We start from the raw sequence: 112,920 nt of genomic DNA on the forward strand, positions 1-112,920 counted from the left end.
TCATGCTAATAATGCAGAGCCAATCGCCCTTGATCTACGCCGATCGGGTGCGCCTGCCCGTCACCTTCGACGGCGATCGGCTGGCCGAGGATTTGCAGCGGATCGCCGGGGCGACCTGGGTCGATCATTTCGTGACGCAGAATTACGAGGGCGACTGGAGCGTGCTGCCGCTGCGCTACTCGGCGAGCGCCACGCATCCGATCCTCCAGGCGTATTCGGACCCCTCCGTCACGGACTATGCCTATAGCCCATTGCTCGATGCGGCACCCGCCATCCGTGCCGCGATCGACTGGTTCCAGTGCGGTCTCCAGACGGTGCGATTGATGCGGCTCACCCCGGGATCGATCATCAAGGAGCATTTCGACTACGACCTGGCCGCCGAATGGGGCACCGCGCGCATCCATGTCCCGATCACCACCAACCCGCAGGTCGAATTCATGGTCAACCGGGTGCCCGTCGTGATGGAGCCGGGCAGCGCCTGGTATCTGCGCCTGTCGGACCCGCACAGCGTCGCCAATCGCGGTACGACCGACCGGGTCCATCTGGTGATCGACTGCATCACCAACGACTGGCTGGAGGAGCAGCTCGGCGCCGGAGCCTGATCCGGGCAGGCCTAGAATATCTTCAGCTCGACCAGCCGCATCGCTTCGTTCCGCGGCACCCGGAAAGAAACCCTGATCCTGTCGGTTGCAACGGACGGCCAGGCGACATGCGTCACGCCGTTCCCGCGCGGCGCCTGCTTGTCTGCGTCCAGGGCCCGCCATCCCGTTCCGGTCCACCGTTCGACGGTGTAATCAAGCGGCGCGACAACGCCATTTCCCGCGGCAAAGGCCAGTTCGGCGCGCGACACCTCCAGCGCCTTCCCGAAGTCGATAGTGAACCACGGCGTTGCGCTGTCTTTCGGCGACGTCCAGCCGTTCGGCATTTCGGGAAAATACCAGATGCGGCCATCGACCGCGTCGTGAAGCGATTCCGCATCCATGTTCCCGGACGCGCCTGGCCTGGGAAACGCACCCCTGACCAGTTGAACCGCCCGGTTGACTGGCCGATCGATCCGCGGCGGCGCCAGCCGCGCCACGGGTAGCGTGATGCGCCCGAGCGTCGGCCGGGCGGCGACCTCCCGGCCGTCGACCGCGACGCGCAAGCCCGGCCCTCTGCCAAAATGCGCGCCGTCCACGTCCCATGTCACCGACACCAGATGGCCATGATAGGGTATCCTCTCCGCGCGAAACCAGTGCAGCGCCTGGGGATCGCCGGTCGCCGGCAGCAGCGGATTGATCTCGAGCATGTCGTCGGCGCGCGGCCTGATGCCCACCACGCCGGTCAGGATCAGATCGTTGAAGCCTGAATGGAAATAATGATGGCTCCGCGCCAGCCCGACGATCGGCTTGCCCGTCGCGGGATCATAATCCTCCTCGAGATCCAGTCTGCCGTCCTGATAGTGAAGCGCGGCATATTGCCTGAGCAGGCGCAGGAAATCGCCCCGCGTCACGACCGACTGGTGATAATGATCGAGCAGATTGATCATGCCCGCGAGCACCTGCGTGGTCTGGAACGGCCAGACCGGCCCGTTCCACTGGCATTCGGGACGCGCGCCCTCGTAGCGATATTGCCGCATATAATAGTCGTAACTGGGTTCTACCGTGCGCAGGCCCGCGGGGCCGCCGAGTTCCTGCGGCGAGAGAAGGTGTCGCCATGCCGCGGCATAAGCGACATCGTCATCGGGCAGGTCGAACGCCCAGGGGACATAGCCGACCAGCTCGCGCCCACGGATGGGCTGCCAATATTTCACATACTCGTTGTCGACCTTGAAGCGATCGATGAAATGCGTGAGCGCGGGGCTCCACAGATCTTCCTGAACGCGCGTCTTGATCGCCACCGCGCGCGCGGCATAGTCGACCGAGACATCGGGGTCTCCAGCCAGCGCGGTGAGCCGCGAAAGGGCGCGGGCATTGGCGAACATATAGCTGTTGATCGAGGGGCGGAACGCATTGCCCCCGGTAAAGCCGTCCTTGCCGCCTGACGCCTCGATCGAGGCGATGGTGTATTCCGTCGCATCGAGCAGCGGCTCGATCCAGTACAGCCCCTTGCTCCGGTCGAGCCGGTCGCTCCACTGGCCATAGAGCAACCGCATCGCGCCGAGATGGCGGAGTGCCTCGGTCCGATCGCCATCGACGAGATAGCGGCTCCACACGGCGTCCGCCATATAGTCCGAAAAGTGACGGTCGTTGCCGTCCTGATACATGTAATCGATATAGTCCGCGGCAAAGCGCCGGTCGCGCAGCCACCGGCCTTCCGCCAGGTGGAAGCCGGTCGCGTCATTCAGGCTCGCATAGGGCTCGCGCTGCCAGCCGACATCATCCAGGAACTCGGTCGTGATATAGCCCGGTGCGCCGAGATCGCGCTGATGGGCGCGAAACACCGACCAGCGATAATAATAGACCGCATCGAGCATCGGGTCGGAGGTTTCGAGAAACGGAATGCGTTCCTCATACCAGGACGCATCGTTACCGAACCGCTCGACCGCGATGCGGTGCGCGTCAAGTATCGGTGCGGGTTGGGCCGGGGCCTGTATGGGCGCCATGGCGATCGCGACGGCGGCCAGCAGGGCGGCCCATTTCATGCAGCGGGACGCAACCGGTACAGTTCGGCACCGTGCGGTGCGGTCGATCATCGGCGCAACGGCCCGTTCGCGCGCGGCTGGCCGAAATCGGGCGTGCCGTCGGCGCGATAGGCGATCGGCTGGACGCGCGTATGGCGATTGGGGTCGAACAACGGGTCGCCGACGATCTTGTCGTAATCGCGCGCATGATAGACCAGCATGTCACGCCCCTGCTCATCGACAGTGAAGCTGTTGTGCCCCGGACCGTAAATATGATGTTCGGGCGAGGTGGCGAAGACCGGCACCTGGGATTTGGTCCAGGAGTCCGCGCGCATCAGGTCTGCCTTGGCGTCGGCGGTGAGCATGCCCATGCAATAGCGCGAATCCGTGGCGCTCGCCGAATAGGTCAGGAACACCCGGCCGTTGCGCGCGAGCATCGCCGGCGCTTCGTTGACCTTGAAGCCCCGGATTTCCCAGTCGAGCGTGGGCACCGACAATCGCACAGGCTGTGCCGCCAGCGTCAGCGGCGTCTTGAGCGGCGCGAGATAAAGGTTCGAATTGGTCTCGATCCCCGGTTCGCGTTGCGCCCAGCACAGATAGCGCGTGCCGCGATGGACAAAGCTCGTCGAATCCAGGTTGAAGCTGTCCCACGGCGTCTGGAGCTGGCCAAGCACTGCCCAGCCGCCGGTCATCGGGTCCTTGCCGTCGCAGGCGACCGCATAGGTGCGGATCCGGAACACGTCCTCGCCGCCGCCGCTTGGGCCCGCGGCGAAATACATGATCCATTGCCCCCCGATCAGGTGGAGTTCGGGCGCCCAGATGAAGCCGGACATCGGCCCATTGGCGAGATGCCGCCAGAGCACCCGTTCCGGAGCCGTGGCGAGTCCGGCAAGCGTTCGTGACCGGCGCAGGACGAGGCGGTCATATTCGGGTACCGAGCCGGTCATGTAGTAGAAGCCGTCGATATGGCGGAAAACCTGCGCGTCGGCGCGATTGCGCACCAGCGGGTTGGTGATCGCGCCTCGCGCAGGTCGCCGCGCGAACGCCGTGCCCGCGATCGGTGCGGCTGCGACGGCGGCCAGGAGAGTGCGGCGGGTGAGCTTCACGACCGGGTCCTTCCATCAGTCATTGGCGAACGACGGGCCAGCCATCGGCTGTCCAGGCGATCGGTGCGATGCGTAACGTCGGCACGCCCTTCTTCGTCGCGTCATAGGCGTGCCATGCGATCAGGTCGCGCCCGCCTTCGCGCAGGATCGAGACGCCACCGGGGCCGCGCCAGCGCTTCGTCGCGTCGAGCTGGCCGTGCAGCACGATCTGTCCGAAGCCCCTGGTCATCGGCTTGCCGTCCGCGTCGAGATAAGGACCGATCACGTCCTTCGACCGACCGACGACGGTGTAATAGCTGCTGGCCGCGCCGCGGCAGCAAAAGTCGTAGCTGGCGAAGAGATAATAATAGCCGCCATGGTCGATCAGGAACGGCGCCTCGACCGCACCGGGCGACGGGCGCCGTGCAAGGTCGTGGACGATCCTGTCCTCCGCTGACGGTTTGCCCGTCGCGGAGTCGAGGCGGGTCATCTTGAGCCCGGTCCAGAAGCTGCCGAATGCGAGCCACGCCTTGCCGTCGCGATCGACGAACGCGGCGGGATCGATGGCGTTGTAGTCGTCCCGGAGAGTCGAGACGAGCACCGCGCCGCGATCCTTCCAGCCATAATCCGGCCTGGCCGGATCGAGCGTCGGGCTCGTCGCGAGACCGATCGCCGAATGATTCTCGCCAAAGGACGAAATCGCATAATAGAGCCGGTATTCGCCGTTCGCGAACCGCACGTCGGGCGCCCATATGCCCCTGGCCTTGGGCACCTCTCGCTTCGCCCAGTCCGGGATCGCATCGAACACCGCGCCCGCGCGAGTCCAGGTGACGAGATCCTTTGAGGTGCGGATATGGATCAGCCCGGGCGGCTCGCCTTCCCGGCTGGTGCTGAACACATAGAAGCTGTCCCCGTCGCTGATGATCGCGGGATCGTGGACCGGGGCAAGGTCGCCCTGCATCCGGTCCGCGAACAATGCCGGTTGCTGCGCCTGCCCGGCGGCGGACATCAATGCCGCCGCGAGTAGCGACAGGAGCAGGTTGCGCACGATCAGAACTTGAAGCGGACGCCGCCGCCGAAGGTGCGATCATATTGGCGCGTATCGCGCGGTTCGTATGCCGTGGTGCCGAAATTGTCGCGATAGGTGGCGTTGGTCAGGTTGGTGGCGTCCAGGGTCAGCGTTATCGCATCGTTCACGGCATAGCTTGCCGACAGATCGAGGAAGCCGATCGGCTTCACCCTGATCTTGCCGCCCGCGAGAACCTGCGAATAGCTGTCGGTATAGCTGCTGCGCCAATTATAGGCGAGGCGCACCGAAAGCCCGTATTTCTCGTAGATGCCGATCAGATTGTAGGAATATTTGGAAACCGGCGTGATGTCCTGCTTTTGCCCGGGGTTGAACGGATCGTCGACCTTCCCTTCCGACAGGGTCCCGCTGACCTGCGCACCAAAGCCCGACAGCGCGCCCGGCAGGAAATCGGCAAAGGCGGTGGCCGCGACCTCGACCCCCTTCAGATCGCCGTTCGAGGTATTGCGCGGGCGGGTGACGAGGAAATTCTGCAGCGTGCCGTTCGCCGCGGTGAGTTGCTCGATCCCGGCATAGGTCTGAATATAGCCCTCGAGTTTCTTGTAGAAACCCGAGACGGTGATCGATCCGGTGTTGGCGAAATACCATTCGGCGGTCGCGTCGAAATTCCAGGCCCGCACATTCTCCAGATCGGCATTGCCGCCCGATCCCGTTCCGAACGTACTGGAACCCCCGGTTTGCCCGCTCTGGGTGAGGCTGATCGCGGGATTCAGCGCGGAGAATTGCGGACGCAGGATTGCGCGGCCCGCGACCAGACGCAGCACGACATCGTCCCTCGGCCGGAATTTCAGCGACAGGCTGGGCAGCAAATCGACGACGTTGCGTTTGCCGACGATCGGCGAAAGCACCGCGCCGGTCGGGGTGTTGGTCACCTGAACCGCATTCAGGTCGGTCACGGTGTTGACGATCCGCATACCGATCAAGCCATCGAACGGCAGGCCGCCATCGGACCCGAAGGCGACCTGGCCATAGGTGGCATAGACCGCTTCCCTGAGCCGGAAGACCTGCGCCGGATCGAACGCCGGCACGCCCGCCGGACGTCCGGCGAGCCCGCGCAGCACATCGATATTGTCGCGGAGCCAGCCGGTGTCGGTGAGCGCGAAATTATCGACGCCGAGCGCGCCGTCGATGATGCCGTCAGGCGCATTGGTGCCGGCACCCGCATAGCCGTTGATCGACACGAACGGGATCGGATAGCCCTGCGGATTGGTGGCAGCCGATGACCCGGTCCGCCGGGCGTACCGCGCACCGACCTTGAAGTTCTTCAGGAAGCCGCCGTCGAACGTATAAAGAAGGTCGCCATGCGCGGCATATTGGCGGCTCTTCTGGACATTGTAATTGTCGAACAGGGTCAGGAAATTGAGGTTGCCCTGCTTGGTGAAGTCAAACCCGTTGAAGTTCAGATTCGGCGTGCCGCCCTTGTCGAAATCATAATCGATGCGCGGCACGACGAATGCCGTATCGACGACATATTGCCGGTTGGTCACGGTGCTGTCGTTATAGGTGAATTCGCCTGACAAAACCGCACGGCCCGCGGTGTAGCGCCCGCCGAAATTGGCCTGATAGCCATCGGTCTTCTGGTGAAAGGTCTGCTTGCTGGTGATGGTGAAATTGTCGCGGGTGGTGATCGTCTTGGCGACCGGGCGGTTCCCGGTTTCGGACGACTGGGCGGATCCGGGCTGTACCGACGTGACCGTCACCGCGCCCGCCTTGGGCAGGCCGACAAAGAAATCGACGTCATAATCCTGGCGATAGCCAGTGAAGATGCCGTCCGCGTAAAACTCGAGATCGGGTGTCGGCTTCCACTGCAGCGAGACGTTGAACGCCGGGCGGCTGCGGTCGCCATCGGTGACAAGCCCGCCGACCGTGTCCGGGATCTGGGTCGGATCGGTGGCCGACAGCGAATTGAACCCGAAATTGAACGCGGTCTGGTCCTGATATTTGCGCTTGTTGTAGGAGGCGCCGACCAGCAGGCCGATTTCACCGATCCCCGTTTCCCAGCGATTGCTGATCAGGCCGCTGGCGATGTAGCTCGCCTTGTCGCGCTGTTCGGAATAGATGCCCCGCGCACTGCCGGCGATCTGGAAACCGGCGAAATCGAACGGCCGGCGCAAGCGAATGTCGATCGTGCCCGACACACTGCCCTCGATCTGTTCGGGCAGGTTGGTCTTGTAGACGTCGACGCCCGCGACGAGCTCGGCCGGAATGTCCTGCAGGGCGACACCACGGCCAGTGCCGGTGAACACCTCGCGACCGTTGATCAGCGTCTCGATATCGGGAAGGCCGCGCACCAGCACGGTGCCGACCTCGCCCGCCGAGCGCGACACCTGGATGCCGGTCACGCGCTGCAGCGCGTCGGATACCGTATTGTCGGGAAGCTTGCCGATATCCTCGGCCACGATCGAGTCGACGACCGCGGTGGCGTTGCGCTTGATCGATTGCGCACCCTGGATGCTGGCGCGGACGCCGGTAACGACGATGTCGTCGCTCACCGTCGCGTCGTCCGGTGTGGTCGTCTGGGCCTGCATGCCTTCATCGGTGACGGCCGCTTCAGCCGGCATGGGGACTGGTGCCCGCGGCGCCCCGCGCGCGATCGACGGTGAAGCAAATGAGATGGCCAGAACGCCGGCCGACATCATCAAAGAAGAACGCGCGATTCGCTGGCTCATGGCCCTCTCCCCTTCAAACATGGCCGCACCCATGGTGTCGGCCTTTTGTCGGAGTTATCTATATGTCGGAGTTATTCCGGTGAAAAGAGGTATTTTGACTGTTGCAACCGATTTTGATCGATGAACCCGCATGGCGATGCCGACGTTCGCGTTCCCGTCTCGACGGGTCGCCAGCAACGGCGGCAGATGCGTGATTCAATCTGCCGCCGGATGAGCACACAGATGCGGCGGCTTCCTCCGGTTGTGGCCCGCTCTTTCCTGGCTCCGATAAGGGGAAGGAATTGATGCCCGCCCAGCCTGTGTCTCAGGCTTGCCGCCCGATAACGCCAGCAACGTTCCGGGACAGCATATCCCTTGTCGTCGCACGAAGAGCGAGCGCCATGCCCGCTCCTATGCCGTAAGTGACGACACTCTATTTTCTTTTGTCCTACTTAAAATACCAGGGACATACCCTTTTGGTGCGGCGAATGGCCATGTCTTTCGGCACGCGCAACGCGCCCGGGAAGGCGCAGTGTCTGCGGGATCGGACTCGATCCCGACAATCGACGGTTGGCGGAAACCCCGGGCGGGGAGTGGTGGACAGGGCTGGATTCGAACCAGCGTACGCTTGCACGGGCAGATTTACAGTCTGCTGCCTTTAACCACTCGGCCACCTGTCCACTGGGCCGCTCAAAAGCGAGGCGGTCCCATGCCGACCCAAACCCATGCTGTCAACGCCCGAAAGACCTTTGGGCGGGGCCTTGCGCGGGGCGGCGGCGGCGAATACGCCTCGCAACAATCTTTCAACGTCTCCGGGGGTTCCAATGCGTCGTTCGCTCCTGCTCGCCACCGCCATGCTCGCCATCGCCTCCCCCGCCTTTCCCCAGGCGGTCGATCGTACCCAGGTCAATCGCATCGTCGACGAAGGCACGACTCGCAGCCAGGTGATGCTGACCGCCGAGCATCTGTCGGACGTGATCGGCGCGCGCCTGACCAATTCGCCGTCGATGCGCCAGGCCGAGGCCTGGACTCAGGCGAAGTTCAGCGAATGGGGCCTGAAGAACGTCCACAAGGAAGGCTATGAGTTCGGCCGGGGCTGGTGGATCAACAGCTCGAGCGTGCGCATGGTCGCGCCGCGCCCGATCGTGCTGACCGCGATCCCGATCGCCTGGACGCCCTCGACCAACGGCACGATCAGCGCGCCGGTGTTCGTCGCGCCGATGTCGAAGGAGCGCGATTTCGACAAATGGCGCGGCAAGCTGAAGGGCAAGATCGTCATGGTCACCCTGCCCAACACCGGCAGCGAACCGAGCGAGCCGGCGTTCAAGCGCTACACCGCCGAGGAACTGGCCAAGCTCGATCAATATCAGCAGCCGACCTATGACCCCGATACCGCCGACCGCCGGCTCAAGCGGCTCGATTATGCCAAGAAGCTCGACGCCTTTCTGAAGGCCGAGGGCGCCGTCGCCTATGCCACCATGTCGCGGCTCGACTACAAGCTGGTGCACGGCGAAGGCTATCTGTTCGGCGTCGGCGAGACTCAGGCGGTGCCGGGCGTCGAAATCGCCGCCGAGGATTATCGCCGCCTCGCCCGCCTCGCCAAGCTCGGCACCGCGCCCACCGTCGAGATCAACAGCGATGTCCGCTTCGACGACAGCGACAGCAAGGCCTACAACATCATCGCCGAAATCCCCGGCACTGACCCCAAGGCGGGCTATGTGATGGCCGGCGCGCATCTCGATTCCTGGGTCGCGGGCGACGGCGCCGCCGACAATGGCGCGGGCACGGCGATGGTCATGGAGGCCGCGCGCATCCTCTCCGCCAGCGGCATCCGGCCGAAACGCACGATCCGCTTCGCGCTGTGGACGGGCGAGGAGCAGGGCCTGCTGGGCAGCCTTGCCTATATCGAGCAGCACCTCGTCACGCGCGGCAAGCCGAGCGATCCGGTCCAGACGGGCCTTGCCCGCTATTATGGCTGGGACCGCCGCTGGCCGATCACGCCAAAGCCCGGCTGGGGCGATCTCGCCGCCTATTTCAACCTCGACAATGGCTCGGGCAAGGTCCGCGGCATCTATGTCGAGAACAACCAGGCGGTCGCGCCGATCTTCCGGGACTGGCTCGCGCCTTTCTCGGGCATGGGCGCGAAGGACGTGGTGATCCGCAAGACCGGCGGCACCGATCACGTGTTCATACAGGCGGTCGGCCTGCCCGGCTTCCAGTTCATCCAGGACCCGCTCGATTATGGCAGCCGCGTGCACCACACCAGCATCGACACCTTCGATCATCTGAAGGGCGACGATATGCGCCAGGGCTCGATTATCCTCGCCTCCTTCCTCGCCAACGCCGCCAATGCCGACAAGGCATTGCCGCGGCCGCCGCTGCCGACCGAACCGGTCGTCACCGATCCCTTCGCCTACACCGTGGACGACGACTGATGGCCCGCAAAGGACACCGCCCATCCCAGGCCCCCGCCGGCCGCCCCCGTTTCTGGGGGCGGCATGCGGTGACCGCCGCGCTCGCCAATCCCGAGCGGACCGTGCGCAAGCTATGGGCGACGCGCGAGGCGCTCGCCTCGCTCGACATCCCGCCGGTGATCCCGATCGTCTATGCCGACGTCGCCGATCTGGCGCGGCTGGTGCCGGGCGACGCGCCCCACCAGGGCCTGGTCGCGGAAGTCGATCCGCTGGAGGATATCTGGCTGGGCGACCTGCTTCAGCAGGGTGCCGACGACAAACGGCCTTTGGTCGTGCTCGACCAGGTGACCGATCCGCACAATGTCGGCGCGATCCTGCGCTCGGCGGCGGCGTTCGATGCGCTCGGCATCGTCACGCCCGACCGCCACGCCCCGCCCGAATCGGGGACGATCGCGCGCTCGGCCTCGGGCGCGCTGGAGATCGTGCCCTGGGTGCGCGTGGTGAATCTCGCCCGCGCGCTGGAGGAGATCGCCGAGGCCGGTTTCTGGCGCGTCGGCCTGACCGGCGAGGCGACCCAGACGCTGGCCGAGGCAATGGGCGAAACCCGCGTCGCGCTGGTGCTCGGCGCCGAGGGCGAAGGCATGCGCCAGAACACCGCGGCGCATTGCGACGAGCTTGCGCGCCTGCCGATCTCGCCTAAGGTCGAAAGCCTGAACGTGTCCAACGCCGCGGCGATCGCCCTTTACGCGGTGACGACACGGGGCTGACGTCAGCAGACCAAACCGGGGACGATATCATGATGGCTCGACTTTCACGGCTGATGCTCGTGTTGCTGATGCCCTTCGCGCTGGCGAGCTGCGTGCTGACGCCGGGCAAGTTCGTCTCGACCCTGCGCATCGACACCGACCGGCATTTCACCTTCACCTATGTCGGCGAAGTGCTCGCGCTCGATATCGGCGAGGATATGATGAAGGGCCTGGGTGACGGTTCGTCGGAGACGTCGACCGACCCGACCGCCGGAGACGGCGAGGCGGTGCTGCAGAAACTCGCCTTCCAGGACAAGGGCAAGGACGGGGACAAGGACGGGGACGCAAAGGACGCAGCCGCCAAGAAAGCCGCGGCCGACGCCAAGAACCGGACGATCGCGGAGACGCTGTCGAAAGAGGCGGGATACCGCAAGGTGACCTATCTCGGTAACGGCAAGTTCAGCATAGACTATGCCATCTCGGGCACGCTCGATCACGCCTTCCTGTGGCCGTACAATGTCGACGCGGAGGTGATGTTCCCCTTCATCGCGATCGAACTGCGCGCCAACGGCACGGTGCGGATGAAGGCGCCCGCCTTCGCCAATGACAGCAGCAAGGCCACCAGCAGCATGGGCATGCCAGGCATGGACAAGACGTCGAGCCAGCTCGACGGCGTCTTCACGCTCGACACAAATGCCGAGATCGTCAGCCAGAACAACGAGGAAGGCGCCGTGCCCACTGCGAGCGGGCGCAAGACGGTGACGTGGAAGGCGACCCCGCTGACCAAGGACGCGCCGAGCGCCGTGCTGCGGCTGGCGGCGGCGAAATGACCTTCAATCCCCCTCCCGCTTGCGGGAGGGGTTAGGAGAGGGCCTGTACTGGCCATTTTCGGGACGCTCGGGGAGGACAGGCCCTCCCCAGACCCCTCCCGCAAGCGGGAGGGGAGATACTCAATCCTCCGCCGCGATCGTCACCTTCAGGCCATCCAGCGCATCGGTCAGCTCGATCTGGCACGACAGGCGCGAATTCGCGTCGCGATCCGAGGTGGAATCGAGCAGGTCGTCCTCGTCGGGGCTCATCTTCGGCAGTTTGGCAGCAAATTCCGGGTCGACATGGACATGGCAGGTGGCGCAGCTGCAGCAGCCGCCGCACAGCGCCAGGATCTCGTCGATCCCGGCGTCGCGAATCGCCTCCATCACCGAAAGCCCGGTTTCGCCCATGATCTCGCGTTCTTCCCCCTCACGGGTCACGACGATAAGCTTGGGCATCCATTCCTCCTCAGGGGTTCGGCGCCGCCATGCCGCCCCCGGCGCCGCTAATCAAGGGACGAGACCATGGGCCTGAGCGCCGAACAGCTGCGCGCCGCGCTCGACATCCTGGCCGCGAGCGAGCCCGGCTTCGCCGCCGCGATCGACCGTGCCGGCTATCCCCCGCCGCGAATCCGCGCGCGCGGCTATGCCACCTTGCTGCGCACGATCATCGGACAGCAGGTCAGCACCAAGGCGGCCGAATCGGTCTGGCGCAAGCTGGAGGGGATCGTCGGCAGCCTGGACGATCCGGGCAATATCGTGCGCGCCAGCGACGAGCAGCTGCGCGAGGCCGGCCTGTCGCGGCAAAAGGCGAGCTATGCGCGCAGCCTGGCCGACGAAGTGACGAGCGGACGGCTCGATCTCGACAATCTCCCCGCCGACGATGAGGAAGCCGTCGCGGCGCTGGTCAGCATCAAGGGCATCGGCCGCTGGTCGGCCGAGGTCTATCTGCTGTTCGCCGAAGGGCGTCCCGACATCTGGCCGGCCGGCGACCTGGCGGTGCAGATCGAGATCGGCCGAATCCTCGGCCATGCCGAACGGCCGAGCGAGAAGCTGACGCGCGCGGTGGCGGAGGCCTGGCGCCCGCATCGCGGTGCCGCGGCGATCTTCGCCTGGCACCATTATGCCGCCGACATGAAGGTGATATGAGCGGTCGATTCAACGAAAGATACAGTTGCGGCACTATGCCGGGGCTTGTGTTCCGCGCTCTTTCTCATGACCGAAGATGATGACGACCGGGTCGCTTGCCTGGCCCTGCCGGTCGCTGTTACGGGGCAGGTCGTTCCCTGTTATGCGATGGCCGGTCCCTGTTATTCGATAACAGGGAAATCAGCTTTAACATTCTGATATTGAACGACGATTCTGAGATAAGCGACCCCGAAATCGTCAGAATAAAAAATTTTCCCTGTTTTTCCCTGTTATGGCGCCGGGAACAGCGAAAATCAGTTCGCCGCGGGCCATTTCACCGTGCGGCAGATCACCAGCCAGCAGCCCTGGACCTTCAGGCTCCGGTCGGTATCGCGGCTGATGTACGCGCGGTAGGTCTTGCCCTGGAACGGGTAATAGATCTTGCCCTGCCACTTCCCGTCGCTCTGCGCGGTGAAGTCGAACAGCACCTTCACGCCGACTAGCGAGCGGGTGCGCAGCGCCGGATCGGGATTGTTGCTGTCCGTCGTCGGGCCTTCGACCCGCGCCTTTTCGGTCAGACGGCTGATATGGCCGCACAGCGCCTTGCCGCACGGCGCGATGGTGACGACGCCCTTGCCGTCCTGCGACACCCAGTCGCCCGTGATCTGGTCGGCGGCCTGAGCGGTCGCAGGAAACGCAAAGGCAAGCAGAAGGACTAAGACAAAACGCATGTACGGCTCCCGGGCGGGAACCAATGTCCCACATCGCATCGATAAGGCGTGCATTCCGAAGGGCAAGATGATTCAGTCCGGCGCCCTCTGCGCGGTTGACGCACGCCCGATCCCATCTAGGGGGAGTCGCGATGGCCAAAGCCGACCGCCTTGCCCGCCTCGATGAGCGGCGCACCGAGACCGAAGCGGCGTATCGCGCGGCGCTGATTGCGGCCTTGCGGCTGACCGCCGGCGGGCGCTGGGGGCTGTTCGGCCACACCCAGGACAAGGCGGCCCGCGCCAGGGCGGCGCCGGTGATCGACGAGCTTGTCGAACTGGGCGACGAGATCGACGACCTGCGCGCGCAATTGTCGATCGAGCCCTTCGCCCTCCATCAGGAATTCCTTGGCGCGTGCGGCCCGGTAAAGGCGCATGCGGTCGGCGAACCGAAACAGGCCCAGGCATGGCTCGACCGCCTGGAAAAAGAGGGAAGTACCGCATGAGCGGCAAGTGGAAGATCGGGATCATCGGCGGCTCCGGCCTCTACGCGATCGACGCGCTGCAGAATCCGGAATGGGGCCGGGTCTCCACGCCATGGGGCGACCCGTCGGACGATCTGCTGTTCGGCACGATCGGCGATGTCGAGCTGGTCTTCCTGCCGCGCCACGGCCGCGGCCACCGCATCCCGCCGTCCGAGCTCAACTTCCGCGCCAACGTGGACGCGCTGAAGCGCTGCGGCTGCACCGACATCCTCGCCATCTCCTCGATCGGGTCGTTGCGCGAGGAATTGCCGCCGGGGCATTTCGTGGTGGTCGACCAGTTCATCGACCGCACCGTCGCGCGCACCTCGAGCTTCTTCGGCACGGGCATGGTCGCCCATGTCTCGATGGCCGAGCCGGTCTGCCCGCGCCTCTCCGCCTTTGCCGCCGAAGCCGTTCACGCGGCCGGCGGATCGATCGCCAAGGGCGCGACCTATCTCGCGATGGAGGGTCCGCAATTCTCCAGCCGGGCGGAGAGCCTGCTCTACCGCCAATGGGGCGCCGACGTGATCGGCATGACCGCGATGCCCGAGGCCAAGCTCGCCCGCGAGGCGGAGCTGCCCTATGCGCTGATCGGCATGGTCACCGATTATGATTGCTGGCGCGAGGAAGCCGCGTTCGTCGAGGTGAGCGAAGTCATCAGGCAGATGTCGGCCAACGGCACGATCGCGCGCAAGGCCGTGCTGGAATTCGTCGCCGCGCTGCCGGCCGAGCGCACGCCCTCCCCGCTCGATACGGTGCTCGATCACGCGCTGATCACGTCGCCCGAAGCGCGCGACCCGGCGATGCTGGCGAAACTCGATGCTGTCGCGGGCCGAGTCCTCGGCTAAGGCGCAACTGAATGCGGCTCCGGCAATTGACGGCATGGCGCGCACAGGAGAGGATATCGCATGTCGCCGCCGCCTTCAGCCACCACTGCGTCCGGATATGACGGCATGAACGACATGCGCCCGCAGCGCCCGTCGCTCTCCGAAAGCTATCGCACCATCGCGGTGCCGCTGGGCAAGGGCGGTTTCTGGCGCAAGACCGCGGCGTTCGCCGGGCCGGGCTATATGGTCGCGGTCGGCTATATGGATCCGGGCAACTGGGCGACCGACCTCGCCGGCGGATCGGCCTTCGGCTATACCCTGCTCTCGGTCATCCTGCTGTCGAACATCATGGCGATGGTGCTCCAGTCGCTCTCGGCGAAGCTCGGCATCGTCACCGGGCATGATCTCGCCCAGGCGTGCCGCGCCAATTACAACCCGGTGGTCAATGTCTGCCTGTGGGTGCTGTGCGAGCTGGCGATCATCGCCTGCGACCTGGCCGAAGTGCTCGGCACCGCGATCGCGCTGCAATTGCTGTTCGGCCTGCCGCTGGTCGCGGGCGTGTGCCTGACGGCGTTCGACGTGCTGCTGATCCTGGCGCTGCAGCGCTTCGGCTTCCGCAAGCTCGAGGCGTTCATCGTCGCGCTGCTGGTCGTGATCGCGGGCTGCTTCGCCTATGAGCTGGCAGTGGCGCAGCCGAGCGTCGCGGCGATCATGGGCGGGCTGATCCCTTCGACCCAGATCGTCACCAATCCGGCGATGCTCTACATCGCCATCGGCATCCTCGGCGCGACGGTGATGCCGCACAATCTCTACCTGCACAGCTCGATCGTGCAGACCCGCCGCTTCGGGCAGGACGAAGCCGGCAAGCGCGACGCGGTAAAGCATGCGACGATCGACAGTTCGGTCGCGCTGACGCTCGCGCTGTTCATCAACGCCTCGATCCTGATTCTCGCCGCCGCGGCCTTCCACACCGCCGGACGCACTGACGTGGCCGAGATCGGCGAGGCCTATAAGCTGCTCTCGCCGATGCTGGGCGCGGGCGCGGCGAGCGTGCTGTTCGCGGTGGCGCTGCTTGCCTCGGGGCAGAATTCGACGGTGACGGGCACGCTTGCCGGGCAGATCGTCGCGGAGGGCTTTCTCGACCTGAAGCTGCCGATCTGGCTGCGACGCATGGTGACGCGGCTGCTGGCGATCGTGCCGGCGGTGATCGTGGTCGGCATCGCCGGCGATTCGGGCGCGACCAAGCTCCTGGTGTTGAGCCAGGTGGTGCTGAGCCTGCAGCTTCCCTTCGCCATCGTGCCGCTGGTCGCCTTCACCAGCGACAAGCGCCAGATGGGCGCGCTGGCCAATCCGCTCTGGCTGAAGATCGCCGCCTGGGTGATCGCCGCGACGGTGATCGGCCTCAACGTGAAACTGCTGAGCAGCTTTTTCTTTTAACCCCACCGTTCGCCCTGAGCTTGTCGAAGGGCTGCTCTTCTACCTGGGAAGAAAAGAACAAGGCTTCGACAAGCTCAGCCCGAACGGGATGGGGTGATTCCAGCCAATCGAGGTTGCTCTAGCGTACGGCCATCGCCGCGATGCGCTGTGCCTGTTCGAGGTGCAGCAGCTCGACCATCTCGCCATCGACGCGGATGACACCCTTGCCGGCATTCTCGGGCAGCGCGAAGGCAGCGATGATGCGGTCGGCCCATGCGATAGCCTCCGCCGTTGGGCCATAGGCGCGGTTGGCGGCGGCGATCTGGGCGGGGTGGATCAGCGACTTGCCGTCGAAGCCGAACATCGCCCCCTGCGCGCATTCGGCCGCGAGTACCGGGCCGTCCTCGATGACGTTGCACACGCCGTCCAGCGCGACGAGACCCGCGGCCCGCGCGGCGGTGACGATCATCGCGAGATGGCCGAGCAGCGGGGTGCGCTCGGGCCCGGGGGTGCAGCGCATCTCCTTGGCGAGATCGTTGGTGCCGGCGAGCAGGCCCTCCAGCTTCGTCGCTGATGCCGAGGCGACGATCGCCGGCAGATCGAGCATGCCGGCACAGGTTTCGATCATCGCCCAGAGCGGCAGCCCGTCGAGCAGCGCGCTGGCGGCTTCGAGATCGGCCGGACTCGAAACCTTGGGCAGCACCACTGCCTCGAACCCGGCTCCCACCACCGCGCGGCAATCGTCGGCGCCCCAGGGGGTGTCGAGCGCATTGACGCGGACGAACAGCGAGCGGGCGCCGAACCCGCCCGCCGCCGCCGCGGCAATCGCCTGGTCGCGCGCCGCTGCCTTCAGCTCGGGCGCGACCGAATCCTCGAGGTCGAGGATCACCACATCGCAATCGAGGCTGCGTGCCTTTTCGACCGCGCGCGCATTGGAGGCGGGCATGAACAAGGCGCTGCGGCGCGGGCGAACGATCATTGGCGGCTCCTGCGAACGGGTCGTCCGCTTACAGGAAGTTCGCGCGCGGCGCGCAAGTCCTAACCGCCCCGGCAAAATGCACGCGCCTTCTCGACGGCGGCGCGCGCGCGTGGGAAAGGGGCCGCGATGACAGTCGCATCGATGAAATCCCTCTGGCGGCAGGCCGGCCTTTTCCTCGGCGCCTTTGCGCGTTTCGCCGGCATGCGTGGCTGGATCGCCGCCGGGCTGGTCGGCCTGTCGGCGATCCTCGACGGCATGGGGCTGGTGCTGCTGATCCCGATCGTCGAAGCGGTGGTCAGCCCGAACGGCGGCTATATGCCGACGCGTGTCGTCTTCGAGACGCTGGGCGTGCAAAGTCCATTGGGCAGGCTCGCGGTGCTGATCGCGGCCTTTGTCGCGCTGTCCCTGCTGCGCGCGCTGGTGCTCTATGCGCGCGACATGCAGCTTGGTCGGCTGCAGGGAGATTTCGCCCAGCACGAGCGCAATCGCATCATCCAGTCGCTCGCCGCCGCGCCGTGGAGCCGCATCGCGGCGCTCAGCCATGCCCGCGTCACCAGCCTGGTCAGCGTCGAGGTCAACCGGATCGGGGCAGGCGCGCAATTCCTGATCCAGGGCGGTATCGCAATGGTGATGCTGGTGGTGCAGGGCGCGCTCGCCTTTGCGCTGGCGCCGGGACTCGCACTCACCATCGGTGCGATCTTTCTCATCGGCGGCGGCGTGGTCCTGCTCGCCCAGGAGCGGGTCCGCGCGCTCGGCACCGGGCTGGTCGATGCCAATCACCGGATGATGGGCAGCGCGGCGGGCTTTCTCGGCGGACTCAAGGCAGCGACCGCGCAGAATGCACAGCATGGTTTCGCCGAGGAGTTCGCGACGATCCAGCACGCGGTCCGGGCGCGGCAACTGGAATTTATCCAGCGCCAGGCGCGCAGCCGCCAGCTCTTTGCGATCGGCTCCGCCCTGATGGGCGCGGTGGTCGTGCTGACTGGCTATGCCGCCGCGATCCCCCCCGCCATCCTGATCACGCTGGTGCTGATCTTCGCGCGGATGAGCGCCCCGGCGATGGTGATCCAGCAATCGGTGCAGAATTTCTTCTTCGGCCTCCCGGCCTTCGAGGCGATCCGCAAGCTCGAGCAGGAACTCGACGCGAGCGTGGCGCCCGCTCCGATCCCGGTCATGCCACCACCGGGCGCGATCGAGCTGCGGGGCGTCTCCTTCCTCCATCCGGGCGGCGGCGGGCTGCATCCAGCCGACCTCAGGATCGAGCATGGATCGTTCGTCGGGATCAGTGGGCCATCGGGCGCGGGCAAGACCACCCTCGTCGAGCTGCTCACCACCTTGCAGCAACCGCAGACCGGACAGATGCTGATCGGCGGCGAGCCGCTCGACGCGGCGCTGCAGGCGGGATGGCGCGAAAGCCTTGCCTATGTTCCGCAGGAAGGTTTCCTGTTCAACGACACCGTGCGCCGCAACCTGACCTGGGGTGCGACCGGGATCGACGATGCCCGGCTATGGGATGCGTTGCGCCTTGCGGGTGCCGCGGAGATCGTCGCGCGGCTGCCGGACGGCCTCGAGTCGATGGTCGGCGAGCGCGGCATCGCGCTGTCGGGCGGCGAGCGCCAGCGGCTGGCGATCGCCCGCGCCCTGTTGCGCGAGCCGCGCCTGCTGGTGCTCGACGAGGCCGCGAACGCGATCGATGCCGCGAGCGAGGCGGCGTTGCTGGAGCGGCTCGCCGCACTCGATCCGCGGCCGACCATCGTGATGATCTCGCACCGTGCCGAGAGCCTGGTGCGATGCGATCGGGTGCTCACGGTCGAGCTGGGGCAGCTCTCGGGCTAGGCTTGTCCGAACAGGCCCAGCGCGGCGACTTCCTGCGCCGTGAACTCGATCCCGAACATCAGGCTCAGCCTCGTGCGATAGACGCGCGGATCGACGATTTCCTCGATCGTCTCCTCGTCGCCGGCGCGGCGGCGGTACATGCGGTCGGTGAGGCCGGCGAGACCGCGCGGCAGCACGATGCTGACGACGCGGACCTGCATGAAGCGGCTCTCCGGCGCGGCCGAGGTCCAGCGGTTGCTGAGTTCCAGATCGGCATCCCAGACCTGGCCGAGGGTGAAGCTGTATTGCGGCTGGAACCCCTCGCCGGTGCCGCGCCCGTCGGTGCTGCCGGGATGGCCGTCGCGCAGCAGCATCCAGCCGTGGAGCACGTCGCGTTCGAGCCGGAAGCGTGCGCCGTCCGGGGCATCCGCCGTCGCGCCTTCGACCAGCGGCATGATCGGGGTATAGCTGCCGCCGAAACCGGGATCGGCGATCCAGTCCTGATCGTCGATCGTCACCAGGCTGAAGGTGTGGGTGAGCGGCGGCGTATCGGTCGCGGCGAGCCAGACCCGCGCGAGCAACGGCCGCGCCGCGAAACCAAGCGCTGTCAGCGCGTCGAGGAACAGCCGGTTATGCTCGAAGCAATAGCCGCCGCGCCGGGCGGTCACCAGCTTGGCGAAGACCGACGCGCTGTCGATGCGGATGCCCCGGCCGAGGATGACGTCGAGATTCTCGAACGGAATGGCGAGACGGTGCGCGCGCTGGAGCGCGGCCAGGCCCTCGGCGTCAGCGAGCGGCGCTTCCTTCAGGGCGATGCGGGCGAGATACGCGTTGAGATCGAACATGGCGCGCCGCTTACTCATTTTCTCCCCTCCCTGAAAGGGAGGGGAGAGGGTCACTTCGAATAGCCCGTCATCGAATAGGGTCGGTCCTTTTCCGCTATCGCCCAGGTGGCGTTGGGCGTCGCCTGCATCACGAAATGGAGATCGCCGCCGGCGACGATCTCGCTGTGGCGGATGAAGCCGCGGGGCAGCGCTTTGCCGTTGAGCAGGACCTGGCCGACATAGCGGTTCGTATCCGACAATCCGTCGGCGCGGATGGTGAAGCGTTTGCCATTGGGCAGGTTGAGCATCGCGCGGTCCACGAAAGGCCGGCCGATGACATATTCGCCCGTGCCCGGCGCGACCGGATAGAAACCGAGCGACGTGAAGACGAGCCAGGCCGAAATCTGGCCGAGATCGTCATTGCCCGACAGTCCGTCCGGGGTCGGCTTGTACTGGCTGTCGACGATCTGCTTCAGCCGCTCCTGGGTGCGCCATGGGCTGCCGGCATAGCTGTATAGATAGGCGACGTGATGGCTCGGCTCATTGCCATGGATATATTGGCCGATCAGCCCGGCAATGTCCTCGGCATGGCTGTAATCGACCTTCGAATTGTCGAAGTCGAACATCGCGTCGAGCTTCTTCACGGTCGCCGCATCGCCGCTGAGCATGCGGATCAGGCCGCCCTGGTCCTGCGGGGCGAACCATGAATATTGCCAGGCATTCCCCTCGGTATAATCGCTGCCATAGTTGATCGCGGTCGGGTCGAACGGTTCGCGGTAGCTGCCATCGGCCTTGCGGGCACGCAGGAAGCCGGTCTTCGCATCGAAGCTGTTGCGCCAGTTGAGCGCGCGCTTGTCGAAGCGGTCGGCCAAGTCCTTGCGCCCCATCGCCCGCGCCATCCGGGCGATCGTCCAGTCGTCATAGGCATATTCGACCGTCTTGGAGGCGGCCTCGGGCTCGCGATCGATCGGCACGTAACCAAGCTTCATATAGTCGCCGAGGCCGCCATAAGGCGCATAGTCGGCGCTCGCGACCATCGCATCGAGCGCAGCCTTGGCATCGAAACCCCTGATGCCCTTCAGATAGGCATCGGCGATGACCGGCACCGCGTGATAGCCGATCATCGTCCAGGTCTCGCGCCCGTTGAACTGCCAGACGGGGAGGATGCCGAACGGGCTGTCCTGCCGGCTGGCGATCAGCGAATTGACGAAGTCGGCGTTGCGCTTCTCCGGCTGGATCAGCGTCAGCAGCGGGTGCTCGGCGCGGAACGTGTCCCAGAGCGAGAAGGTCGAGTGATAGGTGAAGCCGGTCGCCTGATGGACCTGATCGTCGGGCCCGCGATAGCGGCCGTCCGCATCGCCATAGACGCTGGGCGCGACCAGCGTGTGGTAGAGCGCGGTATAGACCGTCTTCCTCATCGGCGCCGGTGCGTCGATGATCACCGCGCCAAGCGCCTTTTCCCAGGCGGCCCGGGTCCGGGCCCGGATCGTATCGAAGCTGCCGGGCTCGCTGGCGAGATTGGCGAGCGCGCCGGCCTCGTCGACGCCGGAGATGGAGACATGGACTTCGAGCGGTTTGGCCAGCGTGCCGAAATCGAGCCGGGCGACGAGCGCGCGTCCGGCCAGCTGCTCGACGGAATCGTCGCCGCGACCGGGGCCCTGGAAGCCCTTGTACGGCACATCCTCCTCGCGGTTGACGAACGCATGCCCGGTCAGCGGGGCGGAGAAGCGCATGGCGAAGAACAGCTTGCGCGACGGCGCCCAGCCGCGCGTCTCGCGCATGCCGGTGATCGTGCCGTCGGGCCGCACGCGCACCGACGACCAGAGGATCTTGCCGGGATAATTATAGATGCTCGACCGCAGGTCGACGACCAGATGCGCGGGCTTGCCGGTGGGAAAGCCGTAGCGATGCACGCCGACCCTGGTACCGGCGGTCAGTTCGGCGCGGACGCCGGGATCGTCGAGCGTCACCGCATAATAGCCGGGCGTCGCTATCTCGCTCGCATGGCTGAAGCGCGAGCGGTAGCCGGAGCCTGGTTTCGCCGGGTCACCGGGTTCCAGCGACACCGTGTCGCCGACGACTGGGCTGACCAGGATATCGCCGAGATCGCTGTGCCCCGCCCCGGAAAAATGCGTGTGCGAGAAGCCGAGGATCGACGAGTCCTCATGACGATAGCCCGCCGCCCATTTGTAGCTCTGCTTGAACGGCCTGATCTCCGTATCCGGGCTGAGCTGGACCATGCCGAACGGCGCCACCGCACCGGGGAAGGTGTGCCCCTCCCCGCCGGTCCCGATAAAGGGATCGACCGAATCGACCGGCGCGGGGGACGAAACCGGCGGCGTTTGCGCGGTGGCGAGGCTGGCTGCGGTGCCGAGGCACAGGGCGGCGATGACCGTGAGGCGATTCATCGGGCCGTTAGACCACAGGAGACGGGACCGGTGAAGCATGCCCGGCGCCGGAAATTGATACTAACGTTGTCATAGTTGCTGCATCTCGCAGAAAAACCCTTGTTTCGTTGCCGTTTCGGAAGGCAGTATCACGCCCGCCCGCTGTACTGCGCCTGTGGCGCAGGCTACCGCGGCCGTCATTCCCATGCTAGCGGGGCAGATATGGACCTGGGGCGTCGCGCAACCATTATCGATGTAGCCCGCGAGGCGGACGTATCGATCAAGACCGTTTCGCGCGTGTTCAACGATGCGCCCAATGTGACGCCCAAGACCCGCGACCGCGTGATGAAGGTCGCGACCGCGCTGCATTACCACCCCAATGTCGTCGCCCAGGGCCTGGTCGGACGGCGATCCTATCTGCTCGGCCTGCTCTACGAGAACCCCAGCCCCAACTATGTCGTCGAGCTGCAGCAGGGCGCGCTCGACCGGTTGCAGGGCGAGAAATACCGGCTGGTCGTGCTGCCGGTGGGCACGGTCTCGGCCATTGCCGACAAGATCGTCTCGCTCGTGCGGTCGGCCGCGCTCGACGGCGTCGTGCTGACGCCGCCCGCCTCCGACCATCCCGTGGTGCTGGAGCAACTCAAGGCGGCGCGCTTCCCGTTCGTCCGCATCGCGCCGACCCGCTCGCCCGAGCTCGGTCCCCGCACCCTGACCGACGATGTCGGCGCGGCGCGGATGATGACCGAATATCTCATCTCGCTCGGCCACAAGCGGATCGGCATGATCAAGGGCGACCCGAGCCATCCGGCAAGCGAGGCCCGCCTGCTGGGCTATTCCAATGCGCTCGCCGCAGCCGGACTGAAGATGCGGCTCGACGATATCGAGCAGGGCATGTTCAACTTCGAATCCGGGCTCCAGGCCGGCGCGCGCCTGCTCGGCCGCCGCGACCGACCGACCGCGATCTTCGCGCAGAATGACGACATGGCCGCCGGGGCGATCATGGCGGCGCACGATCTCGGCATCGACGTGCCGCGCGACCTGTCGGTTGCGGGGTTCGACGACAGCGCGATCGCGCAGATCGTCTGGCCGCGCCTGACCACCATTCACCAGCCGGTGTTCGACATGGCGCGCGACGCCACGACGATGCTCGTCGCGATGCTCGAGAAGAAGCCGCATGAGGACCTGATCGAGCATCCGGTCGCTTTGGTTCACCGTCAATCCACCGGGCCAGCGCCGGGCGCCTGACCCGATCCCGGACGATCGCGCTACAATCGCGGCCGATTGGAATTGACAACGTAGGTCATGAAATGATGTAACGGCGTTCATGACCCGATTGATCGGGCGTGTGAACCGATCGGTGGGGAGAGTGGTGTAATGCTCGGCAGGCGCAGGCTGAAGATGGCGTTCGGGGTCGCAAGCCTCGTGGCCATCGCGACAGCAACGGGAATCGGCGCGGCGCAGACGCCGACTGCCGCCTGGCCGCATGTCGGGTCGCCCTTGCCGGCCGATCCCGCGATGGAAAAGCGGATCGATTCGCTGCTCGCCAGAATGAGCGTCGAGGACAAGGTGGCGCAGGTCGTGCAGCCCGACATCGGCAGCCTGACGATGGACGAAATCCGCCAGTATAAATTCGGATCGATCCTGGCCGGCGGCAGTTCCGGCCCGAATCTCGACGACAAGGCTCCCGCCCCTGCCTGGCTGGCTTATGCCGATGCGGCGTGGGAGGCCGTGACCAGGCGCGACGACGGCCGCCCGGTGATCCCGCCAATCTGGGGCATCGACGCGGTGCATGGCCATGCCAACGTCATCGGCGCGACGATCTTTCCGCAGAATATCGGCCTGGGCGCGATGCGCGACCGCGACCTGATCCGGAAGATCGGCGAAGTGACCGCAAAGGAGATGGCGGTAACCGGAATCGACTGGGATTTCTCGCCGACGCTGGCGGTGGTGCGCGACGACCGCTGGGGCCGCAGCTATGAGGGCTTTTCCGAAGATCCGTCGGTGGTGCGCGACTATGCCGGCGCGATGATCGAGGGGCTGCAGGGCAAGGCGGGCTCGAAGGAATTCCTGCGCGACGGCAAGGTGATCGCGACCGCCAAGCACTTCGTCGGCGACGGCGGCACCGCCAATGGCATCGACCAGGGCGACAATCCCGGAACCCCCGAGCAGATCCGCGACATCCACGGCGCGGGTTATCCCCCGGCGATCGCCGCGGGCGTGCAGGCGGTGATGGCGAGCTTCTCCAGCGTGCGCGGCACCAAGCTGAGCGCGGACAAGGATTTGCTGACCGGCGCGCTGCGCGACCAGATGGGCTTTGACGGGCTGACCGTCGGCGACTGGAACGCGCATGGCCAGGTGCCGGGCTGCACCAACACCTCCTGCGCCGCCGCGATCAACGCGGGCATGGACATGGTGATGGCGCCGGACAGCTGGAAAGGCTTTTACGCCAGCACGCTCGCCCAGGTGAAATCGGGCGAGATATCGAAGGGGCGGCTCGACGAAGCGGTGCGGCGCATCCTGCGGGTGAAGATCCGCGCCGGCATGTTCGAGAAGGGCAAGCCTTCGTCGCGCCCGTTCGCCGGCAAGTTCGAGCTGCTCGGATCGCCCGAACACCGCGCGGTCGCGCGGCAGGCGGTGCGGGAGTCGCTCGTGCTGCTCAAGAACCAGGGCCATGTGCTGCCCTTGTCGCCGAGGCTCGACCTGCTGGTGGCGGGCGACGGCGCCGACAATATCCCCAAGCAGAGCGGCGGCTGGACGATCAGCTGGCAGGGCACCGGCATGACCAATGCCGACTTCCCGCATGCCCAGTCGATCTATGCCGGTATCGCCGAGGCAGCCAAGGCGGCAGGCGGCAGCGCCACGCTGAGCGTCGACGGCAGCTTCACCAAGAAGCCGGGCGCCGCGATCGTGGTGTTCGGCGAGGACCCCTATGCCGAGTTCGCGGGCGACCGGCCGACGGTCGAATATCGCCCCGGCGAGAGCCGCGACCTCGACCTGCTGAAGAAGCTGAAGGCGCAAGGCATTCCCGTGGTCGCGGTATTCCTGTCGGGCCGGCCGCTCTGGGTGAACCCGGAGCTCAACGCGGCCGACGCGTTCGTCGCGGCCTTCCTGCCCGGCGGCGAAGGTGGCGGCGTGGCCGATGTGCTGCTGGCGGGTGCGGACGGCAAACCGCGCCACGATTTCCGCGGCACGCTGTCCTTCTCCTGGCCGAAGCGCATCGACCAGACGCCGCTCAACAAGGGCGACGCCGTGTACGACCCGCTCTTCGCGTTCGGCTATGGGCTGACCTACAAGGATAAGGGCGACCTCCCGGCACTGTCCGAGGATCGGCCGGCAGCCGCCACGCGGCCCGACGGCACCGTGTTCGCGCGCGGCACCCTGCCGCCCGGCTGGCGCTTCGATCTGGCCGAGCCAGGTGGGGTCGCCGAGCCGGTGTCCGGCAATGCCGGCGCGACAGGGGCCGGCGGGGTTCGCCTGTCGAGCGTCGACCGGCGCGCGCAGGAGGATGCGCGCAGGATCGTCTGGGGAACCGCCGGGGGCACGGCGCGGATCGCCGCCGACAAGCCGATCGACATCGGCCGGGAGAGCAACGCGCAGTATAATATGGTCATCGAATATCGCGTCGATGCGGCGCCGACCGGCACCGTCAGGCTGGGCATGCAGTGCGGCGCCAATTGCGCGGGCACGGTGCCGATCACCGGCGTGCTGCGCGCGGCGCCGGTCGGGCAGTGGAGCACCCTTACCTTGCCGCTCAACTGCTTCGCCACCGCCGGGCTCGACCCGCGGCGAGTGAGCGCGCCGTTGATCCTGGCGAGCGCCGGGGCCGCGACGCTGTCGATCTCCGACATCCGCTTCGTCAGCGCGAACGGTGTCGCCGGGTGCCCGCAATGACCGCAACCGAGGGCGGCAAGGCCGCTGCCGGTGCCGGGGCCGCCTTTGCGGTGGTGACGTGCCTGTTCTTCGCCTGGGGCTTCGTCACGTCGAACACCGATCCGCTGATCGCAGCGATGCGCGGCATCTACACGCTCAACGTGGCGGAAGGCATGCTGACTCAGTTCGCCTTCTTCCTCGCCTATTTCGTGGTGTCGCTGCCGGCTGCCGCCTTGCTCGCGCGGCTCGGGCACAGCCGGACGATCATCACGGCACTGATGGTGATGATCGGCGCGTGCGGGCTGATGCTCGTCGCCTCGCACATGCACGCCTACACCATGGTGCTGGTCGCATTGTTCGTGATGGCGGGCGGCATCACCGTGCTGCAGGTCGCGGCCAACCCCCTGGCGGCGTCGCTCGGCGCGCCCGAGCGGAGCCATTTCCGCCTCACCTTCGCCCAGGCGTTCAACTCGCTCGGCGTGGTGCTGGGCGTCAGCATCGGATCGAAGCTGATGCTGCGGCCCGACGTATTCGGGAAGGGCGGGCATATCCTGCCGCACATCCCGCGCAGCACGGCGCTGGGCGCGATCGACCATGCCTTTGTGCTGATCGCCATCGCGGTCGCGGCGCTCGCGCTGCTGATCTTCGTCTTCCGCAAGCGCATCAATGCATCGGCTGCCGACATCACCATCCAGGGCGCTTCGCCGCTCAAGGCGCTGCGCTCCGGCTGGGCAGTGTTCGGCGCAATCGCGATCTTCCTCTATGTCGGCGCGGAGGTGACCATCGCCAGCGTGATGATCAACTTCCTCAACCGGCCCGACGTACTCGGCCTGACGCTCGAAGCGGCGGGCGGGGTGCTGGCTTATTATTACTGGGGCGGTGCGCTGGCCGGACGGTTCGTCGGCAGCGTGGTGCTGACCAGGGTACGGGCGAGCTGGTTGCTCACCGGCGCCGCCGCGATCGCGGCGTGCCTGACCGCGGCGGCATTCGTGTTGCACGGCCCCGCGGCGGCGTATGCGGCACTGGGCGTGGGCTTCTTCAATTCGATCATGTTCCCGACGATCTTCAGCATCACCATGGAACGGTCCAGGACGTCGAGCGCCTCGGTGTCGGGCCTGCTCTGCATGGCGATCGTGGGCGGGGCGTTGCTGCCCTTGTTCTCCGGCTGGATCGCGGACGCGACGTCGATCGGCATGACCTTCGTGCTGCCCGCCATCGCCTATGTGGTGATCGCGCTGTTCGGCGGGCTGGGCCCCAAATCTCGGCTTTCCGGCGAGGACGCGGTGGAGGCGGCGCCCGCTTTCCACTGAGGCGACACTTTGAAGGCCAGAAGCGGATGGCGCGTGCCCTGCCCGTTGTGACATGGTCGCGCGATGGAACCGGACGATATCGATAACGGCCATGCCGCCATGGCCGACGCCGCGAAGCACGCCATCGCCTATCGGCGCGACGTCGCGACGGCGGAGAATACGCCTGTCGCGAGCTATGCCGAGATGCTCGCCGCCTTCGCCGCGCCGACGCCCGAACGAGGTGCCGACCCACGGGCGATCATCGAGGAACTCGCGACCCTGGCCACGCCGGGCATCCGCGCCTCGACGGGCCCGCGCTTCTTCGGCTGGGTGATCGGCAATTCGCATCCGACGGGTGTCGCGGCGGATTGGCTGGCTGCCGCCTGGGGGCAGAATGCCGCCAACCTCCATGCCGCGCCCGCTGCCTCGGCGATCGAGGCCGTTACGGCAGGCTGGCTGCTCGATCTGCTTGGGCTGCCGGCGGGCGCTTCGGTCGGTTTCGTCACGGGCGCGACGGTCGCCAATTTCGTGTGTCTCGCCGCCGCGCGGAGCGAGGTGCTGCGGCGCGTCGGCTGGGATGTCGAGGCCGACGGGCTGTGCGGCGCGCCGCCGATCACCGTGCTGATCGGCGACGATGCGCATGCGACGGTCTATTCTGGAATCAAGTATCTCGGACTCGGCGCCCAGCGGGTGCGGCGGATCGCTTGCGATGCGAGCGGGCGGATGCTGGCCGACGAGTTCGCGCGAGCGTTGGGCGAGACCACCGGGCCAGTGATCGCGATCGCTCAGGCGGGGCAGATCAACACCGGCGCGTGCGACCCGTTCGCCGAGATCGCGCCGATGGCGCGGGAGGCCGATGCCTGGCTGCATGTCGATGGCGCGTTCGGGTTGTGGGCGCAGGCGAGCCCGGACCAGGCGCACCTGGCCGCCGGGGTCGAGCTGGCCGACAGCTGGGCGACCGACGGGCATAAGTGGCTGCAGACGCCCTATGACAGCGGCTTTGCGATCGTGCGCGATGCGGAGGCGCATCGGCGGGCGATGGCGATCACCGCGAGCTATCTGCCGCCGGCCGAAGGCGCCGAGCGCGACCCTTCCGCCTATGTGCCCGAGCTGTCGCGGCGGGCGCGGGGCTTTGCCGCCTGGGCGATGATCCGGCAGCTCGGGCGCGAAGGGATCGCGGCGATGGTCGCGGAGCATTGCGCCATCGCGACGCACATGGCGGAGCGGCTCGCGGCGGTGCCGGGGGTCGCGCTGGTCTGCCCGGTCGAGCTCAACCAGTTCATGGTGCGCTTCGGGGACGATGATGCGCTGACGCTCGCGACGGTGAAGCAGGTCCAGGAGGATGCGGTGGCGTTCATCGGATCGGCGCTGTGGCGCGGGCAGTGGGTGATGCGGGTTTCGGTCTCCTCGGTGGCGACGACGATGGCAGAGGCGGATGTCACGGTTGATGCGGTGGTGGATGCGTGGGAGCAGACCAGAGCGGGCGAGGCCTGAAAGGGTCTTCCCCGGCGAAGGCCGGGGTCCAGTTGGAGAGGTTGTAGTAACGAAGGGCACCTTCTCCAATCCAAGTCCCCCAACTGGACCCCGGCCTTCGCCGGGGAAGGAACATAATTGCTGACACCGCGCCTTACTCCCCCGGCTGGTATTTCCGCTCCACATGGCCGGTGAGGTCCTGCGGGTAGAAATAGACCGGTCGGAGATTGCCGTCGGCGTAGCGTTGGGCCTGGTCGTTGAAATGGGGTGACGCGGGGTTGCCGCTTTCGCCGCCCGCGGTGACCGCCCAGGCCTTGAGGCGCGGGCCGAATTCCACCACCGCGACGAAGCTGTTGCCGCTGGTGCCGTAATAGTTCTTCGTGTTCGGATACGCCTTCGCACCATAGCTCGCCAGCGACCCCCATTGGCCGGAGACGAATGGCACGGCGATGCTGGGTTTTGAATCATCGAACCGGGCATCGATCGAATCGTCGAGGCGCTGGAACCGGTTGATCCGGCCCCAGGCCACGCGCCAGTCGCCAAAGTCGCGGGTCAGGCGATCGACCGCCTGGACGAGCGCATCGAGCTTCGCCTCGGCCGTCACTTTCGCGGCGATATAGTCGGGCACGTTCATGCGCTCGGCACGAGCGAAGCCGCCGACATCCTTCCACAGCGCATCGCCCCAGAAGATGGCGAGCGAGGTCGGTTCGGACGCGGCGCTCCAGCGATAGTCCCAGCCCTTGAGCGCGGCGATCGGCGCGGCGAGTTTGGCGCGGCGGGCGTCGCCTGCGGGAAGCGCCTGCCAGGCGGACACCAGTTGCGGGATCAGCTTGGCGAAGGCGGGGAGATAGGAGTCATAGGCTGCGGCGCGCAGCCCTTCGGGCGTGAAGCCGGTCTTGCCGGTCAGCAGCAGATCGGAATGTGTGCCGCGCGCATTCGGCCCGGCCTGATCCATATATTTGGGATAGTCGGCCGCCTTCGGGCTGTCGGGGCCGGCCGACTGCCAGGGCCAGTCGTTCGAGTTCTTCGCCCAGCCGACCGGGGGGTTGATCGCATTGGGCAGCGTCGCGATCGCATGCAGCCCCTTCCAGTCCGTCGCGGGATCCGATCCGTCGACTGCGCGGGTATAATCGAAGCTGTCGTTGCGGATCGGCACGAATTGCGGGTGGAGATAGGCGATCTCGCCCTTGCTGTCGGCGAAGAGCGTGTCGTTCGAGCTGTTCGCCTGGCGCTCGGCGACGGCCATGTAGGAAGCGAGATCGGTCGTCTTCGTGCGCAGCCAGCTTTGTTCGAGCGCGGGGATCGGTTTCCACATCAGCGACATGGCGATCCATTTGCCGTCGCGCTTGGCGACGATCGGGCCATGGTGCGTGCGCTGCACGGTGAAGGTGCGGGTGCCCATGGTGCCGTCGGGCTGGCGATAGGAAATCGAGATGCGGCTGCGGTCGACCGGGCGGAGCTTGTCGCCATAGCGATAGGATAGCTTACCCGACTGGAACACGAAGGTCTCGGCGAACTCATCGACATTGTCGACGCCCGAGGAGGTGTGCATCCAGCCGGCATTGGCGTTGAAGCCCTGATAGATGAAGAACTGCCCCCAGGTGGAGGCGCCATAGGCGTTGAGCCCCTCCCCGCTGGTCATCTGCAGCTCGGAGCGGAAATAGAAGCTGGTGTGCGGGTTGATCAGCAGCAGGGCGTGGCCGTCAGCGCTATTCTTCGGCGCGATGGCGATGCCGTTGGAGCCGCGCGGTTCGCGCGGGATTCGGCCAAGCTCCTCGTCGGTCATCGCGACCTGGCGGGTGCCGTAGAGGCTCTCCAGTTCCGACAGCGAGATGCGCTCGATATCGCCGCCGATGCTGCCTTCGGTGAAGGACAGCGCCATCCAGGGTTCGAACCGCGTCAGCACCTTGGGGCGCGTGTCGGGATGCGTGGCGAGATAATAGTTCAGCCCATCGGCCCAGGCCTGCATCAAGGCGCGCAGCCACGCCGGGCTTGCCTTGTACTGCTTCTGGAGATCGACCGGATCGACATAGAGGCGCTGGCGCAGATCGGCCCAGATCGCCTCGTTGCCCTGCGCCTCCGCGGTGCGGCCGAGCGCGGTCAGATAGTTCGCCTCGATCCGGCCGAAATCATCCTCCGCCTGAGCGTAGATCGCGCCGAACACGGCATCGGCGTCGCTCTTGCCGACGACATGGGCGATGCCCCAATCGTCGCGCGTGATGGTGACGCGGGCGGCCTGGGCCTTCCAGCCGGCCTTCTCGTCCGGCGCGGCGTGGGCGATGCCGGGGGTCAGGAGAGCAAGCGCGAGGAGCGGGTTGCGAAGGCGGCGGCTGAGTCTATCCATGAGACAAGGGCTATCCGGCGCATCGTGGCGCGGCAAGGAGAACGGGCGATGAAGTGGTTGCTGGCGCTGACCTTGTCGATCGCCGGACCCGTGGCGGCGGCCGAACCGCCTATCCTGCTGCGCCCGGCACAGGTTTTCGACGGCGTCGATCCGAAGCCGCATGCCGGCTGGGAAGTGCTGATCGAGGGCGGCAAGATCGTCTCGGTCGGGCCGGCGCTGACCGCGCCCGCCGGCGCGCGCACGATCGAGCTGCCGGGCCAGACCCTGATGCCCGGGATGATCGAGGGCCACGGCCATCTGTTCCTGCATCCCTATAACGAGACGAGCTGGGACGATCAGGTGCTGCACGAGCCGCTGGCGCTGCGCACCGCGCGGGCGGTGGCGCAGGCGCGCGCGACCCTGATGGCGGGCTTCACCAGCGAGCGCGATCTCGGCACCGAGGGGGCGGGCTATGCCGATGTTGGGCTGCGCCAGGCGATCGAGCAGGGCATTGTACCGGGGCCGCGCCTCACGGTGGCTACGCGGGCGATCGTCGCGCTGGGGGCTTATGGCCCGAAGGGGTTCGAACCGGGCGTCGCGATCCCGCAGGGTGCGGAGGAAGTGAGCGGCGTCGACGACATGGTCCGCGCGGTGCGCAGCCAGATCGCGGCGGGCGCGGATGTGGTGAAGCTGTACGCCGATTACCGCTGGGGGCCGGGCGAACCGAGCCGGGCGACCCTGTCGCTGGCCGAGATCACCGCCGCGACCGAGGCGGCACATGATGCGGGGCGCACCGTCGCCGTCCATGCGTCGACCGCCGAGGGCATGCGCCGGGCAATCGCGGCCGGGGTCGACACGATCGAGCATGGCTATGACGGCACGACCGAGATCTTCAAGGCGATGGCGGCGAAGGGGATCGCGCTGTGCCCGACGCTGGCCGCCTCCGATGCCGTAGCGCGCTATCGCGGCTGGAACGGCGCCGATCCCGCGCCGGTCAGCGTGAGCGAGAGCCGGAAGTCCTTCGCGCTGGCTCGCGCGGCCGACGTACCGATGTGCATGGGCGGCGATGTCGGCGTGTTCACGCATGGCGAGAATGCGCGCGAAATGGAGCTGATGGCCGCGGGCGGCATGCCGGCGGCGCAGGTGATGATTGCCGCGACCTCGGGCAATGCGCGGGCCTTCCACCTCGATGCCAAGGTCGGCGCGGTGAAGCCGGGGCTGCTCGCCGATCTGATCGCGGTGAGCGGCGACCCGACCCGGGACATAGCGGTGGTGCGCGACGTGCGGCTGGTGATCAAGGGCGGCGTGGTGGTGAAGGGGCCCTGACCCCCGGCGTGGAGGCTTCAAGTAATGGTGTTGGAGTCGGATCGAAACTGGCCAGTATTCGTCGAATTTTGCGACCCACCTGCGAAGGGGGCGAATCGCGGCGCTATTGCGCGCCTGTAGAGGGTTTAGTTGGGGCGGGCGAACAGGTGTTGGAAGCGCAAGAAACGCGCCGCGAAATATGGCGCCGAGCGCACTTGACGAATAGCTGCCGAATTTCGCGAGGGGTATCGGAAATTGTTCGCGCTCTTCTTGGGGATAGTTGGGGGCTGGAATCTTGACTGGCACGTTGCGTCTCTCTCGGGCTTCGGCGTGGAGCGCCGGGCGTGAGACGATAGCGGGCAGTGCGAGAGGTTGAATCGGGGCGCTGGGCGCCCCTCACCCTCTTCCCTTCCCCGGCGAAGAGTGCCGGGTCGGATCGTCCCCCGGACGATCCTTGAACATGCGGGGCATGTTCAACCCGGTACTGGCCCAGTTGGGGGACGCACATGGCTGGCGCTGCGCATAGTTACATCAGCCTTCCCGACTGGGCCCCGGCCTCCGCCGGGGAAGAAGATAGGGGGAGTCCCCCTACTGGCCGAACGGGTACAGATGCACGGTTTCCGGCAACGTCACCTTCACCGTCGCGCCATCCCCGTCGAGCTTCGCCACGATCGCCCGGAGGATCATCGCCACAACAGCGCCATCGGGCGCATGGCCCGCATCCTTGATGACGAAGGCAGCGCCGGGCTTGTGCGCCGCGCCGGCCGCCTTGGCGAGTTGTTCCCCCATCTGCCACGGCACGGTGTCGTCCGCGGTGCCCTGGATCAGGTAGAGCGGCTCATCGAGCTTCGGGATCGCGGCCACATTGTCATACTCGTTGGGGACGGCGGCGCGGAGGAGTTTCGACACCATGTCGCGCAGGCGGGTGAAGGCGCCGATGGTGACCAGCGCATCGACATGCTGGCGCGTGGCGAGCCCGAAGGCGACGCCGCCGCCCAGGCTGTGGCCGACCAGGATCAGCTTGCCGCTGCCCGCCAGGCTGCGGGCGCGGGCGTAAAAGGCGTCGGCATCGGCGGCGAGGCCGGCTTCGCTCGCCTTGCCCGGATTGCCGCTATATTCGCGGTACTCCGCGGCGACGATGCCATAGCCTTCGGCGATCAGCGGGGCATACCATTCCACCGACCGCATCGCGCTCGAGCCGTTGCCGTGGAAAGCGAGCAGGGTCGGCTTGCCGTCACGCGGGGCGATCTCGATGCCCTTGAGCGACAGGCCATCGGCGGTTTGCACCGTATCGATCGTCGCGGTGGCAGGCAGGCCGGCGGTGCTCAGCGGCGCCTTGGGGGCGGGATAGATGCGGCCATGGACCTGCGCTGTCGCCGGGGTGGCGATGAGAAGGGCGGACAAGATTGCGGGAATCAGCGCGAAAAACAGCCTTTGGCCAGCGAGACGGGTCACTACTAATCCTCCCCAACTGGACCCCGGCCTTCGCCGGGGAAGCAGACTGATTATGATTGCGCGGTCAGCCCCGCGGCGGCGATGCCGGCCAGGGCGCAGGCCTCGTCATTGTCCGAGCTGTCGCCGGTGATCCCGACCGCGCCGATCGGCAGGCCTTCGCCGTCCACCACGATCACCCCGCCCGCCGCGGGGATGATGCCGTGCGTCGCCAGCGCGCCGAGCGACGCGACGAAGCTCGGCCGGTCGGCCGCCATCTCGCCGATCTTGCGGCTCAAGACGCCGAGGGCGAGCGCGCCGGCCGCCTTGCCCGAGGCGATCCGTTCGCGCAGGCTCGACGCGCGGTCCTGGCGCTGAAAGGCGATCATGTGGCCGCCCGCATCGAGCACCGACACGCTCAGCGGCTTGAGGCCGAGTTCGGCGCCGCGGGCCAGCGCCGCCTCGATGATCCTGTTGGCCTGTTGCAGGGTGATCCGGGACATGGGCATTCCTCATCATTGGCGCTGGGCACGCCTTTAATGGGGTCGGCCCCGGCCGTCACCAGCGGCGATGGCGATAATAGCCCCGGCCATAGCCGCGATAATGATAGGGCCGGGCATAGCCGTAGTGGCGGTAATACCAGGCGTGATAGGGATAGGGCCGATAGCTCCAGCGGCCTTCATAATAGACCCAGGGCCGGTACCAGCCCGGCGCGGCGTACGTATAAGGGCCGTCATAATAAAAGGCCGGCGCGTCGTTGCGCACGACGAAGCCGGGCGGGCAGCCGGGGCTGGTGTCGTAGCGGCTCTGGTCGCCGAGCGCGGCACCGCCGGCGGCACCCGCGACGCCGCCGATGATGGCACCCGCGCCGCGATCGTGCCGGCCGGCGATGCTCGACCCGAGCAGCGCGCCGAACACGCCGCCGATCACTGCGCCGGCAGTGGAGTTGCTGCGGGCCTGGATGCAGTTCCTCGCCGACCAGTCCTCGGCATAGGCCTCGTAGCGGCGGTCCTGGTCGTACTGCGCCGCGTCGGCCTGATCCGCCACATAGCCGGGCGGCGGCGGGGGCGGTTCGGACCCGTCATAGCCGGGCGGCGGCGCGTCATCCTGCTCGTCATAGCCCTGTTCGGGCGGCGGCGGCGGATCCCGATAACCTTGCTGCTGTGGCGGCGGGTCGCGATAGCTCGTCTGGGGCGGTGGCGGCGGATAATCCTGGGCGGAAGCCATCGAGGCGGAGATCGGGGAGATCGCCGTCACCAGAGCGACCAGGGCACAGGCAGTTCGCCGAATCGACCGGGACATTCAACCACATCCTTTTTACCACAGCGCCAGCGCCGATGCGCCTTTTCGGGTGAACGATTGCTGACCGGATGTACGCATGGCGAGGTTCGAGACGATCGCGCATTTCGCCCTTCTCCCCTCCCGCTTGCGGGAGGGGTCGGGGGAGGGCCTGTAAGAAGGAATTCACCGTTTGCGGACACGCCCTCCCCTAACCCAGCGGGCGGTCTGACGAGGTCAATCATGCCCAGCATGATTGAGGGATTGCCGGGGGCAATCCCGGCCTCGCCGGACCGCCAGCTCGCAAGCGGGAGGGGAATTGTAGATTGTGCCCGGCCGCTCAGGCGCTAAGCGGGCCGCATGTCAGCCGAGATCGATCCCTTCCACGCCATCGCCGTCAGCCGGCTGGCGCACCGCCTGTCGGCCGAGGGCCGGTCGGTGATCCATATGGAGTTCGGCCAGCCCTCGACCGGCGCGCCGGCCGCGGCGATCGCGACGGCGCACCACGTGCTCGCGACCGACGGCATGGGCTATTGGGAGAGCATGCCGCTCAAGGCGCGGATCGCGCGCCATTATAACGAGGCCTATGGCGTCGCCATCGACCCCGAACAGGTGGTGCTGACCTGCGGGGCCTCGCCCGCCTTTGTGCTGGCGCTGTCCTGCCTGTTCGCGCCGGGCGACCGGGTGGCCTTCGCGCGGCCGGGTTATGTCGCCTATCGCAACACGGTGAAGGCGCTTCACCTCGTGCCGGTCGAGATCGGCTGCGGCGAGGCGGAGCGGTTCCAGATCACCGCTACAGCGATCGAGCGGCTCGAGCCGGCGCCGCAGGGGCTGATCCTCGCCAGCCCGGCCAACCCGACCGGGACGATCATCGCGGCGGACGAACTGGCGGCGATCGTCGCGGTGTGCCGCAGGCGAGGCATCCGCATCGTCTCGGACGAGATCTATCACGGGCTGAGCTATGTCGGCCCGGCGCGGTCGGTGTTGCAGGAGGATTCCGACGCGCTGATCGTCAACAGCTTCTCCAAATATTTCAGCATGGCCGGTTGGCGGCTCGGCTGGCTGGTGGTGCCGCCGGCGCTGATCGATGCGGCGCGGGCGCGGATGGGCAATCTGTTCCTGACGCCGCCGTCGCTGGCGCAGCATGCCGGCCTGGTCGCGTTCGATTGCCGCGACGAGCTGGAGGGCTATGTCGAGAGCTATGCGCGCAACCGCGACCTGTTGCTCGCCGCGTTACCCGCGCTCGGGCTGAAGCGGATCGCGCCGCCGGACGGGGCCTTTTATATCTGGGCGGATATCGGCCACCTGACCGATGACAGCATGGACTTCTGCATGCGCCTGCTGGCCGAGACCGGGGTGGCGACGGCGCCGGGGATCGATTTCGATCCGGTGGAGGGGCGGCGGTTCATGCGGTTCAGCTTCGCGGTGTCGACCGACCGGGTGGAGGAGGCGCTGCGGCGGATCGAGCCGTGGTTCGCGGCGCAGGTGGGCGCCAGCGCTGGTGTGGCCAGCCTGAGCTAACCTATATGGAGTTGTTCGCGATGATCGGGAACGATGATGGCGGAGACGGTGAATCGACCTTCGCCGCGCCCGATCTGCGCGGCAAGGTGATCGTCGGCCCGGCCGGCTGACCATAGGGAGCAGAGCATGACCGACGAGAGGATCGCCCAGTGCATGTGCGGTGCCCTGAGCGCGACCTGCCGCGGGGAGCCGGTGCGCGTTTCCATCTGCCATTGCCTTGACTGCAAGCGGCGGAGCGGCAGCGCGTTCGCGTATACCGCGACCTATGACGCAGCCCAGGTCTCGACGCATGGAGAGCATGGCACCTATCGCCGGACCGGCGACGAGGGTCGCTGGGCGGATTTCCATTTCTGCCGCGGATGCGGGACATCGGTATTCTATGAGATCGAGGTGCGGCCGGGCATGATCTCCGTGCCGGCCGGCGGCTTTGCCGACCGGGATTTCCCCGAGCCGTTCGTCGAGGTTTTCGCAGAGCGGCGCGCGGATTGGTGCGTCATCCGCCCGACGGGGTCGCTGGCGGAAGAGTGACCATGCCCGAGGGAGAGGATGGATGGAGATCGACCCGGCGCACTTCGCGGCCGAATGGGCCGCCGCCTGGAATGCGCGCGATATCGAGGCGGTGCTTCGCCATTTCCATGAGGATGCCAGCTTCTCCTCGCCCTTTGCCGCGCTCGTCCTGCCCGGGAGCGGTGGCCGGCTGATCGGAAAACCGGCGATCAGACATTATTGGGCGATCGGCATCGCCAGGATTCCGGACCTTCGCTTTACGATAGACGCCGTGTTCGTCGGCGTGGAGTGCCTGGTCATCGCCTATACGAACCAGAAACAGGCCCGAGTATGCGAGGTACTGAAATTCGCGGGTCGCCTGGTGATCGAGGGGCATGGGACTTATGCGGAGGGTGTCGCCAATCCGACGGGAGCCCGCGACGGATAGCCTGCCCCTGCCCCCTTTCCTGCCGGATGCTGTCGCATGGTAGCGAAATCCGCTACCGGGTCGGAACGGAACAGGACCGATCACCGATGCTGAGCCAGCCCGAACAGGCCATACAGAATCTGGAAGAGGCGCGCGGCTTGCGCGCCGCCGGTACGCCTTATCGCGAGATCCGTCGCCGGCTCGGGCTCAGCGCCGGCCAGCTCGGCCATATTCGCCGGGCGCTGAAGCGCGAAAAGGGTGCGCGCACCCGGCTGCGCTCGACCAGCCCGGAGGCGACCGACCGCGATCTGCCGGTCAGCCAGTCCGTCCTGCCTCCCGGCTTGCGGCAAAGGCTGACGGCATCGGGATATCGAACGCTCGGCGACCTGGCGGACAGGCTGGCCGATCCCGACTTTCCCGGGCTGGAGACGATGCCCGGCATCGGCCCGCACCGGGCACGGCTGGTGAAGGGGCTGCTGGATCATTTCGGCCTGCTCCCTGGCCCGAGCGACTTGCAGGCCGACATCGAGCGGCTTTTCCCGGAGTTCCGATAGGGCGACCGATACAAGGGGGCTTCTCGCAACGCGCCGCCACCGCCTTTACCTCAAGCCTATCAGGCCGCTGACACCGGCCCTCCGACCGGATGTGCGCCATGACCTTGTCCCCGACCGCAACGCCAGTTCGCCTTGCCCTCGGGGACCTTCATCATGCCTGCCATATCCATTTCCCATCTTTCCTGGTCGACGCCTGACAATCGTCCGGTCCTGACCGATCTCGACCTGAGCTTCGGTGCCGAGCGCGCCGGGCTGGTCGGGCGCAACGGTGTGGGCAAGTCCACGCTGCTCAGGCTGATCGCCGGGCAAATACCGGTCCAGTCGGGCCGCATCTCGGTCAGCGGCACGATCGGTGTGCTGCGCCAGACCGTGCAGCTCTCCGGCGAGACGGTCGCCGACCTGTTCGGCGCGACCGAGGCACTCGCGCTGTTGCGCCGCGCCGAACAGGGGATCGCAAGCATCGACGAACTGGGTAAGGCCGACTGGACGCTGGAGGATCGCATCGCCGCGGCACTCGGCCGGGTCGGACTCGATGCCGGACCGGATACGGCGCTGACCGCGCTGTCCGGCGGGCAGCGCACGCGGGCGAGTCTGGCCGGCGCGATCTTTTCGGAACCCGATTTCCTGCTGCTCGACGAGCCGACCAACAATCTCGACCGGGAGGGGCGCGACGCGGTGATCGCGCTGCTTAACGGCTGGCGGGCCGGGGCGATCGTCGTCAGCCATGACCGCGCGCTGCTCGAAACGATGGACGCGATCGTCGAGATGACCGGCCTGGGCGCGACGCGCTATGGCGGCAACTGGAGCCGCTATCGCGAACGCAAGGCGATCGAGCTGGCGGCGGCGGAACGCGACCTGGCCGAGGCCGAGCGCCACGTGACCGAAGTGGCGCGGGGCGCGCAGGAGACGGCCGAGCGCAAGGCACGCAAGGACGGTGCGGGCAAACGCAAGGGCGCGAAGGGCGACATGCCGCGCATCCTGATCGGCGCGCGCAAGGACCGGGCCGAGGATAGCGGCGGCGAGAACCGGCGGCTGGCGGCGCGGCAAAGGACCCAGGCCGCCGAGGCCGCGACGGCGGCGCGCGAGCGGGTGGAGGTGCTGCAGCCCTTTTTGGTCACGCTCGCCCCGACCGGGCTGCCGGCGAACCGGATCGTGCTGGAAATCGATCGCGTGACGGCGGGATATGCGCCGGGCAACCCGGTACTGCGCGACCAGTCGCTGACGATCAGCGGGCCGGAGCGGGTCGCGCTGACCGGGCCGAACGGATCGGGCAAGACGACCCTGCTCGCGCTGATCACCGGCACGCTGCAGCCGTGGCGCGGGACGGTGCGGGTGCCGGTCGATCTGGCGATGCTCGACCAGCGGGTGAGCCTGCTCGATCCGGACAGGTCGATCCGCGACAATTATGCGCGGATCAACCGATCGACCGACGAGAATGCGTGCCGGGCGGCGCTTGCCCGGTTCATGTTCCGGGCGGAGGCGGCGTTGCAGATCGTCTCGACGCTCAGCGGCGGACAGATGCTGCGCGCCGGGCTCGCCTGTGTGCTGGGCGGTCCGAAGCCCCCTTCCCTGCTGATCCTGGACGAACCGACCAACCATCTCGACCTGGAGTCGATCGAGGCGGTGGAGGCCGGATTACGCGCTTATGACGGCGCGCTGCTGGTGGTGAGCCATGACGACGCCTTTCTCGAGGCGATCGGCATCACGCGGTGGGTCGAACCGGGCGGACCGTCCTGACGCGCGGCGGCGGCGCTATTGCTGGCCGCGCTGTTCCAGCAAGCGCTCCCAGGCGAGCGCATCCTTCACGATCGTGTCGAGATCGTCGAGCGCCGGCTTCCAGTCGAGCGTGGCGAGGATCGCGCGGTTGTCGGCGACCAGTTCCGCCGGGTCGCCGGGGCGGCGGCCTTCGAGGCGGCGCTCGATCTTCATGTTGGTGACGCGGTCGACCGCATCGAGCACCTGCTGCACCGAGAAGCCGCGGCCATAGCCGGCGTTGAGGAAATGATTGCGCCCCGGCTCGGCGATAAGCAGGTCGAGCGCGGCGACATGCGCCGCCGCAAGATCGCTGACATGGATATAATCGCGCACGCCAGTCCCATCGGGCGTGGCGAAATCGGTGCCGAACACCGAGACCCCGTCGCGCTTGCCGGTCGCCGCCTCGACCGCGACCTTGATGAGATGGGTGGCGCCCGCGGTCGACTGGCCGCTGCGGCCCTTCGGGTCCGCGCCGGCGACGTTGAAATAGCGCAGCGCCGCGAAATTGATCGGGTGCGCGGCGGCGACGTCGCGCAACATCGCCTCGGTCATCAGCTTCGACATGCCATAGGGATTGATCGGCGATTGCGGATCGCCCTCGGCGATCGGCACTTTTTCGGGTGTGCCATAGGTCGCTGCGGTCGAGGAGAAGATGAAGTGGCGCACGCCGCACACCACCGCGCTTTCGAGCAGCGCGCGGCTGGCCGCGGTGTTGTTGCGATAATATTTGAGCGGATCGCTGACCGATTCGGGCACCACGACCGAGCCGGCGAAATGCATCACGGCGCGCACGTCATGCGCGCGCATCGCCGCGCGGACCGGGCCGTCCTCCTCGATACCGGCCCGGACCAGGGTGGCGCGGGGATCGACCGCCCAGTCGAAACCGGTGACGAGATTGTCGACGACCACCACGCGGTGTCCGGCGTCGAGCAGGGCGAGGACCGCGTGGCTCCCGATATAGCCTGCTCCACCCGTTACCAGCACCGCACCGTTCAGCATCATGATCTCCCGCAAGGACGGAAAATCGTTAGGGCCTGCCTCCGACCTCCGCAACATCAGGAGGCTGGAGGCAGGCCCTTGGTGCGACCCGACTTTGTTAGTGCGCGCTCAGCAGCGGGCGAGGAAATCCTCCATCGCCTCATAGGCGGTGGTGGTCAGGCGGAGATAGGAGCGTCGGCCGTCATAAGGATCGGCCTCCCGGACGACCAGCGAGCGCTCGATCAGCAGCTTGACCCAGCGCAGGCCGGTCGACATCGGCTTGCCCGAGCCGATCGCGGCGCTCGTCACCGAAACGCGCTTGCCGCTGGCCTGAGCTATGTAGAGATCGAGCATCAGATCCCAGCCCGGATCGCCGAACAGCTCGTTGCCGAGCACTTCGTCGCGCAGACGGCGCTGGTTGTGAATGTGGCGCGCCTTTTCGATCAAACCGAATTCGGTACGCAGGCCGACCCGCATATGAGCGATCGGCAATTCCTGGATCAGCATATTGTTTTTCCCCGCTCCCCGGCGACCCGTCAACTATAAGGAACAATGCGGGAATACACGTTATGCCAAAGCCGGAACACCGTGTTCCACGGGGACATGTCATTCCCCTGGCGTGCGCCGGGCGTGAGGACGGGAAATCGGGCGCGAAAATAACGAAAATTGGCGGTAATAATCGGCGGAATTCCGCCATTTATTCAATATTGGCGCGGTAAATGCCGATACCAAGATGCGCCATCCCCGATGGTCGGGTGCGGTGGAACACCCAGGATGGAACACCTTCCGGGCAATGTGGAACACCGCGGAAGGCTGTTTGGAACACCTCCAGGTCGGGTGTTCCACGGGCCGGCGGCCTTGCCGGTCCGCCCGCGCCGGGTGCGGACGGACCGGTCCAGCCGCTTTTACTTCGCGATGCGGGTCACGCGGCCGACGCTGGTGTCGCCCGCCCACATGTTGTTCTGCTTGTCGAACACCCAATAGCTGGCTTCGATGAACTGGCCCTTGCCGATGCCCATGCCGTTGCCGGTGGCGCCGACGACCTTGCCGGTCTTGCGATCGAGCTTGAGGAACTGGCCGTCCTGGCCGCTGGCCATCCACGGTTCGCCATTGCGATCGAACTGGATCGCGCAGACCAGATTCTCGGTCGCGATCTGGCGGAGATACTCGCCTTTGCTGTTGAAGATGATGATGCGGTAATCCTCGCGGTCGCCGACCCAGACATCGCCGGTCCTGGGATCGACGCCCAGCCCGTGCGCGTTCTGGAACTTGCCGCGGCCGGTGTTGTGGCCGAACCACTGGCCGATATAATTGCCGGCCTTGTCGAGGTGAAGGACGCGGGCCGCGCCGATATTGTTGGTGGGATCGTCCGAATCCACCACGTTCGGGCTTTCGTTGCCATGGCCCTGCGCGATGTACATGTCGCCATTGGGGCCGAAGGCGATCATCACCGGCTCCCACAGCAGCCGCTGGCCCTTGCCTTCGTCCCAGTCACCCGGATGGCCGGAGGTCCCGATCGTCTGGAGCAGCTTGCCGTCCGGGCTGACCTTCTTGACCGTCGCATTGGCGGTATCGATGACATAGACATTGTCCTCGGCATCGATCGCCATGCCATGCGCCTTGTCGGCATGGCCGATCACGTCGTCACCGACCGTCATGGTCAGCTTGCCGGCGGGCGAATAGCGCATCAGCTGCGGGCTGCCGGCGGGCTTGCGCTGGAACACCCAGAGATTGTTCTTCGAATCGAGCGCGACCGCCGGCACGCCGCCAATGCCCGGCGGCAGCTGGATCGGATAGCTGAACTTGTAACCGAGCTTCTGTTCCCACTGGACACGCTGCAGCTGGCCGCGCTGCGGGCCGTTGCGGTTCTGGCACGCGGTCGAGTGCCGGCAGCCCTGGATCGTGTTGGGCCGCGCACCCGCCGCGAAGGGCGCCCCCTCCGGCCGCGGCAGCACCGTCACCACGCCGTTCGCGTCGACCGAGGTGCGGCCGCCCGGATCGGGGGCGGACCCTTGCAGGAACCAGGCCGGCGTCGCGCCGTCGGCCGGGCCCCGGGTCGGCGGCACGGTCTGCGCAAACGCACCCGTGACGAGCAGGATGGCGCCAAGCGTCGCGCTGGCGATCACGGGCAGGGTAGGTCGGATCATGTCACTCTCCTGGGTAGAAACGGGTGTTGACGAAAGATTTAGCGGCTTTGCGCGGTGCTGATCGCGCCGGGGCGGGTATCGAACTTCAGGGTGGCTCCCATATCCCGCTTCAGCGACGTGCCGTCGAAGCGATACACCTCGATCTCGCGTGCGACGGCGCCCTGCAATAGGATTGTTCGGCTATCCTTGCTCCAGGTCGCGCCCTGCCCCCATTGACCGGTCTGCGCCTGGGCGACGAGCGTCAGTATGGGGCCGCTCAGGCGATAGACCTGCAACAGGCCGAACGGGCTGAACTGCGCCGAGGTCGGGTTGGCGGAGGAGCCGTTGACCACCGTCACCTCGAGATAGCGCCCGTCAGGCGAGATCGCGACATGCTCGGGCGTCGGGCCGACCTCGACCCGGTTGACGACCTTGTCGGTCTTGAGGTCGATCACGCTGACCGTGCCGATCCGGGGCCCGCGTTGCGGCGGCGTGCCCTCGGGCGGGAGCGTGCCGAGCAGGTTGGTGCTATAGGCGTAGCGCCCGTCGCGGCTGAACACCGATCCGTACGGGTTGCCGCCGGTCGCATACATCGTGCCGGTGTCGGTGACCTTCGTGCCGTCGATCGCGAGGCGCCAGATGCCGTTGCCGCGCCGCTGCGTGACGAGCGCGGTCTTGCCGTCGGGGGAGATCGCGACGTCGACCGGCCCCGCCCTGGCATCGAGCTGCAGCTTGTCGGCGAGCGTCAGCGTCTTGTTCGCGATCGAATAGACCGAGATCGTCCCCTCACCCGTCGCCGCGACCAGCGCGAGCGTGCCCGCGCGGTTGATCGCCACGCCCGAGGCGCCGTCGCCGGCCTTGATCGTCTGGATCACCCTGGGATTGGTCGGGTCCTTCAGGTCGATGACCGAGACGGTGTCGTCGAGGATAAACTTCGAATTGTCGGCCGGATCGAACTTCTGCCCGTTGGTGACGATCGCGAAGCTCGCATCGCGGGCGACGCCGACGATGGTCGGCGGGCCGATCATGCTCACCGGCACCTCGACCTTGCCGATCACCCTGGGCGGATAGCTGCTCAGGTCGATGACGGTGACATTGTCGGGCTTCACGTCGCCCGGCTTCTGGCCGAGGCGGGGCTGCTTGCCGTCATTGGCGGAGATCGCGAGCTGCGCGCGCGCGCCGCTCGCACCAAGGCCGAGCGCGAGCCCGGCCAGAGTCAGTGCGATGGAAGGTCGTTTCATCATTTCGGCTCCATCACTTGGGCGGGGGCATGTTGGAGCGCACGGCGAGGATGCGCGCCGGTTTCGGGCTGGGCGCCTTGTCGTTGTAGAAACCGACCGTCGTATTCGCCCGGTAGTAATAAGCGTCGCCGGGTTTCGCCGGGAACTTGCCCTCGATCCCGTCCATCCCGCTGCCCGCGACCATCTGCCCCTTGCCGTCGAGCATGAGGTAGATCTCCTCCTGCGTCTCGTGATGGTGCGGGAAGTTGGTGGCGCCGGGCGCGAACTCCATGACGAACAGGCTGATCATGACATGCCCGGTCGAGAGCTTGTCGCGCGTGCTCTTGGTGTCGCCCATCATCAGCCGGTAGAGCGTGTCGAGCGGATGGCCGCCGACATTGACCAGGGGCACATCGGCGATGTTCGCGATCTTCAGCGTGTCGGGGATGGTCAGCGGCATCGCCTCGGGGATCCTGAAGCCCATGAAGGCGGCCTTCACGCCCTTTGGCCCGCCGTTCAGGCCGAACGCGACGGTCGGCGGCAGATAGAGGAAATCCTCCTTCTTCACCGGGAAGGTCTTGCCGCCGTACGAGATGGTGCCCTCGCCATCGAGGATCACGAACATATGCTCCTCGCGCGGATAGCGGACGAGGCTGCTCCTGCCGTTCGGGTCGACGCTGAGCTCGCCGAACCGGCTCATCGCCCGGAGCAGCTTGGCGTTGGCATCGCCCTCCCCGAACAGCGCCTTGTAATGCGCGGTGGGGCTGCTGATCGGCACCTGCACCGGCTTCACATCCGGCACGAAGCGGTGGAGGAAGGTCGGATCGACGGTGCGATGAGGATCGGTCTGCGAGACCGCCGGCGTCGTGCACAACAGCAATAGTGGAACCCAGAGTTTCTTCATGACTGCTTCCCGAGAATTCGGAGAAAACCGGCGCCCTCCCGCGAAGGAGGGCGCCGCGGAGGGGGCTCAATATTTCATGCGAAGGCCGATGCTGATGACCCGGCCGAGCGGGTTGGACCCGAACGGATCATAGCCATTGGCGGTGTTGGTGAAGGGCGGCGCCTTGTCGAAGATGTTGTTGACGTCGACATAGATCTCGCTGTCGCCGAGCATGCCGCCCTTCGAGAATTTATAGCCGGCGTGGCCATCGAAGGTGGTCCAGGACTTCACGATATCGCCGCCACCGGCGACGTTGCCGGCGGCGTCGAGGACCAGCGGGTTGACCGTGCCGCTCGCCCAGTTCTTGTAGGATCCGACATGGTTGGCGAAGAATTCGAGCGACGCGCCTTCATAGTTCCAGCCCATATTGAACCGCGCCTGGCGTGCGATCGACGGGAAGGTCGAATTGACGCCCACGGTGTTCAGGATGTCGAACTTCGCCCCGCCGACATAGCCCTGCTTGAACTTCAGGAACTCGGTCCACGAGCCGCCGAAGTCGAACTTGCCGATCCCGGTGTTGAATGCGTAGCTCGCCGAGATATCGAGGCCGGTGAGATCGAGATCGAGCGCATTCGATTGCGGACGGCGGAAGACATAATAGGTCGTACTGGGCAGCGCGGTGGTGATCGGCACGTTGTTGAACTGCGCCGCGAGTTGCGCCGGCGTGGCGCCGCTCGGATAGATCGTCAGCAGATAGTTCAGCGCGCCGTTGTTCAGGATGCAGCCCGGCGCGCAGGGTGAGGTGATGCCGCCGCGCAACTGGTTGTTGAACAAGGTGACCGACGCCCGGAAGCCGGGCAGGAAGGTCGGCGCCAGATCGATGCCGTACGACCAGGTCGTGCCTTTTTGCGGGCCAACATTCGGGTTGCCGGTATCGACCACCACACCCTGGATGTTGCTGCCGCCGATCGTGCAGAAGCCGTTCGAGCAGGGGATGCCCGGGATATTGGCGATCGTCGGGAAACGGGCGACCGACACCTGGGCGGTCGCGTTGGTCAGCGATACGGTCGAGTTGCTGTAGGTGCCGAACTGGTCGCCGACCGAGCGCATCGACGGTGCGACGAACGAACGGGCCCAGTTGGCGCGCAGCTTGATGCCCTGGACGATCTCCACATTGGCCGCGAATTTCGGGTTAAAGGTGCCACCGAAATCGCTGTAGTGATCGTACCGGCCAGAGGCGCTGAGATCGATCCGGTAGACGAAACTGTCCATGTCCGGCGAAACGACCGGGACCAGAAGCTCGCCGTAAACCGACTGCACCTGACGATCGAGCGGGAAATAGCGCTGAGTCGATCCCAGGCTGGCCGGTCCCGAATTGAGCGGCCGGACGACGGTCGTGTTCAGCACCCAGTTCTGCAACTCGCCGCCGACCGCGATCTTCACCGCACCGGCGGGCAGGTTGAACAGCGACCCATCGATGCCGGCGCGGAATTGCCGGATCGTGCTGACATGGCTGGTCGAGCTGCGGCTGTCGGTGAGCAAGGCGCGCACCGCCGCCGAGGTGCGGTTGGTCGCTGCGGGATTCCACACGTCGAGCGCGTTGGCGGCGGTGAGCGGCAGGTTCAGCGGGATCAGATTGGTGCCCGCCACCGGCGTCGTCATGCTGCCGTTGGTCTGCACCGTGCCGTTCAGCGCGAGCGTCGCGCAACTCGTGCACAGGCTGCCGTCCTGGGCCTGCGCCGTGCGATCCTCGCCGAACAGCGCCATGGCGGTGAAGCGGAAATTCTCGGTGAAATTCCATTCCGCATTGGCCGTCGCGATATAGGTCTTGGCGCTGTTGTCGGTATAGGCGCCCGGCCCGAGCAGATCGTCGGCATTCCAGCGGATCGTCTGGGTCGTAGCGGCGCCGGCATAGCCCGTCTGGGGGACGTAGAAGGGATTGGCCTGCGGACCCGTGCTGAACACCGTGGCCTGGATGCCGCCGCGGGCATTGTTGGTGAAAGTATCGCGATCCGAATAGACGAAGTCCCCGGACAGGGTCAGCGTGTCGGTGATGTCCTGCGACACCTTGATCATCGCATTATAGCGCCGTTCCCGGCCAAGGCGGTCGCCATAGGGCTGATTGTCGCACGGCGCGTTGGCGGTCGTGTTGGCGACCGACGTCGCCGAGCCCGGCGCGAGGTAGATATTGCCGCTGCCGCCCGGCTGGATGGTCGCGGGCGAGCAGTTGTAGCTCTGAAAATTGGTGCCACCCTCATCGATGTGGTTGGGCTGCAGATAGGGGCGGTTGTTATAGTCGTACGGCACCGCGCTCGAGCGCGAGAAGCCGAGCCCCAGCGTGATATATCCGCTGTCCCAGCTCTTCCCGCCCAGTAGGCCGAGGGCCACGGTGCGGTAACTATGGCCGAAGCCGACCTGCGCCGTGCCCATCACGCCGTCATAGCGCTTGCGGGTGATGAAATTGACCACGCCGGCGACCGCATCCGACCCGTAGGTCGCGGACGAGCCCTCGGCGAGGACCTCGACGCGCTCGATCATGATCGGCGGGACGATCGACGGATCGGGCAGGGCCAGCGAGGTATGGCCGAGCGGGATGCGATGGCCGTCGATCAGCACCAGCGTCGAGTTCGATGCCGAGGAACCGAGGCTGTGGATGGTCGGCGCATAATAGGAGTTGCCGGCATTCTGGCCGACGCCGCCACTGCCGATACCGGTGATCGCGGGCACCGTCTTGAGGATCTGCTGCACATTGATTGCGCCGGTCTGATCGATCGCCTCGCGACCGACCGAGACCAGATTGCCGCCGACCGGCGGCGCGCCGCGGATACTGGTGCCGGTGACGATGATGTCTTCCGGGTTCGAATCCGATGTGGATGGGTCTGCCGCCTGCTCGGTCTGGATGGTTTCCGGCGTGGTCGCCGGTGTCACCTGCGCCCAGGCCGTGGCGGACCACGACGTCGCTGTCAGAAGGATGAGTTTGGATGCGCCAAACAACAGGCCGCTATAGGTTTTCGCCATTTTCAGTCTCCCCTTTTAGATTTTTCCGGGCCATTTTTAGCCTCGGATTCGGTGGTAAATTCTCCGTGTTATCCGCGCTCTACCGTCGCGTATGGATGAATTCTGCCGACCCCCATCGGCAGCTCTGTCATAATGCATACAGATTGAGTTGCGTGCATGCATCTTCCCATTCGCCAAAGCTGTCAATGGGATTCCTGGGCCCGTTACGAGGTGGGAAGGGGGCGGCTCTCACCATCGGAGCGACGCGCGCTTTGGCGCCGGTAAAAGGCGTTTGTTCGATGTACGGATGCGCCCCTCAGCCCGGATAACCGCCCTTGCCGCGCTGCCTCCCGGCCCGACGCGTCCCCACAATAATCAGAACTGACCGCCGATCGCGGCGTCATTGTTCCGGCGGTCGCTCCATTTTCGCGAGCCGGGCTTTGGCGTCGGGGTTGGCCGCGTTCAGACGGAGCGCATGGCGATACATTTTGCTGGCAGGTCTGAACACTCATCCGAACGCGCGGGGATTCGGCGCCGGCCGCCCGCGTTCGAAATCGATGCAGCCCAAAAAATAGGGCCGCCCGTTACGGGCGGCCCCTTCAGGCACGTTCGAGGCCGATCGCTCAGACCGGCATTTTGCGCTTGGTGAATTCGCGGCCCATGATCGCGACGTCCTCTCCGCCCTGACCCGCCGCCACGACCATGCAGCCGTCCTTGATCTGCTGGATCACGTTGTTGTGGCCCGGCTCGGTCTCGGCGGCGTTGAGGAACATGACCTTGTTCTTCTTGCACTCGGCCAGCACCTTGGCGCGGACCGCCTCCATATTGGGGAGCGCCGAGACGTCCTCGACTACCTTGCCGGCGGCGTCGCGGACCACCGGATGGCCCGACAGGCCGCCATCCTCCACGCCGTGATAGCCGTTCAGCCAGAGATTATGGTCGCCCGGGCCCCATTCGGCCATCGCCATGCCGGGGATCGCGAGGGTCTGCGCGACGGTCTCGTCGGCATAGGTATCCTCGATCTTCACCCCGAACATGATCTCGCCGCGCGGGTTAAGCGGCCAGAGATCGGCGATATGCTGATAGGTGCCGCCCGACACGCCCCATATATCCGCGGCATAGCTGGCGCTGTTGCCGCGCAGGCCCCGCATCTTCACCTTGGGTGTGTTGGGAAAATCGGGGAAAGGATAGCGCGCGCCCATATGCATATAGGTCTCGATCGCCTTGGGGTCGCGCGCATGGCAGATGTGGATGCCCATCACGCCGCAGCACAGCAGCTGCTCGATCACCCAAGTGTTGGCGCGGGCATAGGGCTCGTCGAGGCCGATGATCGGCGGCGAGACGAAGACGGTGGGGAGGCGATGGCCGGATTTGGTGCCGCCGCCGTCCTTCAGCCCGCGCATGAATTCGCGCAGTTCCTTCAGGTCGAAACAGCCATGCTCCATCTCATAGCTGATCGCGTCCGCCCAGGTCTTGCACATCTTCTTGCCCTGTTCGTACGGATCGACGTTCGGGCCGACGCCTGAGCCGGTGTAATAGATGGGCTGGCCGTCTTCCCACAGCTCGATGCATTTGTTCAGCCGGCGCGGCTTGTAGTTCATGTCGACCGAGGAGGGCTGCTTGCCGGTGTTGATCGGGCGGGCGGCGCGCGTCTGCGCCACGGCCTGAGTGGCGGCGATGCCGACGCCGACGGCGGCACCGGCCATCAGGAGTTCGCGCTTGTTGATATCCATGAGCTTCCCCTTTGTTGCTGGAGGTGGATCGGAAAGGGCGTGTCCAGCGGCGCCGCCCCCCCGAATCTTCAGTGCATCTCTGGTCAGCGGCTGGTCGCGACCGCGATCGCGCCTGGCCGGGCATCGAACTTCAGGGTCGCGGCGGCATCCTGAGTCAGGCCGGCCTTGCCGTCGAAGCGATAGACCTCGATCGCCCGGGTCATCGCGCATTGCAGCAGCACGGTGCGGTTGTTCGCGCTGAACACCGCGCCCTGGCACCAGGCGCCGCTATGCGCCTCGGCGACCCGGGTCAGGCTGGTGCCCCGCACGCTGTAGATCTGGAGCAGGCCGTAGGGATGATAGCCCGGTGCGGTCGCCTGCGCCGCCGAACCGTTGGCCACGACGACCGCGAGATATTGGCCGTCGGCCGACAGCGCGACATGTTCGGGCGTCTGGCCGACATCGACATTGACGACCGTGCCGGTCTTCAGGTCGACCGCCGCGACGGTGCCAATCCGGGGTGATCCGTCGCGCGCGGGCGGCGCGGCGCCGGGCGCGAGCGACCGCCCGCCGAGATTGGTGTTGTAGGTGTAACGGCCATCGGGGCTGTAAACGACGCCGTAGGGCTGTTGCCCCGCGTCGATCGTCGCGCCGGCCAGCCCGACCTTTTTGCCGAGGACCGAAAGCAGGATCAGCTTGTTCGCCCCCTGGCCGACGACCATCGCGGTCTTGCCGTCGGGTGCGAAAGCGACATCGGTGGGCCGGGTCTTGGCCTCGAGCTGAAGCTTGCCTTCCGGCGTCAGCCGATTGCCGGCGATCGAGTAGATCGAGATGGTGTCGTCGCCGGTGCTCGCGACCAGGGCGAGCGTGCCGGCATGGTTGATCGTGACGCCGCTTGCGCCCGGCCCCGCCTGCACGGCCTGCACCACGCGCGGCGAGGCCGGTCTGGCGAGATCGATCACCGAGACCTGATCGTTCAGCTCGATATCGGCCGCCGCGTTCAGCCGCTGCGCCGCGGTCACCAGCGCGAAGCGGCCGCTCCGGGCGACCGCAACCGCCGCCGGCGGGCCGATCATGCTCGCCGGCACGGGGATGGTCGCCAACGTCTTCGGCGCCGTCCCGCGCAGATCGATGATCGACACCGTATCGGGCGTGCGCGTTTCCTTGCCCTCGTTCGGGCGGAGCTGCTTGCCGTCATTGGCCGAGACGGCGATCTGGGCGTGCAGTGGAGGGGAGCCCGCCAGCAACAGCGCGGCGACGATCAGGCTGGATGCGGACTTCATTGGCTCCCCTCTTCCTTTCATGACGTGGATGCGTGCTTAGAAGTTCGCGCGGAACCCGACCGAGACGAGGCGGCCGAGCAGGTTCGAGGTGAAGCCGTTGAAGCCCCAGGCGCCGACGCCGCCGGCGCCGGTGGTGTTGCCGTTGTAGAAGGGCGGATTCCGGTCGAAGAGGTTCTTCACATCGACATAGATCTGGCTGCCGTTCAGGAAGCTGCCGTTGAAATTATAGGCAGCGTGCAGATCGACCGTGAAGTCGGGCTTCACCCGGTCGCCGCCACCGGTCGGGTTTCCGTTGGAGCCGAGCGTCACCGGCTTGACCGAGGTCTGGATCCAGTTGCGATAGGCGCCGGTGTAATTGCCGAACAGATCGAGCGAGAAGGCGCCCATCTCCCAGCCGAGCTGGCCGCGCCCCTTGGTCTGGATAGACGGGAACTGGGAATTATAGCCCGAGGTGTTGAGGATGCTGAACGGCTGATCGCCGAAATCCTGCATGAAGCGGGTGAAATAGGTGATCGACCCGCCGATACTGAAGGTGCCGGCGCCCGCTGTCGGCAGGCGATAGTTGAACTGCGCGTCGATGCCCTGGACGTTGAGGTTGAGCACGTTGCCGACGTCGCGGTTGATCAGGAAATAGACCGTCGACGGCAAGGTCGCCGCGGTGGTCGCGCCGTTCGCCACATTGGTGAAGGTGCGGATCTGGTCGGCGGTGCAACTGGTCGGGCAGATCGTCAGCCGGTCGTGCAGCGCGGCCGAGTTGATGATCAGCGGCTGGGCCGGGGATGCCACGCCGCCCTTGAACACGTTCGCCCAATAGGTGACGTTCGCGGTGAAGCCGGGGATGAAATCCGGATTCAGGTCGATACCCACCGACCAGCTGCTGCCGGTCTGCGGCACGACGCCGGCAAAACCCGCGCCGAGCGAACGATCGAGACCCTCGCGCCCCGTATTGGCGCCGACCCGGCAGGTGACCGTGGCGGTCTCGCAACCCGGCAGCTGCTTGACCTCGGGATAGGCCGCGACGGGCACGTCGAGCACGGCGCTGGCGCCGGTGCCGGTCGCGCCGCGCAGATAGCCCTGGCGCGCGTCGCCGATCTGGTTGAGCGGCGGCGCGACGAAGGATTCCGCCCAGTTGCCGCGGATCTTGATCCAGTCGTTGATCTGCCAGTTGGCCGCGACCTTCGGGTTGGTGGTCGATCCGAAGTCGCTGTAATGGTCGATACGGCCGGAGATGCTGAGGTCGAACTTCTTGACCAGCGGGACGTCCATGTCCTCGCCGACCACAGGCACGTACAGCTCGATATAGCCCGACTTCACGTTGCGCGGGCCGAGGTTCATGATGAAATTGGTGTAGCCCGTGCCCGTGCTGTTCGGGTTGAGGCCGTACACGTCCTGCGTGACGTGCATGAATTCGCCGCCGGCCGCCATGCGCAGCGCGCCGCCGGGCAGATCGAACAGCTCACCCTGCGCCTCCAGCTTGAGCTGGTACATGTTGTTCTGGTGTTCGTTGTTGGTGTTGTTCGTATAGAGATATTGCCACACCGCCGCCGAGGTGCGGTTGTTGCCGAGCCCGTTCCAGACGTCGAGCGCGTTGGCGGTGGTCAGCGCCTGGCTGACCGTGGCGGCCTGGCCCGGCTGCGGCAGGACGCTCGATATCGTGCCGTTCAGCGCCGGCGATCCGTTGAGCGCCAGGGTGGCGCAGGTGCTGCAGAAGGTGTTCTTGCCGCGCTGATAGCTGTTGGACCGCGCGAGCGCGCCGCTGGCCGTGATCGACCATTTGTCGGTGACCTTATAATCGACCACGCCCGTCGTGTAGAAAGTGGTGTTCTGGTAATTGTTGGTGCCGTAATTCCCGTCGGGCGTGAGGGCGAGCCAGTTGACCAGTTCCTGGGTGAAGCCCGATCCGGCCGGCGCGCGGAAGAACGGGTTGATCTGCGTGCCCTTGCCCGACCCCGCGCCGAAGGTCTGCGCGTTCGACAGCGTGCCGGGCGTGCCGGTCGAGAAATGCTGCAGATGGTTGAACACGAACTTGCCGGTAAAGGTGATCCGGTCGCCCAGTTCCTGGTTGACCACGACGAGCACGCCCTCGCGCTGCACGCCCGGCACCGCGCTGCCATAGATCGAGGTATTGCACATGCCGTTCGCCGCCTGGTTGTTCGGCAAGGTCGTGGTGGCATCGGCGCTGGGATAGATGACGGTCGCGGCGGAGCTGCCACGGATCGTGGCGGGCGAGCAGTTATAGGTGTTGGTGTTGCTGCCGCCGATGTCGCGATAATCGCCGCGGCTCAGGAACGAGCGTTTGTCGTTGGTGATCTCCTGCTGCTTCAGGAACTGGCCGGCGATATAGACGCCGCCGGTATCCCATTTGGTGCCCCAGATGCCGTTGAGGTCATAGCTGCGATATTCATCCGCGAAGCCGACGCGGCCATTGACCTGAAGGCCCTCGAACGTCTTGCGAGTGATGAAGTTGACCACGCCGGCGACCGCGTCCGAGCCATAGATCGACGACGCACCGTCGGCAAGGACCTCGACCCGCTGCAGCGCCGGAGTCGGGATGATGTTCGGATCGGTCTGGGCATATTGCAGGCCGCCGCCGGGCATGCGCAGCCCGTCGATCAGCGCGAGCGTGGTGTTGCTGCCGGAGCCCGCGAGGCTGTGGATCTGCGGCGCGTAATAGGAATAGGAGCTCTGCGCCTGCGGCGTCGAGCCGGCGGTGGTGATCGCTGGGACCGTGTTGACTAGTTCGGTGGTCGAGGTTGCCGCGGTCTTGGCGAGCGCCTCCTGCCCGACCGAGACGAGGTTCGAGCCGACCGGCGCGACGCCGCGGATCGCCGAGCCGGTGACCACGATGTCGGCGGCCGGATCGGCGGCATCCTCGTCAGGCGTCTCCTGGCCCGAACCGGCCGAGGGCGGCACCGGTGAGTTCTGCGCCACTGCCGCCGCCGAGGCCTGTTCCTGCGCTTCGGCCACCGGACCGAACATGAACATGGCTGCAAGGGCGATCGTCGAACCGCTCAGCTTGAGCGTGGGCAACAATTTGGTCACTGTCTCTTCTCCCCGGTTAATTCTTGTGGGTCGCGATCAGGACGCTCCGGCACAGCGCGGCGCGGCAATGAGGGCGGCATGGGAGGTGTCGTGGCTGAACGGCGCAGCGTCGCGGCCTTCGGATTCCCGGCAAGCGGGCACGAGGCTCCGGCAACGGGTCGCGATGCGACTCCCGGTCAAGGCATTCTCCCCTTTTATGTCGCCGCGGCTTTTGCCGTTGACGTCGCTGGCACGGTCGTCCCGTTACCCGCCTGCCTCCCGAGTCCGGGCGGCAGTACACTTGGATACAATTCTGATCGTTGAATACAAGATGATATTTTGTGCTGCGTTGCGACACGAAAAATACGATTTATTTGGCGGCTATTGGTCTCGGCTAGTTCGACTGCGGTCCATTGCAGCTAGAGGCGCGTGAGCGATCCGACGGCATTCGCGATTTTCGCTTTAACCTTGCGCAACTTACTGGATCAGGTCTTGAGCGCTTCAATCCGCGGGCGCCGCTCGTCGGTGGCGTAGGCGACAGCCCAAATAGCCGATTCATGCGGTGATCGTTCACGCAATAAAGTACAACCGGATTCAACGGCTTATTTCAATCGACATGCTGAGCCTGAACTCGGCCTGATCGCTCACCAAATGTATTGAACTCCTGATAATTGTATGCAAATTTTGCCGGGTGCCCGAGCTGGTACGACCATCGCTCCGGGCCGAGGCAAAGGGGGAATCGAAGCAGCGGAAAATGCGTGCCCCGCCGAGCACGGACGAGCACAGCTCCGGCGAATGCGACAATCACAAGAACAAGGGAGAGATGCAGTGAGAAAGCTATTACTGGCCCTCGCGATGGGCGCGTCCGCGCTTGCGATGGCGATGCCGGCCCAGGCCCAGACCCAGGCGACGAAGGAAGAAATCCTGTTCTACACCTCGGACTGGACCGGGGAGCGTTTCCCGGACGGCCGGCCCAGGGTATCCGACGCCATCCTCAAGCGCCTGCTCGACGTGAACACGGAGGAAGCCTGGGGCATCCTGCGCCAGGCCGGGTACAACAACCAGTTCGAGGGCGGCTTCCAGATGGTGCATAACGACCGGCCGTTCGTCGGCCGGGCGCTGACCGTCCAGTATCTGCCGATGCGCCCCGACATGAACAAGGCGATCAGCGCGCTCGGCGTGAAGGAGAAGCGTTCCGGCGGCCATAACAGCTGGCCGATCGACATGCTCCAGGTCGGCGACGTCTATGTCGGTGACGGCTATGGCAAGATCGTCGACGGGACGCTGATCGGCGACAATCTGGGCAATTCGATCTACGCCAAGTCGAAGACCGGCGTAGTGTTCGATGCGGGCGTGCGGGACGTGGCCGGGCTCGCCGCGATCGACGGGTTCAACGCCTTTACCCGCGGCTACGACCCCTCGGCGATCCGCGAGATGGAGATGGTCCGGATCAACGGCCCGATCCGCATCGGCCGCGCCACCGTCCTTCCGGGCGACCTGATCCTCGCCAAGCGCGAAGGCGTGGTGTTCATCCCCGCGATCATGGCCGAGAAGGTCGTGAAGGGCGCCGAATATATCGCGATGCGCGACGGCTTCGGTCACCAGATGTTGCGCGAGCAGCGTTTCACCCCGGGGGAGATCGACCAGAAATGGACGCCGGCGATCAATGCCGCCTTCCTCAAATGGGTCGACGAGCATCCCGACCAGATGAAGATGACCAAGGCCGAACTCGCCGAGATGATGAAGGGGCGCGAATAGCCCGAACGGCATTCTGCGAAAGAAAAGGGGCGGCCTCGCGGCCGCCCCTTTTTCGTTACACTGCCGTTCGTCCTGAGTAGCCGCTGAGCTTGTCGAAGCGGCGTATCGAAGGACACGCGCGCCCGCATTCCAACATGCTTCGATACGGGCCTTCGATACGGCTTCGCCTACTCAGTCCCTACTCAGCACGAACGGACGGGTGTCGGTCCGCCCGACACCCCGCTTGGCGCCTCAGATAAACTCAACCCGGAAGATCTTCCCGCTCGATCTGCTCGCCCGGTCCGGCCAGCCGGGATGGATGCCGGCGTCGCAGCCATACATCACCCCGTCCTTGAAGGTCAGGCCGTGCGGATCGGCGCTGCCGGGCACGAACTCGGCGGTCTCGAGCAGCCGCCCGGTGGCGAGCTCATATTTGGCGAGGCCCGGCTTGAAGTTGGGATCGGTGTTCGAATCGCCGGTGACGATCCAGATCGCGTCGCCGTTCACCGCGAGCCCATGCAGGCGCGGTGCCTGGCAGGGGATGAACAGCTCGGGCGCCCAGCTCTTCGGGTCGACCCTGAGGATGCCGCGCATGCGCAGCGCGGTGATGTAGAGCTTGCCGCCGGCATAAGCGACGCCGTGGCAGCCCCCGCCATTGTCGGCCGGCCCCAGCGGGATCTGGCGATGACTGACGGTGCGCCCGTCCAGATCGGTTTCGTAGATGCCGTTGGGCGCGGCGTTGGCGCCCATCCAGAGATGCCCGCCGCCGAACGCCATGCCGCTGGTGTTCTTCGACTCGGTCTTCACCTTGCGCAGTATCTTGCCGTTCCAGTCGACCAGATAGCAGTCGTTCGACACGCCGACGCCCTCGGCGGTCAGCTGTTCGGCGACCCATAGCCCCTCGGGCTGCGAATCGATCGCATTGGGATAGCCTTCCGGGCTGGAGAACAGGTCGGTGGTGCGGACCTTGCGGTGGGGCACGGTGGGCGCCGGGCGCGTCTCGCGCGCGATGCGGGCGGCGTCCCGTTCCTTCCTCGCCTGATCATTGTCCTGTGCCGAGGCGATCCGGCCCAGCCCCAGGCCGAGCCCGACACCCAGGCCCGCCCGCAGGAATGCGCGTTTGTCCATCAATCCTCTCCCCTTTTTTCGTGTACGCACGGTGCGTACCGATCGTTCACCCCCGACTTTAGTCGTGTCTTTTTTTATCGAATTTGCATGTAAAATATAGCGTTACATACAACTTGCATGCAAGTTGCGTTAGAGCGCTGATCGGGTTAGGTTATTTGTACAACCAGAAAAAGACGAGGGGGAAGGATGACGGGATCGTCCGCAAAATCCGATCGGGAAACCGGGTCCAGGGCCGGGCACATCAGCTTGATAAGTCCGATTCCGGCCTTTAGGTAAACGCTGTCTCACGACGTTACCCCCCAAAAAATCACAATTAGGCGCTGAGATGATGAGCCGACCTGTAAAAACTGGCCCCAAGACCAAAGCCGTTCGAGCCAAGGCTCCGGCAAAGAACGCCGCCAGTGCTGGACCCCGCAAGGGCAGGCTTCGTCTTGATGCGGTGAAGACAATTCGGAAAATGATTCTGCTCGGCGAATTGCCGCCGGGCGAACGCCTGCGCGAAGTCGCGTTGAGCGAGGCGCTGGGCATGTCGCGCACCCCGATCCGTGAGGCATTCCGTACGCTCGCCGCCGAGGGGCTGATCGATCTGCTGCCCAACCGCAGCGTGGTGGTCAGCGTGCCGGACAAGTCGGAAGCCGCCGATGTGTTCACCGTGCTCGGCGTGCTCGAAGGCCTGGCCGGGCAGCTCGCCTGCCGCCGCATGACGCCCGAGCAGATCGAGATCCTCGACGAGCTTCAGGCCGATCTCGCCGCCTATTTCGAGAAGTCGGACCGGCTGAGCTATCTTGAGGCGAATCGCCTGATCCACGAACATATCGTCCAGGCGGCGGAGAGCCCGTCGCTGATGCTCGCCTGGCGCCTGCTGCTGCCCCGCGCGGAGCGCGCGCGCCACGTCACCACGCTCGACCATGACCGCTGGGCCGAGGCGTTCGCCGAGCACCAGGAAATCAACGCGGCGATCCAGGCACGCGACGAGAAGCTGCTCAAGCAGCTGCTCGAAAGCCATTTCGCCAAGGGCGTCGAGAGCATGAAGAAGAACGAGGCCCGCGAACGCGCCAGCCGCCGCGCCGAGATCTATGCGGGCGTGACGAGCTAGGCGGGTCAGGCATCGAACCACCTCCGTTCGTCCTGAGTAGCCATTGAGCCTGTCGAAATGGCGTATCGAAGGACAGGCGTCACGCGCTCCAACTGTCCTTCGATACGGGTCTTCGACAAGCTCAGCCCCTACTCAGGACGAACGGATGGGCAGGCCTCCTCAAGCCATGAGCGGCCTGACACTGGTCGGCTCGCACCGCGAACCCCGACATGCGTATAAAATCCCGCGATACCCGGTTGTCTGTATGCAAGACGCTTGATATGCATACAGGAAATCGGGCGCATTCACGCGATCCGGAGTCGGGAGAATGACGAGTGCGCGACCTGCTTCCAACAGACAGCCAGGACGCGATACTGGTCGGACGATTGGCGACCGATCAGGGCCCGATTCCCATCTCCGTCATCGACGGCCATGTCTTCGACCTGTCGGCTGACGCGAGTACCGTCTCGGGGTTGCTCGAGTCGATCGCGCCCGGCGGCGCACTGCCCGCGGGCCGCGACATGGGCCCGATCGAGGCGCTCGACCTGACAGCGGCCTGGGAAGGCGGCCCCGGCCGCCTGCTCGCACCGATCGACCTGCACTGCGTCAAGGCATCGGGCGTCACCTTCGCCGTCTCCGCGCTGGAGCGGGTGATCGAGGAGCGCGCACGCGGCGACTCGGCCGGCGCGGCGCAGTTCCGCGCGGAGATCCAGGAAAAGATCGGCGGCGACATCCAGTCGGTCCGTCCCGGCTCGCCCGAGGCGATGAACCTCAAGGAAATGCTGATCGCGAGCGGCGCCTGGTCGCAATATCTCGAGGTCGCGATCGGCCCCGATGCGGAGATCTTCACCAAGGCGCCGGTGCTCTCCGCGGTCGGATCGGGCGCCTGGGTCGGCATCCGCAGCGACTCGCACTGGAACAATCCAGAACCCGAAGTGGTGATCATCGTCGATTCCGCCGGCAATGCGCGTGGCGCGGCACTCGGCAACGACGTCAACCTGCGCGACATCGAGGGGCGCAGCGCGCTGCTGCTGGGCAAGGCCAAGGACAATAACGCGTCCTGCGCGCTGGGGCCGTTCATCCGCCTGTTCGATGACAATTTCACCATGGACGACATCCGCGGCGCCGAAGTCTCGCTGCTGATCGAAGGCGAGGACAATTACCGGCTCGAAGGGCGGTCCAACATGCGGCTGATCAGCCGCGATCCGCTCGATCTGGTCGGCCAGACGCTCAACAAAAGCCATCAATATCCCGACGGCTTCGCGCTGTTCCTCGGCACGATGTTCGCGCCGGGTGACGATCGCGGCGAGCCGGGCCGGGGTTTCACCCACAAGATCGGCGATACCGTGAAGGTGTCGACGCCGAAGCTGGGAACGCTGACCAACAAGGTGTGCCACTGCGAGGATGCGCCGCCCTGGACCTATGGCATTGCGTCGCTGATGCGCGATCTTGCCCGCCGGGGCGCCATCCGCGCCTGATCGAAGACTGACCGTCAGCACGACGCGCCCGCTTCAGACGGGACGGTCCAACAGGAGAGTGACTATGGGGAACGCCTTTTCGCCGAAAACCAACAGCGCCGCAGGGCGCGGACGCAAGGCACGGCTGACCGGCCGCCTGCTCGCCGCGACCGCCAGTGCGATCGGGCTGTTCGCCGCCCTGCCCGCGCTGGCCGAGACACTGGTGGTGAAGAACTTCACTTTGATCGACGGCCGCGGCGGCGCCGCCGAGCCCAATTCGGCAATGGTGGTCGAGGATGGCCGCATCGTCTGGGTCGGCCCGTCCGCCCAGGCGCCCGCCGCCGCCGACGCGGTCGACCTGACCGGTAAATATGTCATCCCCGGCCTGATCGACACCCATATCCATATGGGGAACGTCCATGACCTGACTCAGGACGAGCGCTTCTACACCACCGAGAATGTCGAGGCCGACCTGAAGACCTATGCGTCCTATGGCTTCACCACCGTGGCGGTGATGGGCACCGACAAGGATTCGGTCTTCGCCGTGCGCAATGCCGAACGTGCCGGCCGCCCGACCATGACCCGGCTGTTCACCGCCGGCCAGGGCATCGTTTTCCGCGGCGGCTATGGCGGCGTTCCCGGAATCAACCGGCCGGTCACCAACGCCAAGGAAGCGGCGATCGAGGTCGATGCGCAGGCAGCCAAGGGCGCGGACTATATCAAGTTCTGGCTCGACGACGAACTCGGCACCATGCCCAAGATGCCGCCCGAGATCAGCAAGGCCGTGATCGACGCGGCGCACCGCAACGGGCTGAAGGTCTTTGCCCATATCTTCTATCTCGAAGACGCCAAGCGCCTTGCCGCTCAAGGCGTCGACGGGTTCGTGCACAGCGTGCGCGACCAGCCGATCGACAAGGCACTGACCGATGCCATGAAGGAAAAAGGCATCGTGCAGGTCGCCGCGACGCTCAGCCGCGAGGCAGCGATGTTCGCGTATGGCAAACCGGCACCGCAACTTAACGATCCTTTCTTCCAGCAATCGCTGTCGCCCGAGGCGCTGCGGCTTCTGGCCAGCCCGGAACGGCAGAAGACCGTCGCCTCCGCGCCAGCCTTTCCCAAGCTGCCGAGCTTCTTCGAAACCGCGATGGTCAACCTCAAGCGCGAATCGGCGGCGGGCGTGCATTACGGGCTCGGCACCGATTCGGGCCCTCCGGGGCGCGTCGCCGGCTATTCGGGCCATTGGGAAATGGAGCTGATGGTCAAGGACGGCTTCACCCCCGGCCAGGCGATCCAGGCAGCGACTGAATATGGCGCCGAAGTTCTCGGCGCGAAGGATCTGGGCACGCTGGAACGGGCCAAATGGGCCGATTTCGTCGTGCTTGACGCCAACCCGCTTCAGGACATCAAGAACACCCGCAAGATCAATTCGGTCTATATCGCGGGCCGCAAGGTGCGCTCGGTCGCGCAATGACCATGGCCGCGAACGACACGATACCGGCGCGGCGGCGGCCGACCCGCGTCCGCCACGCCGTGCTGTGGCTGACGGTGCTCGCCTATATGATCACCTATATGGACCGGGTGGTGATCTCGACCGCGGCGCCGTCGATCCAGCAGGAGTTCGGCTTCTCGGCGATCACCATGGGCTGGATCTTCAGCACCTTCCAGATCACCTATGCCATCTTCCAAGTCCCGGGCGGCTGGCTCGGCGACCGGTTCGGGCCGCGCCGCGCACTGACCTGGATCGTGGTGTGGTGGTCGAGCTTCACGGCATTGACCGCGATGACCTGGTCGGCCGGATCGATGCTGGTCTGCCGCGCACTGTTCGGCGCGGGCGAGGCCGGCGCCTTCCCGATCGCGACCCGGTCGCTGTCGCGCTGGATGCTGCCCGCGGAGCGCGGCTTCGCGCAGGGCGTCACCCATGCCGGCGCGCGACTGGGCGGGGCGATCACCCCGGTGTTCGTCGTGCTGCTGATCGCCGATTTCGGCTGGCGCGCGCCCTTCTTCGTCTTCGCCTGTGTCGGGCTGCTCTGGGCGGCGCTATGGTTCTTCTTCTACCGCGACCTGCCGAGCGAGCATAAAAGCGTGAACGCCGCCGAGCTGGCGCTGATCACCGACGCGCTGGGTTCCGCGCCGAAACCGAGCCGCGCGGTCAAGGTGCCGTGGTCGAAACTGCTCGGCAACAGCCAGATCTGGACGCTGTCGGCGATGTATTTCTGCTACGCCTACAGCATCGGCATCTTCCTCACCTGGTTCCCGACCTACTTGAAGGAAGCGCACGAATTCAACCTGACCAAGATGGGCCTTTACGCCAGTGTGCCGCTGATGGCGGGCGTGGTGGGCGACATCGCCGGCGGCTGGATTTCGGACCGGATGGCGCACAAATCGGGCAATTTGACCCTGTCGCGGCGCCTCGTCGCGATGGTCGGCTTCCTGCTCGCCGCCGCAACGATCCCGCTGGCGGTGCTGTCGGCCGATCCGATGACCAGCGTGGCGTGGTTCGGCCTCGCCGTGTTCGGGCTCGAGCTGACGGTCGGCGTGTCCTGGGCAGTGACGCTCGACATCGGCGGCAATTATGCCGGTTCGGTGTCGGCGGTGATGAACACCTGCGGCAATATCGGCGGCGCGATCGCCTCGTTCGCGACGGGCTATATCGTCACCTATGCCGGCTGGAACCCGGCCTTTTTCGTGCTGGCGGTGCTGTGCTTCGTGGCAGCGCTGCTGTTCCTGCGGATCGACGCGTCGAAGCCGCTGTACCGGGGTGAGCCCGCGCCCGTGTGACAGCGCGGTTTCGTCTCCCAATTTGAGAGCTTTGGTCGGAATCGGAACATGAAGACCTTGACAGTTTCGGCCAATGCCTTGATGCATACAAACGGGTATTTTAGTATGCAACATGGTCGGAAATCGGATCGCAGCACAGGCCGCTGTCACCGGTATCCCGATCGAACCGCAGCGAGAGCGGTGGGCAAAACATCGGGGAAAGCGATTTCACCCGAGTGTCTGGGGAGGTCAGGCGAGGCATGAAGATCAGTGAGGAAAAATGCGTCGGGTGCGGCAATTGCACCTACGCCTGCACGATGGGGGCGATCTATGTCGACCCGAAGACGCGCAAGGCGACCGTCAACAGCGACGAGTGCGTGGAATGCTATGCCTGCTATAACGGGCTGAGCAAGGAGCATCTGCCGCCCAAGACGGTGCGCTTCACGCGCCGCATGATGTCCAAGCTGTGGCTCCGGTTCGAGCCCGATCCCGATATCTGCCCGACCGATGCGCTCGTGCCCGACGAGCTGAGCTGGCCGCGCGTCGTGCGCCGCGCTTTCTCCGATCCGCGCGTGCCGCACGAATCGACCGGCGTCACCGGTCGCGGCACCGAGGAGGTGAAGACCAATGAGATTTCCAACCGCATCGCGGTCGGCATGGTCGGCTTCACCATCGAATTCGGCCGGCCCGGCGTGGGGGTGCGCTTCTACCAGATCCAGGAAATGAGCATGGCGCTCGCGGCGCTGGGCGTGAAGATCCAGCCCAAGAACCCGGTCACCGCGATGATGAGCGATGTCGAGACCGGCAAGATCCGCGACGACATCCTGAACGAGAAAGTGCTGTCGGCGATCCTCGAGATCACCGTGCCGGTCGAGCGGACCGAGGAGATCATCCGCACCGTCTGGGCAGTCGAGAAGAAGATCGACACCATCGTGGTGCTCGGCGTCGGCACGCGCTGCGACGAGGATGGCGAGGAGCGCGTCGTCGCCCCGATCCTGGAAAGCCTCGGCTATACGCTGAAGCGCGCCAAGACCAATCTCGGTCTGGGCAAGCTGCAGATTCGCGAACTCTCCCATGAGCCCGCAGCGTCGGCCAAGGAGGCGGTGACAGCATGACCAACACCCTTCACCGCTACGGCACCGCCGAAAGCTTCAAGGACGATTATGTGATCTTCGCGCTGCCTGCCAAGGGCGGCGCGCAGAAGGGCGATCCGAAGCCTGCGCTGAAGCGCTTCCTCGAGATCGCGATGGAATATAACCCGGTGAACATCGGGGATGCGATGCATGGCGGCGCCACCCGCCCGACCGAGCACACCCATGCGCTCGAGCATTTCGCCAAGCGGCCGACCAAGCCCGATTTCCAGCAGGTGATCGACGGCGCCGGCGACCCGACGACCTTCTCTGCCGTGTTCGCCACGCGCGAGGATGCCGAAGCGTTCGTGACGCGAATCGTCGCGGAGGATCTGGGCCTCAGCATCAACATCTCCTCGTCGATCGCCAACGCGCTCGGCTGCTGCAAGGCGGCCGGCATCACGCGGCACAGCGTCGGCTATTCGCTGGGTTTCGAGGGCATTCAGGACAATGCGCCCAACCGGCACGTCCTGTCGCTCTCCACCATGTGCGGCCACGGCATGATCAGCCAGTCGCTCGCCAAGAAGATGATCGACATGGTCAAGGAGAACCGCCTCTCGCCCGACAAGGCGACGGCATCGCTCAGCCGCTTCTGTTCGTGCGGCATCTTCAACCCCGTGCGCGCCAAGCGGATCATCGAAGAGGCGCGCGGGAAGATATTCTAGCCCCACGGAGCATATGTTGTGAGCATCTCAGCAATGGACCGCCGGTCCGACACCAAATCCCCACTGGGTGAGGGCGTGATCCCCGCCGGGCGCTCGGGCCGGGCGCAGCTCTGCTACGTCCATCCCGATCTGGTCCGCAACGCCCGCGACCGGCTGCGCGCCCAGACCGCCGATTGCGTGATGGAGACCTTCGGCATCAGCGTGAACACCTGGGTCAAGATGCGCGACGGCAAGCCGATCCGCGTGTCGGTCGCCGAGCGCTTCGTACAGCGCGTGGGCGCCGCGCGCTGACCGGCCTGCTCCCGGCGGATTTGCCGGGATGGCCAGCGCGGCCTAGGCTCCCGGCATGACCTTCGACGACGTCATCGCTCCCCTGACGCGACAGGCATTCCTGTCCGATCATTGGGGCAAGGGCTTCACCCATATGAAGGGCAAAGCCGGGCGCTTCACCGGCCTGCTGACCTGGAACGATCTCAACGCGATCCTCGAACGGCACCGGCTCTCCCCGCCCCGCTTCAAGCTCGCCCAGGACGGGCGCTCGCTCGACCACAACCGCTATCTCTCGCCCGGCCTGGGTGGCACGCCGCGGCTCGATTCGGGCAAGTTCGCTGCCTGCCTGGCGGGCGGCGCCACCTTGATCCTCGATGCAGTGGAAGAGCTCGCCCCGCGCGTACGCGACCTGTCGGACTCGTTCCGCGAGGCGCTGCGATCGGGCAATTACGTCAATCTCTATGCCGGGTGGCACAGCCAGAACGGCTTCGACCTGCACTGGGACAGCCAGGATACGGTGATCCTGCAACTGTCGGGCCGGAAGCGCTGGCAGGTCTACAAGCCAACCCGGCTCCATCCGCTGCAGGAGGATATCGAGGCGCCGCCGCGCCCGACCGGCCCGCCGGTATGGGACGGGCTGCTGGAGGATGGCGACGCCCTCTATATCCCGCGCGGCTGGTGGCACATGGCCTATCCGGTCAACGAGCCCAGCCTGCACCTGACTTTCGCGACGATCCCGCCCAATGGCATGGACCTGCTGCGCTGGATGATCGCCAAGCTGCCGCGCCACGCAGCGGTGCGGCAGGACCTGCCCGCGCTCGACGATGAAGCCGGGCAGAAAGCGCATCTGGAAACGCTGCGCGCCCTGATCGCCGAGGCGATGGATGAGGACCTGATCGCTGCCTTCCGCCGCGAATGGGAGGGCGACAGCTTTCCGCGCCCGCATATCAACCTGCCGGCCGCGCCCTATGAGCAATTGGGGCCGATCACCGACAGCAGCATGATCCGGTTGACCGCCGGCCACCGCCTGGCCTTCATCGCCGCCGGCACCAATGTGGAGTTCAAGGCGAACGGCAAGCTCTATGTCCTGCCCGCCGACCTCGTTCCCGCACTGGAATTGCTGCGCGACACCGCCGCCATTCCAGTGGCCGATCTGACCGCCCGCCTTGCCGGCGAGGTCGCTGTCGCCAATCTGAAAAAGAGCCTGGCCGTGCTGGCCCGGGCGGGAATCCTGCTGCTGGAGAAGGGACGAAACGGCGACCAGCCATAATATCGTTACGCTACCGCAACTTGCAAATCGCGGCCATTACCCCCATATCCGCTACATCGCCCCGCTTCGTAACGAGCATGGGAGCGGCTGAGAGATGCTTCGTGCTCCCGCTCTGGCTGGAGCCCCGCGCCTTCCGGCGAGGGTCCGCCGCATGGGGAAGCATTTTATGTCTCGCGCAATCAACGTCGATGCCACGCACGCCGAAGTCGTTGCCATGGCCGCCAAGCATGATGCCATCATCAGCGCGATCGAGGCGCTCCAGCCCAAGGGCACGCGCGTGGTCTTCATGAACGCGGACAGCACCGCGGTCGTCGCCCGGGCCTTCGGATCGCGCGTCATCAAGGGTCCGGTGGTGCGCACGCCCTGGGCCGCCGCCCGCTTCGAGTAGATCGGGCATATCAGCGCGACGATCTCCCATATCGCTTTTTCGAAGGACCCGCATATGCAGCCAAGCGCCCTTTTTTGCCGCACGCAGGAATCGCTTCAGCGATCGCGTGTCGCCGCCGCCACTCTCGATAACGTCAAGGCAGTCGCCTCCGCCGCGGCGCTTGCCTGGGGCAAGGAAGCAGCGCTCGCCGAGCGGCGGGAATCCCGTCTGTCCCGTGTCACCGTGGAAGAAACCGGAGATGAGGCTGAGCCCATCGCATCGGACCGCGCGTTCAGCGAGAATCCCGATCGTGGCTGTGCCGCCGGCGCAGCGTCATCGGGAGCGGCAACGCCTGTATAATCGGCCATGACGACCGGTCCGGCACATCGGAGTAGCGCATGAACCGATCGATCCCGTCCGACATCGTCGAGCAATGGATGACTCACCTCCGCCTGCAGCGCACCCGCGCGCGCGACATGGTGTGGCTGATCGAGCACGGCGCCACCCTGCATGACGGGCACGAGGGCGCGGAGATGACCGACGCCACCCAGCGCTGGCTGACCGAGCAGAAGGATGTCATCACCGAGACCGACCGGCTGCTCGAGCTGTACGAAGGCATCAATGTCGAGGACCGGGCTCGCCGTTAGGCTGCTCGCCCGGCGCTACTTCCCCGTATATTCGTACCAGGTCAGGTTGTTCGGAGCCTGGCCGCTGAGGCAGATCACGTCGCGCTTCCGGCCGTCGCCCTTCAGGTCGGCGGTCACGCAGTCCTGCACGGCCATGCTGGTATCCATCAGCATCTTCTTCCAGGTCCGGCCGGTCGCGTCGGTCGCCTTGTAGAAGAAGGTATTGGCCGGGCTGCCACCGCCGCCTGCGACGATCTCGGTCACGCCGTCGCCATCCACATCGACCATGGTGATGCCGTGGCCGCGCTTCAGTTCGTTGTCGATCACGTTGCGCTGGTATCTGCCCTGTGCATCCTGGGTGTAGACCACCACGAGATTGCCGTGAAACGGCTCGATCGCGGCGAAATAGGGTCTCGCGCCAAGCTTGCCGAAGCCGACATCGCTGGCCCCGTTGTCGGGCCAGGGCGCCGGATTACCCCTGGCGATCAGGAAGCGTTTCCACTTCCCGTCCTTGCCATAGCTGTGGCCGTAAATGCCGCTCTGCCCGTCGGTGACCGCTTCCTGCCGCCCATCGCCATCCCAGTCGAACGGGCGCAGCGCATGGACTTCGCCGACATTCTCCGCGCTGACCAATTCCCGCTTCCAGTCGGGCGCATGATAGGCAAAGAGCGGCGTCGGCAGGCGATCGGGATCGTTGCTCGGCACCGCTTGCGCCCTGGCATTCAGGATCGGCGCGACGAGCAGCGCCAGCTTCCCGCTGCCGTCGAGATCGGCGAAGCGCACGCGGTGCGGCGCCGGCACCTGATCGACGACCTTCATCGTCCAGGGCGCGGTCGCATCGCCGCCACTGTTGTGCAGGATGGCGATGTTGCCGACGCTGAGCTTCGGGTCGGCGTTGAATGCATAGGTCACGGCAATCTCGGGAATGCCGTCGCCGTCCATATCGGCAGCGTCCATATTGACCATCTGTGCCAGCGGAATCGGCGTGCGGATCTCGTGCGGGGTCCAATAGGGGTTTTCGTACCAGACCAGATAATCCTCGCGCTGGCCGAGCGCGATGACGTCGGTCTTGCCGTCCTTGTTCATGTCAGCCGCGAGCACGACGTACGCGCCGCGGATATTCTGCGAGATGATGTGCCGCGCAAAGGGTGCGGTGATCTGCGGCACCGGTGGCGCGGGCGGCGCTGGAACGGCCGGCGTCGCGCTGGGTGTCGGTGACACCGAGGGCGGCGCGAAACCGACATAGGTGGCGGGGTCGGCGATCGGCGGCAAATCCCGCGGCGCGACCTGTGCCGGTAACGACGCCGTCAGCCCAAAGGCCGCCGCCATGGCGGACACGGTGGCGCACAGCAGGGTGCGCGATGCTACTCGCATGATCATCCTCCCCGGCTTTCCCAGCGGACGATTTCGGCGAGAAAAGCGGCCCGTCACTCGGCCTCACCATCGTTCCGCGTCCGCGCGGGTACCGGTCCCGTACGGGTTATCGTGGCCTGGATACACCAGCCGGCCGTGCTCCACAATAAATTGTATACATCTTGACCGATTGTGTGCAATCAAGGCGACGGCACAAAGGCGTCGGTCCGGGTGCGTCGATCTCCCGGCAACGGACGCCAGGCCAGGGGAGGATCTATGCACCGTCATTTCTGCGCGGGGATCGCGCTGCTCACGCTCGCCGCACCCGCCTTCGCGCAAACCGCGCCTGCACCCGGCAAGACGTACGTACCCGCCGGCGAGATCGCCGCGATGATCGCAAAGGCCGAGAGCGATCCGCGCGCCGCGACCACCGTCATCACGCAGCCGTTGCTGCAGCTCGCGCCGTATCGGCCGATCATCCACCGCCGCATGACGCCCGCGGGTGCCGACATCCATGAGAAGCAGGCCGAGTTCTTCTTCGTCATCCGGGGCAGCGGCACCCTGACCACCGGCGGCAAGATGGTCCGGGCCGCCGCCCCGGCCGGCGCACCGCCGCCGCCCGCGAATATCGAGGGCGGCACCGAGCAGAAGGTCGCGAAGGGCGATTTCTTCGTCGTGCCCGAAAACACGCCGCACCAGTTCACCGCGATCGACGGCGAGCTGGTGCTGATCTCGATGCACGTCCCCCGCGCACCCGCGCCCGGTCAATAGGAGCGCGGCATCCCGAGCACATGTTCGGCGAGATAGGACAGGATCAGGTTCGTCGAGACCGGCGCAACCTGGTACAGCCGCGTCTCGCGGAACTTGCGTTCCACGTCATATTCCTCGGCAAAGGCAAAGCCGCCGAATGTCTGGACACAGGCTTCGGCCGCGGCCCAGCTCGCCTCCGCCGCGAGCAGCTTGGCCATGTTCGCCTCCGCCCCGGCATTGGCACCCGACTGGTGGAGCGTGGCCGCCTCATGCACCATCAGCTCGGCCGCGCGCATCTGGGCATAGGCGCGTGCGATCGGGAACTGCACGCCCTGATTCTGCCCGATCGGCCGGCCGAATATTTCGCGCTCGCCGGCATAGGCCACCGCCTTTTCGATGAACCATTTGGCGTCGCCGACGCATTCGGCGCCGATCAGGATGCGTTCCGCGTTCATGCCCGACAAGATGTAGCGGAACCCCTGCCCTTCCTCGCCGATCAGACTCGAGGCGGGAATGGCGAGCCGGTCGAAGAAGATCTCGGTCGTGCCATGGTTCATCATCGTGCGGATCGGACGGATCGTCATGCCGTTGCCCAGCGCCTCGCGCATATCGACCAGGAAGACCGACAGCCCTTCGGTCTTCTTCGCGACCTCGTCACGCGGCGTGGTGCGGGCGAGCAGCAGCATCAGGTCGGAATGCTCCGCGCGCGACGTCCAGATCTTCTGTCCGTCGACAATGTAGCGGTCGCCCTCGCGCACCGCCTTGGTGCGCAGCGCCAGCGTGTCGGTGCCCGACTCCGGCTCGGTCACGGCGAACGCCTGGAGACGGACGTCGCCCGTCGCGATCCCGGGCAGATACGCCGCCTTCTGCGCCGCGCTGCCATGGCGCAGGATCATGCTCATCACATAGATCTGCGCGTGGCAGGCCGAACCGTTGCAGCCCGAAGCCTGGATTTCCTCCAGGATCACCGCTGCGTCAGCGAGCGTCAGCCCCGAGCCCCCGAACTCTTCGGGAATCAGCGCGGCGAGGAATCCGGCCCGGGTGAGCGCCGCGACGAACTCGGTCGGATAAGCCCGGTCGCGGTCTTTGGCGCGCCAATAGTCGCCGGGGAATCCGGCGCAGAGCCTGCGCACCGCGCGGCGGATTTCGCTCTGCTCGCGCGAATCGCGCGTGCCCCGTTCGAACAGCATCCGTCTCTCCGTTTTCCCGGTCATAGCACCGGAAGCGGCGCGGGCGATCGCCGGGCGGGATCGGTTCCGCCAGGGAATCGAAAGACCGCCGATTCCGCACCGCAAAAAAGGCGATCTACTGATTTACAACAAGGTGCGAATCATTATCACTCGCTATAATGCTGCGGCGCACATGACATAGTCGATCGGACCATGGGGGGCCGGTTGAACCGGGGGGACATTAGCATGGCCAACACGGGTCCGACACTCGACCTCAACGGCGCCGAGAGCGGCGCGAATATCACCACTTATTATGCGGCGGGCTATGCGCCGACGGTGATCGTGCCGGCCGGGCTCGTGACCGATCCGGACTCGGCCGATTTCGACACCGGAAGGTTGACGATTCAGCCCCTGAGCGGACAGACCAGCGACCAATACGGCATCCTCAACCAGGGCAATGGCCTCGGCCAGATCGGCGTGTCGGGCAACGCGGTCAGCTATGGCGGCGTCCAGATCGGCACCTTCAGCGGCGGCACCGGGCCGAGTGCGTTCACCGTCACGTTCAACGCCAGCGCGACGCCCGTCGCGGTCCAGGCGCTGTTGCACGCGATCACCTTCTTCAATCCCAACGCCGCCCCGGCGACCGTGACTCGTATTTCCCAGTGGACGCTCACCGATGGCGACGGCGGGAGCAGCGCCACGCCCAACATGACCTTGACGCTCGATCACGCGGCAGTGGCCGATCTCAATAGCGGCACGGCGGGAACGGGCGACTCGCTCGTTTTTACCGAAGGTCAGACCTCGATCCCGATCGGCACCGCGATCACGATCACGGACAGCGATGGGGGCGACAGCGTCCATGGCGCCCGGATCACCATCACGGATGCGACGGCGGACGATTCGTTGCTACTGAGCTCGCCATTGCCCCCCGGCATCACCATCGACCCGGCGAGCACCGCAACGACGATCATCCTGACCGGTACCGCCAGCGCGGCGAATTATGCCGCGGCCCTCGCCCTGATCGGCTTCACCAACAGCGGCGACAATCCGACCGAGTTCGACACGCATCTCACCCGCACGGTCACGGTCACCGTCAATGACGGCCATGTCGACGGCCCCCTGGCGACGGCGACGATCCAGATTTCGGCTGACGACGATCCGTCGTCGAACGTCGTGCCCGTGTCGGTGTCGGGCACGGAGGATACCGCGCTGGTGTTCGCCGGCGCCACCAGGATCTCGGTCCATAACGACGATCCGGGCGCGGTATCGATGACGCTGGACGTCTCGCACGGCACCTTGACGCTGTCCGGCGTTACCGGGCTCACCGTCACCGGCAACGGCACGGCAAGCGTCACGCTGGCCGGCTCCCTGACGGACGTCAATGCCGCGCTCGACGGGCTCACCTATCTCGGCGATCCCAATTATCACGGCACCGACGAGCTCTATGTCCATCATCAAAGCGGCGTCACCGCCGATACGGACGTCATCCCGATCACGCTTGCCGCCGATGGCCATGTAGATGGACGCGCGGGCGACGACATACTGACCGGCACCGGCGGGGCCGACCTGATCCTGGTCAGCCAGGGCGGGGCCGACCATGTCACCGCGGGCGGCGGCAACGACTTCATCTTCTACGGCGACGCGTTCGACGGCAACGACACCAATGACGGCGGCGCGGGCACCGACACGGTCGGGCTTCTGGGGAATTACGACCTGACCTTCGGTGCCGACAGCATGGTCGGCATCGAGCGGCTGGCGCTCTATGCCGGCAATTACAACGATCCCGCCGGGGGCCTGGTCAATTACCGGATCACCACCATCGACGCGACCGTGGAAGGCACGGACCTGCTGGCGGTGAACGCCAGATCGCTGCGCGCGGGCGAGACGTTGACCTTTATCGGGGTCGCGGAGACCACGGGGTCTTTCCATGTCGAAGGCGGCGCGGGCGACGACATCATCGCGGGCGGCGCAGGCAACGACATGCTGATCGGCGGAGCGGGCAATGACGCCCTGTACGGTCAGGGCGGCCGGGACATTCTGAACGGCGGGCTCGGGGCTGATCAGTTGCGCGGCGGCGCGGGTATCGATCAGTTCTTCTACGCGTCGGCCGCCGACTCCACCTCGTTCAACTATGATACGATCGCCGTGTTCGACGCGCGCGAGGACAAGATCGACCTTGCCGAAACCGTCAACGGGTGGAGCGGTACCATCACGCATGGCGCGCTCTCGACCGCCAGTTTCGATATCGACATGGCCAGCGCCGTCGACGCGACGTTGCAGGCGCACTCCGCGGTGTTGTTCACCGCCGATTCCGGCACGCTGGCCGGCACGACCTTCGCCATCGTCGATGCCGATGGCGACGGCGCCTATACGGCGGGCAACGACTATGTCTTCGCGATGAGCGGGCTGTTCATCGCACCGACCGGATACGACATCTTCGTCTGAGGTGACCTGCGGGCAGCGATCATGGCGGCATCGCAACTGGTAAAGCGGCGACGGGCACCCCATATCCTGTCCATCGCCCCGCTTCATCACGAGCACGGACGCGACTGAGAGATGCTTCATGCTCCCGCTCTGACCGGGAGCCCGCGTCGGTGGCGCGGCCCGTAGTGGAGAGCACATCATGTCTCGCGCCATCAATGTCGACGCAACGCACGACGAAGTCGTGGCCATGGCCGCCAAGCACGGTGCCGTCATCAGCGCGATCGAAAAGCTGCAACCGAGTGGGACTCGCGTCGTGTTCATGAACGCGGACGGAAGCGCCCTGATCGCAAAGGCGTTTGGATCGCGGGTGATCAAGGGCCCGGTGACCCGCACACCCTGGGGCAGCGCCTCGTCGCGCTGAGCCGCGCCGGTACGCGACAAGCTCTCTGAAAGGACGATATATGCAGCCCACCGCCCTGTTCTGCCGGACCCAGGAAGCGCAGCAGCATTCGCGCGCGGCCGAGGCCCGTCTCGACAATGTTCGGCATATCGCCACCAGCGCCGCGAACGCATGGGGCAAGGAAGCAGTCCTGGCCGAGCGTCGCGAGGCGCGACAGCTTGCGGGAACAGTCCCCGCCATCGACCCGGATATCGGGTCCCTTTCCTCGGATCGAACGTTGAGCGAAAACCCGGACCGGGGATTTGCGGGGCAGCCCGGTCGCGCATGATCGGTTGGTCCGCGGTGGAACTGCCGGTTGAACAGGGAGAGCGCCATGGATCGAAGCGTACCATCGGACACCGTGGAGCAATGGATGACTCATCTCCGCCTGCAGCGCACCCGCGCGCGTGACATGGTGTGGCTGATCGAGGGCGGCGCCACCTTGCATGACGGGCGTGAAGGCGATCCGATGACTGACGCCACCCAGCGGTGGCTGACCGAGCAGAAGGAGGTCATCACTGAAACCGACCGCCTTCTCGCGCTCTATGAGAGCATCAATCTCCGCGATCATATTATCGGCCGATAGCGCCCGGCCATCCGCTGCCTATTCGATCACCGCCTCATACCGCGCATCCAGATCGAGCGCGCGCTCCGCATCGGCATCGGCGCGGCGGGCATCGCCGCGCTGTCGAAACAACAGGCTGCGATTGTAATAAACCCGCGCCGTGCCCGGCGCATAGCGCACTGCCTTGTCGAGATCGGCCATGGCATGCGGAAGGTCACCCTTGCGCTCATGGGCAAGGCCCCGGTTGAGCCACGCGATGGCGAGTTTCGGCGCGATCCCGATCGCCTGATCGAACGCCGCGATCGCGCCGTCGGTGTCGCCCCGCCAGGCCAGGGACAGACCATCGGCGACATGCGCTGACGCGCGCCCGGTAGAGCCCGGCGCAGCGGGATCGACCAGCTTCCGGCAGGCAGCGAGGTCGCGGCCGGGGTCGTTGATGGTGCAGGCGTTCCAGTCGCCCCGTCCGCTCGCGTTGCGCGCACGTCGCAAGGCCGCGGGCGAGCGCATTGCCGTGCCCGTCACGACGATGTCGTCGCGGGCGGACGCGCGCTGCTCCGCCACTGCCGCGGGCGCGGCCATCATGGGCACCGGCTCAGGCGGCGGCGGAGGAGGTGGTGGCGGCGGTGCTGGCGCCTCGGCGCGATCGAACGATGCGACCCGGCCGGCCACGCTCCCCATCTGCTTCATCTGCATCGCCTGAGGCGACGCATCGTTCTGCGTCGATTCCGCTGCAGGAGACGCCGCGATCTCTTCCGTCCGGCCATCGGCCTTGTCGGCATTGCTCCTCGCAGCCGTGGCGGTCGCGGGGAGAGGCGCAGTCCCCGGCGTCGGCGCGACCGGCGGCAGCGATGCCGGACGCGGAGTCGCCGCCGGCTGCGGCAAGCTCGGCTGACCGGCCACCGCTCCGGGCGTCGCGGGAGCCGGCGCCTGCCGTTCGGGCGCGGCGAGACGGTCGCTGGTGGCCATCCAGACCGGCAGGCCGATCGCCGCGACCAAGGCCGCGGTGACCAGCGCGCCCATCTGCGGACGGCCGATGCGCCACGGGGCCGCCCTGGCCGCGCGAGGCCGCTCGGCGCCTGCCGGGTCAGCCGCGCCGTCGAAGCGCCGCATCGCCGCCTCGATCGCTGCCTCGCGCCGGTCGGGCCGGGGCGGCGGCGGATCGGGCAGTGATACCGAGAGGTCGCTATCGCTGGCCATTCACGGCGCCCCGTCGGCGGAGCGGATCACGCGGCAATCCGGCAGGAGCCTGAAGCAAGGGGACGAAGGGAACATCTGCCGGCCTTATAGCCTCAATTGCGGGCTGGTCGAATGCACGATCGCCCACGGCCTGGCGGGTGCGGCGGGCGTCGCCGCACCCGCCGGGTCCTAGCGGTCGAGCCGGGCGAGCGCCCCGGCCGACTTCGCCGTGCGGACCATCTGGACGAACTCGGCGCGATAGCCGAAATCATCCTCGCCGCGCGTCGCGGTGACGATGCGCAGCACATCGTCATAGGTCATCGACCCATTATTCTTGCCGCCGCGCAGCAGCTCGGCAAAGGCGGCAACGCCGGTCGCGAAGCGCGCATCGCGTGGCGCGTCCTCGAACCGCAATGCCTCGGTCGTGCGGTCGATCGGCGTCGAGATCAGCCGGCTCGTGTCCGACTTGGGCAGCTTGTAGCGGATCTTGACGAAGCCATATTCGCTGCCCCGCGACGGCGCCGCCACCGGCGCGGGACGGGCATAGCGCAGGTCGCCGATGCTGCGCGGGCCGCCGACCGGCACGATCTCGTAGATCGCGGTCACCGTCTGGCCCGATCCGACATCGCCCGCATCGACCTTGTCATTGTCGAAATCCTCGCGGGCGAGCATGCGCGTCTCGTATCCGATCAGGCGATATTCGGCGACGGTCGCCGGGTTGAACTCGACCTGGATCTTCACATCCTTGGCGATCGGGAACAGCGTCGAGCTCGCTTCGTCGACCAAAGTCTTCCGCGCTTCGCTGACCGTGTCGATATAGGCGGCGGCGCCATTGCCGTTCTGCGCCAGCGCCTGCATCAGCGCGTCGTTGTAATTGCCCATGCCGAAGCCGAGCACGGACAGGAACACGCCCTTGCCGCGCTCCCGCTCGATATAGCCCTTCAGCTCGTCCTGGTTGGTGATGCCGACATTGAAATCGCCGTCGGTCGCCAGGATGACGCGGTTGACGCCCCTGGGATCGAGATTGGCCTCGGCCAGCGCATAGGCCTGGCGGATGCCTTCCGCCCCCGCGGTGCTGCCGCCCGCGCCGAGCCGCTCGATCACCGCCAGGATCCGGCCCTTCTCGCTTGCCGGGGTCGGCTCCAGCGCGGTACCGGCCGATCCGGCATAAGTGACGATGGAGACCTTGTCGTTGGCGTCGAGTTGTTCCAGCAGCATGGCCAGCGACTGCTTGACCAGCGGCAATTTATTGGGGGCGTTCATTGATCCCGAGGTGTCGATCAGGAAGACGAGATTGGCGCGCGGCCGGGTCGCGCGCTGGATCTCATAGCCGCGGATGCCGATCCGGACGAGCTTGCGACCCTCCGTCCACGGGCTCGGGAAAACGGCGACATTGGTGCTGAACGGCTGGTCCGCGGAGCGCGCGCTCGCATAGCTATAGGGGAAATAATTGACCATCTCCTCGGTCCGCACCGCCGCCGGCTGGGGCAGGACGTTGCGATTGAGCGACGCGCGGACGAAGGAATAGGACGCGGTGTCGACGTCGATCGAGAAGGTCGAGACCGGCTCCTCGCGCACGACCTTGAAGGGATTCTCCGTCGTCGCGGTGAATTTGTCGCGGCCGACATCCTGATAATAGGAAGGCATGCGAACACGCTCCTCCGCCATCGGGGCATAAGCGCGCGCGGCCATCATCTTGCCCGCCATGAACGGCACCGGCTCGGGAGGCGGCGGCGGCGGGGCCGGCGGTGCATTCACCATGGACCGATCGGCCATCATGACCGGGCCCTGCTGGGCGAGCGAGGGGGCGTCGGAGCGCGTGCCGGTGACGACGATATCATTGGGCGGCGGCGGAGGCGGCGCTGCCGTCTCGATGCCTGACCTGGCGCAGGACGCGAGGAGCATGGCGGTCAGGCCGATGGTGGCGGCCGGGTGAAGGCGGGGCATGGAAACTCTCCCTGATGACAGCGGCACACGATCGTCCGCATGTTCCTTCGACGCCGGTCGCCGGGATATCCTTGGGAGCCGCTGAAAATATTTCTCGAGGGGGGTCAGCCGCCTTCCGCGTCGTCGGACGCGAGCAGCTGGCGGACTTCATGCATCCGCCAGGAAATGGTAGATTCCGCCACGCCCAATATCTCGGCCGCCTCGGCATGGCTGAGCTGCTGGCCGGCGACCAGCACCACGGCATCGCGGTACGCCGGTTTCAGGCGCGCGACCGCGCTCTTCACCCACATCGCATCGTGAAGGTCGCGTCCGTCCGGGCCGCGCGCCAGCCCGGTCAGCACGCCGAGCCGTTCGGTGAAACCCAGGAACGACCGCCGCCGCCGCTTCTGGTCGCGACAGGCATTGACCACGATGCCGCACAGCCAGGTGGTGAACTTCGCCTCGCCCCGGAAGCCGCCGATCTTCTCGACCAGGGTGCAGCACACATCCTGCGCGATGTCGTCGGCATCGGCGCGCGATCCGGTCAGCTGCCAGGCGAGGCCATGGATTCTGTCATAGTGGCGACGGAGCAAGGTGCCGAACGCGGCGCGGTCGCCGGCCATGGCGGCGGCGACCAGCTCATTGTCCGGATCATCCGCGATATCCGCCACGGATCAGCGCCGACCGCAGCGGGAGCGGACGCGACCGCGCGTCGCCCCTGGCCAGACTGTCGCCCTGTCTCCCACAGCGGCTATGTGCATCATTCATGCTGCGGATGCCATCGCGGAGCGGGCCGAAGCGTACCGCAATCGACCGTTTCGTGACTCAAGCCGCGGTGGACGGGATCGTCACGCCTGTGCCAGAGCGTCAGCGAGGATGTGTCGGGAAGGTGAGACAATGAAGCTCCGGTCGCTGCTGTTCGTCCCCGGTGACCGCCCCGACCGCTTCGCCAAGGCGGCGGCAAGCGGGGCCGACGCGCTGATCCTCGATCTCGAGGATTCGGTCGCGGTCGAGAAGAAGCCCGAGGCGCGAACGGCGATCGCCGCCTGGCTGAAGGACGGGCGCACCCTGCCCTGCTTCGTGCGGGTCAATCCGCTCGGTGGCAACGAGGTCCGCGCCGATCTCGACACGATCCTGCCCGCCGGACCCGACGGGATCGTGCTGCCAAAAGCCGAAGGCGCCGCTTCGGTCCGTGCGCTGATCGAGCTGGCCGGCGGCTCGATTCCGCCGATCCTGCCGATCGCCAGCGAAACCCCCGCCGCGGTGTTTCAGCTCTCCACCTATGGTGAGGTCGCGGGTCATCTGGCCGGACTGACCTGGGGCGCGGAAGACCTGCCCGCCGCGATCGGCGCGACCAGTTCGCGCAACGAGGACGGCAGTTACACGGCGCCGTACGAGATGGTCCGCGCGCTGACCCTGTTCGGCGCGCACGCCGCCGCCGTGCCGGCGATCGAGACGGTCTATCCCGACATCGCCGATACCGCTGGCCTGGCCGCCTATGTCGCGCGGGGGCGTCGCGACGGCTTCACCGGCATGATGGCGATCACCCCCGCTCAAATCACGACGATCAACACTGGCTTCAGCCCGAGCGAGGCGGAGATCGCCCATGCCCGCGCGGTAGTAGAGGCATTTGCCGCGAACCCGGGAGCGGGCGCGCTGAAGCTCGACGGCAGGATGATCGACCGCCCGCATCTCGCTCAGGCACGCAGGCTGCTTTTGCTGGCGGAGGGCTGACTCCGTCGGGACGATCGCCGGCGGCGATCCCGCCGCCGGCCATCATTTTGGCTTAGTTGCGCAGGCTGTCCGGCACGACACCGCCATTTTCGGCGAGCTTGGCCATCACTGCCTTGTGAAGCGCGATATTCTTCTCGGCGCTGCCATCCTCGCCGCTCACGCCGAGTTCCGTCGCCAGTTCCTTTCTGGCGGCAAGGCTCGAATCGAGATCGAGCAGCTTCAGCAGGTCGACGATCGATGTCTGGTAGTTGCCGCCGCCGCCCTTCATCGACGCCATCTCCGAAAGCACGGCGCCCACATCGACACTCTGCGGCGCGGCAGCGGCCGGCGCGGCCGGAGCCTGGGCCGGAGCGGCGGCGGGCGCTGCGGCGGGCGCGGCAGTCGCAGCCGGCGCGGCGGCCGGCTTGTGATGAAAGATCTTGTCCATGATGCTGCCGAAAATGCCCATAGCTCTTCTCCTGGTTGCTGTGTTTCGCCCGGCCGGATGGACGTGTCGGTAGAACGGCAGGCGGCCCGAAAAGGTCCGCCACGGTCCGTCCGATAATCGACATGGCGCGGAACGTTCGGCCTCTGCCGGCAGTTTGTGCGCGGGGCGCCTTCTGGCGCGATCAACAGGAGAGGTTTATGCGCTACACACTCATCGCGCTGCTGTCGGGAAGCGCGCTCGCGCTCGCGGCATGCGGGCCGAAGACCGAAACCACCACGACGACCAACAGCGTCACGACCGAGGAAAGTTCCACCAACGTGACCGTGCCCGCGCTGAGCCCGGGCCAGGCCTTCGCCAACGCCGCCGCATCCAGCGATGCGTTCGAGATCGCGGAATCGCAGCTTGCCCAGACCGTCTCGAAATCCGCGGCGATCAAGGCGTTCGCGCAGAAGATGATCGACGCGCATACCGGATCGACGACCAAGCTGAAGGCCGCGGCCGCCAGCGCCACGCCGGCGATCACGCCCGATGCGACCCTGACGGCCGAACAGCAGCAGAAACTCGACGCGCTCAAGCTGAAAACGGGTGCCGATTTCGACACCGGCTATGCGGCTGACCAGGTCGCGGCGCACCAGGCGACGCTGGATGCGCTGAAAAGCTATTCGGTGGCGGGCGACGTGCCCGAGCTGAAGACCTTCGCGACCGGGCTGATCCCGACCGTGACGGCCCATCTCAACATGGCCAAGGGCCTGAAGCCCTGACCGGATAGCGGGGCGGCACCGCCGCCCCGTTTTTCCGCGCCGATCAGTCGATCCACTGCCTGATCGCCCGCGCCACGTCCGCGACCGCATCCCGCGCGATCGCAACGTCGCGTGTCATCTGCAGGAAGCCGTGCACTGCCCCGGGCCACAGCGTGAGCGTCGCCGGCACTCCGGCCTGCTCCAGCCGCTCCAGCAGCAACCGGCTGTCGTCCGCCACCGGATCGGCCTCCGCGACGCCCAGGAATATCGGCCCCAGCCCTGCCAGATCGGCATGGAGCGGCGCTGCCTCAGCCGGCGGCGCTTCCCCGGCGGTGCCGAGGTATTTTTCCCAATACCAGGCCATGCGCTCGCTCGTCAGTCCCTGCGGCCCAGCGCCAAAGACCCGCGCGCTTGCGGTATCGAGCCCGGGCGCGAAGCAGCCATAGAGCAGGGCACACCCGGCCGGTGGCACGCGCCCCGCCTCGCGCAGCCGGATCGCCAGCGCCAGCGCGAGGTTCGCCCCGGCGCTGTCCCCGGCAAAGGCGAAACGGGCGGGATTGAGCGCGTATCGGCTGGCGCGGCGCTCGATCCAGTCCCATGCCGCGAGGCAATCGTCGAGCGCCGCCGGATAGGGGTGTTCCGGCGCCAGGCGATAATCGACGCCGAACAGCACCGCGCCGCTCTGCTCCGCCAGCAGCCGCATCAGGCGATCATGCGTATCGACATTGCCGGCGAACCAGCCGCCGCCGTGCAGATAAAGGATCGCGCCCCGCGCCGTCGCGGCGATCGGCGTATGGATGCGCAGCCGGATCAGGCCGTCCGCGCTCTGGATCCGGCAATCCTCCACCCCGCCCATCTCGGGCAGGCCATCGTTGAGCCAGGCCGACGCGGCGTCCATCCGCGCCCGTGCCTCGGCTGGCGGCAATGCGGTGAGGTCGAACGCCGGGAAGCGCGCGGCCTGGACCGCACGCGTGACGAGGATTTCCGGGTCGATGGGTGCCGCCATGGCGCGCGACTATCATGTGCCGCGCTCTTCGCAACAAGAACGAACTGCCCTGTGTCCCCAAACATGGCACCAACAGTCTTTTGGACCAGGCAGGCGTTGACCGTGCATCGTCGAAACGCGACGATGGCCGAATGGACGAACCGCCGGCGTTCCTGACCCGCGCGCATCTGCGCGACGATCTCAAGCGTCTCGGCCTCCGTGCCGGCGACACCGTGATGGTGCACGCCGCGATGAGCAGGGTCGGGCCGTTGCTGAACGGACCGGATGCGCTGATCCAGGCACTGACCGATGCGCTCGGCCCGGACGGTACCCTGCTGGTCTATACGAGCTGGGACAGCCGCCACGACGACCTGCTCGACGCGCATGGCCGCGTTCTGCCCGAATGGCGCGATCATGTGCCGGGGTTCGACGCGGCCCGATCGCGGGCGGTCAGGATGAACGGCATCATCGCCGAGTTCGTCCGCACCACCCCGGGCGCCCGGCGCAGCGCCAATCCCGGCGCGTCGGTCGCCGCGCTCGGCAGGCTGGCCGACTGGATCACCGCCGACCATCCGCAGGATTATGGCTATGGCGAGAATTCGCCGCTGGCCAGGCTGGTCGAGGTCGGCGGGCGGGTCCTGATGGTCGGCGCACCCTGGGACACGATGACGCTGCTGCACCTTGCCGATCATCGCGCGCGCCTGCCGGGCAAGCGCGTCCTCCGTTATGAGGTGCCGTTCGCGACGCGCGGCGCGACCGAATGGCGGTTCATCGAGGAGTTCGATACCAGCGAGCCGGTTCTCGACGCGATCCCGGACAATTACATCGAACGGATCGTGGGGGATTTCGTCGCGGCCGGCGGCGGGCGACAGGGATTGGTGGGCCGGGCGCCGTCGTTGCTGGTCGATGCCGGCCCCGTCCTCACCCATGGCATCGCATGGCTCGAGCGGGGCGGCTGGACATGACGTCGCCCCTGCCGAGGGACGATCGACCAACTCTCTGGTCGATCGGCGTGGCGGTCGCGATGGTCGCGTCGCTTGCCCATGAAGTGTTGGGGCATGGGCTCGGCTGCCTCGCCGATGGCGGCTCGATCACGCTGGTGACGTTCCTCGTCTTTCGCTGCGCCGGTGCGGGCGTGCTGGGCGATGGCGCCGGGCCCTTTGGCGCGTTGCTGATCGCCGTGGTCGCGCTGGCGCTGTTCCGGCTCTCCCGGCCGAAGGTCTCGGCGTGGCGGCTGTTCCTGCTGACCCTGGGAATCCTCATCCTGTTCTGGGTCAGCGCACAGATGGTGCGCGAGGCGCTGGACCAGAGTGACGACTGGGGCCATGTCGCGCGCGATCTCGCCTGGCCGCCGCTGTGGCGCCCGGTCGTCGGTGCGATCGGCATCGCCGGCTATATCGTTGCCTTCCGCATCGCCGCGCGCCTGACCCGGGGCTTTGCCGAGGCCAACCCGGCGCGGCTGGCGATCCCCTGGCTCGCCTGCACCGTCTCGGCGGTCTTTCTCGGCGCCCTGTGGCACGGCGACCGGGCCGGATCGGCGCTGGACGCGTTCATGACCTTCGGTCTCGCACCCTTGGGCTATCTTCCGATCATCCTCGCGCTCGGTCGTCAGCCACCGTCACGGGACCAGGAATGGATCAAACGGAGTCCCGCCTGGCTGGCCGTCACGATCGCGTTGTTCGTCCTTTTCGCCACCACCATTGCGCCCGGTATTGGTCCGCTGGCCTGACGGTTTCGGCTTCTCGTCACTTCGCCAGTTGCGCCGGCACGAACTGCTCAGCCACGGCCTTGGCTAGCAGGTCCGGCGGCAACAGGCCCTGATCGAGCAGGAAATTGTTGAACGCCAGCCGGTCGAACTTCGCGCCCAGCGCCAGTTCGGTGTCCATGCGGATACGCAGGATGCGGGTATAGCCGTAGAAATAACTGCCCGCCTGGCCCGGCGCGCGCGAGGTGTAGCGTTCGATTTCCTGCTTCGCCATCGCCGGCGAGGCGACGATCTGTTCGAGCAGGATGCGCCGCGCGTCCTCCTTCGAGATCAGGCCGAGATTGAGCATCGGATCGAGCATCGCCCGCCCGGCGCGAAGCAGCCGCGCCTGCAATGCCATCAACTGCCCGTCGAGCGGGTGATAGGGCAGCGCCTCGGCCTCGGCATACAGCGCCCAGCCCTCCACATTGACGCTGTTGAACGCGAAATAGATGCGCGCCTGCGACACGCCGCGCTCGACCAGCGCGGTGAATTGCAGCTCATGCCCCGGCCGCCCCTCATGTGCGGCGACGGTCCATTGCGCCGAGGGGAAGTTGAAATCGTCATAGGCCGAGTCCGGCCCCGAGGACGCCACGCTCAGCGGCAGCACGAAGGTGCCGCGCTCGCCCTTGTTGCCGATCAGCGGCGGCGGCTCCATGTGCGGCGCGGGCGATGCGGCGGACTCGGCCTCGCTCGCCAGCCGCATCTGCATCGGCCTGTCGGGCAGGTCGACGATATGCTCGCGCTTGATCGCGGCCTCATTGGCGCGGATCACCGCGGCATAGCTCGCCTCGAGCTTGTCGTTGGGGATCGTCGCCTGCTTGAGCTGGCGGATGACATCGGCATAGCTGCCGCCCTTCAGCCCCTTTTCCTTCGCGACCAGAGGCGCCAGCGCGGTCATCGCCGCGCGCGTCTCGGCGAACTCGATCTGGGCCTGCTGGATCAGCAGGCGCGGGTCGATATCGATGCCGAACTGCTTCAGCCGGTATGCATAGACTTCGGGCGGCAGGCGGAAATCGGTGCGCACCAGCGGCAGCACTTCGGCGCGCTCCCACGCGGTATAATCCGCGATCTGCTTGTCGAGCTTCGCGAGGGCCGCATCGGCGCCGGCGATCCCGTATTTGGCGAACAGCTTGCGGATGCCCTCGGCATAGGTCCCGGCATTGGCCAGCGCATTGTCCAGCGCGATCTTGTCCGGCCCGAGCAGCCCCGCCTTGCGCGTCTCGGCGAAGCGCGCGCGGGCGAGATCGGTCAGCGGCGTGGTGCCGGGATAATCCCCGACATAACGGCGCAGCAACTCGACTGCCTTTTGGCGCCGCTCGGGCACGACCTGATCGTCGAGCAGCCCCTTGATCCCGCCGAACATCGCGCGCGGCGCATCGCTCCAGGACAGGAAATATTTGCGCCGCAGGCGCGTCCCCTCGAGATCGGACTCGATCGACCGGATCAGTATCTCCAGGTCCTGCCGGACATTGGCGTCCTTCTCCGCCGCCAGCCGTCCACGGAGATCGACAAGAACCTTGCCCATCGCCTCGGCGGTTCGCTCGTCGAGCCTGGGCCCGAGATCGGTCGCCAGCCCGTCATAGGCGGTCATGCCGTTCTGCGAGGCCGATTCCGGATCGAATTTCGCCTGCGCCTCGGCCACCAGCTTCGCATTCCGGTCGCTGACCGCGACCCAGCTCCTGTCGGGCATGGCGGCCGACAAGGGCATGGCGGCGAACAACAGCAGGAACGAGAAGGCGAAGCGGCGCATGAGGGATCTTTCCGGAGATGGCGCCGCCGCAAGAATTCCGGGCGGCCCGCCCTTTCTTGGCCCAGCAAGGCGCCGACGGCAAGAATTGCCTAACCCCGCGCCAGCGCCGCCGTGCGCTCGAGCCCGATGTTCCTGACGAGCGGGTCCGCGTGACGATGCACATATTCCCACGCATCGCCGCGCCGGCGATAGACCTGAGTCACGCGAAGCGACCAGTCCTGGTCCGGCAGGCCGCCGACTTCGCCACGCTGCCGCTCTATTAGGACGAGGACGATCAGGTCCTCCGAGCTATAGGTCCGAACCAGTTCCTGGGTGGTCACGCCGTTCCTGAAATAATGAGCGAGATCGGCGAGATGCGCACTACTCGAATCGAAACCATGACTGGCCGGGCCCCCGAATGGCTGCATCAGGGTAAAGTCCGGCGCGATCGGACCGATCAGATAGCGCCAGCTCTCCATGTCCCCGCGCATAAACGCCGCGTTGGCCAGCGCGGCGCGGTCAGTCAGCCGTGCAGCGGCGGCAACCGGGCCCGCGGTGGCGCGCACGGCCAGCGGCATCGTCAAGCCGGCTGCCAGGGCACAGCGACGCGACAGCATTGACGGCCCGGACGGCCCTGCAGCGCAATTCTTGTCGGGCATTGAAATCTCCTCACAATGTCCTCCCTCACTCGGTGATTTTCACGTACTGAATCCAGTGATATGATTTCAGCGATATGCTGCATGAAATCGATCTCAGCCGGACGGATCTGAATCTGTTCGTGCTTTTCGAGGCAGTGATGGAAACGCGCCATGTCGGCCGTGCGTCCGCCCGGCTGAACCTGTCGCCCTCGGCCGTAAGCCATGGTCTTGGTCGGTTGCGCGCCATGCTCGATGATCCCCTTTTCCTCAGGACGCCGAAGGGCGTCACCCCCACCGCGCGCGCGGTGGAACTGGCGCCCTCGATCGCCGATCTCCTGGCAAGGGTCAGGGGCGTGGTCGCGAGCGCGAGCCCGTTCGATCCGGCGACATCGGCGCGTCGCTTCACCGTCGGCGCCCCGGACGGCGTGTCGGCGGTCATTCTCCAGCCGCTGCTGAACGCGTTGCGGAGCATCGCACCCGGAATCGACCTGGCAATCCGTCAGGTGCTTCCGAAATCCGGCGAGCCCTCCCTCGACCTTGCCTGGCGCGATGCCCTTGCCTCGGTCGAGGTCCGCGCGATGGATATGGCCATCCTGCCCTGGTCGGCCGTCCCGGCGCGATTCATCACCCGGACGCTGTACGAGGAGGATTTCGTCATCGCGGCGCGGACCGGACACCCCTTCCTCGACGACTCCAGCCTCGAAGCTTATTGCGCCGCGCGGCACCTGGTGGTGTCGGAAACGGGMGATCCGACCGGATTTGTCGACACCCTGCTTGCCGCGCGCAACCTTTCGCGGCGCGTCGCGCTGACGACGCCCAACTTCATGTTCGGGCTTTCGGTCCTCGCGGATACCGACCTGATCTCGGCACTGCCGCGCCGGTTCGTCGCGCTGTACGGGCCGCGCTTCGGGGTGGTCGGTCACGACTCACCCCTCGCGCTGCCCGGTTTCACCCTGAGCCTGGTGATGCCCAAGGTGGCGTTGAAGGACGCCGGCCTCGCATGGCTCGCGGGGATCATCGAACGATCCGCTCGCACCACCTAGCACCGCCGAGCCTCGCATGGGTGGCGTGCCTCGCGCTACGCGCTGACGGTACCGATCCGATTCAGCTCGGCAATCACCTCATCCGACAGCACCAGGTCAGCTGCGGCAAGGTTTTCGCGCAGATGCCCGGTCGAGGAAGTGCCCGGGATCAGCAGGATGTTCGGCGCCCGCTGCAGCAGCCAGGCCAGCGCCACCTGCATCGGCGTCGCGCCCAGTCGCGCCGCGACATCCGACAGCGAGGAGGATTGCAGCGGCGAGAAGCCGCCCAGCGGGAAGAAGGGCACATAGGCGATGCCCTTGGCCGCCAGCTCGTCGACCAGCGCATCGTCCTCGCGGTGGACCAGATTATACTGGTTCTGAACGCACACCACCGGCGCGATCGCCTGCGCCTCGGCGACCTGGGCCGATGTCACGTTGCTCAGGCCGAGATGCCGGATCAGCCCCTGGCGCTGCAGCTCGGCCAGCGCGCTGAACTGCTCGGCGATTGAGCCCTCGCTCGGCCCATGGATCGCCCCCATCGCGCGCAGATTGACGACATCGATCGCCTCGACGCCAAGGTTGCGCAGATTGTCGTGCACGCCCTGAGTCAGCTCGGCTGGCGACATCGCGGGCAGCCATGAGCCATCCGCGCCGCGCACCGCGCCGACCTTGGTCACGATCGTCAGCCCCTCGGGATAGGGATGCAGCGCCTCGCGGATGATCTGGTTGGTGACGTGCGGGCCGTAGAAATCGCTGGTGTCGATATGGTTCACGCCGCGCGCAATGGCTTCGCGCAGCACGGCAAGCGCTGCGTCATGGTCCCTGGGCGGGCCGAACACGCCCGGGCCGGCGAGCTGCATCGCGCCATAGCCCATGCGGTTCACGCTGCGGTCGCCGAGGTGGAAGGTCGTGGGAATCGGCATGTCGGGTCTCCGGGGTTTCAGTGCGCAGGATATGCGTCCGCCGGCATCGCGCGATAAGATATGGCAATCGGCACAGGTCGTGCGTTATTATGCACAATGGCCACGGAACTCGACGATCTCGCGACCTTCGCCGCCGTGGTCCGCGCAGGCGGCTTTCGCGACGCGGCGCGCGCGGGCAATGCCTCGGCCTCGGGCCTGAGCGAAGCGGTGCGCCGGCTCGAAACGCGTCTCGGCGTCCGCCTGCTCAACCGCACCACGCGCAGCGTCACCCCCACCGAAGCCGGCGCGCGCCTGTTCGAACGCCTCGGCCCGGCGCTGGGCGAAGTCGAGGCGGCAGTCGATGTGGTCAACGCCTTTCGCGACCGGCCCGCCGGCACCTTGAGGCTCAACGTGCCCGCCAATGTCACCCGGATCGTCCTGCCGTCGATCGTAACGCCGTTCCTCAAGGCTTATCCGGAAATCCGCCTGGAAGTGACGTCGGAGGACGGCTTCGTCGACATTCTGGCCGCCGGCTATGATGCGGGCATCCGCTACGACGAACGGCTAGAACAGGATATGATCGCGGTGCCGATCGGCCCGCGCACCCAATGCATCGCCACCGCCGCCGCACCGGCCTATCTCGAGGCATATGGCCGACCCGAACATCCGCGCGACCTGCTCGACCATGCGTGCATGCGCGGACGCTTTTCCAGCGGACGCGTCGCGGTGTGGGAATTCGAGCGCGACGCGGAGATCGTACGGATCGATCCGGCGGGGCCGTTGCTGATTCAGCCGGGTGCGTCGTGCGACCTGCTGGTGGACGCGGCCGTCGCCGGGCTTGGCGTGATCCACCTGTTCGAGGACTGGCTCAAGCCGCATCTCGACAGCGGCGCCCTGGTGCCGGTGCTCGAACCCTGGTGGCAGCGCTTTTCCGGCCCGTTCCTCTATTATCCTGGCCGCCGCTATCTTCCCGCCCCGCTCCGTGCCTTTGTGGATTTCATCAGGAGCCGGCCGGGATAGGTCGTTGCTTGCTTCGCTTCAGCGACATGATGTCGCGGTGGCGGCGATGGCCACATCGGGCTATTGCCCATTTTCAACCTGCCGCGCGGAAGCGGACATCGCGCGGGAGCGCATGAACGAGACCCGCAACGCGATGCTGAGCGAAATGGCGACCTGACATGACCACCCTGTTCCACTCCCAGGATCCCGCCACCGGTGAGGTGATATGGTCCGGCCCCGAAGCAACGGCGGAGGACTGCGCCGCCGCGGTCGCCACGGCGCGCGCCGCCTTCGACACCTGGTCGGCGACGACGGAGGAAGAGCGCATCGCCTTCGTCCACCGCTACCGCGACGCGCTGAAGCAGGATGCCGAGGCCATCGCGACGGCGATCTCGCGCGAGACCGGCAAGCCCTTCTGGGAGACGAAGACCGAGCTCGCCTCGATGGTCGGCAAGGTCGACCTGTCGATCGCGGCGCATGCCGAACGCACCGGCAGCCGCGAGCAGGAGGCCCCGTTCGGCCGCGCCGTGCTGCGCCACCGCCCGCACGGCGTGATGGTCGTGCTCGGCCCGTATAATTTCCCGGGTCACCTGCCCAACGGGCACATCGTCCCCGCGCTGCTCGCGGGCAACACGGTCCTGTTCAAGCCGTCCGAGGAAACGCCTCTGGTCGGCGAGCTGATCGGCGCGGCGATGCGCAAGGCAGGCCTGCCCGAGGGCGTGTTCACGGTCGTCCAGGGCGGCCGCGACACCGGCGCGGCGCTGCTCGCCCAGGATATCGACGGCCTGTTGTTTACCGGCTCCGCCGGCGCCGGCGCGCATTTCACGCGCATCTTTGCCGAGCGCCCCAAGGTGATCCTCGCGCTCGAGCTGGGCGGCAACAATCCGCTCGTCGCGTGGGACGGCGATCCGCACGCCATCGCCTCGATCGTGGTCGGCTCGGCCTTCATCACCACCGGCCAGCGCTGCTCCTGCGCGCGCCGCCTGATCGTGCCCCAGGGCGCGAAGGGCGACGCGATCGTCGCCGCCGTCGCCGCCCTGTCCGACCGGATCACCATCGGCGCGTGGAACGACTCGCCCGAACCGTTCATGGGCCCGCTCATCTCCCCCGCCGCGGCGGCGCGCGTGTCCCTGCAGGCCGAGGAGCTGATGACGCTCGGCGCCCAGGCGATCCGCCGGTTCGAGGCACGTCCCGGCTCTTCGACCGCGTTCGTCGGCCCGACCATCCTCGACGTGACCGGCCTCGCCGTGCCCGACCAGGAGATTTTCGGCCCCGTGCTCCAGGTGACCCGCGTCGCCGATATCGACGCCGCCATCGCCGCCGCCAACAACACGCGCTTCGGCCTGTCGGCCGGGCTGATCAGCGACGATGACGCGCTGTGGGACCAGTTCCAGCGCCGCATCCGCGCCGGCGTGGTGAACCGCAACCGCCCGACCACCGGCGCTGCCGGCTCGATGCCGTTTGGTGGTCTCGGCGCCTCGGGCAATCACCGCCCCAGCGCTTATTATGCCGCCGATTATTGCGCCTATCCGGTCGCCAGCTTCGAGGCCGACCGGGTCGCCGACCAGCTCCACGACCTGCGGGGTATCCGCGCCTGATGAGGATTGCCGCCACGTCTTTCGTGGCGGCGGCCTCCTGTTTTGCCTCCGCGGCGCGCGCCGAGGAAGAGCGCGCGCCCGTCGAACTCGGCGCGACGTACGTGACGGACGTCCTGTCGGTGGTCGATGGCGGCATCCGACGCGGCACGGCATGGCTCGGCCGCGGAGACCTGACCGCCTCGGTCGACGGTCGCGTATTCGGCATCGATGGCGCTGAATTCTTCGTCGACGTGATGGGCGTCAACCCACCCGATTTCTCCGGTCATGATGTCGGCGATGCCCAGACCGTCAGCAACGTCCAGGCCGACAGCGCGATCCGGCCCTATGAGGCGTGGCTGTCCGTGCCGCTCGGCAGGAGTTTCACGATCAAGGCGGGGCTCATCGACCTCAACACCGAGTTCGCACAGCAGGATGTCGGCCGCGCCTTCCTCAATAGTTCGTTCGGCATCGGCCCTGATTTCTCGCAGACGGGCGTCAACGGTCCCTCGATCTTCCCCGCCACTACCACTGCCGCGCTGTTCCGCTACGAGGACGAGAAATGGGTTGCGCGCGTCGGGGTGTTCGACGCGGTCGCGGGCAGCCTGTCCAACCCGCGCCGCACCGTCTTCCGCATTCCCGGCGAGCGTGGCGCGCTGCTGATCGGCGAGGTCGAGCGCAAGCTTCCCGGCGAGGGTGCGATTCAGCTCGGCATGTGGCACTACACCACCCGGTTCGACCTGATCGACCCCGTCGCCGGCGGCAAGGCAACCAGTCAGGGTGGTTACGCGCTGCTCGGGAGCACCCTCGCCAGGCGGGACAAGGGTGCCCTGCTCGGCTGGCTCCGCATCGGTGTGGCGAGCGATCGTACCAATCCGATCGGCCTCTATCTCGGCGGCGGTGCGGCGTGGCGGACCGTAAGGCACGAAATCGGCCTGGCGGTGGCGCATGCCCAGCTCGGCACGCCTGGCCGCCGCGCGCGCTTGGCCGCGGAAGGCGGCACGGACCGCGCCGAGACGACAATCGAACTTACCTATGCCCGGCCGGTAACATCCTGGCTCACCGTCCAGCCCGATCTGCAATATGTGATCAACCCAGGCTGGCGCCCCTCCCGCCAGGACGCGCTGGTCGCCGGCATACGCTTCAGCTTCTCACTGTCGACGGACTGACCCCTACGGACGTACATCATCAACCACATACGCTCATACCAATCCCTGGCACGCCGTACGCGCGGAATCGGTGCATCGATTTGAAGGAGAACCCCATGCGCTATGTCCGGATGCCGATCGAAGTCGAGTCGCCCGAGGAATTCGGTTATGGCCGCATCCGCTATAATCTTTCCGAAAGCTCGGTTGCCGACCGCAGCATCGCCGGCCTCGGTCTGACGATCCCCGACCTCACCCTGCTCTATGGCGAGCATCGCGGCGGCGCCGGGCTGCGCCGCCTGATTGCCGAGGCGAGCGGCAGCGTCGAGGCGGACGACGTGCTCGTCACCGTCGGCGCGGCCGGCGCGCTGTTCATCATCGCCACCACCCTGCTCGGCGCCGACGATCATCTCGTCGTGGTCCGCCCCAATTACGCGACCAATCTGGAGACGCCGCGCGCGATCGGCTGCGCAGTCACCCATGTCGAGCTGGATTTCGAGACCAGCTTCCGCATCGATCCGGCCGCCATCGCCACCGCGGTCACGCCGCGGACCCGGCTCATCAGCATCACCACGCCGCACAACCCGACGGGCACGATGTTGGCCGAGGCCGAACTGCGCGCCCTGGTCGATCTGGCGAAGCAGCGCGGCTGCGTGCTGCTGGTCGACGAGACCTATCGCGACCTGTCGCTCGACGGCACGCTGCCGCTCGCCGCGTCGCTCGGCGACCATGTCATCAGTGTCGCCTCCCTGTCCAAGGCCTATGGCGTGCCCGGCATCCGCATCGGCTGGATCATCAGCAGGGACAAGGCGCTGCAGGTGCGCTTCCTCGCCGCCAAGGAGCAGATCAGCATATGCGGCAGCGTGATCGACGAATGGGTCGGCGAGCAGATCCTGTCACGCCGCGACGAGATCCTTCAGCCCGTCCTCGACGAGATGCGCCGCCGCCGCGCCCGGATCACGGCCTGGATGGCGGACGAGGAGCTGCTCGAATGGGTGGCCCCGATGGGCGGCGTCGTGTGTTTCCCCCGCATGCGCCGGGAGCCGCCGGGCGGTACCCAGGCCTTCTACAAGCGCCTGATCGAGGACCATGGCTGCTATGTCGGGCCTGGCCACTGGTTCGAGTTGCCCGACAGCTATTTCCGGCTGGGTTATGGCTGGCCCACCGCCGAGGAACTCGAGGGTGGGCTCAAGGCCATTTCGGCGGCGCTGCGCGGCTGAAGCGTTTTTGAGCTGGATTGATATCCCCCGTTCGGCTCCGGACTTGATCCGGGGTTGTCGAAGCCCTGCCCTTCTCTTCTCGGAAGAAAGAACAGCCCTTCGACAAGCTCAGGGCGAACGGGGAGAGGTAATTTCAGCCAACTAAGCTTCGCCCTGGCACCTCCCCGCGCCTTGGCGGCGAGGACGACCGCCAGGCCGGCCAGTCACGCGTCGGCCAGCTCCCGCACGGCGGGGATTTCGGGAAACGCGACGACATGGTCGGCCGAATCGCCCGCCTCGAACCGATGGCCGCTCGGGTCCAGCGTCAGCCGGGCGAGGCTGGCCAGCCGGTTTCCGCCGGCGTCCGTGTCCGTATCCGCTTCGACCGACGCGATCGACGGCAGCCAGTCGATGCCGGTGTCGTCACCGAGGCGATCATGAACCTGATGGACATGGCCCTGCGCGACGAAGCGCAGATCATGACCATCGAACAACGCCTCGAGCGCGCGCCGCGTATCGCGGGATACGGCGCTGTCGGTCGCCTTGAACCAGGGCTTGTGGAGGAACAGGCCGACCGGGCCCGTGCAGCCGTCGAGCATGTCGCGCAGCCAGGCGACCTGCGGGCCGTCCGGATCGGTGTCGAACGACGCCGGGTTCACGCCGATCAGCCTCCAGCCGCTGGTGCGATGCGCCCAATGGTCCTGCCCGAAGGTGGCATGGAACCGGGCCAGCATATCGGTCCGGTCAGCCGTCATTTCGCCGAGGTGAATCATGCGCTCGCTCCCGTACAGGTGATCGCGGCTTCGCACCTGACGAAGCGCTTGCGATCGACCCGGCGAGCGTACCGGCGGTCGGTGCAGCTTTGATGACGCTGATGTTGCGGTTCGGTGTCAGGCCGACCAGGCGGCGATATCGTCCTGCTGCCCGATCAGCGCGAGGCCGTGCGCGATCGAGGTGAGTTCGCCGCCCGAGCTGATCGCCGCCTCGCCGAAGCGGCGCGAGAAGAGCGCGCGCACCGCGGGGATCAGCGAGGAGCCGCCGGTCAGGAACACCCGGTCGATCCCGTCCGGTCCGAGCCCCGCGACCGACAGCGCGCGATCGACCGTCGCGTCGATCCGGCGCAGATCCTCCGCGATCCACGTCTCGAACGCGCTCCGCGCGACCTCCGCCTCGATCTCGAGCCCCGCGCCCGAGAACTGGAAAGGCGCCTGCTCCCCGCTCGACAGCGCCCGCTTCAGGCGCCCGACCGCGTCATAGAGCGGGAAGCCCAACTCATTCTCGATCAGCGCGATCATCCGCCCGATCGCGACGGGGTCGATCGCCGAGCGCTGCAGCCGGTGCAGCTCCTCCAGCGTCCGGCGGTTGCGCATCAGCGCCAGTCGCGACCAGTCGGCGAAATCGGCGAAATAGCCGCCGGGAATATCGAGAATCTTGTCGAACGAGCGATAGCTGCCGCCCTTGCCGAGCATCGGCAGCACCAGTCGGTCGACGATGCGCTGGTCGAAACGATCCCCGGCAATGCCGATACCGGCATGGCCAAGCGGCACGCAGCGCTTCGCCGCACCCGGTTCGGCGACACGCACCACCGAGAAGTCGCTGGTGCCGCCGCCGAAGTCGGCGACCAGGATGGTGGCGGGCTCTTCCAGCCGCGTCGCATAGCTGAACGCGGCGCCCAGCGGCTCATAGACATAATGAATCTCGGCGCCGAAGCTCGCGAACATCGCGTCGTAGCGCTGGCGCGCCAAAGCGGCGTCAGGCCGCGCGCCGGCATATTCGACCGGCCGCCCGACGACGACCCGCTTCGGCCGCGCCTTCAGGCCGTCCCCGGCATGGGCCGAGAGCTTGTCGAGGAACAGCCGGCCGAGATCCTCGAAGCGGTACCGCTTCTCGAACACCGAGGCATGCTCGAACACCGGGCTGGCCGCGACTGACTTGAACGACTGGATGAACCGCGTGTCCTGCGGATAATCGAGATATTCGGCGATCGCCCAGGGCCCCGCCTCGACCGCCATGCCGCCGCGCACATCCTCGTCGTGCCAGAAGCACAGCGCCGACCGGAACACCGCGCCGCGTTCCTCCGGCCCGTCGAACTCGACCAGGGTCGCGCCGCCGTCCGCACCGGTGCGCGCAAGGACGCTGTTGGTGGTGCCGAAGTCGAGGCCGATCGCGGTGCCTGCGGCAACATCTTCCATTGCCGACCTCCGACGCAGCTCAAGGGCGCGCGCTATGCCGCCTCGCGCCGCATCAGCGCAAGCCCTGTTCTCCGGGTTCTCCGGCGGCCTGGTTCGTTGGAGCCATGACTTCCTCGCCGACACCGGCGTATCGCCCGTTCATCGCGTTGCAATTGCGAATCGTTTGCGTTATCGCGAATCATTCTCACTTCTACCGGGGCCTTCCGCCAGCGATGACTAACCAGGCCGCGCGGCAAAAGCCTCGGCGCAAGACCTTCTGGCTCAAGCAGCTCCATACCTGGCACTGGATAAGCTCAGCGGTGAGCCTTGTCGGGCTGGTGCTGTTCGCCGTCACCGGCTTCACCCTGAACCATGCCGCCGACATCGAAGCCAAGCCCGCCGTCACGTCGAAAGCGGCGACGCTTCCCGCACCCCTGCTGAAGACGGTCGCGCCCGACGAGGCACCCGATACCAAGAAGCCCCTGCCGCCGCGGATCGCGACCTGGGTCGAGGCCAATTTCCCCGCCAGCGCGCGCGGCGATGCCGAATGGTCCGCCGACGAGATCTATCTGCCCCTGCCCCGCCCCGGCGGCGACGGCTGGGTCTCGATCGATCGCGCCTCCGGGGCGGTCACCTCGGAATTCACCGATCGCGGCTGGATCTCCTACCTCAACGATCTCCACAAGGGCCGCAATTCGGGCGCCGTGTGGAAATGGTTCATCGACGTCTTTGCCTTTGCCTGCCTCGTCTTCGCGCTGACCGGGCTGTTCCTGCTCTGGCTCCATTCGGCCAAGCGCCCGACCACCTGGCCCATCGTCGCCCTCGGCCTCGCCATCCCGGCGGGGCTCGCCATCTTCTTCATCCATTGATCCACCGGGAGCCTAATCCATGCAGCTCAATCACCGCCTGATCCTCACCGGCCTGCCCATCGCCGGCCTGGCCGCGGGCACGCCCGCCTTTGCCCAGACGATGGACGTCGCGGTCACCGTGCCGCGCCTGTCGGTCGCCGAATATCACCGGCCCTATGTCGCGATCTTCGTCGAGGGCAATGGCGCGCCGGCCAGGACGCTGTCGGTCTGGTACGATGTGAAAAAGGCCAAGAACGAAGGCCGCAAATGGCTGAACGAAGTGCGGTCCTGGTGGCGCGCCTCGGGCCGGACCAATGCCTTTGTCGCCGACGGCACCTCGGGCGCGACGCGTGCGCCGGGCGTCCAGTCGCTGAGCTTCAGCAGCGCGAAGCTCGGGCTCAAGCCCGGCCAATATACGCTGGTCGTCGAGGCCGCGCGCGAGACCGGCGGGCGCGAAGTGCTCCGCGTGCCCTTCACCTGGCCGGCCAAACCCGGCCAGAGCGCCCGCGCCGCCGGCAAGACCGAGCTCGGCGCGGTCGTCGTCACCTTCAAGCCCTGATCATTTTGCGCGAGAGGATCCGCCCCATGAAGACCCTTCACAAGCTGCTCGCCGCCGCGGTCTGCACCGCCGCTATCGCCGCTCCGCTCCAGGCGCACCGACTGTGGATGCTGCCCTCGACCACCATCGTGTCGGGCGATGACGACTGGATCACCTTCGACGCCGCCGCGTCGAACGACCTGTTCTTCCCCGACCACCAGCCGCTGCGCGCCGAGCCCGCCGTGGTCCAGCCCGACGGCACGCCGGGCAAGGTCGAGCATATGAACATCGGCCAGTACCGGGCGAACTTCGACCTGCACATGACGCAGAAGGGCACCTACAAGATCGTCATCCGCAATGGCGGCGTGATGGGCAGCTTCAAGGTGGGCGGCGTCGAGCAGCGCCTGCCGCGCGGCACCACCGCGGACAAGCTGGCGACCGCGATCCCCGCCGGCGCCACCGATGTGAAGCTGGGCGAGATGCTCAACCGCAACGAAGTGTTCGTCACCTCCGGCGCGCCGACCGACACGGTGTTCAAGCCGACCGGCGAGGGCCTGGAGCTGTTGCCGGTCACCCACCCGAACGATCTGGTCGCGGGCGAAGCCGCGACCTTCAAGCTGATCGCCGACGGCAAGCCCGCCGCCAATATCGAGGTCACCGTGATCCCGGGCGGCAGCCGCTACCGCACCTCGGTCAACGAAATCGCGCTGAAGACCGATGCCCAGGGCCAGGTCTCGATCAAATGGCCCGCCGCCGGCATGTACTGGATGTCGGCCACGACCAGCGCGCCGAGCACGACCATCCCCAACGCCGAGAAGCGGATGAGCTACACCACCGTGCTGGAAGTCCTGCAGCCCTGATGCCCGGGGCGCCTCGCGTCGCGGTGCCGCTGCACGTCTCGGTGGAATCGTTCCGGCGGCGTGACGCCGGGGCGACGGTCGAGCTGTTCGGCGGCGAGACGATGGGCACGAGCTGGTCGGCGCGGATCGTCTCCGCCCGGCCGGCGGCTGAGGTGCGCTCGGCGATCAGGCGCGCGCTCGACGGCGTGATCGCCGAGATGAGCAACTGGGAGGCGGAATCCGATCTCTCCCGGTTCAATCGCGCCCCGCTGGGCGCGTGGCAGGACCTGCCCGCCGATCTTGCGCAGGTGCTGGACGCCGGGCTGGGTGTCGCGCGCGCCAGCGGTGGCGCGTTCGATCCGACGGCGGGCTCGCTGGTCGATCTCTGGGGCTTCGGCCCTTCCGGCCGCGGCGACCTGCCGGCTGAAGCCGATCTGACTGCCGCACCGGTTGGATGGGCGAAGATCGAACGGTCCGGAACGCGCGCACGCCGCACCGCCGATGTGCGGCTCGACCTGTCGGGTATCGCCAAGGGCTTCGGCGTCGACGCGGTGGCCCGCGCGCTGCGCGGCCTTGGCATCGACGACTTTCTCTCCGAAATCGGCGGCGAGCTGGTCGGCTCCGGGGTCAAGCCCGGCGGCGAACCCTGGTGGGTCGAGCTGGAGCCGCCGCCCGGCGCCCGGATCGCGCCGTTGCGGGTCGCCTTGCACGACCTCGCCGTCGCGACCTCGGGCGACTATCGCCGCTTCTTCGAAACGGGCGGTCGTCGCTACGCCCATACCATCGATCCGCGGACGCGCCGGCCCGTGGCCAACGGCATCGCCGCCGTCACCGTGCTGCATCCGAGCTGCATGCTGGCCGACGCCTGGGCGACCGCGCTGACCGTGCTCGGGCCGGAAGAAGGTCTGGCGCTCGCCGCCGATAAAGGCCTTGCCGCGCGCTTGGTCGTGCGCGACCGGTTCGGCTATCGCGAGATCCTGTCCCCCGCGCTGACCGGGATGCTCGGCTAGGATTCTTTTCCAGCCGGAACGTGCCGCCTTCGATTCAACAAAACGTCGAAACGCCTTAGGTCGCCCGGCGCGGAATCAGTGACGCTGTTTGACATTGTCGAGGATCGGTTCGCCCGGACAATTCCCTGTTCCGTCGGAAAACTTCGCTGTTATCGAAGAACAGGGAAACGCCATTAACAAATTGATATTAAACGATTAATTCAAGAACTCGAGGCAATTCGGGCTCAATAAAAAATATCTTCCCTGTTCTTCCCTGTTATCGCGACGGAACAGCGAAAAGCGCGACCGCTCATGGCCATCCTCTCCGTCACCGAAGCGATGGCAGATCGAGCCCCTTCTCGCGCGCGCAGTCGACCGCGATGTCATAGCCCGCATCGGCGTGGCGCATCACGCCGGTCGCCGGATCGTTCCACAGCACGCGTTCCAGCCGCCGCGCCGCCTCGTCGGTGCCGTCGGCGACGATCACCATGCCGGCATGCTGCGAATAGCCCATGCCCACCCCCCCGCCATGGTGCAGCGACACCCAGGTCGCGCCCGACGCGGTGTTGAGCAGGGCGTTGAGCAGCGGCCAGTCGGATACCGCATCCGACCCGTCCCGCATCGCTTCGGTCTCGCGGTTTGGGCTGGCCACCGAGCCGGAATCGAGATGGTCGCGGCCGATGACGATCGGCGCCTTGAGCTCGCCGCTCGCCACCATTTCGTTGAACGCCATGCCGAGCCGGTGGCGGTCGCCGAGCCCGACCCAGCAGATCCGCGCGGGCAGGCCCTGGAAGTGGATTCGCTCGCGCGCCATGTCGAGCCAGGTGTGGAGCGCCTTGTTGTCGGGCAGCAGCTCCTTCACCTTGACGTCGGTCCTGTAGATGTCCTCCGGATCGCCCGACAAAGCGACCCAGCGGAACGGGCCGATGCCGCGGCAGAAAAGCGGGCGGATATAGGCCGGGACGAAGCCGGGGAAATCGAACGCGTTGGCCACGCCTTCGTCCTTGGCGACCTGGCGGATATTGTTGCCGTAATCGACCGTCGGCACGCCCGCGGCCTGGAAATCGAGCATCGATCGCACATGCACCGCCATCGACGCTTTGGCCGCATCGATCACGGCCTGCGGATCGCGCTCGCGGCCCTGCGCCCACTCCTCCAGCGACCAGCCTTTGGGGAGGTATCCGTTGAGCGGGTCGTGCGCCGAGGTCTGGTCGGTGAGCAGATCGGGGCGCACGCCGCGCGCGAACAGCTCCGGCAGGATGTCGGCTGCGTTGCCGAGCAGGCCGACCGAGACCGGCTTTCCGTCGGCCTTGGCCTGATCGATGATCGCCAGAGCTTCGTCGATCGTCTCCGCGGATCGATCCAGATAACCGGTGCGCAGCCGCATCTCGATCCGGCTCGGCTGGCATTCGATCGCGAGGCAGGAGGCGCCCGCCATGACCGCGGCGAGCGGCTGCGCGCCGCCCATGCCGCCGAGCCCGGCGGTCAGCAGCCAGCGGCCTTTCAGGTCGCCGCCATAATGCTGGCGGCCCATTTCGACGAAGGTCTCGTAGGTGCCCTGAACGATGCCCTGGGTGCCGATATAGATCCACGAACCGGCGGTCATCTGGCCGTACATCGCCAGGCCCTTGCGATCGAGCTCGTTGAAATGCTCCCAGGTCGCCCAGTGCGGCACGAGGTTGGAATTGGCGAGCAGCACGCGCGGCGCATCGCGGTGCGTGCGGAATATGCCGACCGGCTTGCCCGACTGGATCAGCAAAGTCTCGTCATCCTCCAGCCGGGTCAGGGCGGCGACGATGCGGTCATAGCTTTCCCAGTCGCGCGCGGCGCGGCCGATGCCGCCATAGACGACCAGCTCCTCGGGCCGCTCGGCGACGTCGGGATGGAGGTTGTTCATCAGCATGCGCAGCGGCGCTTCGGTCAGCCAGCTCTTCGCAGTGAGCGTCGTGCCGGTGGCGGGGCGGATGATGCGGCTGTTGTCGAGGCGAGTCATGGGTTGCGTCCTTGAGGGTGCGGTCGAGGATCCACCCTCCTTCCGTCGTCATGCTGAACTTGTTTCAGCATCCATGCGCGGTCGTCTGACTCAGGAGCGCGGCTCCTGCGGGTCCTGACCGCGCATGGACCCTGAAACGAGTTCAGGGTGACGGATTGGGAAGGGTGGCGTTACAAATCTCCAATCGTTCAGGTTGATTCGGCGAAGGCGAGGCACGCCTTCAGGATGCGAGCGAGCGGCACGCGGAGCGGCGCGGCGCGGTCGAGCGCGGTGGGCCAGTTGTCGGGCGTCGGCGCCTCGGGCTCGGCCATGTAACCACGCATCGCCAGTTCCATCTGGATCGCATGCACGCCGCCCGATGGGCGGCCATAATGGCGGGTGGTCCAGCCGCCCTTGAAGCGTCCGTCGCGGACATGGCTCAGGCCGGAGGCGGCGCACTCCGCCTCGACCGCGTCGGCTAGCGCGGGGTCGCAGCTCGCGCCGGAGAAGGTACCGATGTTGAACTGCGGCAGCTCGCCCTCGAACAATCGGGGGATGCTGCTGCGGATCGAATGCGCGTCGTAGAGCACGACCCTGGGATGCGCTGCACGCAGCCGGTCGAGTTCAGCCGCCAGCGCCTGGTGATAGGGATCGAACCACAGCGACCGGCGGCGGGCGATCTCCTCACTGTCAGGTTCCCGGCCTTCGCAGTACAGCGGCTCGCCATCGAAGGTCGTGGTCGGGCACAACTCGGTCGTCGCCTGCCCAGGATAGAGCGACGCACCCGAAGGGTCGCGGTTCACATCGATCGCACTGCGCGAGATGGTGGTGCGCACGGTGGTCGCGCCGAGATCGGTCGCGAAGTCGTAGAGCCGGTCGATCCACCAATCGGCATCGCGCCGCGCCAGCCAGGGGGAGACGAAGCCCGCGATCTCCGCCGGGACGTCGGTGCCGGTATGGGGGAAACTCACCACCAACGGTGCGGTACCGCGCCGGACTTCTACGCTCATGCGCGCCCTCTCCATCCGTCATGCCGGACTTGTTCCGGCATCCATCGTGCAGCAGGCGACGACAGCGCATGTGGAGAAATGGACCCCGGAACAAGTCCGGGGTGACGGCAGGTGGTGGGCGCGGCACTCATGTCGCGACGCCTGGAAGAGCGACGTTCACAGCCTCGACCAAAGCCCCCGATCGGATGACCGCGTTCGCTGCCTCCATGTCAGGGTGCATATGGCGGTCATGGTCCAGCCAGGGCACCTCCTGCCGCAACCGCGCGCGCGCCGCCTCCAGCGCATCGGACGAGGTGAGCGGCGCGTGGAAGTCGCAGCCCTGCACCGCGGCGAGCAGTTCGATGCCGATCACTGCGCCGAGATTCTCCGCCATGTCGAGCAGGCGGCGGGCGCCGTGCGCGGCCATCGACACATGGTCTTCCTGATTGGCCGAGGTAGGGATCGAATCCACGCTCGCAGGATAAGCGCGCTGTTTGTTCTCCGAGACCAGCGCGGCCGCCGTCACCTGCGGGATCATGAAGCCCGAATTCAGCCCGGGCTGCGGGGTCAGGAAGGCCGGAAGACCGGACAGCGCTGGATCGACCAGCATGGCGATGCGACGTTCGGCGATCGAGCCGATCTCGCAGAGTGCCAGCGCGATCATGTCGGCGGCGAAGGCGACGGGCTCGGCGTGGAAATTCCCGCCCGACAACGCTTCGTCGGTGTCGGGGAAGATCAGCGGATTGTCGGAGACGCCGTTCGCTTCGTCCTCCAGCGTTACGGCGGCCTGGCGCAGCAGGTCGAGCACCGCGCCCATCACCTGGGGCTGGCAGCGCAGGCAATAGGGATCCTGCACGCGCTCGTCGCCCGTCGCATGCGAGGCGCGGATCGCCGAGCCCGCCATCAGATTACGGAGCGCCGCCGCCGTCTCGATCTGACCGGCATGGCGGCGAAGCGCATGGATGCGCGGATCGAACGGCGTATCCGAACCCTTGGCCGCCTCGGTCGACAGCGCGCCGGTGACAAGGGCCGACTGGTGCAGCCGCTCCGCCTCGAACAGCCCGGCCAGGGCATTGGCCGTCGAGAACTGCGTGCCGTTGAGCAGCGCCAGCCCTTCCTTCGGCCCGAGCGTCAGCGGGACGAGGCCGGCTACGGCGAGCGCGTCGGCCGCGGGCAAGCGCCGGCCATCGACGAGCATGTCGCCGACACCGATCATCGTCGCGGCCATGTGCGCGAGCGGGGCGAGATCGCCCGAGGCGCCGACCGAGCCTTGTCCAGGGATCACTGGCGTGAGCCCCTTCACCAGCATGGCCTCGAGCAGGGCGACCGTTTCCGGCCGCACGCCCGAAGCGCCCTGGGCGAGGCTGGCGAGCTTCAGCGCCAGCATCAGCCGGACGACCGGCTCGGGAGACGGCCCACCCGTCCCGGCGGCATGGCTCAGCACGATGTTGCGCTGGAGCGTGGCGAGGTCGCATGCCTCGATCCGCACGCTGGCGAGCTTTCCGAAGCCGGTGTTGATGCCATAGACCGGCTCGCCCCGGGCCAGGATGCGCTCCACTGCGGCGGCGCTCGCGGCGATCGCGCCGGCGGAGGCGGGATCGAGCCGAACGTCCGCGCCGCGATAGATGGCGCGCCACTCAGCCAGCGGCACGGCCCCAGGTTTCAAGGGGCCGGGCTTCAGGATGATCGCGCTCATTGGCCGCTCCAGATACGGGCATGGAGCGGGTTGAAGCCCATGCGATAGACGAGTTCCGACGGGTGCCCCACATCCCAGATGGCGAGGTCGCAGGCCTTGCCCGCCTCGAGCGTGCCGATCTCGCCCTGCAGGCCGAGCGCGCGGGCGGCGTTGATCGTGACGCCGCGCAGGCATTCAGTGACGGTGAGGCGGAACAGCGTCGCGCCCATGTTCATGACCAGCAGCAGCGAGGTGAGCGGCGAGGTGCCGGGGTTGCAGTCGGTCGCCAGCGCGATCGGCACGCCGGCGGCACGGAGCGCCGCGATCGGCGGCAGCTTCGTCTCGCGCACGAAGTAGAAGGCGCCGGGCAACAGGGTCGCGATGGTACCGCTCTGCGCCATCGCCGCGATGCCGGCCTCGTCGAGATATTCGAGATGATCCGCGGACAAGGCACCATAGCGCGCGGCGAGCGCGGCGCCGTGGAGGTTGGACAATTGTTCGGCATGGAGCTTGACCGGCAGGCCGTGGGCGGCCGCGGCGGCGAAGACGCGCTCGGTCTGCGCGGCGGTGAAACCGATGCCTTCGCAAAAGGCGTCGACTGCGTCGGCATTGCCGGCGACGGCCGGGATCATCGCATCGCAGATGAGGTCGATATAGCCATCGGGGTCGTCGGCATATTCGGGCGGAAGCGCATGGGCGCCGAGGAAGGTGGTGCGGATGCGAACCCGGCGGGCCTCGCCGAGTGCCTTTGCCGCACGCAGCATCTTGAGTTCGTCGTCGAGCGTCAGGCCGTAGCCCGACTTGACCTCGACCGTCGTGGCACCCTCGGCGATCAGCGCATCCAGGCGGGGAAGCGCGGTGGCGACGAGACCGGCCTCGCTCGCGGCGCGGGTCGCCGCCATGGTCGATCGGATACCGCCACCGGCCCGGGCGATCTCCTCATAGGTCGCGCCGTCGAGCCGCATCTCGAATTCGCGCGCGCGGTCGCCGGCATGGACCAGATGGGTGTGGCAATCGATCAGGCCCGGGGTGATCCAACGACCCGCGCAGTCGTCCGTCTCGGCCGCGTCGAAGGCCAGGGCTCCGCTGGCGGGCCCGGCATAGGTGATCCGACCATCGCGCGCCGCGACCACGCCGTCCTCAACGATGCCGAGGCCCCCGTCGGCGCACGTCATCAGTCGGGCATTGTGCCACAGCCGATCGCAGCGGGGATGGTCCGGAGTCGTCATGCGATACAGACTTGGCCAAAGCGGTGAATATGTCTAGACATATTCGCAGGAGGTGCCGATGTCCGCTTTGTGGTTCGAGACCGCGCTGGTCGGCACCGACTGGGCCGATCATGTCCGGCTGGAGATAGTCGACGGGCTGGTCTCCGCCATCGCGACCGACGTCGACCCCGCGTCGGGCGACGAGCGCCACCGGATCGGCCTGCCCGGCCTGCCCAATCTCCACAGCCACGCGTTCCAGCGCGGCATGGCCGGCCTGGCGGAACAGCGCGGCACGACCGGCGACGATTTCTGGTCGTGGCGCGACCTGATGTACCGCTTCCTCGACCGGCTCGGCCCGGAGGATGTCGAGGCGATCGCCGCGCTCGCCTATGTCGAGATGCTCGAGGCCGGGTTCACGCGCGTCGGCGAGTTCCATTATCTCCATCATGATGTCGACGGCCGGCCCTATGCCGACCCGGCCGAGATGGCGGCGCGGATCGCCGCGGCGGCCGAGGCGAGCGGGATCGCCCTCACGCTGTTGCCGGTCTTCTATGCCCATGGCGGTTTTGGCGGTGCGGCGCCGGGCGCGGCGCAGCGACGTTTCCTGAGCGACCCCGACAGTTTTGCGCGGCTGGTCGAGGGCGTGCGGACCGTCGTTGGTCCTGATGCAGTGGTCGGTATCGCGCCGCACAGCCTGCGTGCGGCGACGCCCGAGGAGATCGAGGCGATCCTGCCACTGGCGGCGGGCGGCCCGGTTCATATCCATATCGCCGAGCAGCGTAAGGAAGTGGCCGATTGCCTCGCCTGGAGCGGCAAGCGCCCGGTCGACTGGCTGTTCGACGCAATGCCGGTCGATGAGCGCTGGTGCCTGGTCCATGCGACTCATGTCACCGATGCCGAACGCGCGGCCATCGCCGGGAGCGGCGCGGTCGCGGGCCTGTGCCCGATCACCGAGGCCAATCTCGGCGACGGGATCTTCCCGGCCGCCGCCTATCTTGCCGAAGGCGGCGCGTTCGGCGTCGGCAGCGATTCCAACATACTGGTCTCGGCAACCGAGGAACTGCGCCTGCTCGAATATGGCCAGCGGCTGAGCCGGCACGAGCGTTGCGTGCTGGCGGCTGCGCGGGCCTCGATCGGCGCGACGCTGTTCAACGGAGCATTGGCTGGCGGATCGCGCGCGCTGGGCGTCGAGGGCGGGATCGCGGTCGGCCATCCCGCCGACCTCGTGTCGCTCGACGCTAACGACCCCGCCTTTGCCGCGCGATCGGACGACCGGCTGCTGGACAGCTGGATCTTTGCGGCGCGAGACGGGATAGACTGTGTCTGGCGCCGGGGCATCCGGCTGGTGGAGGGCGGCAGGCATGTGCGGGGCGATGAGATCAGACGGCGCTATACGGCGGTGCTCGCCCGCCTGATCGGATGACGATCGAGGCGCGCATCCGGCGCGATATCGAGGAGCGCATCCGCTCCGGCGAATGGGCGCCCGGCACGCGCATCCCGTTCGAGCATGAGCTGGTCGTGACCTATGGCTGCGCCCGCGCGACCGCGAACAAGGCACTGAGCCACCTCGCGCGCGAAGGCCTGATCGAGCGGCGGCGACGCGCCGGATCGTTCGTCGCGCATCCGCGCATCCGCTCCGCCGTGGTCGGCGTGCCCGATATCGGCGCGCTGATCGCGGCGCGCGGCGAGGCCTATCGCTGGGCGCTGGTGTCGCGGAGCGTCGACACCAGCCCGCCGGACGAGGTCGAGACGCGCACCGCCGGGCGATGGCTGCGGCTGGGCGGCGTGCATCATGCCGGCGCGGATCCCTTTGGCTGGGAGGAGCGCTGGCTCGACCTCGGCACCGTACCCGAAGCGGAGGAGGTGGATTTCAGTGCGGTGGCGCCGGGCACCTGGCTGCTCGGCCATGTGCCGTGGACCGACGCGCGCCACCGGATCAGCGCGGTCACCGCTACCCCCGCCGTCGCGCGGCAACTCCACATCGCGACGCAGGCGCCGTGCCTGCAGATCGAGCGCTGGACCTGGCGCAACGGCCCGCCCGTGACCTTTGCGCGGCAGGTCTTCCCCGGCGACCGTTACGACCTGGTCGAGGATTTCACACCGCGGTGACAAAGCCGGCGCCGCGCCCTATCCCGGCACGATGACCGACCGCCCCACGCCGCCAGCCATCCTGTTCGTCTGCCTCGGCAATATCTGCCGTTCCCCTCTCGCCGAAGCCGCGTTTCGTGCGGAAGCCGAGCGTACCGGGCTCGACGCGGCGGCGGATTCGGCCGGAACCGGCGACTGGCATATCGGCCATGCCCCGGACCGGCGCGCGCTGGCCACGGCGAAGCGCCACGGCATCGACATTTCCGGCTATCGCGGGCGGCAGGTGGAGGCGGAAGACTTTCGCCGGTTCAGCCATATCTTCGCGCTCGACGCCCAGAACCTCCGGGATTTGCGCGCGATCGCCCCGCATGATGCGACCGCCGAGCTCGACCTGTTGCTGAACCTGGTGAGCGGGCGCGAGGGCGAGGCGGTACAGGATCCCTATTACGGGACGGACGAGGGGTTCGAGACGACCTGGGCTGACGTTACCGCCGCAGCGCGTGCGTTGGTCGAGCGGCTGCGGTAGAGTCGGGGCTCCCGCCTTCGCGGGAGCACAAGGAAGCGCGAGGCGAGGCCGAGAGCGCTACTATTCCAGGTCGTTCTCGCTGATCACGATCAGGTCCTGATCACTGTTGCGCGCGAGCGCGACCAGGCCCGCCTCGGCGATCGTGTCGCTGAAGCGGTTGAACATGTCGATCGCGTCGTCGTCCGGCGCGTCGCCGCTCAGGGCCTCGAGCACGGCATATTGCACCGCGAATTCGTAATCGTCGCCGTCCACTTCGCCGGTGAACTCGACCTGCTGCTCGTGTTCATTGTCGAGAAGCGTCGACAGGTCGATGTCCATCTTGTCAGCCGCCACGTCGATTCCCTCTTTGCCGTTACGCTCTGCACCCGCCTATCCGTAACGCACCGAGTTCGGTCAAGCTCCCTGTCAGAGATTGAGGAGCGCCGGGTCGCCGCCCTGGGCCGTAATGTTGACCGAGACCGCCCGTTCCAGCGCATAACGCAGCAGCGCGTGCGGGCCGCCGGCCTTGGGGCCGGTGCCCGACAGGCCCTCCCCGCCGAACGGCTGGACGCCGACCACCGCGCCGATGATCGAACGGTTCACATAGACGTTGCCGGCCGGCACTGCCGCGCGCACTTCCTCGGCGAACCGGTCGATCCGGCTGTGCACGCCGAGCGTGAGGCCATAGCCGCGCGCCGCCAGCTTGCCCGCGACGGCGTCGAGATCGTTCGGGTCGTAGCGATAGATGTGGAGGATCGGGCCGAACACCTCGCGTTCGAGGAAATCGGGGGTCGGCACCTCGGCGATGACCGGGCCGAAAAAGCTGCCGCTTCTGCCCAACGCGCCCGGATCGAGGCGGGCGAGAATACGCGCCTCCTTCTCCAGCCGGACGACATGCTTGTCGAGCGCGGTGCGCGCTTCCTCGTCGATCACCGGGCCGATATCGGTCGCCGGGTCGCTGGGGTTGGCGAGGATCTGCGCCTCCAGCGCGCCGATCAGGGTGGCGATCGTCTCCTCGGCGGTGTCGTTGGGCAGATAGAGCAGGCGCAGCGCCGAGCAGCGCTGCCCGGCCGAGCCGAAAGCGGAGAGGATGACGTCGTCGACCACCTGCTCACGCAAGGCGGTCGAATCGACGAACATGCCGTTGAGCCCGCCGGTCTCGGCAATGAACGGCACGATCGGGCCGGGGCGTGCGGCGAGCGTGCGGTTGATCGATCCGGCGGTGTCAGTGCCGCCGGTGAAGGCGACGCCGTCGATGCCCGGATGCGCGACCAGTGCCGCGCCGACCACGGCGCCATCACCCGGCACCAGAGCAAGCAGCGCCGGATCGAGCCCCGCCTTGTGGTAGATCCGCACGGCCTCGGCCGCGATCAGCGGAGTCTGTTCGGCGGGCTTGGCCAGCACGGCATTGCCGGCGGCGAGCGCGGCGGCGATCTGGCCGGTGAAGATCGCCAGCGGGAAATTCCACGGCGAGATACAGGCGAACACGCCGCGACCATGCAGTTCGAGGCTGTTCACTTCGCCGACCGGGCCGTCGAGGATCACGGCTGCGCCGAACTGGCGTTCCGCGAGCATCGCGTAATAGCGGCAGAAATCGACCGCCTCGCGCACTTCGGCGACGCCGTCGTTGAGCGTCTTGCCCGCCTCCAGCGAAAGCAGGGCGACGAGCCGGTCCTCCTCGGCCTCCAGCGCGTCGGCCATGGCGCGCAGCACGATAGCGCGGCCAGTGCCGGCCAGCGCGTTCCAGCCTGGCTGGGCTTTGCGCGCGAGCTTGATCGCCGCATCGATATCGGCGGGCACGGCGCTGCCGACCTGGCCGATCGTCATGCTGCGGTCGGCGGGGTTGGTGACGGGTTCGACCGGGCGCTTGACCAGCTTGCCGCCGACGATCGGACCGGCGCTGAGCTTCTCGGCGCGCACCATGGCGAGCGCCTTGCCCGCCGTGTCGCGCGCGGCGACCAGCGAGAAGTCGCGCCCCTGCGAGTTGCGCCGGGCAGCGCCGTAGAGCCGCGACGGTACCGGGATCTTGGCATGCGCATTGGGGTGCGCCTCGACGATCGCGATCGGATCGCGGACGACGTCGGCGGCCGGAATCTCCTCGTCGAGCAAAGCATGGACGAAGCTGGTGTTTGCGCCATTCTCCAGCAGGCGGCGGACGAGATAGGGCAAAAGCTCCTCATGCCCGCCGACCGGGGCATAGGCACGCAGGATGATGCCGCCATAACGCTGGTCGGCGCCGGCATAGAGCGCCTCGCCCATGCCGTGCAGCCGCTGATGCTCAATGCGGACGCCCGCCGCATCGGCCATGTGGCGCACCGCGGCGAGGGTATGCGCGTTGTGCGAGGCGAATTGCGGATAGAGCGCGGGCGACGCGTCGATCAGTGCTTTCGCGCACACCAGATAGCTGAGATCGGTCGCGGCCTTGGTGGTGTAGACCGGGTAATCGGGGCGGGCGGCGACCTGGGCACGCTTGATCTCGCTGTCCCAATAGGCGCCCTTGACCAGCCGGATCATGATCCGGCGCCCGCTGTCCTTCGCCAGATCGGCGAGCGCGGCGATCACCAGCGGGGCGCGCTTCTGATAGGCCTGGACGACGACGCCGAGGCCCTGCCAGTCGCCGAGCTCGGGTTCGCGCACCAGCCGTTCGACCAGCTTCAATGAGAGGACGAGGCGGTCCGCCTCCTCGGCATCGATCGCGAAGTTCAGGTCATGCCGCGCGGCGATCAGCGCGAGGCGCTTTACGCGCGGGTAGAGCTCGTCCCACACGCGCTTTTCCTGCACGGCCTCATAGCGCGGATGGAGCGCGGAGAGCTTGACCGAGACGCCATGGCCAAGCTCCGGACCGGCGCCGGCCGCGGCCTTGCCCACCGTCTCGATCGCCTCGGCGTAGATCTGCTCGAAGCGGGCGGCGTCGATTTCGGTCCGGGCGCCCTCGCCCAGCATGTCGAACGAGCAGAGCGTGTCTTCCTTCTTCGCCCGGGCGAGCGCTGCCTCGATGGTGCGGCCGAGCACGAACTGCTCACCCATGATGCGCACCGCGGCGGCCACGGCCTGGCGGATCACCGGCTCGCCGATGCGCGCGGCGATGCGCTTGATATAGCCACCGATATCCTTCTTCGCGGTCTCGTCCGCCTCGACCAGCTTGCCGGTGAGGAGCAGGCCCCAGGTCGAGGCGTTGACGAACAGGCTGTCGGACTTGCCGACATGACTGGCCCAGTCGGCCGAGCCGATCTTCTCGGCGATCAGCCGGTCGCGCGTCTCGGCATCGGGCACGCGCAGCAGCGCCTCGGCGAGGCACATCAGCGCGAGGCCTTCGCGCGTGCCGAGCGAGAATTGCTGGAGGAAATCCTCGACCACGCCCTGCTTCTTCGCCGCCGACCGCGCCGATTCCACCAGCGCGATCGCCTCGGCCACGACGGCCTTGCGCTCGGGGAAGGACAAGGGCTGGTGCGCGAGCAGATCGGCGATGGTCTCCGCCTCGTCGCGATATTTGGCGTCGTCGATCATGTCCCAGGGCGAGCGTGGCATCGGGTTTCCTTGGCGGGTTGGCGGAGAGGAGTGGACATCTTCGTCATACCGCTTTCGCCACTGAACGTGCTTCGTTATATCGGCATCGATGCCGAAGGAATTTTGCGCATGAGTGTCCGTGTCGTGGAATCTTCGGCCGATGCCGTCGACCTCCGCATCCTGCGCATCCTGCAGGAGGACGGACGCATCACCAACCAGGAGCTGGCGAGCCGCGCCGGCCTGTCCCCGGCGGCCTGTTTCGACCGGGTGAAGCGGCTGCGGGCGAACGGCGTGATCGCGGGCTACACCGCGTTGCTCGATCCGGCGAAGCTGGGCCAGGCGCTGCTGATCTTCGTCGAGGTGGTGCTCGACCGTACCACCGACGACGTGTTCACGGCGTTCGCGGCGCAGGTCGGCGACATCCCCGAAGTGCTCGAATGCCATATGGTCGCGGGCGGGTTCGACTATCTGCTCAAGGTGCGGGTGGCGGACATGGCGGCCTATCGCCGTTTCCTGGGGGAGATCCTGACCAGCATCCCCGGCGTGCGCGAGACGCGAACCTATGCAGTGCTGGAAGAAGTGAAGGCGACGACACGGCTGCCGATCTGAGGGGGCTATTCGGTTCGGGCTGCATCAGATCACGAATGCCTGTTGGTGCCAGCTAACGGACCTACCGATATCGTGCCCGCATGATCGCAGCTTCTTCCGGACCCAACTCGCCAATCCCTGGCGCGTTGGTAGAAATGATATCGAAGCAATGCCTCTCGGCATTCAAGAACCAATGGGTCAGAGGGCCGGGATATTCATCATCGGCAAATGTTGAAGCGGCAACATAGGCTCGAAAATGCGAGTGAGCCTTTATCCCGAGGCCATATCCGATGGGCGCCCCCTCTTCCGGGAGGGCGAAGCTCTCGTTTCTCACCGCGAATGCAACATAATCGCTCCACGTCACCGTGAATACCGCACTGCTGTCGTCCGGGTAGATCGGATGCGCTGGGCCAACTTCAGTGTGCACGAGCTCGGAGGAGACTTTGGCCTCGATGAGGATGATCGTCAGCTCATTTTCGTCGGTCTCGCCATATTCGACGACCCATAGCGCGTGCTCGGTTGGAAGGTGAAGCATGGCGCCACGAGTGCCAGTGATGGAAAGACGCCGCAATGCCCGCAAAATGGGCCAGCAGCGAATCTAGGCCCTCCCCCGCGAAAGAAACGTCGACAATTCCCTCAAACCGGCGGGCGCATCCTTCCAGAACCCCGATAGCTGGCCTGGAACCCGCTCCCTCAAATCTGCCAGGACTGGCGCCGCGAAGGGCTCTTGCAAACGGACGAGCCATCGATCGAGGGAAAAGCCTGCTCGTGCAGCTCCGCAGAGCACGCTTTCAACCTCACCACCGATCCAATAGTCGTCACCGCCCGCCAGATCCTGCGACAGCGCCCGTTCGAACCATGCGTCAACGAGCCCTTCGATCGCCCGCCGCTCGCGGGAGGACCATGTCTGCCAGTTTGCCAGCCCCAGCTTTCCCAGCACGATCTCGGGGCCGTTGGCGTTTCCCGGATCGTTGACCGATATGTCCAGAATACGCGGCAGGAAATACCGGAAATCCTGCACGCTACCTACCGTGTAGAACACGCCTGAGACGTACCGCCAAAGCGCCTGGCCGGTAAGGTCGCGCAACGGCGTCGTCAGCAAAATATCGACGCCGCGTGTAGCGATGCAGCAGGGGCACCCTTCGATCGTTGACGGCACCGGAACCTCGAAAGCGTGGTAGACGGCCTCAAGCGCGTTGACGATGCTCACGTCGGTGGGGGCTGGTGACGCGTCGACCATCTTCCACTCAGCGCTGAAGCCCGCCTTCGTCCCCGCCCCGCTTCAGGCGCGGTAGCACCGGCCGCCGCGCTTCCCGGATCGCGACCCCGGTGACGACCGCGCCGGCCAGGACGATGGCAGCTATCGACAACAGGCCGGCGGGCGAGATCTGCACCCGCAGTTCCACCACCGCGTTCCGGTTCAGGACAGGACCGACTTCGTTCGACATTGCCCACTCCCCAAAACGCCAGCGATGGCCGGATGCTGCCGGGACGAAAGGCGGCTGGCAAGGCGTCGCAGCGGCTGGCCGCCATCAGCGGCAAATATAACCGCGCCCGCCGTCGCCGCACACCATGTAGGTACCGTCATCATCGCGGCGAAGATGGAAGCGCAGTTCGCTGTCTTCCGGCAAATTGGTGTGCGCGATATAGCGGATCATCAGAACCGGCGACGAGACGTGTCCGCGAACCACGCGCGTTACGCGAAGACGGGCTGTCATCCGGCCATTGAGGCCGAACTCGTCGAGCGCCTGATAGTCCAGGTTTTCCAGCTTGCCGAACAGGACAAGGTCACCCGTCTTGCCGCCGTCGCGCCGCGCGCTCGCGGCAGGGGCAAGCCCCAGGGCGAGGATCAGTGCCAGCAAGCTCAGCATGGGTCTCATGCCACCGATTCATAACCTCAAGCCGGAGGTCCGCAACCTATGCCTCGAACCGCCCCACGCCTCGATCACGCTCATATCCCCTTAGCGGAAAGGCCGGCAGCCAGGCCTCGCGGCGGACAGTCCAGAGTTCATAGCTCGGCATCAGCTGGTCGGGGGCATCCAGCGCGCCCAGATTCACCCCGATCTCGTCCTCGCTCCGCGCGAAGACGGGAGAGCCGCAGCGGGGGCAGAAGCATCGCCCGCCATAGTCGCGCGTCTCGCCTTCGATCGTCACCGCGTCCTCGGGAAATATCGCGGATGCGTGGAACAGGGCGCCGTGATGTTTGCGGCAGTCGAGACAATGACAAAGCCCGACCCGATAGGGTCGCCCCGACGCCTCGATCCGAACATCGCCACACAGGCATCCGCCAGTATATCGGTCCATGCGGCATCTCCTCCAGCGTCAGGTGACCTGCACTGCGCGATGTGCAGGGTCGGAGCGCAGATGTCACGATCCATCGGCCGCCTTCAGGCAGGCGCCAGGACCGGGCCGTCATCGGGCGCCTCCTTCCGCCGCCGGCGCTTCGTCAGCACCAGCACAAGGGTCGGCAGGATCGTCAGGACCAAAGGCGCGCCGATGGCGAGACCGAAGATGATCGCAGTCGCCAGCGGTTTCTGCAGGCCCGATCCCCGGCCGATGCCGAGTGCCAGCGGCAACAGCGTCAGGATCGCGATCAGCGCCGACATCACGATCGGGCGAAGCCGCGCCTTGCCCGCTTCGAGCAGGCTCGTCGCGTCGACCGGCGCATCGGGCACCAACTCGGCCAGGTAGAAGATCGCCAGCTCGGTGATCATGCCGATCACCATGGTCAGTCCCATCAGCGCGGAGATGTCGAGCTCGGTCCCGGTCAGCCACAGGCCGAAAAACACCGCCGCGGTCGACAGCAGAACCGTCCCGATCACCGCCGCGGTAAAGGCCCATTGTTCGTAGAGCAGGGTCAGCAACAGCGCGGAGAGCAGCAGGGCGGCGACGAACACCGTGGTCAGATCGCTGAACGACTGTTTCTGCTGGGCATAGAGCCCGCCATAATCGACCCGGATGGTCGAGGGCAGGTGAAGCGCGGCGACCGCCGCCTGCACTTCCTTGATCCCCGTTCCGAGATCCTTGCCCTCGAGCCGTGCGGTGACGGGGATGAAGGGCGCGAGATCCTCGCGGGTGATCTGGCGCTGGCCGGCGGCGATGCTGACCTGCGCGATGGCCCGCAGTGCCACCGCCCGGCCGTCGGCGGCGCGCACCGTGAGCGCGTTCAGCGCATCGGCGCGCTGGCGCAGTTCCTGCGGCAGGCGGACACGCACGTCGATGACCTGCTCGCCCGACAGGATCTGAGTGGCGACGGTGCCGCCGATCTGAGTCTCGACCTGCTTCGCCACCGCATCGGGATCCAGCCCCGCCAGCGCCGCCGCGGCCCGGTCGACCTTGATGATGATCGCGTCGCCGGCGACGCGCAGGCCGTCCTGCACCTCGACCACGCCGCCGATCTTGCCGATCGTCTCGGCGACCTTGCCCGCTGCGTCCGCGAGCTGCGCCTGGTCGTCGCCGAACAGCTTGACCTCGATCGGCTGGGGCACGGCGGTGAGATCGCCGATCAGATCCTCCATCAACTGCACCGTCTCGATCTGAAGCCCCGGCACGCTTGCCTGCGCCTTGTCGCGGATCTCGGTCATCACTTCGTCGATCGGCCGGCGCGATCCGGATTTCAGGCGGATGAAGAAATCGCCCTCATCGGCCTCGGTCAGGCCGCCGCCGAGCTGCACGCCGGTCCGCCTGGAATAGCCGGTAACCTCGGGTGTCTCGCGGATGATCTTTTCGAGCTGGCGGAGCAGCCGGTCGGTGTCGGACAGCGCCGCGCCCGACTTCGCCTTGTAGTCGAGCACGAAGCCGCCTTCATCCATCACTGGCATGAAGCCCGATTGCAGGTGAGTCCAGGCGAAGGCGCCGATCACGATCAGCGCGGCGACGCCGATCCCGGTGAACAGGCCGGGACGGGCAAAGGCGCGGGTCGCGACCTTCTCGTACCGGCTGCCGAGC

The 112,920-nt window shown here is 66.6% G+C and carries 102 protein-coding genes, 1 tRNA gene and 1 pseudogene (1 of these 104 only partly in view); 56 read left to right on the forward strand and 48 right to left on the reverse strand.

All coding sequences use genetic code 11. From position 1 onward, the window contains the following. The first annotated feature begins 29 nt into the window (after positions 1-29). Complete coding sequence (locus tag AC1DX5_RS00575; protein WP_478013726.1) at positions 30-602, forward strand: aspartyl/asparaginyl beta-hydroxylase domain-containing protein; 573 nt, start codon at positions 30-32, stop codon at positions 600-602. 11 nt (positions 603-613) lie between these two features. Here AC1DX5_RS00575 and AC1DX5_RS00580 read toward each other — a convergent pair whose 3' ends face one another. From AC1DX5_RS00580 to AC1DX5_RS00595, 4 genes and pseudogenes are all read right to left on the reverse strand, one after another. Next, entirely contained in the window at positions 614-2,623 is a 2,010-nt protein-coding gene (locus AC1DX5_RS00580) for an MGH1-like glycoside hydrolase domain-containing protein (protein ID WP_478013727.1), read from the reverse strand. Between the two features lie 56 nt (positions 2,624-2,679). Next, positions 2,680-3,708: pseudogene (locus AC1DX5_RS00585) on the reverse strand (glycoside hydrolase family 43 protein); the annotation flags it as partial. A 19-nt stretch (positions 3,709-3,727) separates the two neighbouring features. Then, entirely contained in the window at positions 3,728-4,735 is a 1,008-nt protein-coding gene (locus AC1DX5_RS00590) for an arabinan endo-1,5-alpha-L-arabinosidase (protein ID WP_478013728.1), read from the reverse strand. Positions 4,736-4,737: 2 nt separating this feature from the next. Next, positions 4,738-7,266: a TonB-dependent receptor gene (locus tag AC1DX5_RS00595; RefSeq protein ID WP_478013729.1), complete on the reverse strand. Its 2,529-nt coding sequence runs from the start codon at positions 7,264-7,266 to the stop codon at positions 4,738-4,740. Between AC1DX5_RS00595 and AC1DX5_RS00600 the strand changes: the two genes are divergently transcribed. Next, positions 7,253-7,567, forward strand: coding sequence for a hypothetical protein (locus AC1DX5_RS00600; protein ID WP_465172043.1), 315 nt, complete (start codon positions 7,253-7,255; stop codon positions 7,565-7,567). The genes AC1DX5_RS00595 and AC1DX5_RS00600 overlap by 14 nt on opposite strands. A 449-nt stretch (positions 7,568-8,016) precedes the next feature. Here the strand turns inward: AC1DX5_RS00600 and AC1DX5_RS00605 are convergent. Then, positions 8,017-8,102 (reverse strand) — tRNA-Tyr (locus AC1DX5_RS00605). 144 nt (positions 8,103-8,246) lie between these two features. Between AC1DX5_RS00605 and AC1DX5_RS00610 the strand changes: the two genes are divergently transcribed. Genes AC1DX5_RS00610 through AC1DX5_RS00620 form a run of 3 tightly spaced genes read left to right on the forward strand, consistent with a single transcriptional unit; the run spans position 8,247 to position 11,412 of the window. Further along, positions 8,247-9,857, forward strand: coding sequence for a M20/M25/M40 family metallo-hydrolase (locus AC1DX5_RS00610; RefSeq protein ID WP_478013730.1), 1,611 nt, complete (start codon positions 8,247-8,249; stop codon positions 9,855-9,857). Beyond that, a complete protein-coding gene (rlmB, locus tag AC1DX5_RS00615; RefSeq protein ID WP_478013731.1) occupies positions 9,857-10,603 on the forward strand; it encodes a 23S rRNA (guanosine(2251)-2'-O)-methyltransferase RlmB in 747 nt (248 codons plus the stop codon). The genes AC1DX5_RS00610 and rlmB overlap by 1 nt, the downstream gene beginning before the upstream one ends. Positions 10,604-10,632: 29 nt before the next feature. Beyond that, positions 10,633-11,412 carry a hypothetical protein gene (locus tag AC1DX5_RS00620; RefSeq protein ID WP_478013732.1) on the forward strand — a complete coding sequence of 260 codons (780 nt, stop codon included), beginning with the start codon at positions 10,633-10,635 and terminating at the stop codon, positions 11,410-11,412. A 120-nt stretch (positions 11,413-11,532) separates the two neighbouring features. Here AC1DX5_RS00620 and AC1DX5_RS00625 read toward each other — a convergent pair whose 3' ends face one another. After that, entirely contained in the window at positions 11,533-11,850 is a 318-nt protein-coding gene (locus AC1DX5_RS00625; protein WP_478013733.1) for a 2Fe-2S iron-sulfur cluster-binding protein, read from the reverse strand. Positions 11,851-11,916: 66 nt separating this feature from the next. Between AC1DX5_RS00625 and AC1DX5_RS00630 the strand changes: the two genes are divergently transcribed. Then, on the forward strand, positions 11,917-12,540 hold the full coding sequence (locus AC1DX5_RS00630; protein ID WP_478013734.1) for a DNA-3-methyladenine glycosylase family protein: 624 nt from the start codon (positions 11,917-11,919) through the stop codon (positions 12,538-12,540). Between the two features lie 293 nt (positions 12,541-12,833). Here the strand turns inward: AC1DX5_RS00630 and AC1DX5_RS00635 are convergent, their stop codons facing one another. Further along, positions 12,834-13,250, reverse strand: coding sequence for a DUF2147 domain-containing protein (locus AC1DX5_RS00635; protein WP_478013735.1), 417 nt, complete (start codon positions 13,248-13,250; stop codon positions 12,834-12,836). Between the two features lie 131 nt (positions 13,251-13,381). Here AC1DX5_RS00635 and AC1DX5_RS00640 point away from each other — a divergent pair, with 131 nt between their 5' ends. Genes AC1DX5_RS00640 through AC1DX5_RS00650 form a run of 3 tightly spaced genes read left to right on the forward strand, consistent with a single transcriptional unit; the run spans position 13,382 to position 16,014 of the window. Continuing rightward, positions 13,382-13,732 (forward strand): hypothetical protein, encoded by a 351-nt coding sequence (locus AC1DX5_RS00640; protein ID WP_465172036.1) that lies wholly within the window; start codon positions 13,382-13,384, stop codon positions 13,730-13,732. Beyond that, positions 13,729-14,598 carry an S-methyl-5'-thioadenosine phosphorylase gene (locus AC1DX5_RS00645; protein ID WP_478013736.1) on the forward strand — a complete coding sequence of 290 codons (870 nt, stop codon included), beginning with the start codon at positions 13,729-13,731 and terminating at the stop codon, positions 14,596-14,598. The genes AC1DX5_RS00640 and AC1DX5_RS00645 overlap by 4 nt, the downstream gene beginning before the upstream one ends. Before the next feature lie 60 nt (positions 14,599-14,658). Beyond that, positions 14,659-16,014 carry an Nramp family divalent metal transporter gene (locus tag AC1DX5_RS00650; protein ID WP_478013737.1) on the forward strand — a complete coding sequence of 452 codons (1,356 nt, stop codon included), beginning with the start codon at positions 14,659-14,661 and terminating at the stop codon, positions 16,012-16,014. 118 nt (positions 16,015-16,132) lie between these two features. On the opposite strand, the gene AC1DX5_RS00655 is transcribed toward AC1DX5_RS00650, so the two are convergent. After that, positions 16,133-16,972, reverse strand: coding sequence for an HpcH/HpaI aldolase/citrate lyase family protein (locus AC1DX5_RS00655; RefSeq protein ID WP_478013738.1), 840 nt, complete (start codon positions 16,970-16,972; stop codon positions 16,133-16,135). Positions 16,973-17,098: 126 nt separating this feature from the next. On the opposite strand from AC1DX5_RS00655, the gene AC1DX5_RS00660 reads away from it, so the two are divergent. Continuing rightward, entirely contained in the window at positions 17,099-18,808 is a 1,710-nt protein-coding gene (locus tag AC1DX5_RS00660) for an ATP-binding cassette domain-containing protein (RefSeq protein WP_478013739.1), read from the forward strand. Here AC1DX5_RS00660 and AC1DX5_RS00665 read toward each other — a convergent pair. Then, the gene (locus AC1DX5_RS00665) at positions 18,805-19,632 is read right to left on the reverse strand and encodes an arylamine N-acetyltransferase family protein (RefSeq protein WP_478014026.1); all 828 of its coding nucleotides are present in this window, start codon (positions 19,630-19,632) and stop codon (positions 18,805-18,807) included. The genes AC1DX5_RS00660 and AC1DX5_RS00665 overlap by 4 nt on opposite strands. Before the next feature lie 50 nt (positions 19,633-19,682). Beyond that, positions 19,683-22,019, reverse strand: a complete 2,337-nt coding sequence (locus AC1DX5_RS00670) for a GH92 family glycosyl hydrolase (RefSeq protein WP_478013740.1) — start codon at positions 22,017-22,019, stop codon at positions 19,683-19,685. Positions 22,020-22,220: 201 nt separating this feature from the next. Here AC1DX5_RS00670 and AC1DX5_RS00675 point away from each other — a divergent pair, with 201 nt between their 5' ends. The 4 genes from AC1DX5_RS00675 (at position 22,221) to AC1DX5_RS00690 (ending at position 28,651) form a co-directional block, all read left to right on the forward strand. Next, complete coding sequence (locus AC1DX5_RS00675) at positions 22,221-23,243, forward strand: LacI family DNA-binding transcriptional regulator (protein WP_465172030.1); 1,023 nt, start codon at positions 22,221-22,223, stop codon at positions 23,241-23,243. A gap of 129 nt (positions 23,244-23,372) precedes the next feature. Beyond that, positions 23,373-25,889, forward strand: a complete 2,517-nt coding sequence (locus tag AC1DX5_RS00680; protein ID WP_478013741.1) for a glycoside hydrolase family 3 protein — start codon at positions 23,373-23,375, stop codon at positions 25,887-25,889. After that, positions 25,886-27,178 carry an MFS transporter gene (locus AC1DX5_RS00685; protein ID WP_478013742.1) on the forward strand — a complete coding sequence of 431 codons (1,293 nt, stop codon included), beginning with the start codon at positions 25,886-25,888 and terminating at the stop codon, positions 27,176-27,178. Before AC1DX5_RS00680 ends, AC1DX5_RS00685 begins: the two co-directional genes overlap by 4 nt. Positions 27,179-27,241: 63 nt before the next feature. Beyond that, entirely contained in the window at positions 27,242-28,651 is a 1,410-nt protein-coding gene (locus AC1DX5_RS00690; protein WP_478013743.1) for a pyridoxal phosphate-dependent decarboxylase family protein, read from the forward strand. A 133-nt stretch (positions 28,652-28,784) separates the two neighbouring features. On the opposite strand, the gene AC1DX5_RS00695 is transcribed toward AC1DX5_RS00690, so the two are convergent. Next, the gene (locus AC1DX5_RS00695; RefSeq protein WP_478013744.1) at positions 28,785-30,974 is read right to left on the reverse strand and encodes a penicillin acylase family protein; all 2,190 of its coding nucleotides are present in this window, start codon (positions 30,972-30,974) and stop codon (positions 28,785-28,787) included. A 48-nt stretch (positions 30,975-31,022) separates the two neighbouring features. Here AC1DX5_RS00695 and AC1DX5_RS00700 point away from each other — a divergent pair, with 48 nt between their 5' ends. After that, positions 31,023-32,279, forward strand: coding sequence for a metal-dependent hydrolase family protein (locus AC1DX5_RS00700; protein WP_478013745.1), 1,257 nt, complete (start codon positions 31,023-31,025; stop codon positions 32,277-32,279). A 567-nt stretch (positions 32,280-32,846) separates the two neighbouring features. Here the strand turns inward: AC1DX5_RS00700 and AC1DX5_RS00705 are convergent. The 3 genes from AC1DX5_RS00705 to AC1DX5_RS00715 are packed head-to-tail and all read right to left on the reverse strand — an operon-like array spanning position 32,847 to position 34,991. Next, positions 32,847-33,713, reverse strand: a complete 867-nt coding sequence (locus tag AC1DX5_RS00705; protein WP_478013746.1) for an alpha/beta hydrolase family protein — start codon at positions 33,711-33,713, stop codon at positions 32,847-32,849. 50 nt (positions 33,714-33,763) lie between these two features. Next, on the reverse strand, positions 33,764-34,192 hold the full coding sequence (locus AC1DX5_RS00710) for a GlcG/HbpS family heme-binding protein (protein ID WP_478013747.1): 429 nt from the start codon (positions 34,190-34,192) through the stop codon (positions 33,764-33,766). Positions 34,193-34,247: 55 nt separating this feature from the next. After that, positions 34,248-34,991 carry a glycine zipper domain-containing protein gene (locus tag AC1DX5_RS00715; RefSeq protein ID WP_478013748.1) on the reverse strand — a complete coding sequence of 248 codons (744 nt, stop codon included), beginning with the start codon at positions 34,989-34,991 and terminating at the stop codon, positions 34,248-34,250. A 336-nt stretch (positions 34,992-35,327) separates the two neighbouring features. On the opposite strand from AC1DX5_RS00715, the gene AC1DX5_RS00720 reads away from it, so the two are divergent. From AC1DX5_RS00720 to AC1DX5_RS00745, 6 genes are all read left to right on the forward strand, one after another. After that, positions 35,328-36,488 (forward strand): pyridoxal phosphate-dependent aminotransferase, encoded by a 1,161-nt coding sequence (locus AC1DX5_RS00720; RefSeq protein ID WP_478013749.1) that lies wholly within the window; start codon positions 35,328-35,330, stop codon positions 36,486-36,488. Between the two features lie 5 nt (positions 36,489-36,493). After that, entirely contained in the window at positions 36,494-36,598 is a 105-nt protein-coding gene (locus AC1DX5_RS00725) for a tail fiber protein (protein WP_478013750.1), read from the forward strand. A 16-nt stretch (positions 36,599-36,614) separates the two neighbouring features. Then, a complete protein-coding gene (locus AC1DX5_RS00730; RefSeq protein WP_478013751.1) occupies positions 36,615-37,016 on the forward strand; it encodes a GFA family protein in 402 nt (133 codons plus the stop codon). A 22-nt stretch (positions 37,017-37,038) separates the two neighbouring features. Then, entirely contained in the window at positions 37,039-37,422 is a 384-nt protein-coding gene (locus AC1DX5_RS00735; protein WP_478013752.1) for a nuclear transport factor 2 family protein, read from the forward strand. 86 nt (positions 37,423-37,508) lie between these two features. Then, on the forward strand, positions 37,509-37,955 hold the full coding sequence (locus tag AC1DX5_RS00740; protein WP_478013753.1) for a hypothetical protein: 447 nt from the start codon (positions 37,509-37,511) through the stop codon (positions 37,953-37,955). A gap of 153 nt (positions 37,956-38,108) precedes the next feature. Next, positions 38,109-39,692 (forward strand): ABC-F family ATP-binding cassette domain-containing protein, encoded by a 1,584-nt coding sequence (locus tag AC1DX5_RS00745; protein ID WP_478013754.1) that lies wholly within the window; start codon positions 38,109-38,111, stop codon positions 39,690-39,692. A gap of 15 nt (positions 39,693-39,707) precedes the next feature. On the opposite strand, the gene galE is transcribed toward AC1DX5_RS00745, so the two are convergent. The 9 genes from galE to AC1DX5_RS00790 all read right to left on the reverse strand — a co-directional run bounded on the left by galE (position 39,708) and on the right by AC1DX5_RS00790 (position 53,951). After that, positions 39,708-40,709, reverse strand: a complete 1,002-nt coding sequence (gene galE / locus AC1DX5_RS00750; RefSeq protein ID WP_465175815.1) for a UDP-glucose 4-epimerase GalE — start codon at positions 40,707-40,709, stop codon at positions 39,708-39,710. A 108-nt stretch (positions 40,710-40,817) separates the two neighbouring features. Then, entirely contained in the window at positions 40,818-41,195 is a 378-nt protein-coding gene (locus AC1DX5_RS00755) for a hypothetical protein (protein WP_465172015.1), read from the reverse strand. A gap of 398 nt (positions 41,196-41,593) precedes the next feature. Further along, positions 41,594-42,835, reverse strand: coding sequence for an NHL repeat-containing protein (locus tag AC1DX5_RS00760; RefSeq protein WP_478013755.1), 1,242 nt, complete (start codon positions 42,833-42,835; stop codon positions 41,594-41,596). 38 nt (positions 42,836-42,873) lie between these two features. Beyond that, a complete protein-coding gene (locus AC1DX5_RS00765) occupies positions 42,874-44,058 on the reverse strand; it encodes a hypothetical protein (protein WP_478013756.1) in 1,185 nt (394 codons plus the stop codon). 10 nt (positions 44,059-44,068) lie between these two features. Next, complete coding sequence (locus AC1DX5_RS00770) at positions 44,069-44,938, reverse strand: cupin domain-containing protein (protein WP_465172012.1); 870 nt, start codon at positions 44,936-44,938, stop codon at positions 44,069-44,071. Positions 44,939-45,004: 66 nt separating this feature from the next. Continuing rightward, positions 45,005-47,935: a TonB-dependent receptor domain-containing protein gene (locus AC1DX5_RS00775; protein WP_478013757.1), complete on the reverse strand. Its 2,931-nt coding sequence runs from the start codon at positions 47,933-47,935 to the stop codon at positions 45,005-45,007. A gap of 602 nt (positions 47,936-48,537) precedes the next feature. Then, positions 48,538-49,647, reverse strand: coding sequence for a hypothetical protein (locus tag AC1DX5_RS00780; protein WP_465172010.1), 1,110 nt, complete (start codon positions 49,645-49,647; stop codon positions 48,538-48,540). Between the two features lie 83 nt (positions 49,648-49,730). After that, positions 49,731-50,909, reverse strand: a complete 1,179-nt coding sequence (locus tag AC1DX5_RS00785; protein ID WP_478013758.1) for a YncE family protein — start codon at positions 50,907-50,909, stop codon at positions 49,731-49,733. Between the two features lie 36 nt (positions 50,910-50,945). Next, positions 50,946-53,951, reverse strand: a complete 3,006-nt coding sequence (locus AC1DX5_RS00790; protein ID WP_478013759.1) for a TonB-dependent receptor domain-containing protein — start codon at positions 53,949-53,951, stop codon at positions 50,946-50,948. An 807-nt stretch (positions 53,952-54,758) separates the two neighbouring features. Between AC1DX5_RS00790 and AC1DX5_RS00795 the strand changes: the two genes are divergently transcribed. Beyond that, entirely contained in the window at positions 54,759-55,688 is a 930-nt protein-coding gene (locus AC1DX5_RS00795; protein ID WP_465172007.1) for an RraA family protein, read from the forward strand. 231 nt (positions 55,689-55,919) lie between these two features. On the opposite strand, the gene AC1DX5_RS00800 is transcribed toward AC1DX5_RS00795, so the two are convergent. Then, positions 55,920-56,795 carry a YncE family protein gene (locus AC1DX5_RS00800; protein ID WP_465172006.1) on the reverse strand — a complete coding sequence of 292 codons (876 nt, stop codon included), beginning with the start codon at positions 56,793-56,795 and terminating at the stop codon, positions 55,920-55,922. Between the two features lie 328 nt (positions 56,796-57,123). On the opposite strand from AC1DX5_RS00800, the gene AC1DX5_RS00805 reads away from it, so the two are divergent. The 11 genes from AC1DX5_RS00805 (at position 57,124) to AC1DX5_RS00855 (ending at position 66,433) form a co-directional block, all read left to right on the forward strand. Further along, on the forward strand, positions 57,124-57,891 hold the full coding sequence (locus tag AC1DX5_RS00805) for a GntR family transcriptional regulator (protein ID WP_478014027.1): 768 nt from the start codon (positions 57,124-57,126) through the stop codon (positions 57,889-57,891). Positions 57,892-58,205: 314 nt separating this feature from the next. After that, positions 58,206-59,348, forward strand: coding sequence for a fumarylacetoacetate hydrolase family protein (locus AC1DX5_RS00810; RefSeq protein ID WP_478013760.1), 1,143 nt, complete (start codon positions 58,206-58,208; stop codon positions 59,346-59,348). Positions 59,349-59,412: 64 nt separating this feature from the next. Further along, positions 59,413-60,798, forward strand: a complete 1,386-nt coding sequence (locus tag AC1DX5_RS00815; RefSeq protein ID WP_478013761.1) for an amidohydrolase family protein — start codon at positions 59,413-59,415, stop codon at positions 60,796-60,798. Then, the gene (locus tag AC1DX5_RS00820) at positions 60,795-62,105 is read left to right on the forward strand and encodes an MFS transporter (RefSeq protein ID WP_478013762.1); all 1,311 of its coding nucleotides are present in this window, start codon (positions 60,795-60,797) and stop codon (positions 62,103-62,105) included. Before AC1DX5_RS00815 ends, AC1DX5_RS00820 begins: the two co-directional genes overlap by 4 nt. Positions 62,106-62,344: 239 nt before the next feature. Beyond that, the gene (locus tag AC1DX5_RS00825; protein ID WP_478013763.1) at positions 62,345-63,199 is read left to right on the forward strand and encodes a 4Fe-4S binding protein; all 855 of its coding nucleotides are present in this window, start codon (positions 62,345-62,347) and stop codon (positions 63,197-63,199) included. Then, complete coding sequence (locus AC1DX5_RS00830) at positions 63,196-63,879, forward strand: hypothetical protein (protein WP_478013764.1); 684 nt, start codon at positions 63,196-63,198, stop codon at positions 63,877-63,879. Before AC1DX5_RS00825 ends, AC1DX5_RS00830 begins: the two co-directional genes overlap by 4 nt. An 18-nt stretch (positions 63,880-63,897) precedes the next feature. Further along, on the forward strand, positions 63,898-64,170 hold the full coding sequence (locus AC1DX5_RS00835) for a hypothetical protein (protein ID WP_478013765.1): 273 nt from the start codon (positions 63,898-63,900) through the stop codon (positions 64,168-64,170). Between the two features lie 55 nt (positions 64,171-64,225). Continuing rightward, complete coding sequence (locus AC1DX5_RS00840) at positions 64,226-65,419, forward strand: cupin domain-containing protein (protein ID WP_478013766.1); 1,194 nt, start codon at positions 64,226-64,228, stop codon at positions 65,417-65,419. Between the two features lie 166 nt (positions 65,420-65,585). After that, positions 65,586-65,807 carry a hypothetical protein gene (locus AC1DX5_RS00845; protein ID WP_478013767.1) on the forward strand — a complete coding sequence of 74 codons (222 nt, stop codon included), beginning with the start codon at positions 65,586-65,588 and terminating at the stop codon, positions 65,805-65,807. A 54-nt stretch (positions 65,808-65,861) separates the two neighbouring features. After that, a complete protein-coding gene (locus AC1DX5_RS00850; RefSeq protein WP_478013768.1) occupies positions 65,862-66,146 on the forward strand; it encodes a hypothetical protein in 285 nt (94 codons plus the stop codon). A 38-nt stretch (positions 66,147-66,184) separates the two neighbouring features. Beyond that, the gene (locus tag AC1DX5_RS00855) at positions 66,185-66,433 is read left to right on the forward strand and encodes a hypothetical protein (protein ID WP_478013769.1); all 249 of its coding nucleotides are present in this window, start codon (positions 66,185-66,187) and stop codon (positions 66,431-66,433) included. A gap of 15 nt (positions 66,434-66,448) precedes the next feature. Here the strand turns inward: AC1DX5_RS00855 and AC1DX5_RS00860 are convergent, their stop codons facing one another. Next, positions 66,449-67,786 (reverse strand): FG-GAP repeat domain-containing protein, encoded by a 1,338-nt coding sequence (locus AC1DX5_RS00860; protein ID WP_478013770.1) that lies wholly within the window; start codon positions 67,784-67,786, stop codon positions 66,449-66,451. A gap of 255 nt (positions 67,787-68,041) precedes the next feature. Here AC1DX5_RS00860 and AC1DX5_RS00865 point away from each other — a divergent pair, with 255 nt between their 5' ends. Next, positions 68,042-68,536 (forward strand): cupin domain-containing protein, encoded by a 495-nt coding sequence (locus AC1DX5_RS00865; RefSeq protein WP_478013771.1) that lies wholly within the window; start codon positions 68,042-68,044, stop codon positions 68,534-68,536. Here the strand turns inward: AC1DX5_RS00865 and AC1DX5_RS00870 are convergent. Further along, the gene (locus tag AC1DX5_RS00870; protein WP_478013772.1) at positions 68,530-69,705 is read right to left on the reverse strand and encodes an acyl-CoA dehydrogenase family protein; all 1,176 of its coding nucleotides are present in this window, start codon (positions 69,703-69,705) and stop codon (positions 68,530-68,532) included. The two genes, AC1DX5_RS00865 and AC1DX5_RS00870, sit on opposite strands and share 7 nt — an antisense overlap. Before the next feature lie 225 nt (positions 69,706-69,930). Here AC1DX5_RS00870 and AC1DX5_RS00875 point away from each other — a divergent pair, with 225 nt between their 5' ends. The 4 genes from AC1DX5_RS00875 to AC1DX5_RS00890 all read left to right on the forward strand — a co-directional run bounded on the left by AC1DX5_RS00875 (position 69,931) and on the right by AC1DX5_RS00890 (position 73,133). Beyond that, complete coding sequence (locus AC1DX5_RS00875) at positions 69,931-72,129, forward strand: beta strand repeat-containing protein (RefSeq protein ID WP_478013773.1); 2,199 nt, start codon at positions 69,931-69,933, stop codon at positions 72,127-72,129. A gap of 178 nt (positions 72,130-72,307) precedes the next feature. Beyond that, positions 72,308-72,529, forward strand: coding sequence for a hypothetical protein (locus AC1DX5_RS00880; RefSeq protein WP_465171993.1), 222 nt, complete (start codon positions 72,308-72,310; stop codon positions 72,527-72,529). Between the two features lie 40 nt (positions 72,530-72,569). After that, positions 72,570-72,836 (forward strand): hypothetical protein, encoded by a 267-nt coding sequence (locus AC1DX5_RS00885; RefSeq protein WP_465175798.1) that lies wholly within the window; start codon positions 72,570-72,572, stop codon positions 72,834-72,836. 45 nt (positions 72,837-72,881) lie between these two features. Then, positions 72,882-73,133 (forward strand): hypothetical protein, encoded by a 252-nt coding sequence (locus AC1DX5_RS00890; protein ID WP_465175797.1) that lies wholly within the window; start codon positions 72,882-72,884, stop codon positions 73,131-73,133. A gap of 18 nt (positions 73,134-73,151) precedes the next feature. Here AC1DX5_RS00890 and AC1DX5_RS00895 read toward each other — a convergent pair whose 3' ends face one another. The 3 genes from AC1DX5_RS00895 to AC1DX5_RS00905 form a co-directional block, all read right to left on the reverse strand. Then, positions 73,152-74,309, reverse strand: coding sequence for a tetratricopeptide repeat protein (locus AC1DX5_RS00895; protein WP_478013774.1), 1,158 nt, complete (start codon positions 74,307-74,309; stop codon positions 73,152-73,154). A 168-nt stretch (positions 74,310-74,477) separates the two neighbouring features. Then, entirely contained in the window at positions 74,478-76,235 is a 1,758-nt protein-coding gene (locus AC1DX5_RS00900) for a vWA domain-containing protein (RefSeq protein WP_478013775.1), read from the reverse strand. A 104-nt stretch (positions 76,236-76,339) separates the two neighbouring features. After that, complete coding sequence (locus AC1DX5_RS00905; protein WP_478013776.1) at positions 76,340-76,885, reverse strand: RNA polymerase sigma factor; 546 nt, start codon at positions 76,883-76,885, stop codon at positions 76,340-76,342. 226 nt (positions 76,886-77,111) lie between these two features. Between AC1DX5_RS00905 and AC1DX5_RS00910 the strand changes: the two genes are divergently transcribed. After that, on the forward strand, positions 77,112-77,948 hold the full coding sequence (locus tag AC1DX5_RS00910; RefSeq protein WP_478013777.1) for an HpcH/HpaI aldolase/citrate lyase family protein: 837 nt from the start codon (positions 77,112-77,114) through the stop codon (positions 77,946-77,948). 52 nt (positions 77,949-78,000) lie between these two features. On the opposite strand, the gene AC1DX5_RS00915 is transcribed toward AC1DX5_RS00910, so the two are convergent. Then, a complete protein-coding gene (locus AC1DX5_RS00915) occupies positions 78,001-78,396 on the reverse strand; it encodes a DUF3597 domain-containing protein (RefSeq protein ID WP_465175792.1) in 396 nt (131 codons plus the stop codon). A 176-nt stretch (positions 78,397-78,572) separates the two neighbouring features. On the opposite strand from AC1DX5_RS00915, the gene AC1DX5_RS00920 reads away from it, so the two are divergent. Beyond that, complete coding sequence (locus AC1DX5_RS00920) at positions 78,573-79,136, forward strand: DUF4142 domain-containing protein (protein WP_465175791.1); 564 nt, start codon at positions 78,573-78,575, stop codon at positions 79,134-79,136. A gap of 43 nt (positions 79,137-79,179) precedes the next feature. Here AC1DX5_RS00920 and AC1DX5_RS00925 read toward each other — a convergent pair whose 3' ends face one another. After that, positions 79,180-80,121 carry an alpha/beta hydrolase gene (locus tag AC1DX5_RS00925; protein ID WP_478013778.1) on the reverse strand — a complete coding sequence of 314 codons (942 nt, stop codon included), beginning with the start codon at positions 80,119-80,121 and terminating at the stop codon, positions 79,180-79,182. Positions 80,122-80,252: 131 nt separating this feature from the next. Between AC1DX5_RS00925 and aac(3) the strand changes: the two genes are divergently transcribed. Both aac(3) and AC1DX5_RS00935 read left to right on the forward strand, forming a co-directional pair. Continuing rightward, positions 80,253-81,065 carry an aminoglycoside 3-N-acetyltransferase gene (aac(3), locus tag AC1DX5_RS00930; RefSeq protein ID WP_478013779.1) on the forward strand — a complete coding sequence of 271 codons (813 nt, stop codon included), beginning with the start codon at positions 80,253-80,255 and terminating at the stop codon, positions 81,063-81,065. Beyond that, complete coding sequence (locus AC1DX5_RS00935) at positions 81,062-81,829, forward strand: hypothetical protein (protein WP_478013780.1); 768 nt, start codon at positions 81,062-81,064, stop codon at positions 81,827-81,829. The genes aac(3) and AC1DX5_RS00935 overlap by 4 nt, the downstream gene beginning before the upstream one ends. Positions 81,830-81,845: 16 nt before the next feature. Here AC1DX5_RS00935 and AC1DX5_RS00940 read toward each other — a convergent pair whose 3' ends face one another. Both AC1DX5_RS00940 and AC1DX5_RS00945 read right to left on the reverse strand, forming a co-directional pair. After that, positions 81,846-83,597 (reverse strand): DUF885 domain-containing protein, encoded by a 1,752-nt coding sequence (locus tag AC1DX5_RS00940; protein ID WP_478013781.1) that lies wholly within the window; start codon positions 83,595-83,597, stop codon positions 81,846-81,848. Positions 83,598-83,686: 89 nt separating this feature from the next. Further along, the gene (locus AC1DX5_RS00945) at positions 83,687-84,160 is read right to left on the reverse strand and encodes a Cif family virulence factor (RefSeq protein WP_478013782.1); all 474 of its coding nucleotides are present in this window, start codon (positions 84,158-84,160) and stop codon (positions 83,687-83,689) included. Positions 84,161-84,309: 149 nt separating this feature from the next. On the opposite strand from AC1DX5_RS00945, the gene AC1DX5_RS00950 reads away from it, so the two are divergent. Continuing rightward, positions 84,310-85,257 (forward strand): LysR family transcriptional regulator, encoded by a 948-nt coding sequence (locus tag AC1DX5_RS00950; protein ID WP_478013783.1) that lies wholly within the window; start codon positions 84,310-84,312, stop codon positions 85,255-85,257. 35 nt (positions 85,258-85,292) lie between these two features. Here the strand turns inward: AC1DX5_RS00950 and AC1DX5_RS00955 are convergent, their stop codons facing one another. Continuing rightward, a complete protein-coding gene (locus AC1DX5_RS00955) occupies positions 85,293-86,159 on the reverse strand; it encodes an aldo/keto reductase family oxidoreductase (RefSeq protein WP_478013784.1) in 867 nt (288 codons plus the stop codon). Between the two features lie 96 nt (positions 86,160-86,255). Between AC1DX5_RS00955 and AC1DX5_RS00960 the strand changes: the two genes are divergently transcribed. The 5 genes from AC1DX5_RS00960 (at position 86,256) to AC1DX5_RS00980 (ending at position 91,076) form a co-directional block, all read left to right on the forward strand. Next, positions 86,256-87,158: a LysR family transcriptional regulator gene (locus AC1DX5_RS00960; RefSeq protein ID WP_478013785.1), complete on the forward strand. Its 903-nt coding sequence runs from the start codon at positions 86,256-86,258 to the stop codon at positions 87,156-87,158. Positions 87,159-87,162: 4 nt separating this feature from the next. Next, the gene (locus tag AC1DX5_RS00965) at positions 87,163-87,315 is read left to right on the forward strand and encodes a hypothetical protein (RefSeq protein WP_478013786.1); all 153 of its coding nucleotides are present in this window, start codon (positions 87,163-87,165) and stop codon (positions 87,313-87,315) included. A 1-nt stretch (position 87,316) separates the two neighbouring features. Further along, positions 87,317-88,735: a succinylglutamate-semialdehyde dehydrogenase gene (gene astD, locus AC1DX5_RS00970; protein WP_478013787.1), complete on the forward strand. Its 1,419-nt coding sequence runs from the start codon at positions 87,317-87,319 to the stop codon at positions 88,733-88,735. After that, on the forward strand, positions 88,735-89,880 hold the full coding sequence (locus tag AC1DX5_RS00975; protein WP_478013788.1) for a carbohydrate porin: 1,146 nt from the start codon (positions 88,735-88,737) through the stop codon (positions 89,878-89,880). The genes astD and AC1DX5_RS00975 overlap by 1 nt, the downstream gene beginning before the upstream one ends. A 95-nt stretch (positions 89,881-89,975) precedes the next feature. Beyond that, a complete protein-coding gene (locus AC1DX5_RS00980; RefSeq protein ID WP_478013789.1) occupies positions 89,976-91,076 on the forward strand; it encodes a pyridoxal phosphate-dependent aminotransferase in 1,101 nt (366 codons plus the stop codon). Between the two features lie 203 nt (positions 91,077-91,279). On the opposite strand, the gene AC1DX5_RS00985 is transcribed toward AC1DX5_RS00980, so the two are convergent. Both AC1DX5_RS00985 and AC1DX5_RS00990 read right to left on the reverse strand, forming a co-directional pair. Next, positions 91,280-91,828, reverse strand: coding sequence for a metallophosphoesterase family protein (locus AC1DX5_RS00985; RefSeq protein WP_478013790.1), 549 nt, complete (start codon positions 91,826-91,828; stop codon positions 91,280-91,282). Positions 91,829-91,945: 117 nt separating this feature from the next. Next, entirely contained in the window at positions 91,946-93,247 is a 1,302-nt protein-coding gene (locus AC1DX5_RS00990; protein ID WP_478013791.1) for an Hsp70 family protein, read from the reverse strand. A 212-nt stretch (positions 93,248-93,459) separates the two neighbouring features. On the opposite strand from AC1DX5_RS00990, the gene AC1DX5_RS00995 reads away from it, so the two are divergent. From AC1DX5_RS00995 to AC1DX5_RS01010, 4 genes are all read left to right on the forward strand, one after another. Further along, a complete protein-coding gene (locus AC1DX5_RS00995) occupies positions 93,460-94,095 on the forward strand; it encodes a PepSY-associated TM helix domain-containing protein (protein WP_465171973.1) in 636 nt (211 codons plus the stop codon). Between the two features lie 19 nt (positions 94,096-94,114). After that, on the forward strand, positions 94,115-94,633 hold the full coding sequence (locus AC1DX5_RS01000) for a DUF2271 domain-containing protein (RefSeq protein WP_465171972.1): 519 nt from the start codon (positions 94,115-94,117) through the stop codon (positions 94,631-94,633). A 26-nt stretch (positions 94,634-94,659) separates the two neighbouring features. Continuing rightward, on the forward strand, positions 94,660-95,472 hold the full coding sequence (locus tag AC1DX5_RS01005) for a DUF4198 domain-containing protein (RefSeq protein ID WP_478013792.1): 813 nt from the start codon (positions 94,660-94,662) through the stop codon (positions 95,470-95,472). Positions 95,473-95,573: 101 nt separating this feature from the next. Continuing rightward, on the forward strand, positions 95,574-96,461 hold the full coding sequence (locus AC1DX5_RS01010) for an FAD:protein FMN transferase (RefSeq protein WP_478014028.1): 888 nt from the start codon (positions 95,574-95,576) through the stop codon (positions 96,459-96,461). A 307-nt stretch (positions 96,462-96,768) separates the two neighbouring features. Here the strand turns inward: AC1DX5_RS01010 and hutU are convergent, their stop codons facing one another. From hutU to hutI, 4 genes are all read right to left on the reverse strand, one after another. Beyond that, positions 96,769-98,433, reverse strand: a complete 1,665-nt coding sequence (hutU, locus tag AC1DX5_RS01015; RefSeq protein ID WP_465171970.1) for a urocanate hydratase — start codon at positions 98,431-98,433, stop codon at positions 96,769-96,771. Between the two features lie 188 nt (positions 98,434-98,621). Next, the gene (gene hutG / locus AC1DX5_RS01020; protein ID WP_478013793.1) at positions 98,622-99,422 is read right to left on the reverse strand and encodes an N-formylglutamate deformylase; all 801 of its coding nucleotides are present in this window, start codon (positions 99,420-99,422) and stop codon (positions 98,622-98,624) included. 127 nt (positions 99,423-99,549) lie between these two features. Further along, positions 99,550-101,097 carry a histidine ammonia-lyase gene (gene hutH / locus AC1DX5_RS01025; protein ID WP_478013794.1) on the reverse strand — a complete coding sequence of 516 codons (1,548 nt, stop codon included), beginning with the start codon at positions 101,095-101,097 and terminating at the stop codon, positions 99,550-99,552. Further along, positions 101,094-102,305, reverse strand: a complete 1,212-nt coding sequence (hutI, locus tag AC1DX5_RS01030) for an imidazolonepropionase (protein ID WP_478013795.1) — start codon at positions 102,303-102,305, stop codon at positions 101,094-101,096. The genes hutH and hutI overlap by 4 nt, the downstream gene beginning before the upstream one ends. A gap of 58 nt (positions 102,306-102,363) precedes the next feature. On the opposite strand from hutI, the gene AC1DX5_RS01035 reads away from it, so the two are divergent. Genes AC1DX5_RS01035 through AC1DX5_RS01045 form a run of 3 tightly spaced genes read left to right on the forward strand, consistent with a single transcriptional unit; the run spans position 102,364 to position 104,898 of the window. After that, positions 102,364-103,707, forward strand: coding sequence for a formimidoylglutamate deiminase (locus tag AC1DX5_RS01035; RefSeq protein ID WP_478013796.1), 1,344 nt, complete (start codon positions 102,364-102,366; stop codon positions 103,705-103,707). Beyond that, entirely contained in the window at positions 103,704-104,393 is a 690-nt protein-coding gene (locus AC1DX5_RS01040; RefSeq protein WP_478013797.1) for a UTRA domain-containing protein, read from the forward strand. Before AC1DX5_RS01035 ends, AC1DX5_RS01040 begins: the two co-directional genes overlap by 4 nt. Before the next feature lie 31 nt (positions 104,394-104,424). Then, the gene (locus AC1DX5_RS01045; protein ID WP_465171964.1) at positions 104,425-104,898 is read left to right on the forward strand and encodes a low molecular weight protein-tyrosine-phosphatase; all 474 of its coding nucleotides are present in this window, start codon (positions 104,425-104,427) and stop codon (positions 104,896-104,898) included. Between the two features lie 60 nt (positions 104,899-104,958). Here AC1DX5_RS01045 and AC1DX5_RS01050 read toward each other — a convergent pair whose 3' ends face one another. Together AC1DX5_RS01050 and putA are read right to left on the reverse strand one after the other, a co-directional pair. Beyond that, positions 104,959-105,231, reverse strand: coding sequence for a hypothetical protein (locus AC1DX5_RS01050; protein ID WP_465171963.1), 273 nt, complete (start codon positions 105,229-105,231; stop codon positions 104,959-104,961). Between the two features lie 72 nt (positions 105,232-105,303). Then, the gene (gene putA, locus AC1DX5_RS01055) at positions 105,304-108,405 is read right to left on the reverse strand and encodes a bifunctional proline dehydrogenase/L-glutamate gamma-semialdehyde dehydrogenase PutA (RefSeq protein ID WP_478013798.1); all 3,102 of its coding nucleotides are present in this window, start codon (positions 108,403-108,405) and stop codon (positions 105,304-105,306) included. A gap of 108 nt (positions 108,406-108,513) precedes the next feature. On the opposite strand from putA, the gene AC1DX5_RS01060 reads away from it, so the two are divergent. Beyond that, positions 108,514-108,993: an Lrp/AsnC ligand binding domain-containing protein gene (locus AC1DX5_RS01060; protein ID WP_478013799.1), complete on the forward strand. Its 480-nt coding sequence runs from the start codon at positions 108,514-108,516 to the stop codon at positions 108,991-108,993. Between the two features lie 61 nt (positions 108,994-109,054). Here AC1DX5_RS01060 and AC1DX5_RS01065 read toward each other — a convergent pair whose 3' ends face one another. The 6 genes from AC1DX5_RS01065 to AC1DX5_RS01090 all read right to left on the reverse strand — a co-directional run. Continuing rightward, a complete protein-coding gene (locus AC1DX5_RS01065) occupies positions 109,055-109,507 on the reverse strand; it encodes a hypothetical protein (protein ID WP_465171960.1) in 453 nt (150 codons plus the stop codon). 63 nt (positions 109,508-109,570) lie between these two features. Continuing rightward, positions 109,571-110,212 (reverse strand): hypothetical protein, encoded by a 642-nt coding sequence (locus AC1DX5_RS01070; RefSeq protein ID WP_465171959.1) that lies wholly within the window; start codon positions 110,210-110,212, stop codon positions 109,571-109,573. Positions 110,213-110,219: 7 nt separating this feature from the next. Further along, a complete protein-coding gene (locus AC1DX5_RS01075; protein ID WP_478013800.1) occupies positions 110,220-110,420 on the reverse strand; it encodes a hypothetical protein in 201 nt (66 codons plus the stop codon). Between the two features lie 84 nt (positions 110,421-110,504). Beyond that, a complete protein-coding gene (locus AC1DX5_RS01080) occupies positions 110,505-110,843 on the reverse strand; it encodes a hypothetical protein (protein ID WP_478013801.1) in 339 nt (112 codons plus the stop codon). Positions 110,844-110,889: 46 nt separating this feature from the next. Then, positions 110,890-111,276 carry a GFA family protein gene (locus tag AC1DX5_RS01085; protein WP_465171956.1) on the reverse strand — a complete coding sequence of 129 codons (387 nt, stop codon included), beginning with the start codon at positions 111,274-111,276 and terminating at the stop codon, positions 110,890-110,892. An 83-nt stretch (positions 111,277-111,359) separates the two neighbouring features. Continuing rightward, positions 111,360-112,920, reverse strand: the 3' portion of a protein-coding gene (locus tag AC1DX5_RS01090; RefSeq protein ID WP_478013802.1) for an efflux RND transporter permease subunit. Its footprint extends 1,517 nt past the window's final position; only the last 1,561 of its 3,078 coding nucleotides appear in the window; its start codon lies beyond the right edge, outside the window; its stop codon occupies positions 111,360-111,362.

The organism is Sphingomonas sp. P2_B6, from assembly GCF_056404755.1.

What these genes read in the sequence shown, in the direction of transcription:
- AC1DX5_RS00715 (WP_478013748.1), bottom strand. Translation starts at nt 34,991, where the DNA reads ATGTCCCGGTCGATTCGGCGAACTGCCTGTGCCCTGGTCGCTCTGGTG.
- AC1DX5_RS00630 (WP_478013734.1), top strand. Translation starts at nt 11,917, where the DNA reads ATGGGCCTGAGCGCCGAACAGCTGCGCGCCGCGCTCGACATCCTGGCC.
- AC1DX5_RS00900 (WP_478013775.1), bottom strand. Translation starts at nt 76,235, where the DNA reads ATGCCCCGCCTTCACCCGGCCGCCACCATCGGCCTGACCGCCATGCTC.
- AC1DX5_RS00640 (WP_465172036.1), top strand. Translation starts at nt 13,382, where the DNA reads ATGGCCAAAGCCGACCGCCTTGCCCGCCTCGATGAGCGGCGCACCGAG.
- AC1DX5_RS00670 (WP_478013740.1), bottom strand. Translation starts at nt 22,019, where the DNA reads ATGAATCGCCTCACGGTCATCGCCGCCCTGTGCCTCGGCACCGCAGCC.
- AC1DX5_RS00935 (WP_478013780.1), top strand. Translation starts at nt 81,062, where the DNA reads ATGACGTCGCCCCTGCCGAGGGACGATCGACCAACTCTCTGGTCGATC.
- hutU (WP_465171970.1), bottom strand. Translation starts at nt 98,433, where the DNA reads ATGACTCGCCTCGACAACAGCCGCATCATCCGCCCCGCCACCGGCACG.
- astD (WP_478013787.1), top strand. Translation starts at nt 87,317, where the DNA reads ATGACCACCCTGTTCCACTCCCAGGATCCCGCCACCGGTGAGGTGATA.
- AC1DX5_RS00685 (WP_478013742.1), top strand. Translation starts at nt 25,886, where the DNA reads ATGACCGCAACCGAGGGCGGCAAGGCCGCTGCCGGTGCCGGGGCCGCC.
- putA (WP_478013798.1), bottom strand. Translation starts at nt 108,405, where the DNA reads ATGCCACGCTCGCCCTGGGACATGATCGACGACGCCAAATATCGCGAC.
- AC1DX5_RS00785 (WP_478013758.1), bottom strand. Translation starts at nt 50,909, where the DNA reads ATGAAGTCCGCATCCAGCCTGATCGTCGCCGCGCTGTTGCTGGCGGGC.
- AC1DX5_RS00635 (WP_478013735.1), bottom strand. Translation starts at nt 13,250, where the DNA reads ATGCGTTTTGTCTTAGTCCTTCTGCTTGCCTTTGCGTTTCCTGCGACC.
- AC1DX5_RS00890 (WP_465175797.1), top strand. Translation starts at nt 72,882, where the DNA reads ATGGATCGAAGCGTACCATCGGACACCGTGGAGCAATGGATGACTCAT.
- AC1DX5_RS00850 (WP_478013768.1), top strand. Translation starts at nt 65,862, where the DNA reads ATGCAGCCAAGCGCCCTTTTTTGCCGCACGCAGGAATCGCTTCAGCGA.
- AC1DX5_RS00720 (WP_478013749.1), top strand. Translation starts at nt 35,328, where the DNA reads ATGTCAGCCGAGATCGATCCCTTCCACGCCATCGCCGTCAGCCGGCTG.
- AC1DX5_RS00825 (WP_478013763.1), top strand. Translation starts at nt 62,345, where the DNA reads ATGAAGATCAGTGAGGAAAAATGCGTCGGGTGCGGCAATTGCACCTAC.
- galE (WP_465175815.1), bottom strand. Translation starts at nt 40,709, where the DNA reads ATGCTGAACGGTGCGGTGCTGGTAACGGGTGGAGCAGGCTATATCGGG.
- AC1DX5_RS00775 (WP_478013757.1), bottom strand. Translation starts at nt 47,935, where the DNA reads ATGGCGAAAACCTATAGCGGCCTGTTGTTTGGCGCATCCAAACTCATC.
- AC1DX5_RS00780 (WP_465172010.1), bottom strand. Translation starts at nt 49,647, where the DNA reads ATGGATATCAACAAGCGCGAACTCCTGATGGCCGGTGCCGCCGTCGGC.
- AC1DX5_RS00745 (WP_478013754.1), top strand. Translation starts at nt 38,109, where the DNA reads ATGCCTGCCATATCCATTTCCCATCTTTCCTGGTCGACGCCTGACAAT.
- AC1DX5_RS00580 (WP_478013727.1), bottom strand. Translation starts at nt 2,623, where the DNA reads ATGAAATGGGCCGCCCTGCTGGCCGCCGTCGCGATCGCCATGGCGCCC.
- AC1DX5_RS01040 (WP_478013797.1), top strand. Translation starts at nt 103,704, where the DNA reads ATGACGATCGAGGCGCGCATCCGGCGCGATATCGAGGAGCGCATCCGC.
- AC1DX5_RS00770 (WP_465172012.1), bottom strand. Translation starts at nt 44,938, where the DNA reads ATGAAGAAACTCTGGGTTCCACTATTGCTGTTGTGCACGACGCCGGCG.
- AC1DX5_RS01070 (WP_465171959.1), bottom strand. Translation starts at nt 110,212, where the DNA reads ATGGTCGACGCGTCACCAGCCCCCACCGACGTGAGCATCGTCAACGCG.
- AC1DX5_RS01065 (WP_465171960.1), bottom strand. Translation starts at nt 109,507, where the DNA reads ATGCTTCACCTTCCAACCGAGCACGCGCTATGGGTCGTCGAATATGGC.
- AC1DX5_RS00730 (WP_478013751.1), top strand. Translation starts at nt 36,615, where the DNA reads ATGACCGACGAGAGGATCGCCCAGTGCATGTGCGGTGCCCTGAGCGCG.
- AC1DX5_RS00910 (WP_478013777.1), top strand. Translation starts at nt 77,112, where the DNA reads ATGAAGCTCCGGTCGCTGCTGTTCGTCCCCGGTGACCGCCCCGACCGC.
- AC1DX5_RS00710 (WP_478013747.1), bottom strand. Translation starts at nt 34,192, where the DNA reads ATGTCCCGGATCACCCTGCAACAGGCCAACAGGATCATCGAGGCGGCG.
- rlmB (WP_478013731.1), top strand. Translation starts at nt 9,857, where the DNA reads ATGGCCCGCAAAGGACACCGCCCATCCCAGGCCCCCGCCGGCCGCCCC.
- AC1DX5_RS00845 (WP_478013767.1), top strand. Translation starts at nt 65,586, where the DNA reads ATGTCTCGCGCAATCAACGTCGATGCCACGCACGCCGAAGTCGTTGCC.
- hutG (WP_478013793.1), bottom strand. Translation starts at nt 99,422, where the DNA reads ATGAGCGTAGAAGTCCGGCGCGGTACCGCACCGTTGGTGGTGAGTTTC.
- AC1DX5_RS01010 (WP_478014028.1), top strand. Translation starts at nt 95,574, where the DNA reads ATGGGCACGAGCTGGTCGGCGCGGATCGTCTCCGCCCGGCCGGCGGCT.
- AC1DX5_RS00875 (WP_478013773.1), top strand. Translation starts at nt 69,931, where the DNA reads ATGGCCAACACGGGTCCGACACTCGACCTCAACGGCGCCGAGAGCGGC.
- hutH (WP_478013794.1), bottom strand. Translation starts at nt 101,097, where the DNA reads ATGAGCGCGATCATCCTGAAGCCCGGCCCCTTGAAACCTGGGGCCGTG.
- AC1DX5_RS00925 (WP_478013778.1), bottom strand. Translation starts at nt 80,121, where the DNA reads ATGGCGGCACCCATCGACCCGGAAATCCTCGTCACGCGTGCGGTCCAG.
- AC1DX5_RS00830 (WP_478013764.1), top strand. Translation starts at nt 63,196, where the DNA reads ATGACCAACACCCTTCACCGCTACGGCACCGCCGAAAGCTTCAAGGAC.
- AC1DX5_RS00655 (WP_478013738.1), bottom strand. Translation starts at nt 16,972, where the DNA reads ATGATCGTTCGCCCGCGCCGCAGCGCCTTGTTCATGCCCGCCTCCAAT.
- AC1DX5_RS00660 (WP_478013739.1), top strand. Translation starts at nt 17,099, where the DNA reads ATGACAGTCGCATCGATGAAATCCCTCTGGCGGCAGGCCGGCCTTTTC.
- hutI (WP_478013795.1), bottom strand. Translation starts at nt 102,305, where the DNA reads ATGACGACTCCGGACCATCCCCGCTGCGATCGGCTGTGGCACAATGCC.
- AC1DX5_RS00920 (WP_465175791.1), top strand. Translation starts at nt 78,573, where the DNA reads ATGCGCTACACACTCATCGCGCTGCTGTCGGGAAGCGCGCTCGCGCTC.
- AC1DX5_RS00980 (WP_478013789.1), top strand. Translation starts at nt 89,976, where the DNA reads ATGCGCTATGTCCGGATGCCGATCGAAGTCGAGTCGCCCGAGGAATTC.
- AC1DX5_RS00680 (WP_478013741.1), top strand. Translation starts at nt 23,373, where the DNA reads ATGCTCGGCAGGCGCAGGCTGAAGATGGCGTTCGGGGTCGCAAGCCTC.
- AC1DX5_RS00600 (WP_465172043.1), top strand. Translation starts at nt 7,253, where the DNA reads ATGTCGTCGCTCACCGTCGCGTCGTCCGGTGTGGTCGTCTGGGCCTGC.
- AC1DX5_RS01060 (WP_478013799.1), top strand. Translation starts at nt 108,514, where the DNA reads ATGAGTGTCCGTGTCGTGGAATCTTCGGCCGATGCCGTCGACCTCCGC.
- AC1DX5_RS00735 (WP_478013752.1), top strand. Translation starts at nt 37,039, where the DNA reads ATGGAGATCGACCCGGCGCACTTCGCGGCCGAATGGGCCGCCGCCTGG.
- AC1DX5_RS00940 (WP_478013781.1), bottom strand. Translation starts at nt 83,597, where the DNA reads ATGCGCCGCTTCGCCTTCTCGTTCCTGCTGTTGTTCGCCGCCATGCCC.
- AC1DX5_RS00855 (WP_478013769.1), top strand. Translation starts at nt 66,185, where the DNA reads ATGAACCGATCGATCCCGTCCGACATCGTCGAGCAATGGATGACTCAC.
- AC1DX5_RS00955 (WP_478013784.1), bottom strand. Translation starts at nt 86,159, where the DNA reads ATGCCGATTCCCACGACCTTCCACCTCGGCGACCGCAGCGTGAACCGC.
- AC1DX5_RS00625 (WP_478013733.1), bottom strand. Translation starts at nt 11,850, where the DNA reads ATGCCCAAGCTTATCGTCGTGACCCGTGAGGGGGAAGAACGCGAGATC.
- AC1DX5_RS00975 (WP_478013788.1), top strand. Translation starts at nt 88,735, where the DNA reads ATGAGGATTGCCGCCACGTCTTTCGTGGCGGCGGCCTCCTGTTTTGCC.
- AC1DX5_RS00870 (WP_478013772.1), bottom strand. Translation starts at nt 69,705, where the DNA reads ATGCTGTTCGAACGGGGCACGCGCGATTCGCGCGAGCAGAGCGAAATC.
- AC1DX5_RS00895 (WP_478013774.1), bottom strand. Translation starts at nt 74,309, where the DNA reads ATGGCCAGCGATAGCGACCTCTCGGTATCACTGCCCGATCCGCCGCCG.
- AC1DX5_RS00650 (WP_478013737.1), top strand. Translation starts at nt 14,659, where the DNA reads ATGTCGCCGCCGCCTTCAGCCACCACTGCGTCCGGATATGACGGCATG.
- AC1DX5_RS00865 (WP_478013771.1), top strand. Translation starts at nt 68,042, where the DNA reads ATGCACCGTCATTTCTGCGCGGGGATCGCGCTGCTCACGCTCGCCGCA.
- AC1DX5_RS00805 (WP_478014027.1), top strand. Translation starts at nt 57,124, where the DNA reads ATGAGCCGACCTGTAAAAACTGGCCCCAAGACCAAAGCCGTTCGAGCC.
- AC1DX5_RS00700 (WP_478013745.1), top strand. Translation starts at nt 31,023, where the DNA reads ATGAAGTGGTTGCTGGCGCTGACCTTGTCGATCGCCGGACCCGTGGCG.
- AC1DX5_RS00690 (WP_478013743.1), top strand. Translation starts at nt 27,242, where the DNA reads ATGGAACCGGACGATATCGATAACGGCCATGCCGCCATGGCCGACGCC.
- AC1DX5_RS00820 (WP_478013762.1), top strand. Translation starts at nt 60,795, where the DNA reads ATGACCATGGCCGCGAACGACACGATACCGGCGCGGCGGCGGCCGACC.
- AC1DX5_RS01045 (WP_465171964.1), top strand. Translation starts at nt 104,425, where the DNA reads ATGACCGACCGCCCCACGCCGCCAGCCATCCTGTTCGTCTGCCTCGGC.
- AC1DX5_RS00985 (WP_478013790.1), bottom strand. Translation starts at nt 91,828, where the DNA reads ATGATTCACCTCGGCGAAATGACGGCTGACCGGACCGATATGCTGGCC.
- AC1DX5_RS00840 (WP_478013766.1), top strand. Translation starts at nt 64,226, where the DNA reads ATGACCTTCGACGACGTCATCGCTCCCCTGACGCGACAGGCATTCCTG.
- AC1DX5_RS01000 (WP_465171972.1), top strand. Translation starts at nt 94,115, where the DNA reads ATGCAGCTCAATCACCGCCTGATCCTCACCGGCCTGCCCATCGCCGGC.
- AC1DX5_RS00665 (WP_478014026.1), bottom strand. Translation starts at nt 19,632, where the DNA reads ATGTTCGATCTCAACGCGTATCTCGCCCGCATCGCCCTGAAGGAAGCG.
- AC1DX5_RS00765 (WP_478013756.1), bottom strand. Translation starts at nt 44,058, where the DNA reads ATGATGAAACGACCTTCCATCGCACTGACTCTGGCCGGGCTCGCGCTC.
- AC1DX5_RS00860 (WP_478013770.1), bottom strand. Translation starts at nt 67,786, where the DNA reads ATGCGAGTAGCATCGCGCACCCTGCTGTGCGCCACCGTGTCCGCCATG.
- AC1DX5_RS00815 (WP_478013761.1), top strand. Translation starts at nt 59,413, where the DNA reads ATGGGGAACGCCTTTTCGCCGAAAACCAACAGCGCCGCAGGGCGCGGA.
- AC1DX5_RS00695 (WP_478013744.1), bottom strand. Translation starts at nt 30,974, where the DNA reads ATGGATAGACTCAGCCGCCGCCTTCGCAACCCGCTCCTCGCGCTTGCT.
- AC1DX5_RS00725 (WP_478013750.1), top strand. Translation starts at nt 36,494, where the DNA reads ATGGAGTTGTTCGCGATGATCGGGAACGATGATGGCGGAGACGGTGAA.
- AC1DX5_RS00995 (WP_465171973.1), top strand. Translation starts at nt 93,460, where the DNA reads ATGACTAACCAGGCCGCGCGGCAAAAGCCTCGGCGCAAGACCTTCTGG.
- AC1DX5_RS00645 (WP_478013736.1), top strand. Translation starts at nt 13,729, where the DNA reads ATGAGCGGCAAGTGGAAGATCGGGATCATCGGCGGCTCCGGCCTCTAC.
- AC1DX5_RS00675 (WP_465172030.1), top strand. Translation starts at nt 22,221, where the DNA reads ATGGACCTGGGGCGTCGCGCAACCATTATCGATGTAGCCCGCGAGGCG.
- AC1DX5_RS00740 (WP_478013753.1), top strand. Translation starts at nt 37,509, where the DNA reads ATGCTGAGCCAGCCCGAACAGGCCATACAGAATCTGGAAGAGGCGCGC.
- AC1DX5_RS01080 (WP_478013801.1), bottom strand. Translation starts at nt 110,843, where the DNA reads ATGCTGAGCTTGCTGGCACTGATCCTCGCCCTGGGGCTTGCCCCTGCC.
- AC1DX5_RS00760 (WP_478013755.1), bottom strand. Translation starts at nt 42,835, where the DNA reads ATGATCCGACCTACCCTGCCCGTGATCGCCAGCGCGACGCTTGGCGCC.
- AC1DX5_RS00755 (WP_465172015.1), bottom strand. Translation starts at nt 41,195, where the DNA reads ATGCTGATCCAGGAATTGCCGATCGCTCATATGCGGGTCGGCCTGCGT.
- AC1DX5_RS00960 (WP_478013785.1), top strand. Translation starts at nt 86,256, where the DNA reads ATGGCCACGGAACTCGACGATCTCGCGACCTTCGCCGCCGTGGTCCGC.
- AC1DX5_RS00620 (WP_478013732.1), top strand. Translation starts at nt 10,633, where the DNA reads ATGATGGCTCGACTTTCACGGCTGATGCTCGTGTTGCTGATGCCCTTC.
- AC1DX5_RS01085 (WP_465171956.1), bottom strand. Translation starts at nt 111,276, where the DNA reads ATGGACCGATATACTGGCGGATGCCTGTGTGGCGATGTTCGGATCGAG.
- AC1DX5_RS00885 (WP_465175798.1), top strand. Translation starts at nt 72,570, where the DNA reads ATGCAGCCCACCGCCCTGTTCTGCCGGACCCAGGAAGCGCAGCAGCAT.
- AC1DX5_RS01035 (WP_478013796.1), top strand. Translation starts at nt 102,364, where the DNA reads ATGTCCGCTTTGTGGTTCGAGACCGCGCTGGTCGGCACCGACTGGGCC.
- AC1DX5_RS01075 (WP_478013800.1), bottom strand. Translation starts at nt 110,420, where the DNA reads ATGTCGAACGAAGTCGGTCCTGTCCTGAACCGGAACGCGGTGGTGGAA.
- AC1DX5_RS01005 (WP_478013792.1), top strand. Translation starts at nt 94,660, where the DNA reads ATGAAGACCCTTCACAAGCTGCTCGCCGCCGCGGTCTGCACCGCCGCT.
- AC1DX5_RS00915 (WP_465175792.1), bottom strand. Translation starts at nt 78,396, where the DNA reads ATGGGCATTTTCGGCAGCATCATGGACAAGATCTTTCATCACAAGCCG.
- AC1DX5_RS00880 (WP_465171993.1), top strand. Translation starts at nt 72,308, where the DNA reads ATGTCTCGCGCCATCAATGTCGACGCAACGCACGACGAAGTCGTGGCC.
- AC1DX5_RS00800 (WP_465172006.1), bottom strand. Translation starts at nt 56,795, where the DNA reads ATGGACAAACGCGCATTCCTGCGGGCGGGCCTGGGTGTCGGGCTCGGC.
- AC1DX5_RS00610 (WP_478013730.1), top strand. Translation starts at nt 8,247, where the DNA reads ATGCGTCGTTCGCTCCTGCTCGCCACCGCCATGCTCGCCATCGCCTCC.
- AC1DX5_RS00990 (WP_478013791.1), bottom strand. Translation starts at nt 93,247, where the DNA reads ATGGAAGATGTTGCCGCAGGCACCGCGATCGGCCTCGACTTCGGCACC.